81 protein-coding genes and 1 riboswitch (1 of these 82 only partly in view) are annotated in these 102,291 nt (G+C 70.7%); of the genes, 35 read left to right on the top strand and 46 right to left on the bottom strand.

The window, feature by feature from the left end; translation table 11 throughout:
* Positions 1-92 precede the first annotated feature (92 nt).
* From ACLQ23_RS22180 to ACLQ23_RS22170, 3 genes are read right to left on the bottom strand one after another with little or no spacing between them, the layout of a single operon-like run.
* Positions 93-1,430: an MGH1-like glycoside hydrolase domain-containing protein gene (locus tag ACLQ23_RS22180; protein ID WP_053656853.1), complete on the bottom strand. Its 1,338-nt coding sequence runs from the start codon at positions 1,428-1,430 to the stop codon at positions 93-95.
* Entirely contained in the window at positions 1,427-2,248 is an 822-nt protein-coding gene (locus ACLQ23_RS22175; RefSeq protein WP_053656851.1) for a sugar phosphate isomerase/epimerase family protein, read from the bottom strand. Before ACLQ23_RS22175 ends, ACLQ23_RS22180 begins: the two co-directional genes overlap by 4 nt.
* Positions 2,249-3,286 (bottom strand): zinc-binding dehydrogenase, encoded by a 1,038-nt coding sequence (locus ACLQ23_RS22170; RefSeq protein ID WP_053656849.1) that lies wholly within the window; start codon positions 3,284-3,286, stop codon positions 2,249-2,251.
* Between the two features lie 115 nt (positions 3,287-3,401).
* Here ACLQ23_RS22170 and ACLQ23_RS22165 point away from each other — a divergent pair, with 115 nt between their 5' ends.
* From ACLQ23_RS22165 to ACLQ23_RS22150, 4 genes are all read left to right on the top strand, one after another.
* A complete protein-coding gene (locus ACLQ23_RS22165) occupies positions 3,402-4,796 on the top strand; it encodes an ABC transporter substrate-binding protein (protein WP_053656847.1) in 1,395 nt (464 codons plus the stop codon).
* Entirely contained in the window at positions 4,793-5,749 is a 957-nt protein-coding gene (locus tag ACLQ23_RS22160) for a carbohydrate ABC transporter permease (protein ID WP_053656846.1), read from the top strand. The genes ACLQ23_RS22165 and ACLQ23_RS22160 overlap by 4 nt, the downstream gene beginning before the upstream one ends.
* Positions 5,749-6,615 carry a carbohydrate ABC transporter permease gene (locus tag ACLQ23_RS22155; RefSeq protein WP_053656844.1) on the top strand — a complete coding sequence of 289 codons (867 nt, stop codon included), beginning with the start codon at positions 5,749-5,751 and terminating at the stop codon, positions 6,613-6,615. Before ACLQ23_RS22160 ends, ACLQ23_RS22155 begins: the two co-directional genes overlap by 1 nt.
* Before the next feature lie 73 nt (positions 6,616-6,688).
* Positions 6,689-7,294 (top strand): class I SAM-dependent methyltransferase, encoded by a 606-nt coding sequence (locus ACLQ23_RS22150; RefSeq protein WP_053656972.1) that lies wholly within the window; start codon positions 6,689-6,691, stop codon positions 7,292-7,294.
* A gap of 18 nt (positions 7,295-7,312) precedes the next feature.
* Here the strand turns inward: ACLQ23_RS22150 and eccB are convergent, their stop codons facing one another.
* Entirely contained in the window at positions 7,313-8,689 is a 1,377-nt protein-coding gene (gene eccB / locus ACLQ23_RS22145) for a type VII secretion protein EccB (RefSeq protein ID WP_053656842.1), read from the bottom strand.
* A 127-nt stretch (positions 8,690-8,816) separates the two neighbouring features.
* Between eccB and ACLQ23_RS22140 the strand changes: the two genes are divergently transcribed.
* Both ACLQ23_RS22140 and ACLQ23_RS22135 read left to right on the top strand, forming a co-directional pair.
* Positions 8,817-9,533: a spermidine synthase gene (locus ACLQ23_RS22140; protein WP_053656840.1), complete on the top strand. Its 717-nt coding sequence runs from the start codon at positions 8,817-8,819 to the stop codon at positions 9,531-9,533.
* A 94-nt stretch (positions 9,534-9,627) separates the two neighbouring features.
* Positions 9,628-9,804 (top strand): hypothetical protein, encoded by a 177-nt coding sequence (locus tag ACLQ23_RS22135; RefSeq protein ID WP_197281562.1) that lies wholly within the window; start codon positions 9,628-9,630, stop codon positions 9,802-9,804.
* Between the two features lie 13 nt (positions 9,805-9,817).
* On the opposite strand, the gene ACLQ23_RS22130 is transcribed toward ACLQ23_RS22135, so the two are convergent.
* Entirely contained in the window at positions 9,818-11,620 is a 1,803-nt protein-coding gene (locus ACLQ23_RS22130; RefSeq protein WP_053656838.1) for an acyl-CoA dehydrogenase, read from the bottom strand.
* 153 nt (positions 11,621-11,773) lie between these two features.
* On the opposite strand from ACLQ23_RS22130, the gene ACLQ23_RS22125 reads away from it, so the two are divergent.
* From ACLQ23_RS22125 to ACLQ23_RS22115, 3 genes are all read left to right on the top strand, one after another.
* Complete coding sequence (locus tag ACLQ23_RS22125) at positions 11,774-12,196, top strand: MmcQ/YjbR family DNA-binding protein (RefSeq protein WP_053656836.1); 423 nt, start codon at positions 11,774-11,776, stop codon at positions 12,194-12,196.
* A gap of 100 nt (positions 12,197-12,296) precedes the next feature.
* Positions 12,297-12,677 carry a VOC family protein gene (locus tag ACLQ23_RS22120; protein ID WP_053656833.1) on the top strand — a complete coding sequence of 127 codons (381 nt, stop codon included), beginning with the start codon at positions 12,297-12,299 and terminating at the stop codon, positions 12,675-12,677.
* A 137-nt stretch (positions 12,678-12,814) separates the two neighbouring features.
* Entirely contained in the window at positions 12,815-13,510 is a 696-nt protein-coding gene (locus ACLQ23_RS22115) for an alpha/beta fold hydrolase (protein ID WP_053656831.1), read from the top strand.
* Positions 13,511-13,547: 37 nt separating this feature from the next.
* Here the strand turns inward: ACLQ23_RS22115 and ACLQ23_RS22110 are convergent, their stop codons facing one another.
* The 3 genes from ACLQ23_RS22110 to ACLQ23_RS22100 are packed head-to-tail and all read right to left on the bottom strand — an operon-like array spanning position 13,548 to position 17,077.
* The gene (locus ACLQ23_RS22110; RefSeq protein WP_053656829.1) at positions 13,548-14,804 is read right to left on the bottom strand and encodes an MFS transporter; all 1,257 of its coding nucleotides are present in this window, start codon (positions 14,802-14,804) and stop codon (positions 13,548-13,550) included.
* Entirely contained in the window at positions 14,801-15,454 is a 654-nt protein-coding gene (locus ACLQ23_RS22105; RefSeq protein WP_053656827.1) for an ArsR/SmtB family transcription factor, read from the bottom strand. The genes ACLQ23_RS22110 and ACLQ23_RS22105 overlap by 4 nt, the downstream gene beginning before the upstream one ends.
* Positions 15,455-15,508: 54 nt before the next feature.
* Positions 15,509-17,077: an LLM class flavin-dependent oxidoreductase gene (locus tag ACLQ23_RS22100; RefSeq protein ID WP_355591461.1), complete on the bottom strand. Its 1,569-nt coding sequence runs from the start codon at positions 17,075-17,077 to the stop codon at positions 15,509-15,511.
* Between the two features lie 117 nt (positions 17,078-17,194).
* Between ACLQ23_RS22100 and ACLQ23_RS22095 the strand changes: the two genes are divergently transcribed.
* Positions 17,195-17,788, top strand: coding sequence for a MarR family winged helix-turn-helix transcriptional regulator (locus ACLQ23_RS22095; RefSeq protein WP_355591464.1), 594 nt, complete (start codon positions 17,195-17,197; stop codon positions 17,786-17,788).
* A gap of 77 nt (positions 17,789-17,865) precedes the next feature.
* Here ACLQ23_RS22095 and ACLQ23_RS22090 read toward each other — a convergent pair whose 3' ends face one another.
* Positions 17,866-18,528 (bottom strand): hypothetical protein, encoded by a 663-nt coding sequence (locus tag ACLQ23_RS22090; protein WP_425735370.1) that lies wholly within the window; start codon positions 18,526-18,528, stop codon positions 17,866-17,868.
* A 437-nt stretch (positions 18,529-18,965) separates the two neighbouring features.
* On the opposite strand from ACLQ23_RS22090, the gene ACLQ23_RS22085 reads away from it, so the two are divergent.
* Both ACLQ23_RS22085 and ACLQ23_RS22080 read left to right on the top strand, forming a co-directional pair.
* Positions 18,966-19,916, top strand: a complete 951-nt coding sequence (locus tag ACLQ23_RS22085; RefSeq protein WP_425735369.1) for a helix-turn-helix transcriptional regulator — start codon at positions 18,966-18,968, stop codon at positions 19,914-19,916.
* Between the two features lie 34 nt (positions 19,917-19,950).
* A complete protein-coding gene (locus ACLQ23_RS22080; protein ID WP_355591473.1) occupies positions 19,951-20,340 on the top strand; it encodes a VOC family protein in 390 nt (129 codons plus the stop codon).
* On the opposite strand, the gene ACLQ23_RS22075 is transcribed toward ACLQ23_RS22080, so the two are convergent.
* Positions 20,311-21,504, bottom strand: coding sequence for an epoxide hydrolase family protein (locus ACLQ23_RS22075; protein ID WP_355591476.1), 1,194 nt, complete (start codon positions 21,502-21,504; stop codon positions 20,311-20,313). The two genes, ACLQ23_RS22080 and ACLQ23_RS22075, sit on opposite strands and share 30 nt — an antisense overlap.
* 322 nt (positions 21,505-21,826) lie before the next feature.
* Between ACLQ23_RS22075 and ACLQ23_RS22070 the strand changes: the two genes are divergently transcribed.
* Entirely contained in the window at positions 21,827-22,774 is a 948-nt protein-coding gene (locus tag ACLQ23_RS22070; protein WP_355591478.1) for an ion transporter, read from the top strand.
* A 66-nt stretch (positions 22,775-22,840) separates the two neighbouring features.
* Entirely contained in the window at positions 22,841-23,194 is a 354-nt protein-coding gene (locus ACLQ23_RS22065) for a TraR/DksA family transcriptional regulator (protein WP_053656814.1), read from the top strand.
* 56 nt (positions 23,195-23,250) lie between these two features.
* Here ACLQ23_RS22065 and ACLQ23_RS22060 read toward each other — a convergent pair whose 3' ends face one another.
* The gene (locus ACLQ23_RS22060) at positions 23,251-24,669 is read right to left on the bottom strand and encodes an NAD(P)-binding domain-containing protein (protein ID WP_355591482.1); all 1,419 of its coding nucleotides are present in this window, start codon (positions 24,667-24,669) and stop codon (positions 23,251-23,253) included.
* A 40-nt stretch (positions 24,670-24,709) separates the two neighbouring features.
* The gene (locus tag ACLQ23_RS22055) at positions 24,710-25,207 is read right to left on the bottom strand and encodes a GNAT family N-acetyltransferase (protein ID WP_355591484.1); all 498 of its coding nucleotides are present in this window, start codon (positions 25,205-25,207) and stop codon (positions 24,710-24,712) included.
* 100 nt (positions 25,208-25,307) lie between these two features.
* On the opposite strand from ACLQ23_RS22055, the gene ACLQ23_RS22050 reads away from it, so the two are divergent.
* From ACLQ23_RS22050 to ACLQ23_RS22040, 3 genes are all read left to right on the top strand, one after another.
* Complete coding sequence (locus ACLQ23_RS22050) at positions 25,308-25,682, top strand: ArsR/SmtB family transcription factor (protein ID WP_355591487.1); 375 nt, start codon at positions 25,308-25,310, stop codon at positions 25,680-25,682.
* Between the two features lie 300 nt (positions 25,683-25,982).
* Positions 25,983-27,377, top strand: a complete 1,395-nt coding sequence (locus ACLQ23_RS22045; protein ID WP_355591490.1) for an enolase C-terminal domain-like protein — start codon at positions 25,983-25,985, stop codon at positions 27,375-27,377.
* A gap of 8 nt (positions 27,378-27,385) precedes the next feature.
* The gene (locus tag ACLQ23_RS22040) at positions 27,386-28,078 is read left to right on the top strand and encodes a FadR/GntR family transcriptional regulator (RefSeq protein WP_355591493.1); all 693 of its coding nucleotides are present in this window, start codon (positions 27,386-27,388) and stop codon (positions 28,076-28,078) included.
* A gap of 48 nt (positions 28,079-28,126) precedes the next feature.
* Here ACLQ23_RS22040 and ACLQ23_RS22035 read toward each other — a convergent pair whose 3' ends face one another.
* The 3 genes from ACLQ23_RS22035 to ACLQ23_RS22025 are packed head-to-tail and all read right to left on the bottom strand — an operon-like array spanning position 28,127 to position 31,045.
* Positions 28,127-28,945, bottom strand: a complete 819-nt coding sequence (locus ACLQ23_RS22035; RefSeq protein ID WP_355591496.1) for an ATP-binding cassette domain-containing protein — start codon at positions 28,943-28,945, stop codon at positions 28,127-28,129.
* Positions 28,945-29,997 carry an ABC transporter substrate-binding protein gene (locus tag ACLQ23_RS22030; protein ID WP_355591498.1) on the bottom strand — a complete coding sequence of 351 codons (1,053 nt, stop codon included), beginning with the start codon at positions 29,995-29,997 and terminating at the stop codon, positions 28,945-28,947. The genes ACLQ23_RS22035 and ACLQ23_RS22030 overlap by 1 nt, the downstream gene beginning before the upstream one ends.
* A 40-nt stretch (positions 29,998-30,037) precedes the next feature.
* A complete protein-coding gene (locus ACLQ23_RS22025; protein ID WP_355591500.1) occupies positions 30,038-31,045 on the bottom strand; it encodes an ABC transporter permease in 1,008 nt (335 codons plus the stop codon).
* A 647-nt stretch (positions 31,046-31,692) separates the two neighbouring features.
* On the opposite strand from ACLQ23_RS22025, the gene ACLQ23_RS22020 reads away from it, so the two are divergent.
* Entirely contained in the window at positions 31,693-33,033 is a 1,341-nt protein-coding gene (locus ACLQ23_RS22020; protein WP_425735368.1) for a hypothetical protein, read from the top strand.
* A 72-nt stretch (positions 33,034-33,105) separates the two neighbouring features.
* Here ACLQ23_RS22020 and ACLQ23_RS22015 read toward each other — a convergent pair whose 3' ends face one another.
* Positions 33,106-34,692 (bottom strand): glycoside hydrolase family 43 protein, encoded by a 1,587-nt coding sequence (locus tag ACLQ23_RS22015; protein WP_355591504.1) that lies wholly within the window; start codon positions 34,690-34,692, stop codon positions 33,106-33,108.
* A gap of 291 nt (positions 34,693-34,983) precedes the next feature.
* On the opposite strand from ACLQ23_RS22015, the gene ACLQ23_RS22010 reads away from it, so the two are divergent.
* On the top strand, positions 34,984-35,868 hold the full coding sequence (locus ACLQ23_RS22010; RefSeq protein WP_355591506.1) for an SGNH/GDSL hydrolase family protein: 885 nt from the start codon (positions 34,984-34,986) through the stop codon (positions 35,866-35,868).
* A 75-nt stretch (positions 35,869-35,943) separates the two neighbouring features.
* Here ACLQ23_RS22010 and ACLQ23_RS22005 read toward each other — a convergent pair whose 3' ends face one another.
* From ACLQ23_RS22005 to ACLQ23_RS21990, 4 genes are read right to left on the bottom strand one after another with little or no spacing between them, the layout of a single operon-like run.
* On the bottom strand, positions 35,944-37,098 hold the full coding sequence (locus ACLQ23_RS22005) for a serine hydrolase domain-containing protein (RefSeq protein WP_355591508.1): 1,155 nt from the start codon (positions 37,096-37,098) through the stop codon (positions 35,944-35,946).
* A 3-nt stretch (positions 37,099-37,101) separates the two neighbouring features.
* Positions 37,102-37,926, bottom strand: coding sequence for a carbohydrate ABC transporter permease (locus ACLQ23_RS22000; protein ID WP_053656785.1), 825 nt, complete (start codon positions 37,924-37,926; stop codon positions 37,102-37,104).
* Entirely contained in the window at positions 37,923-38,894 is a 972-nt protein-coding gene (locus tag ACLQ23_RS21995) for a carbohydrate ABC transporter permease (protein ID WP_053656783.1), read from the bottom strand. The genes ACLQ23_RS22000 and ACLQ23_RS21995 overlap by 4 nt, the downstream gene beginning before the upstream one ends.
* A complete protein-coding gene (locus ACLQ23_RS21990) occupies positions 38,891-40,246 on the bottom strand; it encodes an ABC transporter substrate-binding protein (RefSeq protein ID WP_425881026.1) in 1,356 nt (451 codons plus the stop codon). Before ACLQ23_RS21990 ends, ACLQ23_RS21995 begins: the two co-directional genes overlap by 4 nt.
* Before the next feature lie 358 nt (positions 40,247-40,604).
* Here ACLQ23_RS21990 and ACLQ23_RS21985 point away from each other — a divergent pair, with 358 nt between their 5' ends.
* Positions 40,605-41,630: a LacI family DNA-binding transcriptional regulator gene (locus ACLQ23_RS21985; protein WP_355591513.1), complete on the top strand. Its 1,026-nt coding sequence runs from the start codon at positions 40,605-40,607 to the stop codon at positions 41,628-41,630.
* 72 nt (positions 41,631-41,702) lie between these two features.
* Positions 41,703-42,656: a family 43 glycosylhydrolase gene (locus tag ACLQ23_RS21980; RefSeq protein WP_425881025.1), complete on the top strand. Its 954-nt coding sequence runs from the start codon at positions 41,703-41,705 to the stop codon at positions 42,654-42,656.
* 254 nt (positions 42,657-42,910) lie between these two features.
* Here the strand turns inward: ACLQ23_RS21980 and ACLQ23_RS21975 are convergent, their stop codons facing one another.
* The 8 genes from ACLQ23_RS21975 to ACLQ23_RS21940 all read right to left on the bottom strand — a co-directional run bounded on the left by ACLQ23_RS21975 (position 42,911) and on the right by ACLQ23_RS21940 (position 54,385).
* The gene (locus ACLQ23_RS21975) at positions 42,911-44,572 is read right to left on the bottom strand and encodes a glycoside hydrolase family 27 protein (protein ID WP_425881024.1); all 1,662 of its coding nucleotides are present in this window, start codon (positions 44,570-44,572) and stop codon (positions 42,911-42,913) included.
* 225 nt (positions 44,573-44,797) lie between these two features.
* Positions 44,798-46,153, bottom strand: a complete 1,356-nt coding sequence (locus tag ACLQ23_RS21970) for an RICIN domain-containing protein (protein WP_425881023.1) — start codon at positions 46,151-46,153, stop codon at positions 44,798-44,800.
* Positions 46,154-46,285: 132 nt separating this feature from the next.
* On the bottom strand, positions 46,286-48,679 hold the full coding sequence (locus tag ACLQ23_RS21965) for an RICIN domain-containing protein (RefSeq protein WP_355591522.1): 2,394 nt from the start codon (positions 48,677-48,679) through the stop codon (positions 46,286-46,288).
* Between the two features lie 44 nt (positions 48,680-48,723).
* Positions 48,724-49,605, bottom strand: coding sequence for a sugar phosphate isomerase/epimerase family protein (locus ACLQ23_RS21960; protein ID WP_355591525.1), 882 nt, complete (start codon positions 49,603-49,605; stop codon positions 48,724-48,726).
* 6 nt (positions 49,606-49,611) lie between these two features.
* The gene (locus ACLQ23_RS21955) at positions 49,612-50,796 is read right to left on the bottom strand and encodes a substrate-binding domain-containing protein (RefSeq protein WP_355591528.1); all 1,185 of its coding nucleotides are present in this window, start codon (positions 50,794-50,796) and stop codon (positions 49,612-49,614) included.
* A gap of 11 nt (positions 50,797-50,807) precedes the next feature.
* Positions 50,808-51,782, bottom strand: coding sequence for an ABC transporter permease (locus ACLQ23_RS21950; RefSeq protein ID WP_355591531.1), 975 nt, complete (start codon positions 51,780-51,782; stop codon positions 50,808-50,810).
* A 2-nt stretch (positions 51,783-51,784) separates the two neighbouring features.
* Positions 51,785-52,759: an ABC transporter permease gene (locus ACLQ23_RS21945; RefSeq protein WP_053656771.1), complete on the bottom strand. Its 975-nt coding sequence runs from the start codon at positions 52,757-52,759 to the stop codon at positions 51,785-51,787.
* A 114-nt stretch (positions 52,760-52,873) separates the two neighbouring features.
* A complete protein-coding gene (locus ACLQ23_RS21940; protein WP_355632126.1) occupies positions 52,874-54,385 on the bottom strand; it encodes a sugar ABC transporter ATP-binding protein in 1,512 nt (503 codons plus the stop codon).
* 509 nt (positions 54,386-54,894) lie between these two features.
* Between ACLQ23_RS21940 and ACLQ23_RS21935 the strand changes: the two genes are divergently transcribed.
* Positions 54,895-58,449: a ThuA domain-containing protein gene (locus ACLQ23_RS21935; RefSeq protein ID WP_355632128.1), complete on the top strand. Its 3,555-nt coding sequence runs from the start codon at positions 54,895-54,897 to the stop codon at positions 58,447-58,449.
* 60 nt (positions 58,450-58,509) lie between these two features.
* On the opposite strand, the gene ACLQ23_RS21930 is transcribed toward ACLQ23_RS21935, so the two are convergent.
* The 8 genes from ACLQ23_RS21930 to ACLQ23_RS21895 all read right to left on the bottom strand — a co-directional run bounded on the left by ACLQ23_RS21930 (position 58,510) and on the right by ACLQ23_RS21895 (position 66,740).
* Positions 58,510-59,484, bottom strand: coding sequence for an aldo/keto reductase (locus ACLQ23_RS21930; protein ID WP_355591543.1), 975 nt, complete (start codon positions 59,482-59,484; stop codon positions 58,510-58,512).
* Positions 59,481-60,359, bottom strand: coding sequence for an amidohydrolase family protein (locus ACLQ23_RS21925; RefSeq protein WP_355632131.1), 879 nt, complete (start codon positions 60,357-60,359; stop codon positions 59,481-59,483). The genes ACLQ23_RS21930 and ACLQ23_RS21925 overlap by 4 nt, the downstream gene beginning before the upstream one ends.
* Positions 60,356-61,117 carry an SDR family oxidoreductase gene (locus ACLQ23_RS21920; protein WP_425881022.1) on the bottom strand — a complete coding sequence of 254 codons (762 nt, stop codon included), beginning with the start codon at positions 61,115-61,117 and terminating at the stop codon, positions 60,356-60,358. The genes ACLQ23_RS21925 and ACLQ23_RS21920 overlap by 4 nt, the downstream gene beginning before the upstream one ends.
* Positions 61,114-62,142 (bottom strand): zinc-dependent alcohol dehydrogenase, encoded by a 1,029-nt coding sequence (locus ACLQ23_RS21915; RefSeq protein WP_425881021.1) that lies wholly within the window; start codon positions 62,140-62,142, stop codon positions 61,114-61,116. The genes ACLQ23_RS21920 and ACLQ23_RS21915 overlap by 4 nt, the downstream gene beginning before the upstream one ends.
* 277 nt (positions 62,143-62,419) lie before the next feature.
* Complete coding sequence (locus ACLQ23_RS21910; RefSeq protein ID WP_355591555.1) at positions 62,420-63,655, bottom strand: mandelate racemase/muconate lactonizing enzyme family protein; 1,236 nt, start codon at positions 63,653-63,655, stop codon at positions 62,420-62,422.
* 1 nt (position 63,656) lies between these two features.
* The gene (locus ACLQ23_RS21905; protein ID WP_355591558.1) at positions 63,657-64,484 is read right to left on the bottom strand and encodes a carbohydrate ABC transporter permease; all 828 of its coding nucleotides are present in this window, start codon (positions 64,482-64,484) and stop codon (positions 63,657-63,659) included.
* Positions 64,484-65,467: a carbohydrate ABC transporter permease gene (locus ACLQ23_RS21900; protein WP_425881020.1), complete on the bottom strand. Its 984-nt coding sequence runs from the start codon at positions 65,465-65,467 to the stop codon at positions 64,484-64,486. Before ACLQ23_RS21900 ends, ACLQ23_RS21905 begins: the two co-directional genes overlap by 1 nt.
* 4 nt (positions 65,468-65,471) lie before the next feature.
* Positions 65,472-66,740: an ABC transporter substrate-binding protein gene (locus ACLQ23_RS21895; RefSeq protein ID WP_425881019.1), complete on the bottom strand. Its 1,269-nt coding sequence runs from the start codon at positions 66,738-66,740 to the stop codon at positions 65,472-65,474.
* 148 nt (positions 66,741-66,888) lie between these two features.
* Here ACLQ23_RS21895 and ACLQ23_RS21890 point away from each other — a divergent pair, with 148 nt between their 5' ends.
* The 3 genes from ACLQ23_RS21890 (at position 66,889) to ACLQ23_RS21880 (ending at position 72,918) form a co-directional block, all read left to right on the top strand.
* Positions 66,889-67,659, top strand: a complete 771-nt coding sequence (locus ACLQ23_RS21890; RefSeq protein ID WP_355591567.1) for a FadR/GntR family transcriptional regulator — start codon at positions 66,889-66,891, stop codon at positions 67,657-67,659.
* Positions 67,660-68,084: 425 nt separating this feature from the next.
* Positions 68,085-69,887 carry a family 43 glycosylhydrolase gene (locus ACLQ23_RS21885; protein ID WP_355591570.1) on the top strand — a complete coding sequence of 601 codons (1,803 nt, stop codon included), beginning with the start codon at positions 68,085-68,087 and terminating at the stop codon, positions 69,885-69,887.
* 211 nt (positions 69,888-70,098) lie between these two features.
* The gene (locus ACLQ23_RS21880) at positions 70,099-72,918 is read left to right on the top strand and encodes a glycosyl hydrolase family 95 catalytic domain-containing protein (RefSeq protein ID WP_355591573.1); all 2,820 of its coding nucleotides are present in this window, start codon (positions 70,099-70,101) and stop codon (positions 72,916-72,918) included.
* A gap of 83 nt (positions 72,919-73,001) precedes the next feature.
* On the opposite strand, the gene ACLQ23_RS21875 is transcribed toward ACLQ23_RS21880, so the two are convergent.
* The 3 genes from ACLQ23_RS21875 to ACLQ23_RS21865 form a co-directional block, all read right to left on the bottom strand.
* Positions 73,002-73,997, bottom strand: coding sequence for a ribonucleotide-diphosphate reductase subunit beta (locus ACLQ23_RS21875; RefSeq protein WP_355591576.1), 996 nt, complete (start codon positions 73,995-73,997; stop codon positions 73,002-73,004).
* A gap of 47 nt (positions 73,998-74,044) precedes the next feature.
* The gene (locus ACLQ23_RS21870) at positions 74,045-76,363 is read right to left on the bottom strand and encodes a ribonucleoside-diphosphate reductase subunit alpha (RefSeq protein ID WP_355592094.1); all 2,319 of its coding nucleotides are present in this window, start codon (positions 76,361-76,363) and stop codon (positions 74,045-74,047) included.
* A gap of 195 nt (positions 76,364-76,558) precedes the next feature.
* Positions 76,559-76,767: riboswitch (cobalamin riboswitch) on the bottom strand.
* Positions 76,768-76,853: 86 nt separating this feature from the next.
* Positions 76,854-78,080, bottom strand: a complete 1,227-nt coding sequence (locus ACLQ23_RS21865) for an MFS transporter (RefSeq protein WP_355591579.1) — start codon at positions 78,078-78,080, stop codon at positions 76,854-76,856.
* 41 nt (positions 78,081-78,121) lie between these two features.
* Between ACLQ23_RS21865 and ACLQ23_RS21860 the strand changes: the two genes are divergently transcribed.
* Positions 78,122-79,216: an ROK family transcriptional regulator gene (locus ACLQ23_RS21860; protein ID WP_355591582.1), complete on the top strand. Its 1,095-nt coding sequence runs from the start codon at positions 78,122-78,124 to the stop codon at positions 79,214-79,216.
* Between the two features lie 29 nt (positions 79,217-79,245).
* Here ACLQ23_RS21860 and ACLQ23_RS21855 read toward each other — a convergent pair whose 3' ends face one another.
* The 5 genes from ACLQ23_RS21855 to ACLQ23_RS21835 form a co-directional block, all read right to left on the bottom strand.
* Positions 79,246-79,905, bottom strand: coding sequence for a phosphotransferase (locus ACLQ23_RS21855; protein ID WP_355591585.1), 660 nt, complete (start codon positions 79,903-79,905; stop codon positions 79,246-79,248).
* A 95-nt stretch (positions 79,906-80,000) separates the two neighbouring features.
* Complete coding sequence (locus ACLQ23_RS21850) at positions 80,001-85,625, bottom strand: GH92 family glycosyl hydrolase (protein WP_355591588.1); 5,625 nt, start codon at positions 85,623-85,625, stop codon at positions 80,001-80,003.
* Between the two features lie 230 nt (positions 85,626-85,855).
* Positions 85,856-87,316, bottom strand: coding sequence for a hypothetical protein (locus ACLQ23_RS21845; RefSeq protein WP_355591591.1), 1,461 nt, complete (start codon positions 87,314-87,316; stop codon positions 85,856-85,858).
* On the bottom strand, positions 87,313-89,166 hold the full coding sequence (locus ACLQ23_RS21840) for a dynamin family protein (RefSeq protein ID WP_355591594.1): 1,854 nt from the start codon (positions 89,164-89,166) through the stop codon (positions 87,313-87,315). The genes ACLQ23_RS21845 and ACLQ23_RS21840 overlap by 4 nt, the downstream gene beginning before the upstream one ends.
* A 115-nt stretch (positions 89,167-89,281) precedes the next feature.
* Complete coding sequence (locus tag ACLQ23_RS21835; RefSeq protein WP_425881018.1) at positions 89,282-90,166, bottom strand: IniB N-terminal domain-containing protein; 885 nt, start codon at positions 90,164-90,166, stop codon at positions 89,282-89,284.
* A gap of 299 nt (positions 90,167-90,465) precedes the next feature.
* Between ACLQ23_RS21835 and ACLQ23_RS21830 the strand changes: the two genes are divergently transcribed.
* The 8 genes from ACLQ23_RS21830 (at position 90,466) to ACLQ23_RS21795 (ending at position 99,468) form a co-directional block, all read left to right on the top strand.
* A complete protein-coding gene (locus ACLQ23_RS21830; RefSeq protein ID WP_425881017.1) occupies positions 90,466-91,731 on the top strand; it encodes an Hsp70 family protein in 1,266 nt (421 codons plus the stop codon).
* 5 nt (positions 91,732-91,736) lie between these two features.
* Complete coding sequence (locus ACLQ23_RS21825; protein WP_425881016.1) at positions 91,737-94,307, top strand: LuxR C-terminal-related transcriptional regulator; 2,571 nt, start codon at positions 91,737-91,739, stop codon at positions 94,305-94,307.
* A gap of 44 nt (positions 94,308-94,351) precedes the next feature.
* On the top strand, positions 94,352-96,418 hold the full coding sequence (locus ACLQ23_RS21820) for a sensor histidine kinase (RefSeq protein WP_355591606.1): 2,067 nt from the start codon (positions 94,352-94,354) through the stop codon (positions 96,416-96,418).
* Positions 96,415-96,864: a roadblock/LC7 domain-containing protein gene (locus ACLQ23_RS21815; RefSeq protein WP_355591609.1), complete on the top strand. Its 450-nt coding sequence runs from the start codon at positions 96,415-96,417 to the stop codon at positions 96,862-96,864. Before ACLQ23_RS21820 ends, ACLQ23_RS21815 begins: the two co-directional genes overlap by 4 nt.
* The gene (locus ACLQ23_RS21810; protein WP_355591612.1) at positions 96,842-97,222 is read left to right on the top strand and encodes a DUF742 domain-containing protein; all 381 of its coding nucleotides are present in this window, start codon (positions 96,842-96,844) and stop codon (positions 97,220-97,222) included. The genes ACLQ23_RS21815 and ACLQ23_RS21810 overlap by 23 nt, the downstream gene beginning before the upstream one ends.
* Positions 97,223-97,290: 68 nt before the next feature.
* Positions 97,291-98,022: a cellulose binding domain-containing protein gene (locus tag ACLQ23_RS21805; RefSeq protein WP_425735363.1), complete on the top strand. Its 732-nt coding sequence runs from the start codon at positions 97,291-97,293 to the stop codon at positions 98,020-98,022.
* Between the two features lie 119 nt (positions 98,023-98,141).
* Positions 98,142-98,522 carry a YccF domain-containing protein gene (locus ACLQ23_RS21800; RefSeq protein ID WP_355591618.1) on the top strand — a complete coding sequence of 127 codons (381 nt, stop codon included), beginning with the start codon at positions 98,142-98,144 and terminating at the stop codon, positions 98,520-98,522.
* A 148-nt stretch (positions 98,523-98,670) separates the two neighbouring features.
* Positions 98,671-99,468 carry an SAM-dependent methyltransferase gene (locus ACLQ23_RS21795; RefSeq protein WP_425735362.1) on the top strand — a complete coding sequence of 266 codons (798 nt, stop codon included), beginning with the start codon at positions 98,671-98,673 and terminating at the stop codon, positions 99,466-99,468.
* Positions 99,469-99,529: 61 nt separating this feature from the next.
* Here ACLQ23_RS21795 and ACLQ23_RS21790 read toward each other — a convergent pair whose 3' ends face one another.
* Positions 99,530-100,282, bottom strand: a complete 753-nt coding sequence (locus tag ACLQ23_RS21790; RefSeq protein ID WP_355591624.1) for a cellulose binding domain-containing protein — start codon at positions 100,280-100,282, stop codon at positions 99,530-99,532.
* A 346-nt stretch (positions 100,283-100,628) separates the two neighbouring features.
* Here ACLQ23_RS21790 and ACLQ23_RS21785 point away from each other — a divergent pair, with 346 nt between their 5' ends.
* Entirely contained in the window at positions 100,629-101,555 is a 927-nt protein-coding gene (locus tag ACLQ23_RS21785) for an acetamidase/formamidase family protein (RefSeq protein ID WP_355591627.1), read from the top strand.
* 103 nt (positions 101,556-101,658) lie between these two features.
* Here the strand turns inward: ACLQ23_RS21785 and pdxY are convergent, their stop codons facing one another.
* On the bottom strand, positions 101,659-102,291 hold the 3' portion of the coding sequence (gene pdxY / locus ACLQ23_RS21780) for a pyridoxal kinase PdxY (protein ID WP_425881015.1). Its footprint extends 219 nt past the window's final position; only the last 633 of its 852 coding nucleotides appear in the window; its start codon lies off the right edge, out of view; it ends in the stop codon at positions 101,659-101,661.

Raw genomic sequence — 102,291 nt, 5'->3', positions numbered from 1 at the left:
TCAACGTCAGACAACTCGTAGCGACGACCCACGCGCTACATCATCCAACACGAAGATCCTTTGAAGACACTGCCTAGGGCCGACACGGAGGGCTACACCTCGTCGGCGAGCAGGTCGAGCACGAGCGCGGCGGTCCAGCCGAACGCCGCCGAGCCCAGGCCGGCGCCGGTGTCCGGGTGGAAGTACTCGTGGCAGCCCGCCCCGGCGACCAGCCCGATCATCGACCGGCGCAGCCCAGCCGCCAACTCGGGGTGCCCGTGCGCGAGCAGCCCGCGCCGTATCAGCCAGCCGATGTTCAGCCAGCTCGGCCCGCGCCAGTAGCGCAGCGGCTCGAAGTCGGGTGCGGTCCGGTCGTGGCTGGGCAGCGGGCGGTCCATCCGCGCGGCCACCCCGAAGCGCGCCGAGCGGGCCTCGACGACAAGCGCGTCGGCCTGTGCGGTGGGCAGGTCGGGCAGGATCAGCGGCGTCAGCCCGAGCACGGTACGCGCACCGAGCAGCCGTCCGGCACGCACGTCGCGGGGTTGGAAGGTGCCGGTCGCCGGGTCGTACAGCCGACGTACCAATGCTTCGGTGATCCGGGTCGCGCGGACCCGGTGCGGCCCAGGGTCGGCGCCGATCAACGCGGCGATCTCGGCGAGGGCGTGTTCGGCGGCCCCGAACGCCGCGTTGAACAGCGGGCACTCCACCAGGAAGGGGTGGTCGGCCAGCGCGCGGTCGGCGTAACCGTGGTCGCGGTAGGCGGCGACGATCGCCAGGTAGCGCGCATAGTCGAGGTCCGTGGGGCGGTGCGCGGCGTCGGCGTGCGCGGTGTCGTGCCGACGGTACGCGCGCATCACCGCCGCCTCGGCGGGTACGGCGGCCATCGGGTCGTCCCAGGCGGGGCTGTTGTCCAGCCCGGACTCCCACGGGTGCACGATGCAGACAAGCCCGTCGCCGGCCACGTCCCGCCGGTCGGCGAGGTAGCGCTGTTGGGCGACAAGCGCCGGGTAGAGCTCATGCAGGGCGGCCAGGCCGACCGGCTCGGGTGCCCTCCGGTACGCCAGCAGCGCGGCGAGGGCGTGCACCGGCGGCTGGACCAGGCCGGAGGTGTGCCCGGCGGGCGCCCCCTGGGCGTCGGTGGAGCGCCACAGTTCCGGTCCGGGGAAGTACGCGCCGACGCGCAGCGCGGGGTTGAACACGATGTGCGGCACCCGCCCGTCGGCCCACTGCGCCCGAAAGAGGCTTGCCAGCTCCCGCCAGGCCCGCTCGGGGCGGACGTGGGCCAGGCCGATCGCGATGAACGCCGAGTCCCAACTCCACTGGTGTGGGTAGAGGGTGCGCGACGGCACTGTGTGGTCGTGTTCCCAGTTGGCGTCGAGGGTGGTGACGGCGAGCTGACGCAGCGCGCCGAGGTCGGTCGGCCCGCCGGTGCGGGTCGGGGCGGCGGTCATGCCGCGGCCCGCCGGGGCAGCGCGTGTCGCAGCACCGTGGCGGCCTGTTGCAGGGCCCGGACGGGGTCACCGCGCAGGCGGCACTCCAACGCCAGCCACCCCCGGTAGTCAAGCTCCAGGAGGGTTCGCACGAGCGCCGGCCAGTCCAGGTGCCCGGCACCCGGCTGGTAGCGGTTGGAGTCGCTGACCTGCACGTGCCCGAGGTACGGCGCGGCGGCACGCAGTGCCCGGTGCACGTCGTCCTCCTCAATGTTCATGTGGAAGGTGTCGGCGACCACCCGGACCGATGGCACGCCGACCGCCGCGCAGAGGGCTGCCGCTTCGTCGAGGCGGTTGACCATGTGGTCCTCGTACCTGTTGAGGGGTTCGAGAAAGAGGGTGACCCCCTCGGCCCGGGCGTGCTCGCCCAACTCGCCGAGGGCGTCGAGGAGCACCAGCCGGTCGCCGGCCGGCGGACGCGGCGGCTCGAACGGTGGCAGCCGGCGGGAGAACATCCCCCACGACGCCGGGGTCATCACCCCGACGCCGCCCAGCTCGGCGATCACCGACAGCTGGGAGCGCAGGTTGGCGACGGCGTCGGCGGACCGGGCGGGGTCGAAGTCGCCGATGAAGTGGTCCATCTCGACGCAGACGGTGGGCATCACCACCCCGGCGGCGCGGGCGCGGCGCAGCTCGGGCAGCCGGCGGGCGAACGCGCCGTCGCCGCGCCCGCGCAGCTCGATGCCCTGGTAGCCGAGGGCGGTGGCGAGAGCGTACTTCTGGATCAGGTCGGTGCCCGGCAGGAGTTGTTCCTGGCAGGCGAGCGCGATGGTGGTCATCTAGAACCTCAACACCACTTGGAGGACGTCACCGGCGCCGCTGTCGAGCAGCGCGAGGGCGTCGGCGACGGCGCTGGCGTCGACGATGTGGCTGACCAGCGGCAACGGGTCGACCCGATGCTCAGCCACCAGCTCCATGAAGGTCTCGGCCACCCGATCGCCTGTCCACCGGCCGGCCATGCTCGGCGCGGGGGTGGGGCCGGAGACCTGGGCGGCCACCAACTGGATGCGGTTGTGGTGGAACTCTTCGCCGAGGCCGAGCCCGTCGGCCTGGCCCTGGTAGAAGCCGGCGGCCACGACCCGGCCGGCGTGTGCGGTGGACCGGATGGCCTCGTGCAGCGCCGGGTACGCCCCGGACAGCTCCAGGCAGACGTCCGCGCCCCGGCCACCGGTGGCCTGGCGCAGCACTGTGGCGGCGGACGCGACGCTGGCGTCCACAGTGGTCCGTGCGCCGTAGCGGGCGGCGTACTCCAGGCGGGTGGGCACCCGGTCGACGGCCACCACCCGGGCGCCGGAGAGTACGCCGAGGCGGGTGGCGAGCAGGCCGATGACGCCTTGGCCGAAGACGCCCACCCAGTCGCCGAGGTGCAGGTCGGCGGCGAGCACCGAGGTCAGCGCGATGGCGCCGGGTCGGGCGAAGACCGCGGCCAGCGGGTCCAGGCCGGCGGGCAGTGGACGGACGGCGTCGGCGGCGAGCACGGCCTCGGCGCGATGCCCCCAGATGCCCCACACCAGTTGCCCCGGGTGCCGGTCGGTGACCTCCGGCGCGGCTTCGACGACCTCGCCGACCTCCTCGTAGCCGAACCCGATCAGCGGGTAGGGCACCGGGGTCTGCCGAGGGACGAACATCCGGGCGGCGTCGTCCCAGTCTTTGCTGAGCCGGGGGTTGCTGCCGCGGTAGAGGGTCAGCTCGGTGCCGGCCGAGATGCCCGAGTAGCAGGTACGGACCCGGACCTGGCCGGGGCCGAGCGGATCCGGCGGGCAGGGCTCGAGGCTGATCTGCCGAGGCCCGGCGAGGGAGACGACCCAGTTGCCCATGTGTCACATCCCGGTAGCACTGGGCTCCAGGATAGCAAAAAATCGCTATATGTCTTGTCATTGATCAATCGAAGGGGTTGAATCCGGCATGTACCCTTCGAGAGGAGTGCCACCGATGTCAGCACCTCCGAGGCGGATACTCGCCACCACCCTGATCCTGGCACTGACCGCGTCCACCCTGCTGGCCTGCGGGGACGACGGATCCGACAGCAACAGCAAAAAGATCACTGTTTGGAGTCTGGAAGACGTCGCCGACCGGGTCACCGCCACCAAGGCGATCATCGCGGACTTCACCGCCAAGACCGGGATCCAGGTCGACCTGGTCACCGTCAACGAGGACCAGTTCCCGTCCCTGATCGCCGCCAACGCCGCCGCCGGCGACCTACCCGACGTGGTCGGTTCGGTGTCCCTGGCCGGCATCCGTACGCTCGCGGGCAACGAGCTGCTGCACGCCTCGGCGAACGCGGAGGTCGTCGACAAGCTGGGCAGGCAGACGTTCTCCCCCCGGGCGCTGGAGTTGACCGCCGACGACGGCAAACAGCTCTCCGTGCCCAGCGACGGCTGGGGGCAGCTGCTCGTCTACCGCAAGGACCTGTTCGCCGCCGCCGGCCTGCCCGCCCCCGACACGTACGAGCGGATCACCGACGCCGCGGCGAAGCTGAACACCGGCGGCGTCGCCGGGATCACCGCGGCGACGGCGCCCAGCGACGTGTTCACCCAGCAGACGTTCGAGCACCTGGCGCTGGCAAACGGCTGCCAGCTCACCGACGACTCCGGCGGTATCACCCTCGATTCGCCGCAGTGCGTCGAGGCGTTCCGCTTCTACGGCGACCTGATCCGCACCAGCTCGGTGAAGGGCGCGCAGGACGTCGACACCACGCGGGCCACCTACTTCGCGGGCAAGGCGGCAATGGTGATCTGGTCGCCGTTCATCCTCGACGAGTTGGCCGGGCTGCGCAGCGACGCCAAGCCGACCTGCCCGCAGTGCCAGGCCGATCCGGCGTTCCTCGCGAAGAACAGCGGGTTCGTCACCGCGATCAGGGGCCCGAACGGCACCGAACCGGCCCAGTATGGGGAGATCAGCTCGTGGGCGGTGCTGGACGGCGCGGCTGCCGATCCGGCGAAGTCCTTCGTGGAGCACATGCTCGGCGACGGCTACCCCCGCTGGTTCGGCATGTCCCCCGAAGGCCGCTTCCCGGTCCGCAAGGGCACCCCGGCCCAGCCGGAGGCGTACCTGACCGCGTGGAACACCAGCCAGGCCGGCGTGGACACCAAGAAACCCCTCGCCGATGTGTACGGCGACGAGGTGCTCGCCACCCTGCGCCGCAGCCCGGACACCTTTGGGCGGTGGGGGCTCAGCCAGGGGCAGGGCAAGCTGGTCGGCGCGATGCTCGGCGAGCTGCCGGTGCCCAAGGTGCTGGGCGACCTCGTCGGCGGCAAGTCCGACGCGGCGGCAGCCGCCGGCCGGGCCAGGAAGGACGTCGAGGCGATCAAGGCGGGCGTCAATTGACCACCACCGCGCCCGACACCGGCCGCTCCCCCACCGGGGAGCGGCCGGCACCGCCGAAGCGCCGGCCGCTTACACTGCGCCGCCGTGAATCCCGGGCCGGGCTGGCGCTCGTCGCGCCGACGCTGCTCGTCACGATCGCTGTCATCGGCATCCCCATCGTCTGGACCGTGGTGCTCGCCTTCCAGCGGGTCCGGCTCGCCACCCTGCGCAAGACCGGGCTGTTCGGCGAGTTCACGATGGACAACATCGACAGGGTGCTGCACACCCCCGGCTTCGCCGAGACGCTGTGGGTGACGCTTCTCTACAGCATCGGCGGCACCGTCGGGTCGATAGTGCTCGGCCTGGTCGCGGCCCTGGTGGTCCGCCGGCCCTTCCGGGGCCGGACGCTGGTCCGGGCGTCCATGCTGCTGCCGTACGTGGCGCCGGTGGTCGCCGTGACATTCGTCTGGCAGGTGATGCTCGACCCGCAGCTCGGCATCGTCAACGACTGGGGGCAGCGCCTGCTGGGCTGGGACGCGCCCGTGCCGTTCCTGTCCCAGGAGTCGACAGCACTGGCCACCGTCATCGTGTTCGAGGCGTGGCGGTACTTCCCGTTCGCCTTCCTGTTCCTGCTTGCCCGCCTCCAGGCGGTGCCCGGCGAGCTGGAGGAGGCCGCCCGGGTCGACGGCGCCACACCCACCCAACGGTTCCGGCACATCCTGCTGCCGCAGTTGCTGCCGGTCATCGCCCTGCTGGGGGTGCTGCGCTTCATCATGACGTTCAACAAGTTCGACGACGTCTATCTGCTGACCGGCGGGGCCGCCGGCACCGAGGTCGTCAGCGTGCGGGTGTACGAGTTCCTCACCGCGCGTACGGACATCGGCGCCGCCGCCGCGCAGGCGGTCGTGCTGGCCGTGGTGCTCATCGTGTTCGTGCTGATCTACCTGCGGTTCTTCGGACGGAGGGTCGGCTGATGGACAGGGACGTCGTCGAGACGGTGAGCCTGCGCTGGCTGCGCCGCCTGGTGATCGCCGCGTTCCTGGTGGTCACCGTCTTCCCCTTCTACTACATGCTGGTGCTGTCGGTACGCCCCATCGAGCGTCTGCTGCTCGACCCCGGCGCGCTGGTGGTCGGCTTCGGTGAGCTGACCGTCGCCACGTACGCCGAGGTGCTCAAGGCCACCGACGACGGCGGCCAGGGTTTCCTCACCTTCATGCGCAACAGCGGCCTGGTCGCCGTCGCGGCGACAGTGCTCACGCTGCTGGTCGCGATCCCCGGCGCGTACGCGGTGGCCCGGCTGCGGTTCTTCGGTAGGCGGCAGGTCGACTTCCTGTTCCTCGCGGTCTACCTGTTTCCGTCGATCGTCATCGCGATCCCGCTGTTCGTGGTCTTCACCAGGGCCGGGCTGCGCGGTTCGCTGTTCGGGCTGGTGCTCGTCTACATCTCGCAGACGCTGCCGGTCTCGGTCTACATGTTGAAGAACTACTTCGAGACGATCCCGGTCAGTCTGGAGGAGTCCGCCGCCATCGACGGCGCCGGTCGGCTCGGCATCATCCGCCGGGTCAGCCTGCCGCTCGCCGCGCCGTCGATCATGGCGGTCGCGCTCTACGACTTCATGATCGCCTGGAACGAGTTCCTCTTCGCCCTGCTGTTCCTCGTCGACAAGCCCGACAGGTGGACGGTGTCGCTCGGGCTGTCCCTGCTCGCCGACGGCGTGGAGGTGCCCAAGACGGTGCTGATGGCCGGGTCGGTGGTGCTCACCCTGCCCATCGTGATCCTGTTCTTCGCCAGCGAACGGCTGCTCACCGAGGGGCTTACCAGCGGCGCGGAGAAGGGCTGAGCGGCAACGGTTGCCGGGCCGGCTGCTCCGGGTCGCCGGTGGCGACCCGGCCGGCCCGGCTACCGTGACCGGTATGGCCAACCCGACCCGCTGGGCGACCGACACCGGTCCGGAGCACTCGCAGTGGTACATCGACCGGTTCCGCAAACTCGCCGCAGAGGGGGCCGATCTGGCCGGCGAGGCCCGTCTGGTCGACACCCTCGTCGCGCCCGGGTCGCGGATCCTCGACGCCGGCAGCGGCACCGGCCGCGTCGGTGCCGCGCTGGCCGCGCGGGGCCACACCGTGGTCGGCGTGGACGCAGACCCGGCGCTGGTGCAGGCCGCCCAGGCCGACTACCCCGGTCCGCGCTGGCTCGTCGCCGACCTTGCCGAACTGGACCTTCCGGCGCTCGGCGAGGTCGAGCCGTTCGACGCCGCAGTGCTCGCCGGCAACGTCCTCGCGTTCGTCGCCGTCGGCACCGAGCCGGAGGTGCTGCGTCGGATCGCCGGGCACCTGCGCCCGGACGGCGTGCTGGCGGTGGGTTTCGGCACCGAGCGCGGCTACCCGTTGACAGCGTTCGACGCCGACGCGGTCGCCGCCGGGCTGCGCCTGGAGCACCGCTTCGCCACCTGGGACCTGCGCCCGTGGCGCGACGAGGCAGACTTCGCCGTCAGCGTGCTACGCCGCCCGGCCAGCTGACACCCGGGTTGGTCTGGATCACGCCGGGGCCGCCACCGCCCGCGCGGCGGCCGGGTCCAGGGTCGCGCCGGCCGGCACTAGGCTGACAAGGCCGGCGGGCAGTCGCACCGGAGGCACGTCCCGGTAGCCGAGCATCGCCAACACCTCCCGGTCGGCGAGGACGTACCGCCGGCCCAGGTCGGTGACCACGGACACCGCGCCGCCGGACGCTCCCGGCGCCGCGGCGGCCTCGACGACCGCGCCGCGACCCGGCTCCACCACCACGTGGTCGGCCAGCACGGCACCGCCGGCCGGCGCGGTACGCGGCACGGCGGCCAGGTCCGGCAGGCGTACGCCCCAGCGCACCTCGCCGGCACCGCCGTCGTCGCCGACGCGGGTGCAGACCGCCGGGCCGTCGGCGGCGGCGAGTCGGGGTGGCGCCGGCGGTGGGGCGGTCGGGCCGCTGGGCGCGAGGTCCGGCATCGTGGGCAGCGCGGCGAACCGACCGAGCGTCATCGGCTCCGGCTCGCCCTGACCGGTGCGGGCCAGCAGCAGCCCGGCCTGCAACTCGGTGATGCCGGCAAGCCCACCGTCGAGGGCTACCGCGTACTGCCTGCCGCCGCCGGAGTTGCGCACCAGGAAGACGTGGCCGATCGTCGCGCCCGGCACCCCCGTTGCCGGACGGCCTACGCCGGGAAGCGCGAGCGGGGCCAGGTCGACGCCGGCGGGCAGCGAGTTGAGCAGGGCCGGCGCCACCGGCACCGCCCGGGCGCTCGTGGTGGCCAGCGCCGCCAGCACCCGGCTGGGATCGCGGACCAGGTAGCGGCGCTGGCGCCACACCAGGTGCAGGCCGCCGTCCGGGTGGCGCAGCAGCAACGCGTCGTCGCCCAGCGGTCGGCCGCCAACGGGTTCGGTGCCGATCAGCAGCGCGGAGCGGGGCTCGTCGCCGCCGATGATCGACGAGCAGACCGTCCAGGGCGAGGTCGCGAGCCGTCCCGGCGCCGGCAACGAATCCGGTGCGTCGGCGATGCCCAACGGCAGCCCGCGCGGCACGCCGTCGATCGAGCGGCGGGACACCAGCACGGTCCTGGACTGGTCCGCGCCGACGATCAGCAGCGCCGAGGCGTAGTTGAGCACCGGGTGCAGCCGCTGGTCGCGGTAGACGAAGCGGGCGCCGGACTCCTTCTCCACGATCACCGCGCCCGGATCGCGCCAGCCCTTGCCACCGCCGGCGAACAGGCCGTACAGCGCGAAGCCGCCAAGCCCGATCGCCGCGACCAGAACGCTTGCCAGAGCCGCCCCCGCGAGCCGTCGAAACGGTGACTGCGCCGGGTCGGTCTCCCGCATGACAAGGGCGGCGACCGCCCGCTGGACGCTGAACTGGTAGGAGTGCAGCTGGTCCTGCCGCGACGGCATGAAGGTCCCTCCGCTGGATCGGCCGGCCACAGAATATGCGTTGCGTCGATGTCCCGCGGACCCTGCGTGGCCGAGGATCGCCCGAGCGGTAGCATCCGGGGACGAATCCGGCGGCGGGAAGGCACCAATGGGCGCGCGTTTCGAGGAGCTGGCCTGGCGGGAGACCCCGATCGGAGCGATAAGCCTGCGTCGCCGCCGGGACCCGGCATTGCAGGTCGAGGTGTACGAGGTCAAGCTCGACGACGAGTACCTGATGTCCAGCCTGTTCCCGGTCGCGGAGATCGAGCTGGCACGGCTGGGCCTGGCCGAGCTGACAGGTGACACGCTCGACGTGGTGGTCGGCGGCCTCGGTCTGGGCTACACGGCGTGCGCCGCGCTGGACGACCCGAGGGTGCGGTCACTACTGGTGGTGGAGGCCATCGAGGACGTGATCGACTGGCATCGTCGCGGGCTGCTGCCGTTCGCGGCGGGACTCGCCGAGGACCCACGGACCCGTTTCGTACGCGCCGACTTCTTCGCCTCGGTGGCCGACGACACCGGATTTCGCACCGCGCCGGATCAGCGGTTCGACGCCGTGCTGCTCGACGTCGACCACTCACCCCGCAACGTGCTGCACCCCAGCCATGCCCCGTTCTACACGCCGGACGGGCTGCGGAGGCTCGCCGCGCTGCTGCGCCCGGAGGGCGTCTTCGCCCTCTGGTCGGACGATCCGCCGGACGCCGAGTTCACGGCCGCGCTCACCGAGGTGTTCGCGACCGCGCGGGCGCACGTGGTGCCGTTCGCCAACCCGCTGACCGGGGGCCAGTCCGCAAACACCGTCTACGTCGCCCGCATGGCGGCCTGAGCCGACTTCTGCGCCCCGTTGCGCATACTGCCGCCCGGCCTGGGAAGAAGATCAGGAGTCGCCGCCGTAGGCGGGCCGGTCACGGGAGGTCGAGATGCGTGCCATGCTCTGGGTTGTCGCCGTGGTGGCCGGCGTGCTCATCCTGCTCGGGCTGCTCCTCGAAGCCGTCCGCTGGCTGGTCATCATCGGGCTTATCGCGCTCGTCGCGGTGATCGTGTGGGGCGTGGTCAAGGGACGGCAGGCCATGCACCACCAGAGCCGTCGACGGTGAGGCGGCTTGCCGTTCAGAACCAGTCCGTGCGCATGTCGAGCGTGGTCCGGTCCCGGCTCTCCAGCAGGTCGAACTGGGGGCCGGTGCGGGGCAGCTCGACGGTGAAGAAGTAGCGGGCCGCCTGCCGCTTGCCGGCGTGGAACGCGTCCCCGCCCCCGTCCGGCGGCAGCGCCAGCCACTGCTCCAGCCACATCCACGCGATCACCACGTGCCCGACCGCCTCCAGGTAGGCGCTGGCGTTGGCCAGGGCGAGCACGGGGTCACCGTCGGCCCACAGTCGACGGGTGACCGCAACGATCCGGTCCACCGCGCCGGCCAACCGGTCGGCCAGTTCGGCGGTTTCCCCTCCGGCCTTGCGGCCCCGGGTGACGGTGTCCCCCATCGTCTCGGTCAGCAGGAGCAGACCCGCGCCGCCGTGCATGGTCATCTTGCGTCCCAGCAGGTCCAGCGCCTGGATGCCGTGGGTGCCCTCGTGGATCGGGTTGAGCCGGTTGTCCCGGTAGTGCTGCTCCACGTCGTGATCGCGGGTGTAGCCGGCACCGCCGAGCACCTGGATCGCCAGGTCGTTGGCGGCCAGGCACCACTGCGACGGCCAGCTCTTGGTGATCGGGGTGAGCACGTCCAGGAGCAGGTGTGCGCGCTCGCGGTCGGCCTGCTCCTGGGCGGTCTGCTGCTCGTCGAGCAGCCGGGCGCAGTAGAGCACCAGGGCCATCGCGCCCTCCACGTAGCTCTTCTGCGCCAGCAGCATCCGCCGTACGTCCGGGTGATCGATGATCGGCACCTGTGGGGTGGTCGGGTCCTTCGCGCCGACGGGCCGGCCCTGCGGCCGCTCCCGGGCGTACTGGAGGCTCTTGAGGTAGCCGGTGTAGCCCAGGGCTGTGGCGCCGGCGCCGACGCCGATCCGGGCCTCGTTCATCATGTGGAACATCTGGGCGAGCCCCTGGTGTGGCGTGCCGACCAGGTGGCCGACCGCGCCGGGGCTACCGCCCGGGGTGTGCCCGCCGTCGCCGAAGCTGAGCAGGGTGTTCGTGGTTCCCCGGAACCCCATCTTGTGGTTGAGGCCCACGAGCACCACGTCGTTGCGGTCGCCGAGCGACCCGTCCTGCCCGACGAGCACCTTGGGTACGACGAACAGCGAGATGCCCTTCACCCCGGGTGGTCCGCCGGGGATTCGCGCCAGCACCAGGTGGACGATGTTCTCGGCCAGCTCGTGATCACCGCCGGAGATCCACATCTTGGTGCCGAACAGCCGGTACGTGCCGTCCGGCTGTGGCTCGGCGCGGGTGGTGATGTCGGCGAGCGAGCTGCCCGCGTGCGGCTCGGACAGGCACATGGTGCCGTAGAACCGGCCCTCCAGCATGGGCCGCACGTAGGTGTCGACCTGCTCCGCGCTGCCGTGGGCCAGCAACAGGTTCGCGTTGCCGAGGGTGAGCATCGGGTACGCCGAGGTGGCCACATTGGCAGCCTGGAACCAGGCGAAGCAGGCGGCGGCAACGGCGTGCGGCAGTTGGAGGCCACCGACCGAGGCGTCCAGCCCGGCGCTGAGCAGACCGGTCTCGGCGAAGCTGTCCAACGCGGCGCGGACCTGCGGGATGAGCCGTACCCGCTGCCCGTCGAACGTCGGCTCGGCGAGGTCGGCGGCCCGGTTGTGCGTGGCGAACTGCTCGGTGGCGACCCGCTCGGCGAGGTCCAGCGCGTCGTCGAACGTCTCCCGGGAGTGCTCGGCGTAGCGGGGACGCTCGACGAGGTGGGACACCCGCAACCAGTCGTGCAGCAGGAAGTCCAGGTCGCGGCGTGAGAGCAGGGTGGACGGCACGGCACTCCTCGGTGGGCGCGGACGGCAGGCCGGTGGGTGGGCGGCTCCGGCCCCATCCTGGCGGATCCGGCGGGCGCGCACCACACCGCCGGAGCCGGTCGGCGCACATCGACGAGCGGGAATTGTCACACCTGGCGGTTAGCGTCACCGACCGTGACCAAACCCGGAGATGTCAGTCCCGACGTCCTCGACCGGCTCCGGCCGATCTGCCTCGGGCTGCCGGAGAGCTATGAGGAGCCGGCCTGGGTGGGCACCCGTTGGCGGATCCGCAAACGGACCTTCGCCCATGTGCTGACCGTCGATCCGGCCCGCCAGCCGGCCCACGCGCGCGCCGCCGACGCGGATTCGCCGGCCTGCCTGCTGATCTTCCGCTCGCCACCTGACGAGATCGCCGGGCTCGTGGCGAGTGGGCATCCGTTCTACAAGCCCGATTGGGGCCCGACCGTGCTGGGCATGGTCGTGGACGACGACACGGCCTGGGACGAGGTGGCCGAGTTGCTCACCGAGAGCTACTGCCTCCTCGCGCCGAAGCGGCTCGCGGCACAGGTCGACCGTCCCGGTCCGCCGCCCGGTTGATCCCCGACTACAAACACGACAGCCCCGTCGGGCCATGCCGGCACGGCGGGCCGGCTGTCGAGGGCGAGCAGCGCGGCGGCGACGGCGATAGGTTGCCTCAATGCACCGAAGTCGCCTGTACGCGCTGTTGATCGACACACCACGGGCGGAGGCCGAACAGGCCGCGCAGTTCTGGTCGGCCGCGCTGGGCGCGCCCACCCGCACGCATCCCGCCGAGCCGCAGTTCGTCGGCCTACACGGAGCCGTGCCAGGGCTGGTCACCGCCGTCCAGTCGGTGGACGACACGCCGCGCTTCCATATCGACATCGAAACCGACGACGTACCGGCCGAGACCGCCCGCCTCATCGGCCTGGGGGCCAATGAGGTGACCCAGTGGCAGGAGTGCCGCATCCTGCGGGCGCCCGGCGGGCACCTGCTCTGCGTACTGCCGGTGGAGAGTCCTGCGGAGGTCTTCGCGGCCGAGGCCCGTACCTGGCCGTGACGGGCTGAGGCGAGGCCGCAGGCCCAGGCTGCGGGGGTGGCGATGCGACGACAGCTGCACGCGCCGGGCGGGCGGGGCGCGCAAGGGCTACGGCCACGGGCCATCGACTGTCGCAGGTCGGCGTTAGGGTCTCGGCCATGGCTGATTTCGTCTTGGTGGCGGGTGCGTGGCTGGGGTCGTGGGCGTGGGACGAGGTGGTGGCGCCGTTGCGAGCGGCCGGCCACGAGGCGCATGCGCTGACCCTCTCCGGCCTCGCCGAGAAGCGGGGTCTGCCCGCCGGGCAGCAGACCCACGTCCAGGACATCGTCGGCGAGGTCGAGCGACGCGACCTGCGTGACGTGGTGCTGGTCGGACACAGCTACTCGGGGATCCCGGTGGGTCAGGCCGCCGAGCGGATCGGCGACCGGTTGACCCGGGTGGTCTTCGTCGACTCGGAGGTGCCTGTCGACGGTGAGTCGTTCGTGTCCGGCTGGTGGCAGGGGCCTGAGGCGTTGGCGTCGCAGCTCGCCGACAACGACGGCTACTGGCCACCGCTGGGCGTGGCTGACTTCGACGGTCAGGGGCTGACCGACGGGCAGATCGCCCGCCTGGTCGAGGGCTCCACCCCGCACCCGGGCGCGACGCTGGCCGAGCCGGCCGTGCTGAACCGGCCGCTGAGCGAGCTGCCGGCGACGTACGTCAAGTGCCTGCTCGACGGCCCTGAGCCCAATGCCACCGTCACCGAGCTGGTGGCAAGCGGCCACTGGCGACTGGTCACGATGGACACGGGCCACTGGCCGATGTTCTCGCAACCCGCCGAGCTGGCCCGGCTGCTGCTGGAGCAGACCAGCTGACCCCGGCCCCCACCGCCACCAGCCGGACCTCGGCCGGTCAGGCCACCTGTTCGTCGATGGTCATGATGTGACGGATCGGCGACGCGAGCAGCCACAGGACCGCGAGTATGCCGCCCAGGCCGGCGACGACAAGTGTCGGCCGCAGCCCGATGGTCGTGCCCAGCGCGCCACCGACAAGCGCGCCGAGCGGTCGGATCCCGTAGTTGACGGCGCTGTACGCACCGGCCCGGCGGCCCCGCGCGTCGTCGGGCGTGACAGCGGTGAGCAGGGCGTTGAGGTTGACGTCCATCAGCATCACCCCGACGCTGGAGACCAGCTCGATGGCCGCCAGCATGGCCACCTTCGCCCAGGTCGGGCCGCTGATCAGCGCGGTCAGTGCCAGCGGCGCGGGAAACAGCACCACGCCGATCATCGCGGTGCGGCCGAGACCGATGGCGCGCGACACCCGGGGGGCCAGCGCCGCTCCGGCCAGTCCACCGAGCGCGCCGCCGCCGAACGCGATGCCGATGGCGCCAGCTGACAGGCCGAGGTCACGGCTGGCATACAGCACGAGCAGCGCGGCGGCGATGAACGTGAAGAAGTTGACGGTGCTGGTGCAGCCGAGCGCGGCGCGCAGCACCGGGTGGCGAAAGACAAGTACGAGCCCTTCGCGGACGAGGGCAAGAGTGGACGTCCGGCGCGGCGGCGGGGGCGTCTCGGTGACCGGGATTCGGCCGAGCAGCAGGGCGGAGCCGAGGAAGGACAGCGCGTCGACGACGATCGCGATCGGCGCGGTGATCGCCTGGACCAGTCCCCCGCCGACGGCCGGTCCGGCGATAAACGACAGCGAGCGGCTCATGCTCAGCTTGCTTGTCGCGTCCACATAGGAGGACCGCGGTACCAGCGCCACGAAGAACGCCTGGTGCGCCATCGCGAACAACACCGCCCCGGCGCCGGTGAGCAGCGCGACCAGGTAGAGCTGGGTGAGGGTCACGGCGTCGAACAGGTACGCCACCGGCAGGCTGAGCAGCACCGCCGCGCGGATCAGGTCGGCGATGATCAGGATTCGCCGCTTGTGGGTGCGCTGGTCGACCCACGCGCCGAGGAACAGGCCCAGCAGGTTGGGCAGCCAGATCAGTGCCGTGAGGACGCTGACCTGCGCGGGCGTGACAGCGAGGAAGGAGACGGCGATCAGCGGCAGTGCCAGCTCGCTGATCCGGTCGCCGAACTGGGAGACCGTCTCGCCGATCCAGAAGGTGCGGAACCGCCGGTCGCGGTGCAGGACCGGTGCGGGTACGGCATCGACGGCGGTCATGACGCCGCAGGCTCGCCGGGCTCGCCCTGCGCCACCTCGGAATCGTCCTGCGCCGCTCCCGGGTCGCCGGGCTCGGGCAGCAGGTAGCGCAGCATCCGGACGAGCTGCGCGCCTGCGGGTTGTGTGTCGTCGTCCTTGCGACGCACGTACGGCGCGAGCAGCTCCTCGATCGCCTCTTCCAGGTGCCGCAGCTCCTCGACTGTGGCGACGAACTGGGTGTCGGCGAGGCCTGCCACCCCGCGCCACGCGTCGTCCAGGCGGGGCTCGTCGTGCAGCAGCCACTGTTGTGGCGCCTCGGCGGCGCGGGCGAACATCTCGCCGCGCAGTTGCCGGCCGGCGGCCTGGCCTTCGGCGTCGTCGGGCAGGGCGAACCGGAAGCCCCGGGCGGCGGCCTGCCACCAGCGTTCCCGCTTGCTGGCGGCCCCCGGAACCGCCTGCGCGTCGGTGACGAGGCCGAACGTCGCGAGGTGCCGCAGATGCCAGCTGACCACCGACGGAGTCGCGCCGACGTGCGGCGACAGCCCGGTGGCGGTTGCCGGGCCGTGCCGCTGGAGCCGGTCGAGGATGGCGAGCCGGACGGGATGCGCCAACGCCCGCAGCGCCTGCGGCTCGGTGATCTCGAAATCCCCGTACGGGTTCTTGAGAGACATGTTTCGAGAGTAGTCTCTCAGATCAGGCCGGGGCAAGCCCCCACCTGACGCCGGTCAGCTCACCCCCAGCCGGGCCAGCGGCTCGACAAGCTCCCGCTCCTCGTAGCTGAGGTGCGACAGCAGGGCGTCGGTCAGCAGGTTCACCGCGGCGCGCAGATCGGCCAACCCGTCCGGCGAGCCGACGTACGCGACGAGCGCCTTGTCGACGCCCTCCAGCACCTCGTGGATGACGTGGTGCTCCTGCTCCAGCCGGTCGACCACAGGCGCCAGCCGGGGGTCGGCGTGCCGCAGCCGCGGAAAGAGAGCCTGGTCCTCGATGGTGTGGTGGGTGGTGACGATCCGGCAGTAGGACTCGCAGTAGGCGCCGAGCGTCCACCGGTTCTGCCGCATCGTCATCGTGTTGATCTGCGAGCGGGCGGCGCCGGCGTCGATCTCGCCGGCCGCGACCTGCTCGATGAGGTCGTGGATCTGGGCCAGCTCCGCTCGCAGGCCGTCGTGGACCTGCACGAGGTGCTGGCCGTTGGCCTGCTCGTGCGGGGTGTAGGTGCGCGTCGGATCGGGCGTCGGGCCGGTCGGGCGGGCCGACTCGTCCCAGACCTGCCGGTCGCTGAGCCGCCGGCCGTCGTCGGGCGTCGGCACCACAGCGAACGCGCCGCCGGTCACCCGCGCACGGGCCGGCCGCGCCGACGGCGTGACCGCCACAGGCTTCGTGACCGGGGTACGCGCCAACGCGGCGTCCCGCTCAGCCGCGACCCGTTCCCGTACGGCTGGCGCCACCTCACCGGCGAAGCGGCGCAGGTCGTCCGGGTCGTCACTGGCGAGGATGAACGCGCTGACGCCGTCGTTCAGCGCGTACCCGGTCAGCTCGCGTACCCACTGCTCGACCGGCCCGTGCAGCGGCCCGCGTTCGGCGGTCGCGAACTGGCCGGAGATGTTGAGCAGTCGGCGGACGGCCTGGGGCGAGCGACCTGCCTGCTGTGCGGCGGCGTCGATCAGCTCGTTGCCCTTGGCCAGGTCACCGGGCTGGAGATAGGCGAGCGAGGGCAGCCAGCCGTCGGCCCGGCGGCCGGTCAGCTCAAGCATCCTCGGCTTGTACGCGCCGAGCCAGATGGGCACGGCGTGGGCCGGAGCCGGCCCGCGCTTGGCGCCGAGCACGCGATGGAACTCGCCGTCGACGCGCACTCCCCCACGCGCGTCGGCGTCCCAGACCTGGCGGATGACGTCGATGGCCTCCTCCAGCGCGCGTACGCCCTGCCCGGGGGTCAGCCGTCGACCGCCCATCGCCTCGATGGCCTCCCAGAACGCGCCCGCACCGAGGCCGAGGTCGACCCGGCCGCCGCTGAGCAGGTCGAGGCTCGCCACGCTGCGGGCGAGCACCGCGGGCGGGCGCAACGGCAGGTTCGTGACGTTCGCCGACAGGTGCACCCGGCTGGTCCGCGCGGCGACGTAGCTCAGCAGGGTCCAGGTATCCAGGAATTTCGGCTGGTAGGGGTGGTCCTGGAAGGTGACAAGGTCCAGCCCTACCTGCTCGGCCAGGACGGCGAGGCCGACAGTGCGCTCCGGGTCGTCGCTGCCGGGCGTGGTGAACGTTCCGAAGATGAGGTCGTGACCGTAGTCGGTCATCGGTGAGCCTCCCGTTTCCGCGACGTCTCGGGGGTCGATGCGTCGTTACGTAGACCTTATGCCGGATAGAACATCTACTGCCACCAAGATAGCGTGAGCCGCGCTATTGTTCGGGGCATGACGGGAGCCAGCGACGTACGCGACCGGCCCGATCCGCTCGACGACGACCTGGGCTGGATGCTTGGCGTCGCCTTCCGCGGCTACGTGCGGGCGGCGGAGCACGCCCTCGCCGACTTTCCCGGCGGCCCGCGCGGCTATCAGGTGCTCACCGCCGCGATCAACAGGCCCGCCCGCAACCAGGGTGCGATAGCCGAGGAACTCGGCATCGACCGCACCGTGCTCACGTACCTGATCGACGACCTGGAACAGCCCGGCTACGTTGCCCGCCGGGCGGACCCGGCGGACCGGCGTAGCCGCTTGGTGGACGTCACCGACGCCGGCCGCGCGGCCTGGGAGCAACGGCGGGGTGCGCTGCGCCGCGTCGAATCACACCTGTTGGGGGCCATCACGTCCGAGGAGTCGGCGACCCTGCGGGCGCTGCTGCAGCGGGTCGCCTGCTCGACCCAGGCCGCCGACCCGCTGCGGGACCTGTGTGAGGTGGTGGCGCAGGTACGGCCCGAGCCGACCTCGGCGGGCGACCGGTCCGGGCCGGCGCCCGAGCGGGACGTCCGGATCCGCCCCGCCCGTTCCCGCCGCCGCGCCGACGGCTGACCGGCCGCCGCCGCGACCTGACGGCCGGCGGCGCGGTACGGGGTGAAGGGCCAAGGGGCTTCCGGTACCGCGTGTCGTCACATCCGGGCGCGGGGCAGCCAGCCCAGGAACCGCAGCCTGGCACGGGGCAGGGGCAGGGTCGGCAGGTCCTGGGCGGCGGCGACCAGGCAGGAGCCGAGGTAGACGGCGAGTGCGGCGCGCGCCCCGCCGAACTCGGCGAGCAGTTGGCTCTGCTTGGTGGCGCAGGGCCACTCCCTGCCACATCCGGTGCAGGTCCAACTCGGCGGGCTGGGCAGGTGCTCGGGCAGTTTCGGCCGCCGGTAGCGGCCCACCACACTGTTGTCAGCGCGTACGTCCCGCCGCCGGGTTTCCGGGCCGGTGTTGCGGCGCGCGGGCTGACGGGGTTCGGGCAGGTAGCGCCGGACCGTGCCGAGGAGCGTCCCGACGCGGACCAGGGCGTCCGGCCCGACGTGGTGCGCCAGCAACGCCGTCAGCAGGTGGTGCCCCAGCAGGTCGAGGGAGTCACGGTTCAGGCGCAGTTCGCGGCACATGTCGACGAACTCGGGGGTGGCCAGTGGTACGCGGTCGTCGAGCGCACGGCGCAGCACCTCGCGCAGCGCACCCCCGAGGCTCTCCAGCGCGTCGCCCTCGCCCAGCCCGAGGGTGTCCTGGTCGGCCACCCGCGCCAACGCCTCGGCGACCGCCAGTCGAACGACGCGGTCAGGATCGGTACTGCCCAACGTTCACCTCCGCCTGATGGCCGGACCCCCGGCAGGCACCCGGACGCCCACCGGCACCCGGGGAGATCAGAAACAGGATTTCGCCGCCACCTCCGGGACGGCTAGCACCGCGGGCGCAGCATCATGCGGCGCGGTAGCCGGAAAGCGAAGTCGGCTCACTGAATCGCGGAAATCCGTCCGGACGCCGACAGGCTGCCGTATGGTGGAAATCCCATCAATGGCAGTCCACATTGGTGGGATTACCCGACACTCCACGGTCACTCCCCTGGCCGCTTCCCCGCCGGGTTACCGGCGGGACTGGTGCCACCGCCGTACGGCCGGTCTACAAACGCGCCGCGAACACCGGCCCCCTTGCGCCCAGACACGTCCCGACCACGCCGCCGGCTCTGCTGCATCCGGCGGCACCACCCGGACGGAGCCAGCGAATGACCTCAAGCATGCGGTTTCAACGATTCGAGAGCAGCGACCCGGCGGCCATCCACCGCTTCCTGGCCACCACGTACGACACCGACCTGCGCATCAAGGCCCGGAGCGATCCGTACCACTTCGCCCATCAGCGGTTCGACGCCGGTGCGTTCGCCGTCTCCGCCCTCAGACAGACGTCGCGTCTGGACATCGAGGTGGACGACCTGGCCGCCCTGATCATCTGCCGCGCTCACAGCGCCCTCGTCGACCGCACCTCCGATGGGGTCACCCGCCGGTTCGGCCCCGGCGACGTCTTCGTCACCGCCCGACCCGACCGACCGTTCAACCTGCGCTGGCAACCCGGCGCCGTGGAAATCTGCGTCCTGGACCGCGCGGTTCTGGCACAGGTGGCCGCTGCCGCACCGGCACGGCGGCCGGGCCAGATCCGATTCACCGACCTCGGCGCCGTCAGCGCCCTCCGCGCCCGGCAATGGCGAAAGATCATCAGCTACGTCAGTGACGTCGTGCTGACCAATCCGGACGCCAGCACGCAGTCGATGGTGATCGGTAACGCCGCGCGGATGCTCGCCGCGGCTGCGCTCGCCATCTTTCCCAACACCGCGTTCACCGACGAGACCATCGAGGACCGCCGCGACGCCAGCACGGCCACGATGCGCCGCGCCATCACCTTCATGGAGGAGAACGCCGACCGGGACATCAGCGTGCTGAACATCGCCGACGCCGCTGCCGTCTCCGTCCGGGCTGTGCAACTGGCCTTCCGCCGCCACCTCGGCACCACCCCCATGGCGTACCTGCGCCGGATCCGCCTCGACCGGGCCCACCGCGACCTGCTGCGGGCCGACCCGAGCCGGGACACCGTGTCGGCGATCGCCAGCCGGTGGGGATTCGCCAGCCACAGCAGGTTCACGGCCCGGTACCACGCCAGCTACGGCGTACCGCCGCGCGAGACGCTGAACGCCTGAACCTGCCGCGCCGCCGGAGGTTAGGGTCGATGCCATGCCCGAGGGTGTCCGACTTGATCACTGTGTCATCGCGGTACGCGACTGGGACAGGTCCACGGCGTTCTACCGCGACGTGTTGGGCGCCGAGGTCGTCGACCATCCCGATGGCCGTGTGGCGTACCGGTTCGGCGGCCAGCAGCTCAACGTGCACGGCCCCGGCCTGGACGTCGGGCCGCTGGTCGCCCGCCGACCTGTCGAACCCGGCGGCAGCGACCTCTGTCTCGCCTGGCCCGGCACGGTCGAGGAGATACTCGATCACCTACGGCGGCACGGCGTGGAGGTGGAGGCCGGCCCGGTGGACCGTCACGGCGGGGCCGGGCGCGGCCGGAGCGTGTACTTCCGCGATCCGGACGGCTCACTGCTGGAGCTGATCAGCTACCGGTGACGTCCGTCGACGCAGCGGTCGGAAGAAGTCTCGCAGGTCGTCGGCGAGGAGGTCGGGTTCCTCCAGGGGCAGGAAGTGGCCTCCCCGGATCGGGCCGCGCCATTGGCGCAGGTCACGGTAGACGCGCTCGGCGTACTCGCGGGGGTAGTCCCGGTCCTCCGGGGTGAGCCGGACTCCTGCTGGCACGTCGACAGCTCCGAGCGGCGGGGTCCGGGAGTCGTCGTAGTAGGGCCTGAAGGACGAGCCGATCGTCCCGGTCGCCCAGTAAAGAGTGGTGACGGTGAGCAGAAGGTCTTTGCTGAAACGGGATTCGAGATCTCCGTGGCAGTCGCCCCAGGCCCGATACTTCTCCACGATCCAGGCGGCCAGGCCTGCGGGAGAGTCGAGCAGGGCCGCCGCGAGGGTGTCCGGGCGGGTGCTCTGGATGGCGGCGTAGCCGTCGTCGCCGTCGTCGTGCTCGTTCGATCGCGCTCTCAGGTAGGCGTGCTCGGCCGCGGACAATGGCTGGTCGTCGTCGAGAACAGGATGCAGGGTCGGATGGTGGGTGTGGATCCCGACAACCTGTTGCCGGTGCCGGGCCCCGAGAAAGCCTGTGACATGAGAGCCGATGTCACCGCCGTACGCGCCGAACGTCGAGTAGCCCAGGACATCCGTCATCAGCCGTGCCCACAGGTCAGCAATCACCGGAGGGGTCACCAGGCCGGCACTCGGCAGGTCCGAGAACACGAAGCCCGGTAGGGACGGAACGACGACGTCGAAGGCGTCGTCCTGCTCGCCGCCGTAGGCGGCGGGATCGGCCAGCCGGGCCGCGAGCGGCAACATCTCCACGAAGCTGCTGGGCCAGCCGTGGGTGAGCACCAGCGGCAGTGGGGAGCGGGTGCCGCCGGAGTCCGCAGCGCGCAGGTGCACGAAGTGCACCTTCCGGCCGTCCAGGGTGGCGATGTAGTGCGGCACCGCGTTGAGGTCGCGTTCCCGGGCACGCCAGTCGAAGCCGCTGCGCCAGTAGGTCACCAACTCGCGAAGGTAGTCCGGATCCGTGCCGGCACGCCACTCGCTAGCTGTGGGACGGGGGAAACGAGTGCGCGCCAACCGCTCGTCCAGATCGGCGAGCAGGTCGTCGGGGACGTCGATGGTGAATGGCGCCGCTTGTGGATGGGACGACATGAGGGCCTCCGTGACCTGGGACGGATGAGATCCACATTCCCCAGGTCAGCTCGCCAGATCGGCTCGCCCGATGGCTGCAAGGGAAGCGACTCGCATACTACCGGCCACGACACAGCCTGAGAAGCGCTCACTACGAGGGCGTTGGCGCGCGGCCCCGCCGTCCCCTCTGGATGTGGCGCCCTCGCGCGGAGTGGGCCGGCCACGATTATTGATCTTGGCCTAGGCTTGTGGACATGCCCGGACGCCTCTCGCACCGCCGCCATGACGGCCACGGGTGTGCCCGCCCGACGGCCTCCGAAGACGCCACCGGGTCGGCGGGCTGGTGAGTGGAGCATCCGCGCCCGCGCAGCGGGGCACGCCGGCCTCGTCCCCGCACCGCCGACCCCGATGGGCTGACCGCTGCGACCGACTCGCGCGGTCGCGCCCCTTCGAGATCGTCATCGTCATCGTCATCCTCGCCAACGGGATCGTCCTCGGACTGGAGACCTACGAAGAACTGACCTCGGCGGGCACCCTGCTGCGGTCGCTGGAGCTGGCCTTCCGCGCGTTCTTCGTCGTCGAGATCGGCATTCGGCTGGCCGCCTACGGCCGCCGACCGCAGGACTTCTTCCGGCACGGCTGGAACGTCTTCGACTTCGTGGTGATCGCGGCGATCTTCATTCCGGGCCTGCACGGCGACTCGGCACTGCTGCGCGTGGTGCGGGTCGCCCGGATGCTGCGGCTGGTGCGGTTCTCGCCGGGCCTTCGTACCATCGTCTCCGCCCTGTGGCGCAGCATCCCCGGCGTCGCCGGGTTCCTCGCCCTGGCCGTCGTGACGCTCTACGTGTACGGCATGGCCGGCTGGCTGATCTTCGGCACCACCTACCCCGAGGAGTACGGCGACATCGGGCGGTCGCTGCTCACGCTGTTCGTGCTGCTGTCGCTGGAGACCCTGCCGGACCTGATCGCGCAGGGCATGGCCCTCTCGCCGTGGACGCTCGTCTACTACGTCAGCTACGTGCTCATCACCGTCAACCTGCTGCTCAACATCCTCATCGCCGTCATCGTCAACTCCATGGAGGAGGCGCGCCGGCTGGAGATGACCGAGCGGCTGGCCCCCGACTACGACGAGGACGGCGACGGCGTACCCGACGAGGTCGACCGCATCGCGCTCACCCAGCGGCTCGATGACCTGCGGGCGGTCATCGCCGAGCTGGAGCGGGAGCTGCGCATCGACAGGGACGACGGGCACGCCCGCCCGCACCGCGACGACACCCACACCAGGCGGTGAACGCGCGCTCGGCGACGGCCCGTCGGCAGGGTTCTCGGTGGGCGGTTGGCAGTAGCGTGGGTCGGCATGGACAGGGATTTCTCGGCGGTCCGCGCGGAGCTGCTGGCCTCGCGCGACGCGACCGAGGCTCAGGTGCGTGCGCTCGACGACGACCTACGCGCCCTCTTCGAGGCATCCCGTTCGTCGAACGCCGACGACGAGCACGACCCTGAGGGCAGCACCATCGCCTTCGAGCGGGCGCAACTCACGGCGGTCCTGACAGCGGCCCGCCGACGGCTGACCGAGTTGGACGTCGCTGTGCAACGCCTCGACGCCGGCACCTATGGCGTCTGCGAGCGGTGTTCCCGCCCGATTCCTGACGAGCGCCTCGCCGCCCGCCCTTCGGCGCGTACCTGCGTGGCCTGCGCCAGCCGGCGGTGACGGCGCGCGGCCGGCGAGACCCTCGGTGCCCGCCAGGTCGGCGGACACCGGGGGCGTCAACTCGCGCAGCAGCCGCCGGCCTGGGCGTCGGTGGGTACGGCGTCGAGAGAGACCGGGCTGAGCGGGGTGCCCAGCAGTCCGCCGGAGATCCCGGTGGCCAGCCCGCGAGCGGGCGGCTCGACCGACGGCGTCGACCCGCAGCACCCGTCGCCGACGGCAGGGTCCACTGGATTGCTGTTGCAGACGCCGGTCTCGGGCAGGTCAAGCTGGACGTCCCGGGCGGCTGCCCAGTCACCGGCGAGGGCGGCCACGACGCTGCGGACCTGCTCGTAGCCGGTGGCCATGAGGAACGTCGGCGCCCGGCCGTAGGACTTCGCGCCGACCGCGTGGTAGCCGGGTTCCGGGTGGGTCAGCTCGTCGACGCCGTGCGGCGGGACGGTGCCGCAGGAGTGCTCGTTCGGGTCGATCAGTGAGGCCAACGCCCGGGTGGCACCCATGATCGGGTCGAGGTCGAGGCGCAGCTCCGCGGTTGTCGAGTGGTCGGGACGGAAGCCGGTGGCCGCGACGACGCGATCGGCCAGGAGCGTCTCCTCGGTGCCGTCGGCACGCCTGACGAACACTGCGACACACCCGTCGGCCGGGGTGAGCGTGTGCACGCTGACGCCGGTGAGCAGCCGGATCCGGCCGGCGTCGACGTGCTCACGCAGGCGCGATCCGAGGGCGCCGCGCGCCGGGAGGGCGTCGGCGCTCCCCCCGCCGTACGTCCGCGTCGGCGTGTCGGCACGGATCGCCCAGCTCACCTGCGTGCCCGGCTGCTGGGTGGCCAGGTCCGCCAGGACCAGCAGGGTGTTGGCCGCCGAGTGGCCGGCACCCACCACAAGTGTGTGCCGTCCGGCGAACCGTTCCCGGTCGGCGCCGAGCACGTCCGGCAACGCGTGCTCCAGGTACGCGGCCACGTCGGCCTCGCCCCGTGCCGGCAGGCCGGACGCGCCCAGCACGTTGGGGGTACGCCAGGTGCCGGAGGCGTCGATGACAGCGCGGGCGAGCAGTTCGTCGCCGCTGGCGAGACGGAGAAGGAACGGGGTGGTGTCGCGCCCGGCGCTGCGTAGCCGGTCCAGGCCGAGACGGCTGATGGCCTCGACCCGGGCATCGAAGCGCAGGTGCGGCTTGAGCTGCGGCGACTGCGCGAGCGGCTGGAGGTAGTCGTCGACAAGTTCGGCGCCGGTGGGCAGGGCCTGCGGGTCGGGGGCGATCCATCCGGCCTCGTCCAGGATCAGGCGGGCGGCCGGGTCGATGTTGTAGCGCCACGGGGAGAACAGCCGTACGTGCCCCCACTGACGTACTGCCGCACCGGCGGCGTGCCCGGCTTCCAGGACGACGAACGGCAGGTCGCGCTCGTGCAGGCGCGCGGCGGCGGCCAGGCCGACAGGGCCGGCGCCGATGACGGCGACGGGCAGGTTGTCCAGGGCGCTCATGTCAGGAACTCCTTCGCGGAAAGCTTCGGATGCTGGCGCGTCAGGTGACGGTCGGGCTGCGGCGTTCGAGCAGGACGACGTCGCGCCAGCGGTCGTGGTGGCGGCCGACTCGTTCGCGGACGCCGACGACGCGGAACCCGGCCCGCTCGTGCAGGCGCAGGCTGGCGACGTTCTCCGGGAAGATGCCGGACTGGATCGTCCAGATGCCGGCGGCCTCGGTCGAGGCGATGAGCGTGTCGAGCAGCAGCCGGGCGATCCCCTGCCCCTGGGCGGTCGGGTCGACGTAGACCGAGTGCTCAACCACGCCGGCGTAGACGGCGCGCGTCGAGGTCGGCGAGACGGCGATCCAGCCGAGCACCGTGCCGGCGCTGTCGACAGCCACGAAGCGGTGCGCGGCCAGTCGGGTGGTGTCGAACGCCGCCCAGGTCGGCGCGGTGACCTCGAAGCTGGCGTTGCCCGCGTCGAGCCCGGCCTGGTAGATCGCCAGGACGGGGCCCGCGTCGGCACCGGTCATGGGTCGCACGCTGATATCGGCCATCGGCGGCCTCCGTTCGGGTCGACGGGGATCGAAACGCCTGTCTTGACGTCTGTCGAATCAGACACTTGCACGCTGATTAGATGCCTGTCAACCTAGAGCGATGTCACAACAGGCAGCTCCCCCTGCGCCCGTCGACCCGACCATTGACGCGCCATGCTGCCCCTCCCTGACTCAGCACCGCGTGCCGGCCGAGACCGCGACGGCACTCGCCCCCGCCTTCAAGGCCCTGGGCGATCCGGTACGGCTGCAACTCCTGTCGATGATCGCCTCCGCCGAGGGCGGGGAGATCTGCGTCTGCGACCTCACTCCCGCGTTCGACCTGACCGGCCCGACCATCTCGCACCACCTCAGAACGCTGCGCCAGGCGGGGCTCGTCGACGCCGAGCGCCGTGGCACCTGGGTCTACTACCGGGCCCGGCCGGCCGCCCTGCGCCAGCTCGCCGCCCTGCTCGCCACCGAACCGACGCAGTCGTGACCGACGACCGCCACCCACCCGACGACGGCGTCGACGCCGTGTGCGCCCAATCCGCGACGAAGTCCGCGCCCGGGGCGCAGCGGCCGATCGCCGACCTGAGCGCTCGGGGTCAGCACCCGCCTGGAACGCCGAGGAATCTACAAAGATTTGATGTATAGAGTCAATGATCGTAACGAATGGCTCTCATACTCCGCAATTCTTACGGGGTCAACAGGCATTCAGCGCCGTTGACGTTCGGATCGGCGCGTCCGTATACTCCTGTTGATCATCCGATCTTTTGCCGATTCGGGCGAGGAGCGCATGCCGCAGATCACCGCCGTCACCGTCGAGGACGTCCGCTTCCCCACCTCGCTGACAGCCGACGGGTCCGACGCCATGAACAAGGACGGCGACTACTCGGCGGCCTACGTCACACTGCACACCGACGGCGTCGACAGCGCAAGCGTGCCGCTGGCGGGTCACGGCCTGACCTTCACCATCGGCCGGGGCAACGACATCGTCGCCGCGTCGGCGGCGCACCAGGCCGACCGACTGGTGGGCATGGACGTGGCCGAGATGGCCGCCGACATGGGGGCGGTCTACCGTCACCTCACCTCCGACTCCCAGTTGCGCTGGCTAGGCCCGGAAAAGGGCGTCATCCACCTCTCGCTGGCGGCCGTGTTGAACGCGGCGTGGGACCTTGTCGCCCGGGTCGCCGACAAGCCCCTGTGGAGACTGCTCGTCGACATGTCCCCCGAGCAGCTCGTCGACATCGCCGACCTGCGCTATCTCTCCGACGCGCTGACCCGGGACGAGGCGCTGTCCATCCTGCGCGCCAAGGAGAGCACGAAGGCCGATCGGCTGGCCGAGCTCGCCCGCACCGGATACCCGGCGTACACGACGTCGGCGGGTTGGCTCGGCTACGGCGACGACAAGCTGCGCCGCCTCTGCCAGGAGGCTGTCGACTCGGGCTACGGCTACGTCAAGCTCAAGGTGGGCGCCGACCTCGACGACGACATCCGCCGCTGCGGCATCGCCCGGGACATCCTCGGCCCGCACCGCCACCTGATGATCGACGCCAACCAGGTGTGGGACGTCGGGCAGGCAATCGAGTGGGTAACGGCACTCGCCCGCTTCGAGCCACTGTGGATCGAGGAGCCGACAAGCCCTGACGACATCCTGGGGCACGCGGCAGTCCGCCGTGCCGTGGCACCCATCGGCGTCGCCACCGGGGAGCACTGCCACAACAGGGTGATGTTCAAGCAGCTGTTCCAGGCCGGGGCGATCGACTTCTGCCAGTTGGACACCGGCCGGCTGGCCAGCATCAACGAGATCGTCGCCGTGCTGCTGCTCGCTGCGAAGTTCGGCGTCCCCGTGTGTCCGCACGCCGGCGGTGTCGGCCTGTGCGAGATGGTCCAGCACATCTCGGTCCTCGACTACGTCGCGATCTCCGGTGATCTCACCGGGCGGGTCACCGAGTTCGTCGACCACCTGCACGAGCACTTCACCGACCCGTGTGTCGTGCGGGACACCGGCTCGGGCAGCGGCTACGTCCTGCCCAGCATGCCCGGCTACTCCACGCGGATGCGCCCGGAATCGACAGCCCTCTACCGGTTCCCCGACGGGCACTACTGGGCGGCGGCGCAGCCCGCTACCGTGTCATCTCCGGAGCCGTACGTCGTCGCGGGTGGGACGGCCACCCCGGCCGCCCGCTAGGAGGTGTCATGTCTCGCACCGACGAGGTCGTGAACGGCATCAAGCGGATGATCCTCGAAGGGTCGTTCAAGCCTGGGGACCGGCTGCCCATCGAGAAGGACCTCGCCGAGTCGCTCGGAGTCTCGCGCGGATCACTGCGCGAGGGCATGTCGGCGCTGTCGATCCTCGGCATCGTCAACATCCGCCAGGGCGACGGCACGTACGTCACGAACCTCGACGCGCCGCAACTGCTGGCCCCGATGGGTTTCGTCGTCGACTTCCAGGGCCAGGGCGACCCTCGGCACATCCACACCGTCCGCCGTCTGCTGGAGTGCGAGGCGGCGCGCCTGGCGGCGACCAGGATCACCGACGAGGCTCTGGCCCAGGCCGAGGAGTTGCTCGACGAGGCGGCACGGATCGTCGGTCAGTCGCCGCAGGACCACGAGCGGATCATCGAGATCGACATCGCGTTCCACCGGATCATCGCCGTGCACGCCGACAATCCGGTGCTCACCGGCCTGATCGAGGCGTTCGCCGGGCGTACCGTGCGGGGGCGGCTCTGGCGGAGCCTGCACGTGGAGGGCGCCGACCGCCGGACCCACGACGAACACGTGGCGATCCTGAAGGCCCTCGTGGCACGGGACGCGGAGCGGGCCCGCATCCGGATGGCCAACCATCTCATCGGGGTGGAGGAGTCGCTGCACTGGCTGCCCGAGGAGTAGGGCGGGCGTCGGGCCGCGTGCCCGCCGCCCTACTCCCCGCTGCCTGTGTCACCGCTCGTCCCGTTCCACGGTCGTGCTCCCGGTCATCGCCGCGACCAGGTCGTCGGTGGTGACCTCGTCGGCGCGTAGCCGGGCCGCCCGCCGGCCCAGACGCAGCACCTCCACCCGGTCGGCGATCTCCAGCACCTGCGGCATGTTGTGGCTGACAAGCACCACCGACATGCCGGCGTCGCGGGCACGCCGGACGACGTCGAGCACCCGGGCGGTCTGGACGACGCCGAGCGCCGCGGTGGGCTCGTCGAGGATGACGACGTTCGTCGCCCAGATGATCGCCCGAGCGACGGCGACACACTGCCGCTGCCCACCGGACAACATCGCGATGGGTGTGGTGACCCGCGGGATCCGTACGCCGAGTTGGTCGAGTGCCGCAGCGGCGCCCTGCCGCATGGCGCGTTTGTCGAGCAGCCCGAGCCGGCCCAGCGGCCCGGAGCGCAGGATCTCCCTGCCCAGGTAGAGGTTGGCGGCGACGCTGAGGTCGTCGGCCACCGCCAGATCCTGGTAGACGGTCTCCACGCCGGCGCGACGGGCGTCGACGGGGGTGGCGAACCGGACCGGAGCGCCACCCACCCGGATCTCGCCCTCGTCGGGCGTGTGCACTCCGGACAGCGTCTTGATCAGCGTGCTCTTGCCGGCGCCGTTGTCGCCGATGAGCGCGACGACCTCGCCCCTGCCGACGGTGAAGTCAGCGCCGCGCAATGCCTCGACGTGACCGAACCGCTTGACGATGCCACGGGCTTCGAGCACCGGCGGCTCGTCGGGGACAGAGCGCTGGTCGCGGTCGCTGACCGCTGAGGGACTGGTCGCCATCACTGCACCGGCGGGTTGGCGCAGCTGGGTTCGAGCACTGCCTTGACCTCCGCGGAGTCGATGTTGGCCTTGGTGACGAACGTGACGCCGGTGTCCGCCGAGGCCAGTGGCGCCTTGTCGCGCAGGTGCTTGACCATCTTGTCGACGCCGAAGTAGCCCATCTTGAACGGGTTCTGCACGACGAGCGCCGAGATCTGGCCGCTGCGCAGCCCGGCGATCTCGTCGGGCGCGGCGTCCCAGCCGATGATGACGACCTTGCCGGACTTGTTCGCCGCCTGGATGGCCTGGGCGGCGCCGAGCACGCTCTGCTCGTTGGCCGCGAAGACCCCGGCGAGGTTCGGGTTGGCGGTCAGGATGTTCTCGGTCACCCGACGTGCCTCGTTGACGTCGCTGCGGCTGGGCTGCTGCCCGACGAGCTTCAGGTTGGGATATGCGGCGAGGCCGCTCTTGAAGCCCTCGACGCGCTCGGTGTTGGTCTGCGAGCCCGGCTGGAACTCGACGAGCGCCACCTCGTGGTTGCCGGGGCCCAGCTCGGTCGCGAGCAACTTCGCCGCCTCGCCGGCCGCGGCACGGTTGTCGGTGGCGAACAGCGGCACTGACGGCGGTTGCGGACTGGTGCCGGAGTCGATCATCGCGACCGGGATGTTCGCGCCGAGCGCCTGGTCGGTGGCCGGCGCCAGCGCCTGGGAGTCGGTGGCCGCGTAGACGATGCCGTCGACCTTCCTGGTGACGAAGTTCTGGATCAGGTTGACCTGGCCCTCGACGTCCGTCTCGGTCGTCACGCCGTCCCACTGCACTGTGACGTCACCGGCGCGCTGGGCGGCGCACTCGGCGCCGGCCTTCACCGTGTTCCAGTAGTCGGCGCCGACCGCCTTGGGCACGACGGCGAGCTTGAGCGGCCCGCTGGCGTCGGTCGATCCGCCGTCGCCGCCGTCGCGGACCTCTACCCCGCCGCAGGCGCCGAGCAGGGCGACGACAGCGGCGGCGGCGAGCAGACCCGGCGCGCGTAGGCGCCGTCCTCGGGTCCGCCGGCTGGTGGTGGTGTGTGCCATGGTGTGCGTCCTTCCTCTGTCGGACTGCGGGAACGGCAGGTCAGCCCCGGGACTCCAGCCGCCGGCGGCGGTACTGGTCGAAGTAGACGGCGGCCCAGATGATCACGCCGACGATCACCTGCTGGTAGTGGATGCTGATGTCGAGCAGGACGGCGCCGTTGCGGACCAGCGCGATGAGGAACGCGCCGATGATGGTCCCGACGATCCGGCCCTGGCCCCCGAAGAGGCTGGCGCCGCCGATGACCGCGGCGGCGATGACGTCGAGTTCCAGCGAGATGCCGTAGTTCGGCTGGCCGGAGTTGACACGGGAGGCGGCGATCATGCCGCCCAGCCCGACCAGGACGCCCGCCAGGACGTAGACGCCGGTCAGGTGGCGGCCCACGCGGATGCCCGAGCGGCGGGCGGCCTCCAGGTTGGAGCCCATCGCGTACGTGTACTGGCCGAAGCGGGTCTGGGACAGCAGGAACGCGACCCCGACGGCGACCACGGCGGTGATCACCACGGCGAACGGGATGCCGGCGATCTCACCGTTGCCGAGCAGTTGGAAGGACCGGGGCAGTCCGTACACCCCGACGGCTCCGGTGATGATGAAGACCAGGCCGCGAACCGCGGACATCGTTCCCAGCGTCGCGATGAACGGGGGAATCCGGGCCACTGTCACCAGCAGCCCGTTGACAAGCCCGGCCAACGCGCCGACGCCGATCGCGACGGCTGTCGCCGCGAGGAGCGGAGAACCCAGGTCACGGACGACAATCGCCCCTGTCACACCGGCGAGCGCGGCGACCGACCCCACCGACAGGTCGATGCCGCCGGTGATGATGACCATGGTCTGGGCGGCGGCGATGATGGCGATCACCGCCGTCTGCGCGCCGATGTTGAACAGGTTGTCCGCCGTCAGGAAGTACGGGCTCGCGACGCTAAGCGCGATGAACAGGACTACCAGCGCGGTGGCGGCGGTGAACTCGGCGACGGCGTGCGAGACCCACTCACGGAGCCTGTCGGTGAACACGCCGCCTCGCGCCGACGGGGTCGCCTCGACGGCGCTCATCGCGGGGACCGACCTTTCCCGACCGACTCGCCGACGCCGGGCACGGCGTCCCTGGTGAACCGAGCACTTCTCAGCAACCGGACCTCCTCAGGAAGTCACGCACGGCCCCACACCTACGCGAAAGATCAGATGTTTCTGTTGATCAGGCGTTACCTTGCCACGGATTCATCGACGTTGCCAAGGTGCTACAGCGATGTTTTGCCGCCGCCGCTCACGTTTCGGAGCACATACGTCTGATCAAACTCACTCAGCAGTGTTTGCGGGCAGCACGGGGCCGCCGGACGCGCCGGACAGCCCACGCCGGACGCACCGGCATCGCCGTTCAGCGACTTCCGGAAGCCCTGTTAGCGGTAACTCCTCATGCCCGAAACCGTCGCAGGGCGGCGGGCCCGGCGACTCCCAGTGCGCATGTTATCGATAACAGGCGATGTTCCGCCACGGCATGCTGTGAGCCATTCCGGCGCCTCTCAGCCGTCGCACTCCCCGGAGATGGCGGTAGTCGAGGCTGGCAACGCCGATTTGCGGCTCGGTATTGACTCTCACCCGGGGCGGCAACCATGCTCTGCTAAATCAGTTTAGCGGGCGCTCGCCCGCCCCCTCTCGACGTCCAACGCCAGAGACGGGTGCCCGCTCGAGAAAGGACTCGCATGAGACTGCGAAGAGGACTCGTCCCGCTTCTCGCCGCCCTCGTCCTGACCGTCGCCTCCGGCACCGCCTACGCCGCCACGAGCGGTGGCACCGGCCCGGCCCACGGCAGCGGAGACGGGATCCGCAGCATCACCCCCATCACCACGGTCTACACGTACGGCCAGAAGGTCTCCGCCGTGGCCATCGAGTACGGCGCGACAGTCAACCCCCGCACCCTCGACAACACCACATTCACTGTCGCCGACACCATCTACAACTTCCGCTTCAACCCGATCGAGGACCTGCCGAAGCTCGCCGACCGGACCATCACCCACACCTACACCAACGACGCGCCGAACACCCGGACCGACAAGCGGTCGGCACCCGGCCGGTACGTCATCGTGGAGCTGAACCCCGCCGACACCGGCGGCTGGACGGTCATCGTCTCCAAGTGCCCCACATTCCTGTGCACGGTGAAGGTCAATCCTGAGCTGCCCACCCGCGTCGTGCAGCGCAAGGACGTGCACGCGCAGCCCGGTAAGGGCGCCGGCAAGGGGCCGGTGCTCGCGCGGGCGACGCCGCGCGAGTCCCGTCCGGTCACCGAGAAGCCGGTGAACAAGCTTGTCGACGAGTTCACCTACGGCTCGTTCCTCAGTGGTGGAATGGTGCTGCCGTACCACTACCACCTGCCGAAGAACTACCAGCCCGGTCGCACGTACCCCCTGATGGTCGTCCTGCCCGGGCACGGCATGGGCTGGGACGGCGACAACCTCGGCGTGCAGCTCGCCGCCGACATCCCGGCGACGGCGTGGTTGCAGTCAAGCTGGACCGGCAGCTCCGAGGACGTGATCGTCCTGGCGCCGCAGCATCAGCGGGTCGGCGGGGCCGCCGAGGCCGACCTGCTGGTGAAGCTGCTCGACCAGTTCGTCCGTCAGTTCCCCGTGGACACCCGCCGGGTGTACGCGACCACCGTCTCGTACGGCTCCCAGCTGCTGTGGGAGGCGTTCGCCAAGCGTCCGGGCCTGTTCGCCGGCGGGTTGGTGACCGGCGGGTTCCCCGTCAACGCCACGCAGGCCACCGCGATCGCGGCTGGCGAGGTGCCGGTCTGGATCACCCACGGTGAGCACGACCACCTGCTCAACGTCACGGGCGCCCGGAACTCCTCCACGCTGCTGCGGCAGGCGTACCAGGCTCGGGGCAAGAGCCCGGAGCAGGCCGCGGACCTTGTCCGCTACACCGAGTACGCCGACTCGGCGTTCTCGTTGCCGGACTACCACGCGGCGTTCGGGCCGACCTACGAGGACAGCAGCATCCTGCGCTGGCTGCTCGGCCAGACCAAGCCCGCCGGGGTTGGCGGCTGACACCCCCGACAGGCGATGTGCGGCTCCCCGGGCGACATCGCCCGGGGAGCCCCGGCACCTACGCGCTGACCGTCACCGGCAACTCGGGCTGGGCGCGGTGGCCGCCTCGAAAGCCCAGGAGTCGATCTCGAAGAGTTCGACGCCGGCCGGACCGCTGAAGGTGAAGTAGACGTCGTGCACGCCGCTGACCCCCGTCAACTCCGCGCGTACCTCGGTCCACTGACCGGCCGGGCTGTCGACCGCGATCGTGCCGACCACCGGACCGTCGACACCATCCAGCCGGACCTGGATCCGGGCGCCCGTGGCGAGGGCCCGCACCGTGGCCGTGACGCCGCGTGCACCGTCGCCGCCGAAGTCCACCGACGACAGCCCCGTCCAGTCGCCGTCGTGGATGTCACGGACCACCAGGTTCGGTGCCGCGGCGTCGAACTGCGCGGAGGGGCGGTCGGTCTTCGAGGTCGCGACACCCTTGCTCCAACCGAAGGTCTCGGCCTCGAAGACGCGGTACGGGTCGAAGTGGCGAACCTGCTCCACCCCGCCGTACGTGCCGACGACCTGCTCGATGGTGCCGTCCGGGCGGAAGGTCAACTCCTGGATGTGCGGGCTGCGGTAGCCCTGGGTGGTGTCGCCGTTGATGCGCTTGTTGAGCGTCGGGGCGTGGTAGGTGAAGTAGTACCGCCCCTCGAACTCGAACACCGACTGGTGATTGTTGCCGCCGGTGCCGGCGCCGAAGAACTGGGACTGGTTGGGGAACAGGACGCCGGCGTAGGTCTCCTTCGGCCACGACATCGGGTCGTCGGAGATCAGGTAGCCGATCTCGCCGGGACCGGGGTAGCCGGGAATCGGCTGCTGGCTGCCGCCGAAGTCGCTCCCGCCGAAGTGCGACGAGTACGAGAAGTAGTACCTGCCCTCGCGTGTGAACACATGGCCCGCCTCGAAGGCGACGGGGGCGTCGACCACCACTGCCGCCCCTTCGGTGGAGACCATGTCGTCGCCGAGTGCGATGACCCGGAGGTTCTTCGGGTTGTTGAATCGTTCGGCCGGCGGCATGCCAGTCGACGCGGGGCCGCCGCCGAAGTAGAGGTAGGGCCGGCCGTCATCGTCCACGAAGGGCGTCGGGTCGAACTTCCACGCGACGTCCTCGGCACCGGGGGTGCTGTCGTTGATCAACGTACTCGTGCGCTCGCTGGTCCACGGGCCGAGCGGGGTGCTACCCGTGATCACGTTGGTGGAGTCGCCACTGTTGGCGTAGTAGAGGAAGAACTTCTCCTCGCCGTCGACCACCTTCCTGGCGATGCCGGGCGCCCACGAGTTCGCGGTGAAGCGTGCCACCCCGTCCGGGCCCGCGACCTGGATCTCGCCGTGGTCGGTCCAGTTCACGAGGTCCGTCGAGGAGATCACCGTGATCTGGTTGATGTCGCCGTAGTTGATCCCCGGTGAGACGCCGGTGACAGGGTCCGGGGCGTAGCCCTGGGTGTCGTTGGTCAGGTACAGGTACACCCGGCCGTCGTGCACGAAGCCGAAGCCGTCGGCGCCGAACTTGTGCCCGATCAACGGGTTGTGCTCGCCCGGCAGTTTGCCGACGACCTCGATCGTCTTCGATCGGGGTGGTGGAAGCGCGGCACCGGCTACCGCCACGTCATCCAGTGTGAAGTCCATAGGTGCGGCTCCGGGTCGGTCGAGGGATGCTCGTCAACGAGGTCTCGCCGAACAGCCGCGCCGTGGACGCGTTCTGCCCAGCTGGGATCGCGAACGTGAAGGCCATCGTGTTATCGCTCACATCGGCTGTCAAGGCTACTGATGACACATGCCCGAAGTATCCCCGCAACACCCGCGCGCCATCGCGCCAGAGCCATAGCTGCCAATCTTTATGGACGAATGTCTATATTGGTGACGGCGTCATCGGGTGAGGATCTTGGCACCACCACCGCGATGCCTCTGGGAGGCGCCATGAACCGTCCCCTCCTGCGGGCAGCCCTCCGGCTGACCGCACTAGCCGCAGCGACCGCCGGCGTGCTGCTCGCCGCCGCCGCACCCGCCGCCGCCGCCGTACCCACCGGCCGCTACGTCGCACTCGGCGACTCGTACACCTCCGGGCCGCTGGTCCCCACCCAGGTCGACCTGAACTGCCTACGGTCCAGCCGCAACTATCCGTCGCTTGTCGCCGCCTCCGCGGGCTCGTCGTCGTTCGTCGACGTGAGCTGTTCCGGGGCCACGACCGACGACATCCTCTACGGCGGCAGCGGCCAACTGGGCATCGCGACCCCACCGCAGATCAACGCTGTCACCTCGAACACCGCCCTGGTGACCGTGCAGATCGGCGGCAACGACATCGGCTTCGCGGGCATCATCGGGGACTGCGCGGAGGCGAGCCTCAGCAGTCCACTCGGGTCGCCGTGCCGGGACCGCTACACGGCCGGAGGCACCGACCAGCTTCAGGCCAGGATCGCCGCCACGGCGCCGAAGGTGACGGCAGTCCTCCAGGCGGCCCGCCGGGCCGCTCCCGGCGCGCGGGTCGTGGTGCTCGGCTACCCCGCGATCGTGCCAGACAGCGGCTACGGCTGCTGGCCCGTCGTACCGATCGCCTACCAGGACGTGCCGTACCTGCGGACCATCGAGAAGTCACTCAACTCGATGCTGGCCCGCACCGCCGCCGCTAACGGCGCCACCTACTCCGACGTCTACACCCCGTCGATCGGCCGGGACGCGTGCAAGGGCAGCGGCACCCGCTGGGTCGAGGGTCTCGTACCGCAGAACGCGGCCGCACCGTTCCACCCGAACGCCCGCGGCGAGCAGGGCATGGCCACCGCGCTACTGGCCACGCTGAACAGCTGACCGCACGCACATCCGCCGCCGGCCCCGCCCACCACAGGGCGGGGCCGGTGACGTCGTGTCGACGCGCGGATCGGGTCAGGCCGGAAGGCAGGAGCGGACGGCGGCGGTCAGCCGGTTGGCGCGCTCGTCGCCCGCCCCGTACATCTGATTGACCACGTAGCCGAACCCCACAGCGTGCCGCGCGTCGCCGAAGGCGAGGTTCCCACCGGCGCCGTCGTGACCGAAGCTGCCTGCGCCGAGCAGCGGCCGGGCCTGCGGCGAGTGCAGCAGGAAGCCGGTCCCCCAGCGTTGGCCGGTGTCCGGTGGACCGTGCCGCTGCTGACCGCGCGAGCGGACGACGACCGCGTCGTCCACGGATTCGGCGCTCAACAGCGGCCCGCCCCGGACGTCGGACACACAGGCCGCGTAGAGGCGAGCGAGGCCCTCGGCGGTGCTCACCGCGCCCGCCCCCGGAATTCCGGCGGCCTGGATGGCGGGGTCGTTGAAGCTGACCAGGCCGTCGGCGTCGGCGGGAAAGGCGAAGGCGCCACCCATTGTGATGCCGCGCTCGGCCACGGGGTCGGCGAACGGATCGGCCTCCGGCGGTGGGGCCAGGTTCCAGGCGACGGTGTCGCGTTCGGATGCGGGAAGCCCCAGCCAGGTACGCAGCGCCAGCGGCTCGGCGAGGGCGTCGCGGAAGAACGCGCCGGGCAGTTGCCCCGTGACGCGGTGGATCACCTCCCCGACGAGCCAGCCGTACGTCATGGCGTGGTAGCTGTGTGCCGTGCCGGGCTGCCACAGCGGGGCCTGCGCCTCGATCGCCTTGATGACCGGATCCCACGCGAGGATCTCGTCGAGGGTCAGCGCACGGTCCAGGGCCGGCAGCCCGACCTGGTGGGTGAGCAGCCAGCGCACCGGGACGTGGTCCTTGCCGTGCTGGCCGAACTCCGGCCAGTAGCGCGTCACGGGCGCGTCGAGGTCGAGCCGCCCCTGCTGTGCCAGGAGGTAGGCGCAGATCGCCAGGATCCCCTTGGTGCAGGAGAACACGACGACAGGCGTGTCCGCCTCCCACTGTCGTCCGGTGCGGGTGTCGGCCAGCCCGCCGTACAGGTCGACGACCTTGCGTCCCCGTACGTAGAGCGTGACCGCGGCGCCCACCTCGCCCCGGGAGGCGAAGTTGTCGCGGAAGACGTCGGCGACGCGCCCGTAGCCGTCGTCGGCGTCGCCGTGGATCTGCGGCTGCGTAGCCACTGCCTATCCCTTCACTGATCCTTGGATCAGGGCCTTGATGAACTGTCGCTGGAAGATCAGGAACACGATGAGAGTAGGGGTGAGGATGAGCAGCGAGCCAGCGCACAGCAGCACCAGGTCGGTGCCCCACTGGCCCTGGAACGCGCCCAGAGCCCCGGCCATCGTGCGTTTGGTGGCGTCGTCGACGAGGACGATGGCGAGCAGGAACTGGTTCCACGTCCAGAGGAACATCAGGATCGTCAGCGAGGCGATTGCCGGCCGGGCGAGCGGCACCTGAACCCGCCAGAACAGCTGCCACGTGCTGGCGCCGTCCACCTTCGCCGCCTCGGACAACTCGACAGGCACGTTCGTGAAGTGCGCGCGCATCCAGAACACGGCGAACGGCATGTACAGGCCGATCAGCGGCAGGATGATCGCCCACCGGGTGTTGAGCAGACCGAGGTCCTGCATCTGGTAGTAGAGCGGGGTGACCACGGCCTCGAAGGGCAGTGTCAGACCGAGCAGGAACAGCCCGAAGACGAACCGGCCGCCAGGCACCCGCAGCTGGCCGAGCCCGAACCCGGCCATGGTGGCGATGAGCACCGACACCGGCACGACACCGGCCACGATGAGCAGGCTGGAGCGCAGCAGAGCGCCCATGTTGGCGGCGGTGAAGGCGTCGGCGAAGTTGCCCCACTGCGGATCCGACGGCCATGCCAGGCCGCTGGGCACGGTGCCGCGCGGCTGCAACGCCGCCGACAGCATGCTCACGAACGGCAGCAGGGTGACCAGGACGAGTGCGATCAGGAACAGCCGGCCTGTCAGTTGTTCACGTCGGCTCAGGTTCACGGCTTCTCCCCCCGGGTCAGTCGCTGGATCGGCAGCACGAAGGCCAGCACCAGCACCATCAGCACGACCGCCAGCGCCGAGGCCAACCCGACCTGACGCTGCGAGAAGGCGAGGCGGTAGATCTCCAGGCCGGGGACCGTGGTTTGCAGGCCGGGGCCACCGCTTGTGGAGATGTAGACGATGTCGAAGCTGGCGAGCGCGGCGATGATCGTCACGGTGAGGCAGACGCCGATCTCCTGCCGCAGGCTGGGCAGGGTGACCGCGAGGAACTCCCGGACCGGCCCGGCGCCGTCGAGGCGGGCTGCCTCGTAGAGCGCAGGATCGATCTTGCTCATGCCGGTGACAAGCAGGATCGTGCAGAGACCGAGCAGGACCCAGGCGCCGATCACGCCCACGGCCGGCAGCGCCGTGTCGAAGTCGCCGAGCCAGGCGCGGGCGAGGCCGCCCAGACCGACCGCGCGCAGCACCTGGTTGATCAGGCCGTTCGAGGACAGCAGCCAGCTCCACGCGATGCCCGCCGCCACGAGTGGGATGACCTGTGGCAGGAAGAGGATCGTCCGGACCACGGTCCCGAAGGCTCCGGTGGTGATCCGGCGAACCACGCTCGCCACCAGCAGCCCGAGCGCCACCGGAATGAAGCTGAAGAAGACGATCAGGATGATCGCGTTACCGATGATCTTCAGCAGGTCGCTGTCGGTGAACACCGTGAGGTAGTTGTCCAGACCCGCCCAGCGGGCCACGCCGATCCCGTTCCACTCGTACAGCGAGTACTGGACGGTCAGGGCCAGGGGACGGAGGACGAAGATCGCGTACATCACCAGGGCGGGCAGGACGTACAACCAGCCGGTCCCGGCCGCGCGGGCCCACCGACGTCGGTGGGCCCGCGTGGACGAGGGGTGGGCGGGACGATCCGGCGACGACACCGTGTCGTCCCGCCCGGTTGGTGCGCTGCCGAGGGCAGACGTCATCGGGACAGTTCCTTCTCGTACTCGGCCTGGACCGCCTTCACGTACCCCTCGGGCGTCTGCTGGCCGGCGATCAGTTTCTGCATCTCGGGGGTGATCGCGGCGGCGAAGATGCCGCCTGTCGCGTTCGCGGTGAAATCGACAGCGCCGTTCTCGGCACCGAGCTGCTGGGACGCCTTGAGCGTCTCGGCCAGGACGGTGTTCGGGGCGGCGGCCGGCACCGGCAGGTCGGTCGGGCCGCCAGGGCTGGAACCGCCGACCGTGACCGCGATCTCGCGGGCCTTGGCGTTGGTGTGGGCCCAGTTCAGGAAGTACGCGGCGGCGTCGGCGTTCTTGGCCTTCGCGGAGACGCCGAAGGTGTTCGGGGCGGACATCGCCACGTGCTTGCCACCTGCGGATTCGGACGGGAAAAGGAAGAAGCCGACGTTGCCCGGCATCGCCTTGTCCAGGTTGGCCGACTCCCAGTCACCGTTGAACATGAACAGGCCGTTGCCCTTCTGGAACTCCCCCACCATCGCGGCGTAGTCCACGGCGTTGGCGTCCTTCGGGAAGTAGCCGGCCTGGGCCCACTTCTGGATGGTCTGGGTGGCCTTCAGCGCGGCCGGGGTGTCGAAGGTGGCCCCTGGCTTCTGGAAGATCCAGTCAGCGACCTGCGCCGGGTCGCCGAACTGGTTCTGCAGCGCCTGGTGCGGGAAGTTGATGCCCGCGGTGTTCTTGTTGAACTGCATGATCGGCTGCACGCCGCCGGCCTTCGCCTTGGCCAGCAGCTCCTCGAACTCGGCGACCGTGGCCGGCGGTTGGGTCATGCCGACCTGCTGGGCCAGCTTCTTGTTGTAGAACACGCCGGTGACGCTGTAGCCCAGCCCCATCCCGTACAGCGACCCGTTGCCCCGGATGTTCTCCCCGACGCGCAACTGCATCAGCTGCGATGCCGGGAACTTGTCCCAGCCGTACGCCGTGAAGTAGGGGTCCAGGTTCTTGAGCAGGTTGTCCTTCACCAGGTCGACCATCGTGGGCAGCCGGATGATGTCGGGCGAGTTGTCCGAGGCCATCACCCGCGGTGCGTTCTCCACGATCACCGTGAACTGGTCCTCGCGGATGTTGAACGTGACGTTCGAGTGCTGCTTGGAGAACTCGTCGGCGAGGGCCTTGGCCAGCGGGAAGCCGGTCTCCGCGTACATCTCCAGGGTGATCGGGTCGGTGCCGAGTTCCGTCTTGACGGCGGCGTCGGGCTCGGCGTTCGACGACCGGTCGGTGCCCGGCGCGCTACAGGCCGTCGCGGCCAGCCCGACGGCCAGCAGCGGCGCGAGGAGCAGCGCTCGACGTCGCGACAAATTTTTCAGCAATACTGCCATTTTATGACTCCTTGATTCCTCCGCGCGCCCCGCGACCATGGCTGCGGGACGGCTCCACCGGGACCGCCGCAGCCGGAGCACCGACACGACGCGCACGTCGCGACCGGTCGCACCGCAGCAGCACGCGTACCGTCACCAATGACCCTCAGCCCGGCGACCAGAGCACGCAAAAGTGGTCGCTAAACTGATTTAGCAGAGCATGCGCGTGACACGGGTAGCTGTCAAGGACCACCCTGCAACGGTCTGGAAACATCGAGTTCACACCGCTGCGGGCGGAACCGGGGCTGGCCATCGGACGGCGACGCATCATGATGGGCGGGAGCGGTGCCCGTGGCGCCGCGCCTGATTCGGAGGACTGATGGGCCGCAACAGAGCAACCCTGGCCGACGTCGCGCGGCGCGCTGGGCTGTCCAAGACTGCCGCGTCGATGGTGCTCAACGGGCGGGAGGGCACCCGGTTGTCGGCCGAGGCGCATCAGCGCGTGTTCGCCGCCGCCGAGGAACTCGGCTACCGGCCCAACCTCGCCGCGCGCAGCCTGCGCACCCGCAAGACGGCCACCATCGCCTTCGTCTCCGACATCGTCGCCACCACCCGCTTCGCAGGCGGCCTCATCCGTGGCGCCCTGGACGCCGCGCGGGAGCGGGACCACGTACTGCTCATCACCGAGACGCAGGGCGACGCCACCTTCGAGCAGTACGCCATCGAGGCGATGCTCGACCGGCAGGTCGACGGGGTGATCTACGCGGCGATGGCCACCCGACGACTCACAGTGCCGCAGGCCATCCTCGGCGGCCCGGTGGTGCTGCTCAACGCCACCAGCTCGGACACCCTGCCCTGCGTCCTTCCCGACGACGACCGGGCCGGCCGCTCGGTGGCCACCGCCCTGCTGGAGCACGGCCACCGCGACGCCATCGCACTCATCGGCCGCAACCGGCTGAAGGAGGGCGACCCCGAGGTGTCCCTCGCGGCCCGGGCGCGTCTGCGGGGCATCCACCAGGCGCTCGGCGACGCGGGCGTCACACTGCTGGCAGAGTGCTTCTGCACCGACTGGCTGCCCGAGCACGGCTATGCCGCCATGCGCGGGCTCCTCAACAGGCAGCAGCGGCCCAGCGCTGTCATCTGCATGAACGACCGACTGGCCTTCGGCGCGTACCAGGCACTCGGCGAGGCAGGGCTTTCCGTTCCCGACGACATCTCGGTGATCTCGTTCGACGACGACCCGATCGCCGCCTGGCTACGTCCAAGCCTGGCCACCACCGCGCTGCCGCACGAGCAGATGGGGCGGCGGGCGGTCGAGCTGCTACTTGACGGCGGGGCCGCCGAGCCGACGCTGGTCCCGATGCCCCTGCGTCGCCGCAAGTCCCTCGCGCCTCCCGCCGGGTAGAGGTTTGCCACGGCTGTCACGGCGGGCTACAGGCTGTTCCAGCTAAAACGGTTTAGTGCTAGGTTTCCGGCCATGCTTCGTCTAGCCGACCACTGGGTGTGGGACAGCTGGTACGCGCAGGACGACACCGGCCTCTGGCACATGTTCTTCCTGCGCGCGTCCCGCGCCCTGCACGACCCGCACCGCCGCCACCACCGCGCCACGATCGGCCACGCCGTTTCGACGGACCTGCACTCCTGGCGCCTGGTCGCCGACGCCGTGGTGCCCGCCGACGCCCCCGCATGGGACGACCTGGCGACGTGGACCGGGTGCACGGTCCGCGGCCCGGACGGGCGGTGGTACCTGTACTACACCGGCGTGAGTCGTGCCGACAACGGCCTCGTCCAGCGCATCGGCCTTGCCGTCTCCGACGACCTGACCACCTGGCACCGACACGGCATCGACCCGATCGTGCAGGCCGATCCGACCTGGTACGAACTGCTCGACCGGGACCTCTGGTACGAGCAGGCATGGCGCGACCCGTGGGTGTTTCCCGACCCCGACGGCGAGGGCTGGCACATGCTCATCACGGCACGCGCCAACACCGGGGCGGCGGACGCACGGGGCGTCGTCGGTCACGCCACCTCCGCTGACCTGGTCACCTGGACCGTGCAACCACCACTGTCGACGCCGGCCGGGTTCGGCCACCTGGAGGTCCCCCAGGTCGCGGTCGTGGACGGGCAGCCCCTGCTGCTCTTCTCCACCGACGCCACCTCCAGCGCCCGCACCGACGACCACCGGATCTGGGTGGTTCCCGGCGCGAGCGTCAGCGGCCCGTGGGACGTCGCGTCCGCCCAGCCGTTCGCCCACCCGCACCTGTACGCGCCGCGCCTGGTGCCCGGACCCGCCGACGCGTGGTCGCTCATCGGGTTCCTCGACCACGTCGACGGGACGTTCGTCGGTGAGATCACCGACCCTGTTCCGGTGCGCTACGACGCATCGGTCGGGCTGACCGCGAACCCGGTGGGGACCGCCGCGCCACGATGACGCCCGCGCCCCGGCGTGCCAGTCTGACCAGCTGACGCACGCGTACGGGAGCGGGCACCCACCCTCAGGTGCGTGATGTCTCTCCGACATATTGATGCCGGAGAGACATCACACCTGGGACGGTGGCCGGCCCCCACCGCGTCCGCGACGCGCCGAAGGCACACCCTGCCCCGACCCCGCCGTTCGGCCGGCTCACCCGCGACCCGGGCAGTTGCGGTCGCGGCTACCTCACCTGCGGGGTCGGGGCCGCTCGTCTAGCGCTGGGTCCAGCGCTGGTTTGCCGCCCCCGTGCACGACCAGAGGATCACCGGGGTGCCGTTGGCGGTCGCGTTGTTGTTCACGTCGAGGCACAGGCCCGACTGGGCGTTGCTGATCGTGCCGTTGGCGTTGACGGTCCAGCGCTGGTTGGTGCCACCGTTGCAGTCCCAGATCTGGACCTTCGCGCCCGCAGTGGCGTTCAGCGGCGCGTCCAGGCACTTGCCGAGCGACTGCAGGGTCTGACCGTTCGCCGTCCAGCGCTGGTTGGCCGCACCGTTGCAGTCCCAGATCACCGGCTGGGTGCCGTTTGCGGTGTTGCTGTTCGGGACGTCCAGGCAGCGACCCGAGGCGGCGCTGGCGTACGCGCTCGACGTCGTCGGTGGCGGAGTCGTGGGCGGCGGAGTCGTGGTGCCACCGCCACTGACCCGGTACACAACGGTGCCGTGCGCCGGAACGCTCGCGGAGATGGTGCCGGTGCTGCTGCTTGTCGAGTTGCTCCAGGCATCCACGAGCGTGAAGGAGCTGCCGGACTTGCCGATGGCGGCGGCCGTCGTGGAGATCGTCGTCGTCGAGCCGCCCTGGTTGAACAGGGCGACCGCCACGTCACCGTTCGCCAGCGGCTTGGCGAGCACCCGACGGGTGCCGTCGAACGAGACCTGTGCGGCCTGCCGACCGAGCGAGTCCTGGCTGATGGCGATCAGGTTGCGGTTGGTCAGGATGGTCAGGGTCGCCGAAGACATGGAGCGGACGTCGTTGCCGGCGATCAGCGGCGACGCCATGACCGCCCACATCGCGAAGTGGCTGCGCATCTCGGTGTCGTTCATGCCACCCCGGCCGACCTCCATCATGTCCGGGTCGGTGAACCCGCCGGGGCGGGCGTACCGCGCCAGGGGAACGTTCACGTTGATGATGTTCTGGATCCCCATCGGGTAGCCGTTGGTCTGGCCGGTGTCCCACGCGTTGGTGATGTCCTCGGTGGTCCGCCACATGTTCGACACGTCGCTCCAGTCGCGCAGCGGACCGGTCTTGGCGTGGATGCTGTTGGGGTTGATGCTGTAGACGATCGGCCGGCCGGTCGCGGCCAGCGCGTCGCGCATCTTCGCGAACGTGGCCACCTGCTCGTCGATGCTGCCGTTCGGCGAGCACCAGTCGTACTTGAGGAAGTCGACGCCCCAGGCGGCGAACTGACGGGCGTCCTGGACCTCGTGGCCCCGGCTGCCCGTCGCTCCGGGGTAGGAGCCGAAGTACTGTGCGCAGGTCTTGTCGACAGGCACCTGGTAGAGGCCGAACTTCAGGCCACGGGCATGCAGGTAGTCACCGAGCGCCTTCATCCCGCTGGGAAAGCGCGTCGGGTCGCCCTGGATGTTGCCGGAGCTGTCGCGGTTGGGGTTGAACCAGCAGTCGTCCACCACGACGTACTCGTAGCCGAGGTCGCGCATCCCGCTGCTGACGATGGCATCGGCAGTCTGCCGGATCAGCGCCTCGTTGATGTTGCAGCCGAACGAGTTCCAGCTGTTCCAGCCCATCGGAGGGGTCCGGGCCACGCCGTTGTCCAACGCCTGGGCCATCGGGACGCGGATGCCGACCAGGACGGCGGCGAGCAGCAGCACGGCCGCCGCTGCCCGCCCCCATCGGCGAGGTCGGATGATTCGCTTCATACGCAGGCCATCCTTTCGGTGATGTCGTCCACCACGGACGGATGCCGGGCGAGGTGAACGGGAGCTGTTAGCGTTAACAGAAGCGCAGGTCATGTTACGGAGACGTTTCGAGGAATTCAACTACTTCCATATGTTGGGGAACCTCGCCCCGGTGGATGGCCGACGGCGGGGCCGTCGACCATCCACCCGGCGCCCCGACCAGCGCCGGCTGACGTCGGCCGGTGCTCAGGCGAACTGCGCGAAGAACCGCCAGACCTCGCCCTTGGTCCAGGTCGTGATGCCACTCTCGGCGTACGTGCCGTCCACCGGGCCGGGCATGTGACCGTTGTCGAACGCCGCCCACTGCACCGGGTAGCCCGCCCGGCATCCCGAGTAGGCGGTGGTGACATGGGTCCGGCTGCCCGCCGCCGGCTCGGGCGGGTTCTGCGCGGTGCAGCCGTTGTTGCGGACGAACGTGTCCCGCAGCGACCGGCCCGCCGAGATGCCGAGCACCGAGTCGCTGAGGCCGTGCAGCCCGAAGTACGCGATGGGCTGCGTCCCACCGCTGCATCCGCTGAGTTGGGCGCCGCTGAAGACCGCCACCGCCCGGAACACGTTCGCCCGTGCGCAGGCCAGCGCGTAGCTCATGCCACCGCCGTAGCTGAACCCGAGCGCGAAACGCTGCGTCGTGTTGACGCAGAGGTCACCCTCGATCAGCCGGATCATGTCGTCGACGAATGTGACGTCCTCGCCTCCGGAGTTGGCCCAGCCGTTGCCGAGTCCCTGTGGCGCGACAAGGATCGCGCTGTTGTTCGACTGCTCCTGCTGCCCGTAGTAGGACCACGGGGTCCCGCTGGTGCCGCCGGAGTTGACCTCGGCCGCGGTGCCGCCCCGCCAGTGGAATGCGAAGATCAACCGGTAGCGGTTGCTGTTGTTGTAGTTGGCGGGGATCCGCAGGATGAAGCTGCGGCTCTTGCCGTTGCTCTGGATCGTGTGCGTGCCGTTGTACAACGTGGGGCTCTTACCGCATCCCCCGCCCGTCCCGGTGTCGCCGGACACCTTGACCATCTGCCACTGCTGGTTGGCTCCGTTGAAATCCGTGTACTGCACGATGTTGGCACCGTCGCCGGTCGAGGCGCCCTGCACCTCCACGACCTTGCCGCTGAGCCGGCTGACCAGCCGTACGCTGCCGGCGTCGGAGTCGGCCAGCCGGAACTGCTGGTTGGTCGCGTTGTTGTCGGTCCACTGCACGATGGCGGCACCGTCGGCGGTCGACCGGTTGCTGACGTCGAGCACCTTGCCCGAGTGCCGGGACTTCAGCCGGTAGAAGCCCGAACCGGAGTCCACGAACTGCCACTGCTGGTTGGCGCCGTTGTTACGCGTCCACTGGGTAGTCCGCGCGCCGTCGTTCGTGGCCTGCCCGTAGACGTCGAGCGCCTTGCCGCTGTTGCGGTTGACAAGGACGTACCAGGCGTTGGTGTCCACCGTCGCCGCCGAGGCCGGCGCCGGGTTGGCCGCGACGAGAGCGCTGGCGGCGAGCAGGGCCGTAGCCGCGGCGGCCAGACCCGATCGCCAGCGGCGAGCCGCACCGATTGTTCCCATGATTCACTCCCTTGAAGGTTAGCGCTAACACAGCTATCCGCAAATGACAGTCATCAATTGCGTGAGTGGGCCTTGCGGGAGCCGTGCGCCCCGGCCGACCGTCGGCGACGGCCGGCCGAGGGCTAGCCGGGATCAGCTCCGCAGCTGCCACTGCTGGTTCGTGCCGCCGTTGCACGACCAGAGGATGAGCTTGGTGCCGTTCGCCGTCGCGGCGCCGTTGGCATCCAGGCAGAGACCCGACTGCACGCCGGTGATCGTGCCGTTGGCGTTGATGGTCCACTGCTGGTTGGCCTGCCCGTTGCAGTCCCAGATCACCACTGCGGTCCCGTTGGTGGTGCCCTGCCCGGTGGCGTCGAGGCACTTGCTGCCGTACACCATCAGTTGCCGGCTGGCGGTTGCCGTCCACCGCTGGTTGGTGGCCCCGACGCAGTCCCACAGCTGGGCCTGCGTGCCGTTCGTCGTGCTGGACCCGCCGATCTCGGCGCAGCGCCCCGACTGCACACCCACTATCTGCACGTTCTGCGGGTTCGTGCTGCCGCCACTCTGGACGCCGGCATTGTTGATCACCGTCTGCGCACCCGACGGCCAGTTGCCGCCGGAGACCGTGACGTTGCCAGAGACGACGTTGCCCCGATCACCGTTCGTCACGTTGGTGCTGTTGTTCGTCGACCAGTTGTTGGTGACGGTGAAGTTGCCCATGTTCTCCGCGTACCAGTAGTTGGCGGTGGCCCAGGTGCCGGTGGAGGAGAACACGTTGTTGCGGGCGGTGTAGTAGCGCGAGCCCTCGTCGAAGTAGAGGCCGAACCAGCCGTTGGTACGCAGGCAGTGGTTCTCGTTGATGGTGCCGCCCGGGTTCGCCGAGAGCGTGTAGATGCACCCGCCGTCGGTCATCTGCTGCATGACGTCGTGCACGTAGTTACCGACGACCTGGTTGTTGGCGGCGGTGGTGGCAGTCGTGTACCGCGGCTGGTAGTTGTACAGGCCTCGGTTGGCGTAGTGCTGGCTGCCGCCCGCGTCGTTGGCGCCCCAGCCGTAACCGACAGACAGCCCGGTGTACGGCATGTTGTAGACCTCGTTGTGCGAGATCAGCGCGGTGTTCACGTAGGTGGTCAGGATCGAGACCACGCCCCGGTACTCCAGACCGAGGTCGTGCACCCGGTTGTTGCTGATGGTGATGTTGCGGTTGACCATCCGCTGGTCACCCGGGTGGTGGGCGTCGGCGCGTACGCCACCGACCACGATGCCGCCCGCGGAGTTGCGGGCGATCTCGGAGCGGGTGACGGTGATGTTGCTGGCACCCAGACCGACGCCGCTGGCGTGGGCGTTGGCGTCGTTGCCGATGCCGATGGCCGTCTGCCCCAGGTTGACGAACTGGGAGTCGCTGAAGGTGATGGTGTTGGCCGCCGAGACCTGTACGGCGGCGGGCATCTGGTTCCAGTTCGGCCGGGTGGCCTCGAACTGCGGGCAACCGGCCTGGCAGGAGGTCAACGCGTCGGACGGCCGGGCCCAGGTGCCGGTGATGTGCGCGCCGGTCTGCTGGTCGGCGAAGCCGTTGCTGCTGCTCGGGCCGAGCCAACTGGTGCCGGTGAAGGTGATGCCGCTGAACGAGATGTGGTGCGCGGGCGCGTCGTAGGTGCCGCCGACGTTCACCAGGGACTGCAACTGCGGCAGCTCCACGGCGACGCTCGACATGTTCTGCCCCGCGAGCGGGATGTAGTTGAGCTGGCCGCTGCCCGGGTTCAGATACCACTCGCCCGGGGAGTCGAGGAACTCGTACGCGTTGGTCAGGTAGAAGGGACCGGCCCGGTGCGGGCTGGACAGTGTGTCGAAGCCGAACGTGTTGTTGTTCCAGGCGGGCTGCTGCATCGTCAGGACGTTGCCGCTGATGCTCTGCACCGGCGAGTAGCGGTCGGTGAACGAGCCGACGCTCTCCACCTCGACCCGGTTCTGGTTGCCGAGGTTGTTGAGGTAGCTCAACGCGCTGTTGCTGAACCGCATGCCGCTGGTGGTGAAGGTGAAGTCGGCCCGGTTGACTGCGGTACGCGCCCGCGTGGCGACGGCGCCGTTGACGTAGAGCTGACGGCTGTCGAGCCCGGCGGGGACGCTGGCCCGCCAGATGTTGCGACCGGCGTCGACGAGCGACCAGCCGGTGACCGCCCGGGCTCCGCTGATCGTCGGGCGGGCCGAGGGCGCGGCACGCCAGATCACCTGGTAGCCGTTGGTTCCGGAGTCGGCGGCGGTCAGTCGCAACGGCGACGAGAGCCGGTAGATCCCGTCGGCCAGTTCCACGACGATGTCACCGGACATCGCGCTGACGCGGCTGCGTACCGCGGTCTGTGCGGCGGTCACCGAGCACGGTTGGGTGGCGGAGCAGGTGGTGCCGGTGCCGGTGGGGGACGCGTAGAGGGTGGTGGTGGCGGCGAGGGCCGGGGACGCCGAGGCGGTTACTGCGGCCACTGCTGCCAGTGCTGTCGCGGCGGCGCCAGCCAGGATTCGGCGCAGCGGCGGACTGGACGAGAGGAGCACGGGACGGTCTCCTGACATGAGGGGTGTGGGGGTGGCGGATCGCCTCAACCGGGCGGGGTCGAGATGCGGTGGGGGTCGCCGAGGATCTTCCGGAGATGGCGCAGGCCATCAGTGGCGAGACGGTCCTGGGACGGCGCCAACGGACGCCAGATCGACGCGGCGGTGGCGATTGTCGCGTTCTGCGCCGTGAACGACTCGATGCAGACCGCGCCCCGGTAGCCGGTGGCCCGCAGGGTGGTGAAGAAGCGGGGCCAGTCGAAGTGGTCCGCGCCGGGCGCGCCGCGATCGGTGCCGCTGACCTGGACGTGTTTGACGTACGGGCCGGCGGCGGCGAGGGCGGCGTAGGGGTCCGCCTCCTCGATGTTCATGTGGTAGGTATCGATCATGATGCCGACGCTCGGGGGGAGGCCGTCGATCAGCTCGATGGTCTGCTCGACGGTGTTGACGACACTCGTCTCGTAGCGGTTCAACGCCTCCACCCCGATGCTCACCCCCGACTCGCCGGCCCGGTCGGCCACCGGCGCCAGGGCACGCCGGAACTGGGCGTAGCACTCCGTGCGCGCCGCCGGCGACATCCGCCAGGTGCGGCCGACCGATGCGTACACCGGACCGCCCACGCACGGAGCGCCGACGGCCGCCGCGCTCGCCACACACCCCAGCAGGTACGCCACAGTCGACTCCACGACGGCCGGCGCGGCGTCCACCAGGTCCCGGCCGGGCGGAGTGACCGCGCAGACACCGGCCGCCGCCAGGCCGTGCGCGGCGAGCAGATCCCGTGTACGGACCGGATCCCAGTCGCCGGGCTGCTCGATCGGCAGCTCCACCGCGTCGAACCCGAACGAGGCGATCCGCGGGATCAGCTCGGCAAGGGCCTCGTCGTCGACCGGCGAGGCCCACACCCAGGGATTGACGCCGACGGCGTACATCGACTGCTACTTCCAGCGCTGCGGATAGCCGGGCAGGTCGGTGCAGCCGCACATGGCGTAGTGCAGCGGCGGCATGCTCGTGTCGAGGTACCGGTCCAGGTTGTCCTGCGTGATCGTCGGCTGCGGCAGCTTCCACGGGCTCGACACCTGCTTGCCGTCGAGGATGGTCAGCGCGGCGATGATCGGCGTACGCCACTGGTACGTCGGGTAGGTCGGGGCGATGGCCGTGAGGTTCTTGTCCTTCCACAGCTTCAGGAAGTCGAGCTGGTCCTCACCGTTCATCGGCGGTACGGGCTTGCCCGCGTCCTGGAACGCCTCGACGGCAGCGACGGCGACCGCACCGGCGTCCATCCAGACGCCGTCGATCGTGCCGTACCGCTGGATGTAGTCGTTGACGATCTTCTTGGTCTTGGCGGGGTCGCCGTCGGTGAACTCGACGCCCACGACGTCGACCTTCGCCTTGTCCAATGCGATCTTCGCGGCGGACCAGCGGGTCTCCAGCACGTCGACGCCCGGCAGGATGCGCAGGGCCAGCAGCTTTCCGCCGGGCTTCATCTTCTGGCTGACGAACTCGGCGCCGACGTGACCGAAGCCGTAGCCGCCCACCGGGTTGATGAAGGTCACCGGGCAGGTGGTGTTGACCCCACGGTCGAAGACGATCACCGGCAGGCCGGCCTTGCAGGCGGCCTCGACGGCCGGGGTGAGCGTGGCGGTGGTGTTCGGCGAGACGATCAGGGCGTCGCACTTCTTGCCGAGCAGGTCGTTGATGTCCGCGATCTGCTTCTGGTCCTTGCCTTCGGCGTCGACGTGCACGAACTCGCTGATCCGGCTGCGCTGCGCGTCGACCTCGGCCAGCATCGTCTTGAAACCGACCTGTCGCCAGGGGTTGTTCAGCGCCGCGTTCGAGAAGCAGATCTTGTGCGGGCCGTTCTTCTTGAACTTCGCGGTGTCCACCATCTTCGGGTTGAGCACCTGCTCCCACGGCTTGTCGGCCGGCCCCGTCGGTGCGACGTCGAGCAGCGCCAACTCGTTGTCGTAGTCAGCCTGCACGAAGAACTTCGACTGCTCCCCCGTGCCCGCCCCCTCGGCGGCGGAGGCGGTAGCCGACGGGGACGCGGCCGGCTCGTCGGTGGCGCAGCCGGCAAGCACCAGCAGGCTCGCCGCGGCCAGGGCGGTAATGGTACGTCTCATCGAGTCTCCTTTTATCTGGAGGAAGAACGCAGGGCCGAGACCGCCACGGCAAGCAGGATGATCGCGCCCTGGACGGTTGATCTGAGGGCGCCGGAGACGCCTGTGAAGTTCATAAGCGCGAAGAGCGTCTCGAGGGTCAGCGCGCCGAGCATGGCGCCGACGACCGAGCCGCGACCGCCGCCGAGCACGACCCCGCCGAGAACGACGGCCGTGATCGCCCCGAACTCCAGGCCGACGCCGGCCTGGAACGACACGCCGCTGTAGCCGCCGAGGAGGATCGCCGCGACCGCCGCCACGAGGCCGCTGAGCATGAACGCGATCGTCTTGGTGCGCCCGACCCGTACACCGCTCAGCTCGGCGGTGCGCGGGTTGTCGCCGACGGCGACAAGCGTGCGGCCGAAGTCGGAGCGCATCAGGAGCACGGCGAGCACCGCCACGGCCACCAGGACGAGCAGGGCGTACGGGATCCGGCCCAGCAGCGGCACGTCCTCGATGGCCCGCCGGCCGAAGCGGCGGAACTCCTCGGAGAGGCCACCCTTGGGTGCGCCGTCGGACCACAGGTACACCGCGCCGACGAGGATCAGGAACATGCCGAGGGTGGTGATGAACGACGGCACCCGCAGCACAGTGGTGACCAGGCCGTTCACCAGCCCGACGAGCGCACCGCCGACGAGCAGCAGCACGACCACCGGCCAGGTGCGCGACGGCTCGCTGTCGATGAGCCGGGCGGCGACGACGACCTGCGCCGTGACCAGGGACCCGACGGACAGGTCGAACTCCCCGCAGACGATCACGAAGTACTGACCGGCGGCCAGCAGGATGATCGGCGCCGAACGACCGAGGAACGACATCAGTGACGGCGGCGCGAGGAAGTCGGGCTGCACCGCGGCGACGAGGATCAGCAGCACCGCGAGGATCGCGGCGATCGGCACGACCCCGTCGGTGCGGATCCGCAGTGGCAGTGCACGGCGCTCGGCGATCCGCACGGCTAGGACCCCGCCTTTCGGAGAGCACGTCGGGCGTAGACGGCGACCGCCGCGATGATGATGACGCCCCGGATCACCTGCTTGAAGAAGGCGTCGACCTCGAGTTGGTTGAAGATGGCGTCGATGCTCGCGAGCAGCAGCACACCTCCGACAGTGCCGAGGACACCGCCACGCCCGCCGGCCAGGGCCGTGCCGCCGAGCACCACGGCCGCGATCGACTCCAGGTCGTAGAGGCCCTCGGTGCCGACCCGCGGTGCGCCCGAGCCGAGCCGGCTGGCGAGGTAGACCCCGGCCAGGCCGGCGCACAACGAACACAGCACGTGGGCGGTGACGAGGACACGGTCGTTGCGGACCCCGGACAGCCGGGCCACCTCCGGGTCGCCGCCCACGGCGACCAGGTGATGACCGAAGCGGGTACGCGTGAGCGCGAACCACACCGCCCCGGTGACGACGAGCAGGAGCAGGAACGACACCGGCACCGGACCGACGCGCTGGTACCCAAGTGTTCGCACGAGCGCGGGCGCGGTCTCGCCCGCCGGACCGTCGTAGCCGTTGTCGAGATAGCCCTTGAGCAACAGCCCGACACCGAGGGTCGCGATGAACGCGTTGATCCGCAGCTTCGTGACAAGCAGCCCGTTGAGCAGACCGACGGCGGCGCTGACCGCGAGCGCCAGCCCGATCGCCGGAAGCACCGCGCCGTCGCTGCCGCTCATCGCCTCCGCACCCACAAGGGTGCTCAGGCTGATCACGTACGCCACCGAGAGGTCGAGCGAACCACCGAGGATGACAAGCGTCTGGCCGACGGCGACGAGCCCCAGGCCTGCGGCGACGTGCAACAGGCTCACAGTTGTCGACGGATTGAAGAGCTGACCGCCGTCGGCGAGGACGACCAGCCAGCCGATCACCAGGGTGAGGGCGAGCGCCACGAACACACCCGGAACGGGACGCCGCGCCGGCAGGAGCGAGAGGGCACTCACTGGACCGCCTCGGCTCGCGACTGCGGGGCTCGCAACCCCGGCTCACTCCTCGCGCTCACTGGACCACCTCGGCTCGCGACTGCGGGGCTCGCAACCCCGGCTCACTCCTCGCGCTCACTGGGCTGCCTCCCGGACGGTGCCCACCGCGAGGGCCACGACGTCCTCCTCTGTCGCACCGGCGGGCAACTCACCCGCGACGCGACCGTCCCGCAGGACGATGATCCGGTCGCTCATGCCGAGCAGCTCGGGCAACTCCGACGAGATCATCAGGACGGCGGCGCCGTCGCGGGCGAGACTGCGTACGAGGTCGTGGATTGCCGACTTCGCGCCGACGTCGATGCCCCGGGTCGGTTCGTCGAACAGCAGGATCCTCGGGTTGATCGCGAGCCAGCGGGCGAGGACGACCTTCTGCTGGTTGCCGCCGGAGAGGAACCTGATCTCCTGGTCGTCGCCGGCCGAGCGGACCTGGACGGCGGCGAGCAACTCACGGACCCGGATCGTCCGTGCGGCACGACCGGACCGGGTCGCGAAGACGGCCCGGCTGGCCAGCAACGCGTTGTCCAGCACCGACTGTCGGGCGACGATCCCCTCCCCCTTGCGGTCCTCGGTGACGTAGGCGATGCCCGACCGCATCGCGGCACGCGCCGAACGCAGCCGAACCGGCCTGCCGTCGAGCGTGACCTCGCCGCTGGTGAACGGGGCCACCCCGAACAGCGCGCGGGCCAGCGCAGACCGACCCGAGCCCTGCAATCCACCGACACCGAGGACCTCGCCGGCACGCAGGTCGAGGGTCACGCCCCGCAGCTTCCGGTTTCCCGCGTCGCGGACCGTCAGCCGGACCTGGCCGACGTCGTCGGGATCGGCCCGGGCCGGGTAGTAGCTGGACAGCTCCCGGCCGACCATGTGCCGCACCAACTCGTCGGCGGTGGTGGCTGACGTGTCCACGGTGGTCACCCGGCGGCCGTCCTTGAGGACCGTGATCCGGCTGGACAGGTCGAAGACCTCGGTGAGCCGGTGCGAGACGTACAGCAGGCCGATGCCCCGCTCCTGGAGCCGGCGTACCAGCCCGTAGAGCAACTCGACCTCGTGGTCGGCCAGGGCCGCCGTCGGCTCGTCCATGATGAGCAGCCGCGCGTCCAGGGCGAGGGCCTTGGCGATCTCGACGACCTGCTGTTGGGCGACACCGAGCCGCCCCACCGGGGCGTCGGCCGGCAACGTGGTCTCTCCGATGGAGGCGAGCAGTCGCCTGGTGCTGTCGAGCATCTCGCGGCGGTCGACAAGCCCGCGGCGGGTCGGCTCGTGGCCGAGGTAGACGTTCTCAGCGACCGTCCGCTCCGGCAGCAGGTTGAACTCCTGGTGGATGATGCCGACGCCGGCCCGCTGCGCGTCGCGCGGGCCACGGAACGCGCGTACGTGGCCGTCGAACTCGACAGCGCCCTCGTCCGGGGCGTACGCGCCGGAGACGATCTTCATGAGGGTCGACTTGCCAGCGCCGTTCTCGCCGACGACGGCGTGCACCTCGCCGGGCGCGACATCGATGTCGACACCGTCGAGGACACGGACCCCGAGAAAGGATTTGCCGATGCCCCGCAGGGCGAGCAGCGGCGCCGGCCGTGGATCTGACATCCCGGGAGCCCTTTACAGATAGTAGTCATCGGCGAGATCGGAGGCCGTTCGGCGTACGGACGCGACGCACTTTCGCAGCCCGCCACGGCCCCTTACGGTCTTATGGTGCAAACATTTCCTTGACATCGACGAAACATCACACGTATGAAGATAGATGTTTGGATGCGACGGCGCAATCCTCGATCCACAGCCGCAGCCACCGCTCACGCCTTGCATCGCCAGTGACGTCGACGCGCGGGCGTCGGGCGCACCCACCTCACCGTCCGACAAGATCGGATGTTCCCGATTTATTGACATATGTCGATGCCTAGCTCATCCTGACGTCGACACCCGCAGGACGGCAACACCGCCCATCTCACGCTGTGTGACGTTCCGCGGGCCTGACTGCCGTTTCGGCGGACGGCACGAAGACCGACCAGCACTCGTGCCCACACGTGTCCAGACACAACCTGACGCGCTGTCCGGCACGTGGTCGCACCCCCCGTTGCCCGCCCGACCTAGGAGACGGCATGCGTCGCAAGACATTGATCATGGGCATGATCGCCAGCCTCATGCTGGTGCTCGGCCTGGCCCCGCCAGCATCGGCGGCCCCGGCCTTCCGCGCCCTGTTGTTCACCAAGACAGCCGGTTACCGGCACGACTCGATCCCCGCCGGGATCAGCATGTTCCAGCAGCAGGCTGCCGCCAACAACTTCGAGCTGGTGCAGACCGAGGACGCGAGCGTCTTCACGCCCGCCAACCTGGCCACGTTCGACGTCGTCATCATGTTCCAGACCTCGGGGATGGTCTGGACCTCGGCCGCCCAACGCCAGGCCATCGAGGGCTACCTCGCCAGTGGCAAGGGCATCGTCGGAGTCCACAACGCCACAGACATGGGCATCGAGGCCGAATATCCGTGGTGGGACCAGACCATCAACGGCGGCGCCCACATGCCTGAGCACTCCCCCGGCGTGCTGCCCGGCACCGCCATCGTCGCCGACAAGCAGCACCCCTCGACGGTCGGCCTGCCGGATCGCTGGCAGCGCAGCGAGGAGTGGTACAACTTCGACACCAACCCGCGCGGCAACGTGCACGTCCTGGTGACCGCCGACGAGCGCACGTACAACCCGGGCTCCCGCGCGATGGGCCCGGACCACCCGATCTCCTGGTGCCGCAACGCCGGTGGCGGACGGGTGTGGGCCACCGCGATGGGCCACGCCGCCGAGTCCTACAGCGAGACGAACTTCCGCAACCACGTCCTCGGTGGCGTGAAGTGGGCCGCCGGCAACCTGCCCGGCGACTGCGGCGGCACCGTCTGGGGCAACTTCGAGAAGCGCACCCTCGACGACAACACCGTCGACCCCATGGCGATGGCCGTGGCACCGGACGGACGGGTCATCTACGTCCAGCGCGGTGGCCAGGTGAAGATCTTCAAGCCGTCCACGAACAGCACCGTCACCGCGGGAACGCTGAGCGTCTACACCGGAGGCGAGGACGGGCTCACCGGCATGGCGCTGGACCCCAACTTCGCCAGCAACGGGTACGTGTACCTGTACCACTCACCGGCGAGCAGCAGCACCGACGTCAACCGGGTATCCCGCTACACGCTCAGCGGCGACACATTGAACCTGTCCAGTGAGGCGCGGCTCATCGACATCCCCGCGTACCGGGACCGCACCTTCCCCGAGCCCGGCCACACGGGTGGCTACATCGAGTTCGGCCCGGACGGCAACCTCTACATCGGCACCGGCGACGACACGCCACCGAACCTCGACCCCAACTGGCAGGGCTACGCTCCGCTGGACTGGCGCTCCGGCAAATCCAACCTCGACGCGGCCCGCACCGCCGGCAACACCAACGACCTGCGCGGAAAGTTGCTGCGTATCCGCCCGCAGGCCAGCGGCGGTTACACGATCCCCACGGGCAACCTCTACGCCCAGGGCACCGCGCAGACCAAGCCGGAAATCTACGCGATGGGCTTCCGCAACCCGTTCCGCTTCTCGATCGACGCGGCCACCGGCTGGGTCTACCTGGCCGACTACGGACCGGACCGCAACCCGCCCACCACCAACCGCGGCCCCGAGGGCCTGGTCGAGCTCAACGTGATCAAGGCGCCCGGCAACTACGGCTGGCCGTTCTGCCACGGCGACAACCAGCCGTACGCGCCGTTCAACCCGGACACCGGCGTGGTCGGCGCGAAGTTCAACTGCTCGGCACCAGTGAACAACTCACCGAACAACACGGGCCTGACCAGCCTGCGGCCGGTCGTGGCACCCAACATGTGGTACGGCTACGGCACCTCGCCGACCTTCCCGGAGCTGGGCTCCGGCGGCTCCGCGCCGATGGGCGGGCCGGTCTACCGCTACGACGCGGCGAACCCGTCGGCCACGAAGTTCCCGCCCTACTACGACGGGGTGCACTTCTTCTACGAGTGGTCGCGCAGCTACATCAAGGAGGTGCACTTCGACTCCGCCACGGCGGTGACCCGCACCAACCCGTTCCTGCCCACGGCCCGGTTCAACAAGCCGATGGACATGGAGTTCGGCAAGGACGGCTCGCTCTACCTGCTGGAGTGGGGCACCAACTTCGGCGGCGGCAACAGCGACTCCGGGCTCTACCGGATCGACTACATCCAGGGCGGCCGGTCACCGATCGCCAAGGCCACCGGTACGCCCACGAGTGGTAGCGCGCCGCTGACCGTCCAGTTCAGCAGCGCCGGCACTGCCGACCCGGACCCGGGCAACACGCTCAGCTACCAGTGGACGTTCGGCGACGGCACCACCTCCACGGCGGCGAACCCGTCGAAGGTGTACACCACCAACGGCAACTACACGGCGCAGTTGAAGGTCACCGACAACACCGGCAAGACGGGCTTCGCCAACGTCCAGATCACCGTCGGTAACAGCGCTCCGGTGGTCACCATCACCACCCCGCCCAACGGAGGCATGCTCACCTTCGGCGACAAGGTGTCGTACCAGATCACCGTCACCGACCCGGACGGCGGAACTGTCGACTGCTCGAAGGTGGTCCTCAACCCGGCGCTCGGTCACGACGACCACGCCCACGAGACCACCGAGTATCCGGGCTGCTCGGGCACCATCTCCACCGACCTGCTCGGTGGGCACCCCGACGGCGCCAACCTGTTCTACGTGCTGAACGCCAGGTACACCGACAGCGGCGGCGCGGGAGGCGCGGCACCGCTCACCGGCACCGCGCAGGTGATCCTGCAACCCAAGCACAAGCAGGCCGAGTACTACAGCAGCCAGTCCGGTGTGCGGGTCGTCGAACAGTCCGCCGCGGAGAGCGGCAAGCGCGTAGGCGACATCTCCAACAACGACTGGATCGCGTTCAACCCGATGAGCCTGTCGGGTATCACGAACGTCAGCTACCGGCTGTCGTCGCCGTCCGGTGGCGGCACCATCGAGCTACGCGCCGGCTCGCCGACGGGCACGCTGCTGGCCACGACGACGGTGCCCAGCACCGGTGGCTGGGACAACTACCAGTCCACCGCACCGGTGAACGTCGCCGCCCTCGGCGGCACACAGACGCTCTACATGGTGTTCAAGGGCAGCGGCAACAACTGGTTCGATCTCGACGCGTACACCTTCGGGGGTTCCGGTGTCGGCGTTCCCGGCAGCGGGACCGGCACCGGCGTGGCGGGAAAGACCTGGACGCTCACCGCGCAGCACAGCGGCAAGCTGATGGACGTCAGCGGCGTCTCCACCGCCGACGGCGCCCAGATCACCCAGTGGGCGGCCACCGGTGGCAACAACCAGAAGTGGCAGGCCGTCGACGCCGGCAGCGGGGCCGTCTATCTGAAGGCGGTGCACAGCGGTAAGTGCCTCGACGTCGTCGGCGGGTCCACCGCACAGGGTGCTTTCCTGCAACAGAGCACGTGCAACAACGCCAACCAGCAGAAGTTCCTCGTCACGGCCACTGCCACCACTGGTGTCTACACGGTCAAGAGCGTGCCGAGCGGGCTCTGCATCGATGTGAACGGCGCTTCCACTGCTGACGGGGCGCGGCTGCTCCAGTGGGGTTGCCACACCGCCGCCAACCAGCAGTGGCGGTTCACAGCGGTATGACGGACGGCGCCGGCCACCCGATCCTCGGGTGGCCGGCGTATCCCGTCGCCAGGCGAGCGTCTACGTCCCGAGCAGCCCGGCCGCGCGCAACGCCGGCCAGAGCTCGTTCGGGACGTCGGCCTCGGACCGGCGCAGCGTCTCGGCCACCTGGGCCGCGTCACGCAGGCCGACGACGGTCGAGACGACGGCCGGATGCTGGCGGACGTACGCCAGTGCCGCTTGCGGCAGGGTCACGCCGTGGGCCTCGCACACGTCGGCGATCCGCCGGGCGCGCTCGATCACCTCCGGTGGGGCCTGCTCATAGTTGTAGACCGCGTCGGCCGGCGGCCGGTCCCGGGCCAGCAGCCCCGAGTTGTAGACCCCGGCGATCACCACGCCGACCCCACGGGCCTGCGCGGCGGGCAGGAGGTCGGCAAGCGCGCCCTGCTCCAGCAGCGTGTACCGACCGGCGCACATCATGACGTCGACATCGGCCTCCTCGACGAACCGGGCCAGCATCGCCGACTGGTTCATGCCCGCGCCGATCGCGCCGATGACGCCCTCGTCGCGCAGCCGGACCAGCGCCGGAACGGCCTCGGTGGCCGCCTGCTCCCAGTGCTCGTCGGGGTCGTGCAGGTAGACCACATCGATGCGGTCCAGGCCCGTGCGCTCCAGGCTGGCCTCCAACGACCGGCGTACACCGTCGCCGCTGAAGTCCCAGACCCGCCTGTGGTCGGCCGGCACGTCGAAGCCCTCGGCGTCGCGCTGTTGTGCGGTCTCCGGCGACGGTACGAGCAGCCGCCCCACCTTCGTCGACACCACGTACTCGTTGCGGGGGCGGGAGCGCAGGGCAGCGCCGAGGCGCCGCTCGGACAGCCCGAGCCCGTAGTGCGGCGCGGTGTCGAAGTATCGGATGCCCGCCGCCCACGCGGCGTCCACGGCGGCGGCGAACTCGTCGTCGGAGGTCGCCCGGTAGAGGTTTCCGCCCTGAGCGGCGCCGAAGCCCAGGGCGGTGAGTCGGACCCCGGGCCGACGCGGCAGCGCCCGGGGCGTCACGACTCCCCCAGCCGGTAGGCGCGGCGTGCGGTGTCGCGCCAGATCGCCGCCCGCTCGGCGTCGCCGAGCGGTTCCAGTAGCTCGGCGAGCACCTCCACCCACCTGGTGTACGAACTGGCGAGCAGGCACACCGGCCAGTCGGAGCCGAACATGAGGCGGTGCGGGCCGAACGCGTCGAGGGCGTGGTCGACGGCGGGCCGCAGGTCCGCGGCCGACCAGGACGGCCCGTCCACCTCGGTCACGAGCCCGGAGAGCTTCGCCGTGACGTTCGGCTGGGCGGCGAGCGCCCGCAGGTCGCCGGGCCAGTCGCCGAGGCTCCGCTGCCCGAGCGCGGGTTTGCCCAGATGGTCGAGGACGAACGACACCTCGGGCAGGTCCCGGACGAGCCGGATGGCGGCGGGCAGTTGGCGGTCCCGGACCAGTAGGTCGAAGGTGAGGTCGGCGGCGCCGACCGCCGCGATGCCCCGCCGGACGTCACGCCTGTCGAGGTAGGCGGGGTCGGGCTCGGACTGGACCAGATCGCGGATGCCGACCAGCCGCTGCCCGCCGCGTGCGGCACGGAGCCGGTCGATGCGCTCGTCGATGTCGTCGGCGCTGAGGTCCACCCAGCCGACGACACCGCCGATCAGGGGGTCGTCGGCAGCGACGCCCAGCAGGTGTTCGGTCTCGGCCACCGAGGCGATGGACTGCACGACGACGGTTTCGGTGACGCCTGCGGCGCGTGCCACCGGGGCGAGGTCCGCAGCGGTGAAGTCGTTGTCGATAGCGGCCATCGTGTGCGGGTCGATCCACGGTTGCGGGTGCCGGGCGCGGATCCAGAGGTGGTGGTGTGCGTCGACGATGCCGGGTCGTCCGGCCAGCTGCGTGGCGATCATCGGCCGAGCCAGCCGCCGTCGACGGGCAGGACGGTGCCGTGCACGTAGTCCGAGGCCGGGGAGGCCAGGAAGACGACGGCGCCGGCCAGGTCGTCGGCACGCCCCCACCGGCCGGCCGGGATCCGGCCCACTATGGCCTCGTTGCGGTCGGGGTCGTCGCGGAGCGCCTGGGTGTTGTCGGTGGCGATGTAGCCGGGTGCGATGGCGTTGACGTTCACCCCACGACCCGCCCACTCGTTGGCAAGTGCCCTGGTCAGTCCGGCCAGGCCGGACTTCGCCGCGGTGTAGCTCGCCACGTTGATACCGCCCTGGAAGCTGAGCAGCGAGGCGGTAAAGATGATCTTGCCGTGGCCCCTGTCGACCATCTGTCGACCGATCTCCCGGCTCAACACGAACTGACTGGACAGGTTCACCTGCACCACCCGATCCCACATCTCGTCGGGGTGATCCGCCGCCGGTGCGCGACCGATCGTGCCACCGTTGTTGACAAGGATGTCCACCGGGCCGAGCGCGGCGACGTCCTCGACCAGTCGGTAGACCGCCGCGCGGTCACCCAGGTCCGTCCGGAAGCCGGTGAACCGGCGACCAGCGGCCCGGACCCGCTGCTGCACCGCACTGCCCTCGGACTCCAACTGCGCCGACACCCCGATGACGTCCGCACCGGCCAGCGCCAGGGCCTCCGCCATCGCCAGGCCGATGCCCCGCCGGGCGCCGGTCACCAGCGCGGTGTGTCCGGAAAGGTCGAACAACGCGCTCATCGGCCCTCCTCCCGCCAGTCCAGCAGCACCTTGAGCACGCCCCCGCCACCCTCCAGGGCCACGAACGCGTCGGTGACCTCCTCGATCGGCAGCACCCGGGAAATCAGCTCCCGGGCCGGCACGACCCCCGCCGCGACGAGCCGGATCGCCTCGGCCACATCCGCCCGCGAGTACAACCGCGCACCCACCAACTCCAACTCACGCCAGAAGAACCGGTGCAGGTTCACCGGACGTGGCTGCGGGTGGATCGCCACCAGCACCAACCGGCCACGGGTCGTCAGCACGTCGACGGCAGTGCCGACCCCGCCGGCCGAGCCGGACACCTCGAACGCCACATCCGCCCCCGCGCCGCCGGTCCGCTCGTTCACAAGCGCCACCACGTCGGTCGACCCCGGATCGACAGCCTCGATCCCGATCCCGGCAGCCACCGACCGGCGGAAGCCGTCCGGCTCGACGAGCACCACCTGCGCGCCACGGTCGCGGGCCACCGCGGCGATGAGCACACCGACCGGCCCGCCACCCACCACCACCACCTGCTCGCCCGGCACGACCCGCCCACGGCCGACGTCGTGCACCGCCACCGCCACCGGCTCGACGAGCGCCGCGTGGTCAAGTGGAAGATCGTCGGGAAGCGCGAGCACCAGATCCGCCGGGACCGTCCACGACGACTGCATGGCACCTGGCGAATCGATGCCAAGGAAATCCATCGAATGGCAGATGTGCGAGTCGCCCCGGCGGCACGCCGGGCAACGCCCGCAGGCGCGCGTCGGCATCACCGTGACGGCCTGCCCGACCGACCAGCCGGTCACACCCTCACCGATCGCGGCGATCCGGCCGGACATCTCATGCCCGAGAACCGCCGACGCGCCCACCCGCGCGTCCATGTCGCCGTGGAAGATGTGCAGGTCCGTGCCGCAGATCCCGGTGTACGCCACCTCGATGCGTACCTGCCCGGGACCGGGCGCCTGCGGGGCTCGATCCTCGACTGCGAGGTCCCGTGCCCCCCGGTAGACAACTGCCTTCACCGCTGCTCCGTCTCGACGTGGTGGGATTCCGCCGCTGCGTACGGTCGGACGACTGCCCTGTTGCCGCGCGTCCGCGATCCGAGGATGCGGGCCCGGGTCGGGCTGGGCCGGTTCGGCCGGGTGGTCCCGGCCGGCGTGGTGAGCGGCCCGGTCCGGGCGCCAGCCGTCGGCGTGCCGGCGAGCGCCGCCAATGTCCGCCTGGAGGCTACGAGCGAGGATGACACTCGGGGTCCTTTCGGTGATGGCGGGTTTCCGGGCCGGAGTGGGCCCGGCGGGATCAACGCCGGACGGGTGCGGCGTCCTGGTGGGCCGCGACGGCGTCGGCGAGCAGGGACTCGACCCGCAGCGCCGGCGCGGCAGAGGCGTCGTCGGCCTCCGCGAGCAGCCGCAGGCCGGCCCGTTCCGGGCGGACGTTCGGGCTGTCCGCGCTCGGGCTGCCCGGCCGGTGACCGGCGGCCACGATCGTCGCCTCGTCGACCCGGATGCCGAGCCCCGGCGCGTCGCCGAGGACGAAGGCGCCGCCCTCGATGTGCAGGTCGACGTCGAGGCCCACCGGCGGCCGCAGGTCCTGCAACTCGCTCACCAGGTGGTTGGGGACCGAGGTCGCTGCGTGCAGCAGACCGATCGGGCTGTTGCCGATGGGGCTCACCGGCAGATCGTGGGCGTGCGCCAGGGCGGCCACCCGCAGAAAGTGGGTGACCCCCCAGACGGCGGCCGACTGGACGATGTCGAGGGCGCCCGCACCGATCAACGGCCGGTACTGCTCCAGTCCGGTGAGGTTCTCGCCACTGGCGACCGCCGCGCGGACACCACGACCGACGGCGGCCAGACCTTCGGCGTCCCACCGCCGCACCGGCTCCTCGATCCACACCAGATCGATGGTGCGCTCCAGCTCGCAGACGTGCCGGACGGCCTGCTTGCGTGACCACGCCTCGTTGACGTCGAGCATCAGGCCGGGTCGACGGCCGTGGCCCGCCTCGGTGAGCACGTCGCGCACCAGGGCGAGCCGTTGCCGGTCCCGCTCGATGTCGAGGCCACCCTTGAGCTTGGCGGCACGCAGGCCGTACCCGGCGTAGACCTCGTACTCCGCGACGAGTTCGTCGTCGCTCAGGCCGATGTCCAGACCCGAGGCGTACGCGGGAACCTGTCGGTCCCGGCCACCGAGCAGCCGCCAGAGCGGCTCGCCGGCAGCCTGCGCCTTGATGTCCCACAGGGCGGTGTCGAGCGCGCCGACGGTCCCGAACACGAGGCCCCCGTGGCCGGCCTTGAACGTCTGCCGCAGCATCCGGTCGTACAGGGTGGTCACCGCGCGGGGATCCTCCCCGTCGATGGCTGCGAAGATCGCCTCGATCTCCACGTCCGGCCCCAGGCCGACGCCGCTGATCCCCTCGTCGGTCTCGACGATGACGATCGGCACCGTGGTGACGCCGTGGGGAAGCACGCCGTTGGCGTCGCCGACGGGCCGACCCCACTGTTGGACGGTCGTCAGGGTTCGATACCCGGTGATGCGCATATCAGCCTTTCGTGGAACCAGCGGCGACGCCGTCTGCGATCTGGCGCTGAAGGAACAGGTAGACCGCCAGGACGGGAATCGCGGCGATGAGCACCCCTGAGGCGAACGTGGGGATGTCCTCGGAGTACTGCCCGCGCAGCGAGGTCACCCCGACCATCAGGGTGCGATGGTCGGCCGACGGCATCATCAGCAGCGCGATGAGCACGTCGTTCCAGCAGAACAGGGTGTTGAGGATGCCTACCGACAGCAGCGCCGGAGCGCCGAGCGGCAGCATGATCCGGCCGTAGACGCCGTACACGCTGTTGCCGTCGATCCGGGCCGCGTCGACGATCTCCGCCGGGATGGTCTTGTAGTAGCTGGCCATCAGGAAGATCGTGAACGGCAGGAACTGCGCGACGTAGGCGAGGATCAGCCCCGGGTACGTGTCGACGAGGCCGGTGTCCGCCATGATCCGAGCCAGCGGCACCATGATCACCTGGAAGGGCACGAAGAGCGCCGCGAGGCAGCCGATGAACAACGCCGACGAGCCACGGAACCGCAGTTGGCTCAGCGCGAAGCCGGCCATCGACCCGAAGAGCAGCAGCAGGAACACAGAGCAGGCCACCACGAGCAACGAGTTGGCGGCGTACCGGGCCATCCCGACGCTGCTCCACGCCGTGGTGATGTTCTCCAGGCGCAGGGAGTCGGCAAGCGAGAAACGGTCGAGGATGTACTCCCGCCGGGTCTTCATCGCGACGTTGGCGGTGAACAGCAGCGGGTAGATCGTCGCGAGGGCGAGCAACCCCATCGGGAGAACGAGCAGCCAGCGGCCCAGTCGGACGCGGGACATCAGTCCACCTTCCCCGATCGTCGGAGCAGTTTGAGTTGCAGCAGCCCGACGACGAGCATGATGACGAAGAGGACCGTCGACGCGGCCGACGCGAGCGCCGGACGGTTCATCTGGCCCTGCTGGATCCAGATGTAGTACTCCGGCAGGTACGTCGAACCCTCCGGGCCGCCGGTGGTCATGACGTAGAGCAGGCCGAACATCGATGTCAGCATCCCGATCATCGTGGTCACGAAGACGAACTGGATGGTGCGGGTGAGGCTGGGGATGATCACGTGCCGGATGACCTGGCCCAGTGACGCGCCGTCGATCCGGGCGGCGTCCAGCAGCGTGCCGTCCAGGGTCGCGAAGCCGGCCAGGAACACCACGAGCGCCATCCCGAAGGTCGCCCAGACGTGGACGCCGACGACTGCGAACATGGCGACGTCCGAGTCGCCGAGCCAGTCCACGGGGCCGATGCCGACCGCGCCGAGCACGGAGTTGACAGGGCCGTCGAAGGACAGCAGAAGGTTGAAGATCGCGCCGACGATGACCGGGGACAGCACGGCCGGGAAGAAGTAGACGCTGCGGTAGAACCGGTGCCCTGGCACGCGCAGGTAGATGAACGTGGCGATGATGCCCGGGATCGCCACCGCCACCGGCAGGAGCAGCACCAGCAACCCGACGTTGCGCAGCGCCTGCTGGAACAGCGGGTCGTGGAACAGGTCGACGTAGTTGTCGAAGCCGACGGCCGCGCCGTCGCGCTCGCCGTCGCCGGTGAAGGAGAAGTTGACGCCGAGCAGCAGCGGCCACAGCCGCAGCAGCACGAGGATCAGGATGGCGGGAGCGACGAGCACGAACGGCGCGAGGAGTTCGGCGCGGCGGCCACCGGCGGCACGCCGGGCGGCGCCGCGAACGCGGTGCTCCGGCGGCGGTGTGGGCTGCACCCCGCCGGCCCGCCCGGTCGAGACCGGACGGACCGACGGGAGCGACTTTCCGATCGGCACGAGATCAGCCCGCCGCGTCGGAAGCTGCCATCTGCTTCACGACCTCGTCGACGGTGACCGAACCGCTGAGCAACTGCTGGGACAGCCTGCCCATCAGGTCGATCGACTTCGACGAGAGCGCCACGTGCGGCGCGGGCTTGCCGGTCTTGATCTCGGAGACGATCGTGGTCACGGCAGGGCCGCCCTGCGACACGTCGATCGTCGTGTCGGCGGTGATCGCGCCGGCGTTGGCGTAGAACGCCTTCAGCGCGTCGGTGGAGGTCAGCGAACGCACCAGATCGGCGGCCACCTTCGGGTCCTTCGTCCACTTGGCGACCGCGTAACCGATGCCGCCGTCGTACGGCAGGCTCGGCGTGGTGCCGGCGGTCACCACCGGCGCCGTCATGACGCCGAGCTTCTCGGGCGTGACGAACTCGTTGAAGTCCTTCCAGTGCCCGATGTCGGACATCAGGCCGATGATGTGCGCGGCCTTGGCGGACTGGAAGACGGCGAACGCGTCGTTGAACATCGCCGTGGAGTTCGCCCCGTCGTTGTTCAACCCCGCGGTGCCGGTCTCCTTCCACAGCTGGAAGATCCGCTTGACGTTGGGCGAGTTCCAGTCCCGCTTGCCGGCGATCCAGTCGTCGTACTCCTGGCCGGTGAGGATGCCCGACGCCATGGCGGACAGGAAGAACTGGATGCCGATGCCCTCCTTGTTGCCGACGGCGAAGCACTTGGCACCTGTCGCCTTGGTGATGGTGCCGCAGTTGGCGAGGAACTCCGGCCAGGTCGTGGCCGGCTTCGCCGGGTCGAGGCCGGCCTTCTCGTAGAGCGCCTTGTTGTAGTAGATCGGGTGCCCCTGGAGGGTCACCGGTGCGGCGTAGGTCTTGCCGTCCTTGGCGAACGCGTCCCAGCCGGCCAGCCGCTGCCGGTCCTCGGCCACCTGCTCGTCCAACGGCAGGAGGGAGCCGACCCGGTCACGGATCTGGCCGCCGCCGTTGAAGAGGATGACGTCCGGCCCCTTACCGGACTGTATCGCCGCGCCCAGCAGCGTGTAGTACTGGTCGAACGGCTGGGCGACGAACTCGACTGTGACGTCCTTGTGCTTCTTGGCGAAGTCGGCCTTGGCCTTCTCCACGTACGCGGCGGAGCTCGCCTCGCCGGACTTCCAGTCCCAGACGATCAGCTTGTCGGCCGAGCCCGAGGACGACGAACCAGATCCGGTGGCGCTTCCACAGCCCGTCAGGGCCAGCCCCGCAACGAGGACTGCGGCCCACACTGCTCGTTGCTTCATCGTTGCTCACCTTCGTATGGGGAGTGGCCGCAGAACCGGCCGTCGATGCAAGAATGACCGAGAACGTAACTCGTATGACGTATCACGTCAACGTTTACCCGTACACTGGGGCGAAATCGTGGCTCGGGGCAGCCACGCGGAGGTGGACATGACGGCATCGAACGAGACGACAGTGAATGGTTCAGCGGCACCCACCTGGGCTCGCCGTCCGGCCAACCTGGCACGAGCGATCACCGCAGAATTGGTGAACCGGATCGTCCAGGGCGTTCACCCGCCGGGCACCCCGCTGCCCCCCGAACCGGTGCTCTGCGAGACCTTCTCGGTGAGCCGGACCGTCATCCGCGAGGCGGTGAAGATCCTCCAGGAAAAGGGCCTCGTGCAGGTCCGCCAGGGCAGCGGCACACTGGTCACCCCTCCGTCGGCGTGGGACATGCTCGACGAACTCGTTCTCGCCGCGACCATCGCCGAGGACGACAGCCTGGCGATCCTCGACGACCTGGTGGTCACCCGGCGGGTGCTGGAGTCCGACATGGCCAATGTGGCCGCCCGACTCGCCGACCAGGACACCATCGACCGGCTGCGCGCTCTGGTCGACCGGATGGACGAACTCGTCGACGACCACCTCGCCTACCAGGAGCACGACCGCGCCTTCCACGACACCGTCATGCAGGCATCCGGAAACCGGATCGCGCGGGGCGTCGTCCGGTCGCTGGAGAGCCAGGTCGTCAACACCGCGCGGTACATGGGCCGCCCTGAGCGCGCCATGTGCGTGGCCTCCAACCAGGGGCACCGGCGCATCCACGAGCGCATCGCCGCACACGACCCGGACGGCGCCGCCCAGGCGATGTTCACCCACATCACCGAGGCCTGGCTCGTCCGCCGCACTGGACCGGACAGTCCGACGCGGTTGCAGCGCTGACGATCGGGCGGCTCGGGTCGCCACGACCGTGACTTGAGCGGTGCGCGGCCGGGTTGGTCGAGATTCAGGGCCGTCCATGGCTTGTGAATGTTAGCGATAACAGACTACGCTCGGGCCCCAGAGGCGCAGGGCACGCTTCACCCCTCCACAGGACCCCGCCGGGCCGGTGGAGCCGCGCACGAGCAACGCCCCGCTGGCGGGTGTCCGGGCCTCTCCACAGGACGTTGAGCACCCCGGCCCGCCCCTGCGGGAGCCTGCGGGCATCCAACACAACCTCCGTGTGCCGATCCACGACACCGCCACGCGCCGAGTCGAGCGCCGTCCCCGACCACAGGCCTCCGTGCGGTGCCGATACCCCCTGCCCTACGGCCCCGTCTCCGCTCTTTCGATCCGTCAGGTGAGCGTCCCATCCCTGGGAGGTACCGATGACATCCACACCCACACCGCCGAGGACCCGGCTCAGGCGCGCGGGCGCCTGGCTGGTGAGCCTGCTGCTCGTCTCGACGCTGCTGCCGGCCACCGCGGCGCGCGCGGACAACCCCATCGTCCAGCACATCTACACCGCCGACCCCGCCCCGCTGGTGCACGACGGACGCGTCTACCTCTACACCGGTCATGACGAGGACGGCTCCACGTACTTCACGATGAAGGACTGGCGGGTGTGGTCCTCCGCCGACATGGTCAACTGGACCGACCACGGCTCCCCGCTGAGCGTCAGCACCTTCAGTTGGGCCAGCGCCAACGCGTGGGCCGGCCAGGTCATCGCCCGCAACGGAAAGTTCTACTGGTACGTCCCGGTGACCGCCCGTGCGACCAACTCGATGGCCATCGGCGTCGCGGTGTCCGACAGTCCCACCGGGCCGTTCCGGGACGCCATCGGGCGGCCACTGGTGGGCAACGGCGAGATCGACCCCACAGTGTTCGTCGACGACGACGGCCAGGCGTACCTGTACTGGGGAAACCCCAACCTCTGGTACGTGAAGCTGAACGCGGACATGATCTCGTACAGCGGTAGCGCCACCAAGATCCCGCTCACCACCACCGGCTTCGGCGCCCGGTCCGGCAGCACGAGCAGGCCCACGCTGTACGAGGAAGGCCCGTGGGTCTACAAGCGCAACGGCGTCTACTACAACGTGTTCGCGGCGGAGTGCTGCTCGGAGTTCATCGGCTACTCGACAGCGACCGGCCCGACCGGCCCCTGGACGTACCGGGGGACGATCATGCCTCGGCAGGGCGCCAGCTTCACCAATCACGCCGGGGTCATCGACTTCAACGGCGGCTCGTACTTCTTCTACCACAACGGCGCGCTGCCCGGCGGCAGCGGCTACACCCGCTCGGTGGCGGTGGAGAAGTTCACCTACAACACCAACGGCACCATCCCGACGATCAACATGACCACGACCGGCGCGCCACAGATCGGGACGCTGAATCCGTACGTACGGCAGGAGGCCGAGACCATCGCCTGGGGCTCCGGCATCGAGACGGAGCCGGCCAGCGAGGGCGGGATGAACGTCGGCTTCATCGAGAACGGCGACTACATCAAGGTAAAGGGAGTGGGCTTCGGCGCGGGCGCGACATCGTTCAGCGCCCGGGTGGCCTCGGCGACCTCCGGCGGCAGCATCGAGCTGCGTCTCGGCAGCCCCACCGGCACCCGGGTAGGTAGCTGCTCCGTGCCGGGCACCGGCGGGTGGCAGAGCTGGCAGACCGTCTCCTGCGCGGTCAGCGGCGCAACCGGCAACCAGGACCTGTACCTGCGGTTCACCGGGGGCAGCGGCAACCTGTTCAACGTCAACTGGTGGCAGTTCCAGAGCGGCGGCAACCCGACGCCCACGCCGTCCCCCACAGCGATCCCCACGCCCACGCCCACGCCGATCCCGACCCCCACGCCGACGCCGACGCCGACGCCGACCAGTCCGGGTGGGCAGTCCTGCGCGGCCACCCACACGGTGGTCAACAGCTGGCAGGGCGGGTTCGAGGGGCGGGTGACTGTCACCAACGCGGGGGCCAGCACGATCAACGGCTGGCGGGTCACCTTCACCCTCGCCAGCGGGCAGACGGTGGCGCAGAGCTGGAACGGCACGTTCAGCCAGCAGGGCAACCAGGTGACCCTGGCAAACGCCGGCTACAACGGCCAACTCGCGGCGGGAACGTCGACCACTGTGGGCTACCTCAGCGCGAGCACCGGGAGCAACGAGCCGCCGGGAAACCTGAGCTGCGCATCGGCCTGACGACTTCGGAGGGCGCCGGCCCGTCTCGTCGGGGCAACGACGAGACGGGCCCGCCCCCGTCGGCCATCCGGCCCGCAAGCATCATATCTTTTCCATTCAGATTGCTCTATGGTTTCGTCATTGTGTCGGATGCATGACCGGTCTACACCAGCGCAGACATCCGATGCGGAGATACCGAGCCGCGACGAGCGCCGCCCCGAGGAGGCCCGAGATGTCAGATGTAACGCGCAGGCAGGCGCTCAAAATCGGAGCAGCGGGCGCCACCGGCGCGCTGTTGCCGCTCTCCCAGCTCGGCGACAGCCCGGCGCCCGCATCGGCCGAGGCGCAGGCCGCTAACGACCTTGTGCTGTGGTATGACGAATCGGCCGGCACTGACTGGTTGCGGGCACTGCCGATCGGCAACGGTCGCCTCGGCGCCATGGTCTTCGGCAACGTCGACCGGGAAACCCTCCAGCTCAACGAGGACACCGTCTGGGCAGGCGGTCCACACGATCCCAGCAACACGAGAGGCGCCGGATCGATAGCGGAGATCCGTCGACGGGTCTTCGCCAACCAGTGGACGCAGGCGCAGGATCTGATCAACCAGACGATGCTCGGCAACCCGGTCGGGCAGCTGGCGTACCAGCCGGTGGGGAACCTGCGCCTGGCCTTCGGCACCTCGACGAGCGCGTCGCAGTACACCCGGCGGCTCGACCTCACCACGGCGACCACCTCGGTGGCGTACGTGCTCAACGGTGTACGCCACGAGCGGGAGGTCTTCGCCAGCGCACCGGACCAGGTCATAGTGGTACGCCTGAGCGTCGACAGGGCGGCCTCGCTCACGTTCACTGCGACGTTCGACAGCCCGCAACGCACCACGGTGTCCAGCCCGGACGGTGCCACGATCGCCCTGGACGGCACGTCCGGCAGCCAGGAGGGCGTCACCGGCGCGGTCCGCTTCCACGCGCTGACCCACGCCACAGTCACCGGTGGCACAGTCACCAGCTCCGGCGGCACGCTGCGGGTCTCCGGCGCCACAAGCGCCACACTGCTGATCTCGATCGGCTCCAGCTATGTCACCTACCGCAACGTCGGTGGCGACTACCAGGGCATCGCCCGCCGGAACCTGACCGCCGCCCGGGCTCGTAGCGTCGACGAGCTCCGCAGCCGGCACATCGCCGACTACCAGGCGCTGTTCGGGCGGGTGAGCCTCGATCTGGGTCGCACCGCCGCCGCCGACCGGACGACCGACGAGCGGATCGCGCAGCACAGCTCGTCCACCGACCCGCAGTTCTCGGCGCTGCTGTTCCAGTACGGCCGGTACCTGTTGATCTCGTCCTCGCGCCCCGGCAGCCAGCCGGCGAACCTCCAGGGCATCTGGAACGACCAGATGACCCCCTCGTGGGATTCGAAGTACACGATCAACGTCAACCTGCCGATGAACTACTGGCCGGCCAACTCGACGAACCTGCCCGAGTGTCACCGACCTGTCTTCGAGATGATCAAGGATCTGGCGGTGGCCGGCGCGCGAACCGCCCAGGTGCAGTACGGCGCCGGCGGCTGGGTCACCCACCACAACACCGACGCGTGGCGGGCCACAGCTGTCGTCGACGGCGCGTTCTGGGGAATGTGGCAGACCGGCGGCGCCTGGCTGAGCACCCTCATCTGGGACCACTACCTGTTCACCGGCGACGTCGAGTTCCTGCGGGCGCACTACCCGGCAATGAAGGGGGCCGCGCAGTTCTTCCTGGACACCCTCCAGACGGAGCCGACCCTGGGCTGGCTCGTCACCAACCCGTCGAACTCGCCGGAGCTGTCCCACCACGCCAACGCCAGCGTCTGCGCCGGGCCCACGATGGACAACCAGATCCTGCGCGACCTGTTCGACGGGTGCGCCCGGGCCAGCGAGATCCTCGACGTGGACCCCACGTTCCGGGCGCAGGTCCGCGCTACCCGCGACCGGCTCCCTCCGACCCGGATCGGCTCGCGCGGCAACGTCATGGAGTGGCTGTACGACTGGGTGGAGACCGAGCCCAACCACCGGCACGTCTCCCACCTCTACGGACTGCACCCCAGCAACCAGATCACCCGCCGGGGCACACCTCAGCTGTACGAGGCCGCGCGGCGGACCCTTGAGTTGCGCGGCGACGACGGGACGGGCTGGTCGTTGGCCTGGAAAATCAACTTCTGGGCGCGACTGGAGGACGGCGCGCGGGCGCACCGGATCCTGCGCGGCCTGGTCACCACCGCCAGGCTGGCGCCGAACATGTTCGACCTGCACCCGCCGTTCCAGATCGACGGCAACTTCGGCGCGACAGCGGGCATCGCCGAGATGCTGCTGCACAGCCACAACGGCGAACTGCACATCCTTCCGGCGCTGCCCAGCGCCTGGCCGCAGGGCCGGGTGACCGGCCTCCGTGCGCGAGGTGGCTACACAGTGGGCATCGCGTGGAGTGCCGCCCAGCCCCAGGAGATCCTGGTCGGCGCCGACCGGGGCGCTACGGTCCGACTGCGCTCGCGGCTGTTCACCGCGACCCACTCGGTCGTCGACGCGGTCACCGGCGCCCCGGCCCGCACCACGAGGATCGAGTCCGACGTCATCGAACTCACGGTGCAGGCGGGACAGTCCTACCGGGCGTACCCCGGGGTCGCGCCGAGTCCGACGGCGACGGCGATTCCGACGCCGACACCGATCCCGACGCCCACCCCGACTGCGACCCCCACGCCGACCTCCACTCCCCCGCCGTCAGGGTCGGCGACTGCCTCCTACGCCATCGACAACTCGTGGGCGGGCGGCTTCCAGGCCACAGTCACCGTCACCGCCGGCTCCACGCCGATAAACGGGTGGACCGTGTCCTGGACCTTCCCCAACGGGCAGACCATCGGCCAGCTCTGGAGCGGCACCCACACCCAGAGCGGATCGGCGGTACGGGTGACAAACGTCGCCTACAACGGCGCGCTCGCCGCCGGCGCCTCGACCACCTTCGGGTTCACGGGCTCCTGGAACGGCACAAACAACCCACCGGCCAGTCTCACCTGCACCACGAGCTGAGTCGTCAGGCTCCCGCGCGGGAGCTGGGCTCGGCCACCCGCCTACCGGGCGGCGGGTGGCCGAGCCCCCCGCACGACCACCGGCTAGAAGTCGTCGTCGAAGGCGACCGAACCCGTCACCCCTACCTGGTACGCCGACACCCGCCGCTCGAAGAAGTTTGACAACTCCTGCACGTCCTGCAACTCCATGAAGGCGAACGGGTTGCTCGACCCGTAGTGCGGCGCGATGCCGAGCTGGGCGAGGCGGCGATCGGCGACGTGCTGGAGGTACTCCCGCATGTCGGCAAGGGTCAGGCCCGGCACACCGTGGCCCAGCAGGTCCTCGGCGAACTGCACCTCGCACTCGACGGCCTCGTTGATCATCTGACGGACCTGGTCGGCGAGGTCGTCGTCGAACAGGTCCGGCTCCTCGGCACGGACGGTGTCGACGACGTCGAACGCGAACGCCATGTGCATCGACTCGTCGCGGAACACCCAGTTGGTGCCGGAGGCAAGGCCGTGCAGCAGACCCCGGGAGCGCAGGAAGTAGACGTAGGCGAACGCGCCGTAGAAGAACAGCCCCTCGATGCAGGCGGCGAAGCAGATCAGGTTGAGCAGGAACGTCCGCCGATCCTCGCGGGTCCGCAGCTGCCGCAGGTCGTTCAGCGAGTCGATCCAGCGGAAGCAGAACTCGGCCTTGCGGCGGATCGAGGGGATGTTTTCGATGGCGGCGAAGGCAGCGAACCGCTCGGCCTCGTCGGGCACGTACGTGTCGAGCAGGTTGAGATAGAACTGGACGTGCACGGCCTCCTCGAACAGCTGCCGGGACAGGTAGAGCCGGCCCTCCGGGCTGTTGACGTGTTGGTAGAGGTTGAGCACGAGGTTGTTGGCGACGATCGTGTCGCCGGTGGCGAAGAACGCCACGAGGCGGCTGACCAGGTGCCGCTCGGCGGGCGACAGCTTGTCCAGGTCGGTGAGGTCGGCGTGCAGGTCGACCTCCTCGACCGTCCAGGTGTTGCGGATGGCGTCGCGGAACCTGTCGAAGAAGTGCGGGTAGCGCATCGGGCGCAGGGTGAGATCCATCCCGGGGTCGAGCAGCATGTGCGTGGTCCTCGTGTTGGCAGTGTCGGTAGTGGTGTCGGCGGCGGTCACTGGCAGGCCTCGCACGACTCGGGGTTCTCCAGCGAGCAGGCCAGCGCCTCGGCGTCGGTAGTGGACGGCGCGACGAGAGCCACTGTTGCCTGCTGGATGCGGGTGGCGGGGCGCGACCGCAGGTAGTAGGTGGTCTTCAGCCCGGCCTTCCAGGCGTACAGGTACATCGAGGAGAGCTTGCCGATGGTGGGCGAGGCCAGGAACAGGTTCAGCGACTGGGACTGGTCGATGAACGGGGCGCGGGCGGCGGCCAGGTCGATGAGCGCCCGCTGCGGCAGCTCCCACGCGGTGCGGAACAGCTCCCGCACGTCTGCCGGCAGCGCCGCGATGCCCTGCACCGACCCCTCGGCTCGGCGGATCGCCGACCGGATCTCGTCGGTCCACAGGCCACGGGCCTTCAGCTCGCGTACCAGAGCGGTGTTGACCTGGAGGAACTCACCGGACAGGGTCTCGCGCTTGAACAGGTTGGACACCTGCGGCTCGACGCACTCGTAGCAGCCGGCGATCGAGGCGATTGTCGCCGTGGGCGCGACAGCCACGAGCAGCGAGTTGCGCAGCCCGTACGCCGCGACACGCTCGCGTAGCGCCGCCCAGCGCGCGGTCTGCGTACCCTCGATGCCCCACAGGTCCGGTTGCAGGTCGCCTCGCGCGGCCCGGGTCTGCCCGAACGCCGGGTGTGCGCCGGCGTGGCGGGCCAGGTCGGCGGAGGTCTCCAGCGCGGTCAGGTACAGCTCCTCGCTGATCCGGGTGGACAGCTCCCGCGCGGCAGGCGAGTCGAACGGCAGCCGCAGCGCGAAGAACACGTCCTGGAGACCCATCAGCCCGAGCCCGACCGGCCGCCAGCGGGGGTTGCTCGCCGCCGCCTGCGCTGTCGGGTAGTAGTTGATGTCGATGACCCGGTCGAGGAACGTCACAGCCGTCCGGACCGTTTCGCGCAGCTTCGGCCAGTCGATGCCGTCGCCGGTGAGGTGCGCGGCGACGTTCACCGAACCCAGGTTGCACACCGCCGTCTCGGCGTCGCTGGACACCTCGATGATCTCGGTGCAGAGGTTGGACAGGTGCACGACGTTGCCCGGCTCGGCGGTCTGGTTGCACAACCGGTTGGCGGCGTCCTTGAAGGTCATCCACCCGTTGCCGGTCTGGGCGAGGGTGCGCATCATCTTCCCGTACAGCTCCCGCGCCGGGACCTGCCGCACGTAGCGGCCCTGCGCCTCGGCCCTGCGGTACGCGGCGTCGAACCGCTCCCCCCACAGGTCGGGCAGCTCGGGCACCTCGTTCGGGTCGAACAGCGACCACATCTCGTCGGCCTCGACCCGGCGCATGAACTCGTCGGGGATCCAGTTGGCCAGGTTCAGGTTGTGGGTACGCCGGGCGTCCTCGCCGGTGTTGTCCCGCAGTTGCAGGAACTCCTCGATGTCCGGGTGCCACGGCTCCAGGTACACGCAGGCAGCGCCCTTGCGCCGGCCGCCCTGGTTGACGGCGGCGACGCTCGCGTCAAGGGTGCGCAGCCACGGCACGATCCCGTTGGACTGCCCGTTCGTGCCGCGGATCAACGCGCCCCGGGACCGGACCCGGGAGTAGGCGATGCCGATGCCGCCGGCGAACTTGGACAGGTTGGCGACCTGCGCGTACCGCTGGTAGATCGAGTCCAGCTCGTCGCGCGGCGAGTCGACCAGGTAACAGGAGGACATCTGCGTGTGCCGGGTGCCGGAGTTGAACAACGTCGGGGAACTGGGCAGGTAGGCCAGGCTGGACATCAGCCGGTAGAAACCGACAGCCTCGTCCGGCGTACGGGACAGGCCGCAGGCCACCCGCAGCAGCCAGAACTGCGGCGTCTCCAGAACCAGCCGACTGGTGGGGTGGCGCAGCAGGTACCTGTCGTAGACGGTACGCAGGCCGAAGTACTCGAACCTCCGGTCGCCGTCCCTGTCGATCGCGTCGTCGAGCAGCGCGGCGTGCGCGGCGACGAACGCGGCGGTGCCGTCACCGATCAGGCCCTCGGCGTGGCTGATCCGGATCGACGCGCTGAACGAGGTGACGCCCTGCCGGCGCACCTCCTTGTCGACGTAGCCGGACAGCAGTCGGGCGGCCAGGCGCGAGTACTGCGGTTCCTCGCCGATCATCTCGGCGGCGGTCTGGATGGACAGCCGGTCCAGTTCGGCCGTCGTCGCTCCGTCGTACAGGCCGCTGATCGTGCGGGTGGCAACCCGCAGCGGGTCGACGTCGGTCAGGTCGTCGGCCCACCGCTCGACCGCCCGGACGATCCGGTTCACGTCCACGGGCTCCATGCGGCCGTCGCGCTTGCGGACCTGCATCGGCGTCCGCCGCACTGCCGTCTCGCCGCTGACCGGGGCTACCTCGGTGACTGTCACCACTCACTCCTCGCGAGTTCGAGACCAGATGGCCCTCGGACGCGCGGGAGCAGACACCGGCGGACGCCACGCCCGCAGGGCGTGGGTCAGGTGGCGTCAGCCGTCCCACGCGGCCTCGGACCGCCGTCCACCCGGGTGCGGGTGTACGGCGCGCTGGCAGGTCTTCGGACTCGCGGGCACGACCGGGCTCGCCGGTCTCCTACTGGCCGTCGCTTCCCAGGCCTTGTGGCCCAGTGCCTATGACGGCTGTCGTTCCCACTCACCGCTGCGGGACAGTCCCGGATTTTCACCGGGTTCCCTGTTGCCTCGACCGCCGGAGCGGCCGAACCAGCTGCGCTCGACACCATATATAGGGGCGGCAGCGTTTGTCACACCCCACATGTCGGCGTCGGCGTGTCGCCGGCGCCGACGCCCACCGCCATCGATCGACGGGTCAGCCCGCGAGGGCGACCGGCTGCGTGGCACGCGTCCGTCGCTCGGTCGCGTAGCTGAGCACCGCCAGGCCCAGGCCGAGAATCGCGAGGACCACGCCCACCCAGGCCGGCGCGAGATAGCCGAACCCCGCGGCGATGACGACGCTACCCAGCGCGGCGCCGAGGCTGTTGGCGACGTTCATGGCGGACTGGCTCATCGCCGCGCCCATCAACTGCGCTCCCGGCGCGACGGTGATCAGGCGCGCCTGTACGACCGGCCCCAGGTAGAGGCTTGTCGCGCCCACCAGGAACGCGCCCACGAACAGGCCGACCGGGTTCGACGCGACGAGGCCGAAGACGGCGATGCTGACGATCATGGCGACGAAGCCGACGAACATGCTCCGGTGCAGGTCCCGGTCCGCGAGCCAACCGCCCAGGGCATTGCCGACCGTCATGCCCAGGCCCACCGCGACGAGCGCCCACGGCACGGTCGTGGCCGAGAGTCCTGCGACGTCGGTGGTGACCGGCGCGAGGTAGGTGTTGACCGCGAAGAGACCGGCGAGGCCCACTGCCCCGGTGGCCGCCACGAGCCACACCTGCGAGGTCCGCAGGGACCGCAACTCGGCGGCCGGCGAGGCGTCGACAGCCGCGACGACCTCCGGAACGACGGCCAGGACCGCCAGCAGCGTGAGCACGAACACACCGGCGATGACCAGGTACGCGGCCCGCCAGCCGACCGCCTGCCCGAGCCGCGTGACCGCCGGCACGCCCACCAGGTTGCTCACGGTGAGACCACCGAGCACGGCGGCAAAACCCCGGGCCTCGTTGCCGGGGCCGAGCAGGGCCGCCGCGAGCAGACCCGCCGCGCCGAAGTACGCGCCGTGCGGCAGCGCCGCGACGAACCGGGCCACCAGCACCAGGTCGAACGTGGGCGCGATCGCCGAGGCGACGGTGCCGACGATGAAGAGGACGAGCAGGCCGAGAACCAGTTTCTTACGCGGCAGTCGGGCGGTCAGCGCGGCGATCAGCGGCGCGCCCACCACCACGCCGAGCGCGTAGGCGGTGATCGTCCAACCCGCGCGGGCCACCGCGTCCGACGACGACTCCGCGTACTGCTGTGGGAGCAGGCCGCGTGCGATGTCGGGCAGCAGGCCCATCGCCGCGAACTCGGTGAGGCCGACCGCCACACCGCCCAGCGCCAACGCGAGAACCGCCCCCAGGCGTCGATTTCTGCTCAGTGCATGCACCGAGCGAATTTAGCAACAGCGTTGCGTAATAGGGTGGTGAGATGACGCGCACCACAGCCGACGTCACCTTCCTGCGCGGCTACAACCAGGCACTGGTCATGGCGCTGGGACGTACCGTGCGGACGTTCGAGCGGTCGACAGTCGTCGACGCCACAGGCCTGACGCCGCAAGCCGTCTCCAAGGTCCTCGCCCGGCTGAGCGCCGACGGCCTGATCCGCACCGCAGGCGTCCGCCGGCCCGGCATCGGCAAGCCCGCAGTCGTCTACGAGATCGTGCCCGACAGCCGGTACGCCATCGGCGCCCACGTCGCCCGCCGTACGCTGCGGCTGGTCCTCGTCGACCTGGCCGGCACGGTGCAGCACTCGACGGTCAGCCCACTGCCCGGCGACTTCACCCCGGCGCAGCTCCTCGACGCGCTCAGTTCCGGCATCGACGCGATACCCGGCGGCGCCGACCTGCGGGGCCGGCTGACCGGCGTGGGCATCGGCATGATCGGCCCGCTGGACCACGCACGGGGCCTGGTCCGGGACGCCCACGGTCTGCGGCACTGGCACGACGTCCCGCTGCGCGACCTCGCCGAGGCCCACCTGGGCCTGCCCGTGCACCTCGACAAGGACGTCACCGCGGGGATCACGGCCGAGGCGTGGCGCCACGGCGGGACCTTCGGCGACGCCGTCCTCATCATGGTCGAGTCCGGCATCGGCGGAGGCTTCTGGCTGGGCGGCACGGCACACCGGGGCGCGCACACCAACGCCGGGGAGTTCGGCCACACGGTCGTCGCCCTGGACGGGCCGTCGTGCGTCTGCGGGCGGCACGGATGTCTGGAGATCGTGCACCACCGCGCCGCCGAGGCCGGCGACATCGGGCGGGCGGCCCGGGTCCTGGCCGTCGGCGTGGTCAACCTGCTCCAGACCCTCGACCTCTCCCGCGTGGTGCTGGCCGGCGCCGACCTCCTGCGGCACGCGGACACCTACCTCGCTGCGGTCGAGGAGGCAGTGCACACCGAGGTGCCCCGCGCGGACTGGCTCACCACTGACGTGACGCTGTCCAGCCTCGGCGCGGACGTGATCGCCGCCGGTGCGGCCATGCAGGTCCTCGACAAGCAGTACGGCGTTCCCGATCTCGCCCCGCTCTAGCGGCACCGGCGGACGAGGCCGGCGACCTGTCAGCCCTCTCGGGTGTGGACCAGGGCGGCGGCGAGGCCCAGGGCCGCCTTCTCGGTGGCGGAGAGCGCGGGGTCGAACCGGCGCAGGCCCAGCGCCCGCCGCAGCTGGCCGGCCCGGGGTGGCTCCGCCCGTCGCTGAAAGGCGTCGAGCCCGGCGCGGGCAAAGCCGGCGAGCTGCGGGTCCGGGCCGACCGCCACCTCGGCGAGGATCAGAGCGGTCATTGCCACGTCCAGGTCGGCCGGCCCTTCGGCAGCGTTGCGCCAATCGATCACGACCGGCCCACGCGAGGTCACCATGACGTTCTGTGGGTGCAGGTCGAGGTGCAGGACGCGGGCGGCCGGGTCGGCGCTGAACCGGGGCGGCAGGGCATGCAGACGGTTGTGCAGGTCCACGAGCAGGTCGGCGGCCGTGTCGACGTCGGTGCGCTCGGCGAGCATCGAGGCCAGGAGCGTCTCGCCGTCGAGTCGTTCCAGCACCAGGTCGGGGCCGTCCGAAGCGTGGACGGCCGGGACCGGGTAGCCGGATTTGCGGAGGTGGCGCATCAACGCGGCCTCCGACGCCGTGTCTCCGCCCTGGCGGTAGCGACGCAGCACCCTCAGCTCGTCGAGCGCGAAGACATCGGCGTCGCGCCCGGACGCGAGCAGTGGATGATCGACCATGACAGTGGACGCTAGCCCGCGCCGCTGTGCTCTGTCGCCCCGCTGGGGGCGGGCCGCGGTCACGGCCCGCCCCCAGCGGCTGCGCTACCGCCTACTCACTTCGCGCCGGTGACGGTGAACGGCCGGGACACAGTCGTCGCCGACCGGGCGCCGGTAAGCGTGACGCTTGTCGCGCCCACCTTCGCCGCACCCGGGACGACGACAGTCGCGCCGGAGATCACACCGTCGCCGTTGGCCCGCACGGACGTGACCGCCAGGCGGTCGTCGAAGGCGATAGTGACCTCCTCGTTCGGTACGAACCCGGAACCGTCGACAGTGATCGACGTACCGCGTGGCCCCGCCGTGTTCGTCAGCGCCGCCCGAGGCTTGTAGCTCGGTGCCTGCACCCGCCCGGTCACCTGCACGGTGGCCGTGGCCGGCGTACGGGTGGACGCGCCCGTCGCGGTGACGGCGTACCGGCCGGGCTGCGCGTCACCGGAGGTCGGGACCGAAGCCCGTACCGTTCCCCTCGCGGAGGCCGCGACAGTCGTGGTCCGGGACGGGTCGGTGCCGACGGTGACTGTCACCTGCTCGCCGACGGCGAACCCGCTGCCGTCGACGGTGATCGCGTCGCCGGTCGTGACGGCGCCGGCCCCCGGCAGTGCGATCGCCGGCTGCGATCCACCGCGTGCGACGGTCACTGTGAAGGCGGTGGTGCTGCTCGCCAGCGTGTCCCACGCCGTGACGTGCACCGTGTAGGTGCCCTCCCGCGCGTAGGTGTGCTGCCCGCTCAGCGCGCCGGACGACCCGATCGTGACGTCCTGCGGAACCGTGCCGTCACCCCACTGGACGCGGGCGCGGTAGCCCGTCGTACCGGGCACGCCGCCGCTCACCGAACCGAGGTTCGCCGCGAGGGCCTGCCCGGCGGTGGCCTTCTGGTCGGCCGCGGCTGTCATCGCCAGCGCGGGAGCCGGCGTGCCGTCGTCGGCCACGGCGAACACGTGGATCCGGCCCGCCGAGCGGGGGTCGCCGGTCTGCGTCGGCAGGGTCACCGACACAAGCGTCTTACCCGCCGGGATCTGGTACGGCGCGGTGGCGAACAGGAACGGCTGGGCGCCGTCCCGGCTGGTGCCACTCAACCGGTACGCGGACTTCGCGACAACGATGTTGCCGTAGGACGGGGTGCCGTTGGCGTTGCCGCCGAGCGTCCAGTCACTCATCTGGATCGGGATGCTGGCGGTGCTGCCGTCGCTGAACGTCGCGGTGCCCGTGGTGCTCTGGTTGCCCTGCGTGCCGGCGCCGATGAACGAGATGCTCCGGGCGTCGGCCGGCAGGTGCAGGTCGATCGTCGCGCCGTTGCCCGTGGCGTTGTCCGGCTGCCCCGCCGGGATCACCGGAAGGGTGAAGGCCAACGCCGTTGCGGGCACCTCGTGCCGCTGACCGGGGGTGACACCGGCCGCTGCCAGGGCGGCCCGCGAGTATGCCCACGACTTGGCGTCGCAGTCCGCCGCGAGGGTGCCCTCGTCACCGATGCAGACGGTGTCGAACGCCGCGGTGAGGCCGCCTTCCGGCACGTACGCGACGTCGACGCCGACCGTCGCCGAAGCCTGGCTGGTGCCGTCGGTGACTGTGACGTTCGCCTGGTGGTAGCCGGGCGTGGTGTAGGTGTGCTCGCCGCTGACCCGGTAGACGGCCCGGGAACTCAGCGTCAGGGTGCCGTCGGTGACAGGTGAGCCGTCACCCCAGTCGATGGTGGCCCGGTAGTCGTCGGCGGCGCCTCCGGTGACAGTGGCCAGTGGCACCGACACCGGTGCGCCGGACCTGGCGTGCACGCCGTCGGTGGCGGTCACCGTGATGTCGCCGCCGCCCAGGTCGATGTCGCCTCCGGCGAGCAGTTCGATCTCGGCGAGGGTCGGTTGCGCGGCGCCGACGGTCCTGGTGACGACGAGACGGAACTGGGTGTAACGCCCCGGCTTGTCGATCTGGAATGGACGGGTCTGGTTGCGCCAGCGGAACACCTCGCCCGTGCGGGAGTCGAGGGTGCTCCAGGTGATGCCGTCGTTGGAGCCCTGCAACCGCCAGTCCGCCGGGTCGCCCGCACCCGCACCGGACGTGACGGTGTAGAACGTCGGCTTCTGCTTGCCGCCACGGAACGCCCAGGTGATCTGCGGCGTCGCCGAGGCGAAGGTCAGCTGGGTGGTCGACGAGTCGTCGAACAGCTTCGAGGCGTCCTGACCGCCGGTCGCCGTGGCGGTGCCCAGGCCAGGGCCTGTGACGTCCTGCAACGGCTTCGGCGCCTTGTCACCCTTGGTCAACGACGGCGGTACGTCGTTCTTGCCGGTCCCCCAGGACGACGGGTTGGGGCCCATCTGGAAGTCGATGGTGCCGCCCTTGACGAGCTCGGCCACGTCGATCGACACCCCGCGCTGCTTCTTGCCGTTGACCTTCACGTCCTGCACGTACACGTTGCGGGTGCTGTTGTTCGGCGCGTTGACCACGATGTCTCCGCTGGTGCGGCGGACGGTCATCCTGGTGAACTGCGGCGAGCCGATGGCCCAGTGGGTCGACCCGGCCTGCAACGGGTAGATGCCCAGCGAGCTGAGGACGTACCAGGCCGACATCTCGCCGTTGTCCTCGTCGCCCAGGTAGCCCTGGCCGATCTCGCTGCCGACGTAGAGACGCCGCATGATCTCGCGGACGGCCGCCTGGGTCTTGGCCGGCGCGCCGGCGACGTCGTACATGTACGGGATGTGGTGCGACGGCTGGTTGCTCATGCCGAGCTGGCCCATCCGTACCGCCCGCGCCTCGAGCATCTCGTGGATGATCCCGCCGTACCCGCCGGGGCGGTCGGCGTTCTCCGGGGTCGCGAAGAACTCGTCGAGCTTGTCCCGCAGCGCCTTGCGCCCGCCGTACAGGTTGGCCAGGCCCTGGCCGTCCTGCTGCGCGGTGAACGCGAAGTTCCACCCGTTGGTCTCGGTGTAGACGCCACCCCAGTCCAGCGGGTCACCGGCGAGGAACGCGCCGGAGGCGTCGCGGCCCTGGAAGAGCTTCGTCTTCGGGTCGAAGAGGTGCACGTAGTTGCGGGCGCGCTCAAGGAAGTACCGGGACTCCTCCTTGAGGCGTTCACGCTGCGACTTCGGGGTGGCCGGGTCTTTGGCGAGGGCCGCGGCCATGTTGCCGATGCCGTAGTCGTTGATGAAGCCCTCCAGCGCCCACGACACCGACTCATGGGTGGAGGTCGGGGTGTAGCCGAGGAACAGTGAGGTCTCGATGCCCTTGCGGCCGACCTCGCTGCGTCCGGACGCGACGGTCGCGTCCTTGACCGCCGCGTCGTACGCCGCCAGCGGGTCGGGCAGCTTGACCCCGCTGAGGTACGCCTGGGCAAGCGCCACGTTCGCGCTGGTGCCGGTCATCAGGTCGGCGTAGCCGGGTGACGACCAGCGGGCGATCCAGCCGCCGTCGCGGTAGTGCTGGACGAAGCCGTCGGAGATCTTCGCGGCGACGTCCGGGTACAGCAGCGCGTACGCGGGCCACACGGTGCGGTAGGTGTCCCAGAAGCCGTTGTTGACGTAGATCTGCCCGTCGACGATCTTCGCGCCGGTGCGGGTGGCTGTCGACGTGCCGGTCGGTGCCGACACCGGGCTCGCGTACTGCCAGTGCGGCTTGGCGGCGGTGCCGGTGTTCTCCGACTGCGAGTTCGGGTACAGGTTCAGCCGGTACAGGTTGGAGTACATGGTCACGAGCTGCGCCTCGGTGGCGCCGCGCAGCTCGACGCGGCCGAGCCGGTCCTTCCACGCCGCGGTGGCGGCGGCGCGGATCTGGTCGAAGCTGCGCCCGGTCGCCTCCAGGTCGAGGTTGCGGCGGGCCTGGTCGACCGAGAGGAACGACGTCGCGAGCCGCATCGTCACCTGGCGGTTCGCCGAGACGTCGAAGGTCGCCGACGTCGCCGACGACGCGGTGGGCGCGCGGTCGAAGGCGCCGGACACGAACATGCGGCTACGTCCGGCCGACAGGCCACTTCCGTTGTCGACCCAGCCGGTGAACGTGCCGTCCGTACCGATGGTGAATGTGCCGTTGTAGAAGACGACGCTTCCGGTCGGCGACCCGGACGGGAAGGTGAACCGCATGATGCCGGCGTGGTCGGTGGGCGACATCTCGGCGACCAGGCCGTTCTGAAGCGTGACCCGATAGAGGTCGGGCTGTGCCGTCTCGTCGGCGTGCCGGAAGGCGAGCGCCCGGCTGGCCGGCGTCCCGGTCAGCGGACCGTCGCCGGCCACCGGCATCACCGACATCTGGTTGCGGTCACCCATCCACGGGCTGGGCTCGTGGGAGATCGCGAGGCCCTGGAGCGTGGACAGGTTGGCCGCGTTGTTCGTCCGGTGGTAGTGGTACTCCCAGGAATCGGACGTCGCGTCGGTCACCGGCGTGAAGAAGTTGAAGCCGTTGGGCAGCGCCGTGATCGGCAGGTTGTTGCCGCGCGAGAATCCGCTTGTCGAGTTGGTGCCCCGCCGGGTGTCGACGTAGTTGGTGAGCCGGGAGCCGTCGATCGACGCCGGAGTGCCCGTCACCTCGATGTCGTCCAGCCAGCCGCTGAACCGGGTGTCCCCGGTGGCACGCGGGTTGTCGTAGGCGAGCAGGATGCGGTCGATGGTCTTGCCCCGGGCGACCGCGCCGATGTCGGCCTGCACCGCGTTCCACTGGTCGGCGAAGAGCGCCTTCGAGGTGCCCTGCCCGGCGGCGGTCAGCGGGTTGCCGTGCTGGTCCACGACCGCCCGTCCACTGAGGTAGCTGCCGTCGGTGAAGTGCAGGTCGAGGGCCGCGAAGGTGGACGGGTACTGGGTGTCAGAGCCGGTGAACTCGGGGAAGATCTTGTAGGACAGCCGGGTGTGCGGGCCGACCGGGATGGCGACGTCGAACAACTTGTTCGTCGCGTACGACCGGCCGTCGCTCTCGGCGCCGCCCGCGTAGCGTAGGGCGGCGAGCCCTGTGAAGCCGACGCCCGGCTTCGTGGTGTACCCGCCGAGTGGTCCGGCACCGACGACGCTGACCATGGGCGGGGCCGGTGGCCGGACGTCCGAGCCGTCGCTGATGTCGAAGTCGGCGAGCTGCACGAGCGCGGCGCCCGAGTTCGCGGAGATGGCCAGCCGGTAGAACCCGTACGCGGTGGTGTTGGTGACCGTGTAGGTGTTCCTGGCGAACCGCTTGGCGAAGCGTTGGCCGGTCTGCCGGTCGATGTCGGTCCAGGTGCTGCCGTCGGTGGACCCCTGGAGGGTGAAGTCCTTCGGGTCACGGGTCGGCTCGTCGTCGGCCGAGGTCAGCGCGTACCGCGCGACGACCGCCGGCTTGGTCAGCTGGTACGTCACCGAGCCGGTCCTGTCGAACGCCAGCCACTTCGTCGAGGGGTCGCCGTCGGCGAGTTTCGCGGCGGTCTCGTTCGGTGGGTTCTCGGCGCTGGCGGTCACAGTGGCGACCTGGCCGAGCAGGCTGCCGGGCAGCACACGGCGTGCCGATCCGGTGAGGTTCGCCTGGACCGGCCTGCCCTTCGCGTCGACCTCGACGGCACTGGCGGCGGGCTGCGCGTCGGCCGACTCGAACGAGCTGCTGAAGGTGCCGGGCGGCGCGGCGTTGGGGGCGGCGCTGGCCAGCGGCGCGGCGACGACCAGCCCCACCGGCAGCAGGGCGGCGGTGGTCGCTGCGACCAGCCGGAGGGACAGGGTGCGCGTACGGGGGAGATACGGCATAGGGGCGGGGCCTTTCGACTCGAACCGGTCGAGTACGTCGAACGTCTGGGCTGCGGCGATGGCTGTCGTGAGTGGTCGGTCGTGAGTGGCCGGTCGGCCTGACATCGTTGTCATCGGGTTCGAAGACAAGTGCCGGCGTATCCGGTGGATGGTGGCAGATATTTCCCGCAGACCTTTGCGGTGTCAATGGGTTGACTGGAAAGAAACCGTCCCGAAAACTTTTCGACGCCCTACCGGCCGCCTGCGGCCAACTCCGCGAGCATCCCCTCACAACTGCGGACGACCACCTCCGCGCCGCGCCGCTGCGCCAGCGGGAGCCCTGGGTCCTGGGCGCGGTCCCGCCACCGCCACTGCGCGTCCGCGGCGACCTCCCAGAGCCGTCGCACGTCCGCCTCGTGCTCGACGCCGAGCCGGGCCGCCAGGCCGACCCCGTCCCCGCCAATCAGCCGCCGCGCCTCGGCAGCAAGCTCCGCGTCGAACCCCAGCCTGCTGTTGCGCAACGCTGCCAGCAGGCGCAACTCCCGGAACTCGTGCGCACCCGCCAGGATCTGCTCGATAGCGCCTACGAGGTCGTCGGCACCCCGGACCGGTTCCGCCCGCACCAGGGCCTCCACGGCAGCCAGGGCCGAACGCGCCTTGAGCGTCTCGCGACGGTCGACGAAGCAGCGGTTCACCGACTCCCGCAGCTCGGTGAGCCCACTGCGCCGGATCAGCTCGGCGGACAGCTTCACCCGACTGTCGAACCCGCTGCGGACCAGCGTCGCCGCCAGCCGGATCCCGAAGAGGCCGAACCGGGCCAGCAGCGCGGCACGCACCTCGGCGTCCAGGCGTACCGGAAGCTCGCCGCGCACGAAACGATCGGCGGAGAGCAGGTGGGCATCCAACTCCGCGCGGGGCACCCCGGCAAGCGTCGCGAGCACCGCGAAATCCGACTCGCTGAGCAGCCGGCCGGCGAGGCCTACCGATCCGCTGCACGCCACCACATTGACGGCCACCGCGCCCACCCGCGGATCACGCTGGTGCCGTCGAGCCAGTTGCCGGGCGGTGAGCAGCCCGTCGATCCGCCCGCCGCCGACCTCGTCCGCCCGGGACAACACCATGATCACGTTCACCGGCGCGGCCTGCCCGACAGCACCGTCCCGACCGGACTCCAACAGCCGCAGATCGCTGTCGCGGCCGTCGCGGGTCAGGAACAACACGGCGTCGGAATCCCGCAGAACCCGGTCCATCACCGGTACGCGGCAGTGCTCCCCCGTACCGCTGAGTGCCGGCGTGTCGATGAGCGTGACCTGCCGCAACGCCCGCGTGGGCCACCGCACCACGATGTCGCGCACCTCCCCGGCCCGCCAGCCGAGGTCCACCCGCATGCCGGTCGCCGACTTGACCACAGTCAACTCCTGCGGAGGCTGACCCGCCGGGTACGCGGTGGCGCGCGGGGAAGCACCGTCCTCGTACCAGGTGACGATGCCGTCGGCACCCTCGACCGGCGCGACCTCCTCCCCCATCAACGCGTTCAGCACCGTCGACTTGCCGGCACGCCACGGCCCGGCCACCGCGATCCGCAGCGGCTGCTCCAACCGCGCCACCTGCTGCCGCAGGTGCCCGACCGCGCGACCATTGTGCTGATACAGGTCGATGGCCTGGTGCAGCAGACCCCACGCCGCCTCGTCCAGCTGCTGCCCGACCGTCACGCGCCGGGCTCCAGCAGCACCGGTGTGGACCGGGCACCGGTCAACTGTTGCGCCTGCTCGTGCAGCGCGGCCAGGCGGGTCATCTTCAGCCGGATCTCCCGCTGTCGCTGCTCCCGTACCGCCGCGTCCGTGTCGGCCTCCTGCTTCGCGCTGCGGAACGACTGGACGATGGCCTCCTGCAACTCCTCGGTCAGCCCCGTGAAGTGGTCCCGCAGCATCCGCTGCACCTGCCGGGCGGCGTCCCGGCAGTCGCGGACCATCCGGACGAAGAAGTCGTCGACATGCCGCTGGATGGCCGTCTTGACTGTCGCCTGGCGACGACGGAGCAACTGCCTGCTCTCGTCGCGGATACTCTTGCCGCCGAACAGCGCGCCGATACCGACCGACACCGGGTTGATCATCGGCATCCCGGCAAGCGTCGTGGCCAGCCCGAACATCAACATGCCGCCGTACGAGCCCTTCATGCCTGTCAACAGCTTCTGCCCTGTGGTGAACCTGTCGATCCTCGGACGTTCCAGCTCCGGCAGCCGCTCGCCGAGGTCGTCGGGCATCGTCATCGACCAGGGCGGCAGGACGTCGTAGCCGTACCTGGCGAAGTTGGCGGCCACCCGGCGGGCGACCCAGTCGCAACGCTGGATCAGCCACTCGTGGTTCGCCTCCGCCGCGTCGGTGAGGCTGCGCTCCAGCCAGTCCTGGAACGTCTCCCAGGCCACCAGCGGATCGGCGGTGTCGAACGCCTCGTCGACAGCGCGCAGGATCTGCCGGGTACGGTCGCGCAGGTCGTACTCGATGTCCGAGAGCAGGTCGGCCATCTCGTCGGTCAGGGAGTTCTGCCAGCGGGTCGAGCAACGCCGCAGCTCGTCGACCTCACGCTGGGCCGCGTGCAGCCGCGAGATCGGCCCGGACTGCTCCTCGGCCTCCTGCGTCGCCAGCTCAGCGCGCAGCGGCGCGGCCAGCTGCTCCACCACCGTCCGGGCCACCGCCTGCACCGACGCCCGCGCCAGATGGTCTGCCTTGCCGGTCAGATCCCGCCGAAGCCTGGCGATCAGCGCCGGAAAGCCGGACTCGTCGTTGAGGCCCCGGTCGTCGGCAGTGGCCGCGCGCAGCCGCAGTGAAGCCGAGACCGGGATCAGCGGCGCCGGAACGCCCGCGTCGGCGAGGTGCCGCCGATTGCGCTCGGCCACCGCACGCCAGTCCGCCACGAGATCGGTCTTGCTCTGCACCACGACCACGTTCGGTTGCGACCGCATGACGTGCAGCAGCATGTTCAGCTCCGCGACCGAGAGTTCCCGGGTCGAGTCGGACACCAGCAGCACGGTGTCCGCGCGGGCCGCGGCTGCCACCTCCACGCCGCCGCCGACAGTCGCCACCTCGTCGGCGCCGGGCGTGTCCACGAGCACCAGCCCGGCACCGAGCAGGGCGCGGGGCACACCGACCTCGACGTACGCAGGCCCGCCTCCCGGGCGACGGCCGACGGTGCCGGACACGCCGGCCGCGACCTGGTCGAGCGCCAAGGGGGTGCGCTCCACAAGGGACGTCGCCGCGGCGCCTGCGGACCGGCCCGACGGCGGTGGCGCCTGGACGACAGCGGCGGTCGCCGCCTCGGCGTGCCGCACCACTGTGGGCAGGACTGTGGTGCGACCGTCGCCGACCGGGCAGGCGGGCGCGTTGATGATCGCGTTGACGAGCTGGCTCTTGCCCTGGTTGGGCTCGCCGAGGACGAGGACACGCAGCGTCGGATCCAGCAGTTGCGTCCGCCTCTGCCGCACCGTCTGGAGCAGGTCACCGCGACCGTGGGCGCTGCACGTCCGGGCGATCTCGTCAAGCACGTCGAGCCAGATCCCCGCCATCACCGCACCAAGTGTGCTGATTTCGGGTCAATTATCAAGAGGTACCGGGTGGGCAACCGGAGGCGGCCGGACCGCCTGAGGCGATCCGGCCTTCCGCTCCCACCGGGCATCCCCGTCAGAGCAGACCCCCGGTGATGCCCAGCAGCCCGTGGTCCGACGAGGCGGAACCCTCGTCGTGCACGTCGCCGGTCACACCGCGGGTGAGCCCGCCTGTCACGTCGCCGACCGTGCCGGTGACACCAGGAAGGACACCGTCCACCTGGTGCGTGACACCGCCGACCACCGACGGCACGTCCAGCGGTGGGACCACTCCGCTGCCGTGCCCCAGGCCCAACCCGCCCAGGGTGTCGTCGACACCGAGGGAGCCGACGATGCCATCGACCTGACCGTGCGCACCGGAGAGGGCACCACCGGTCAGGCCGCCACCGAGCAGCCCCGGGTCGGTGCCACCGAGCAGACCGGTCGGGTCGCCCGCCGCGCCCGTGACGTCACCGACGAGCGGATCCACGATGCCGTCCACCGGCTGCACCACATCGGCGTCCAGCGTGTGAGCCACGTCGGCCGCACCGGTCAGATCGGTGTCCAGGCCGTTCGGGCCGACACCCAGACCGATCCCCGGCAGCACTGTCACGCCGGCGGCCACGGTGTTCGGGTCGACGGCGAGCGCGCCCAGCACGCCGGCCTTCACGTCCACCCCCGACGGTGAACTGGTCAGGCTGATCTGCTGCGCCACGCTCTGCAACTGACCCACCACGTCGGCGGTGTCGGTCACCAGCGGGTCGAAGCCGAGCTGCCCGACGGGCGACGCCAGCGGCGCGAGGCCCGGCCCCGGGGCGTAGTCGACAACGAGCGGAACCACGTCCTGCACGTCGGCGGCGGTGATGTCGGTGAGCCCCGCGGCGTGCAGCGCCCCCTCCGGGTCGAGGTCGAAGGCCGACCGCGCGTCCGGGTTCGTCAGCAGGTCGAGCACGAAGTCGTGGAGGGTCTGGTGCGAGTCCATGTGCCGGTTCTCCTCGGGTTGGCATCGGCGACCGTCGTTCGTCGACAGAAACGCTAGGACGGCGACAGCCGCCGGACATCGGGGCTGCACCCCGCATCGGATCCCGCCGCGTTAGGGTCTTCGCCGCATCGTCCGTTAGGGGGAATGGGGGAAACCGTCCCGGCCAGATTAGGGTCCCGACCAGGGAGCGATCTCTGGTACGAACGTAGGAGCCCGCGGGGTTCGCCGGGGGTGGGGCGCCGGGCAGCGCCGACGCCATCGCCACCGGCCGGCCAACTTCACGGGGAGAGACGAAACCGATGCCGTACGTCCTGGGGTTAGACATCGGAAACACCACCACGGCAGCCGCCGTCGTGCGCCGCGACGGCACCGGATGGGCACGCCCGGAGCCCGTCCCGCTGAACGCCGGCGCCGCCCTCGTACCGTCGGTGCTGCACCTGGCCCCGGACGGCACGCTGCACATCGGCGGGCCGGCCACCGACGACGGCAGCCGCACCAGCAGGGACTTCGTCCGCCGCATCGGCGATGACGTGCCCCTGCTGCTCGGCGGCGAGGCGTGCGCGCCACAGACGCTCACGGCGGAGCTGGCCGCCTGGGTGGTGGAACAGGCGCACGCCCTGGAAGGTGGTCCCGCCGAGGCGATAGTGCTCAGCCATCCGGCGGGCTGGCGCCCGTACCGACGGGAGTTGCTGCGCCGGGCGCTCGTCGATCTCGGCCTTCCCCCCGTGACACTGCTGCCGCGTACCGTCACTGTCGCCGAGAGCCACGCGGCGCGCGGGTTCGCCGGCACCACCGCCGCCGTCTACGCCCTCGGCGGCGCCAGCTTCGAGGGCGCCCTGGTGCGGCGCACCCCGCGCGGCACCTACGAGAGCTTCGGCACGCCGCAGGGTCTCGACCCGGTCGGCGGAGCGGACTTCGACGAGCTGCTGGCCGGCCACGTGCGGACCGTGCTGTCCCGCGACCTGCCCGCCGCCGCGCGCCGCGACCAGCAGGCCGTTCCGCGCGGGCTGCTCGCCGAGTGTGAACGGGTCAAGCGGACGCTTACCGTCGACCTCGCCGCCGACGTGGTGCTGACTCTGCCGACCGGCCCGGCGCGCGTCCCCGTCACCCGGGCCGAATTCGAGGCCATGATCAGGCCTACGGTGCAGGCCACCGTCGACCTGCTGCTGCGCGCCGTACACGCGGCCGGCCTGACGCCGACGCGGCTCGACGGCGTCCTGCTGACCGCCGGCTCGGCCCGCATCCCACTGGTCACCGAGCTGATCACCGCTGCACTGCCGGTGCCCGTCGAGGTCGAACCCGACGCCCAGCTCACCGACGCCACCGGGGCGGCGCTGGCCGCCTGCCAGGTGGTCTCACCGCGACCCCGCCCACCGGCGGCGGTCCGCAATCCGGCACCGGTCGCCGGCACCGGCCGCGCCACCCTCCCAGCACCGCGCCGCCCCCGACACGACACCGCCGTCCCGGGCGACCCGCCACCCCGCCCACCGGTCCGGATCCTCCCCCTGGACCTGCCGAAGGCGTCCCGCCTGGCACCGATGCTCAGCCGGGGACGCGAAGGATGACCACAATGATCATGAATGACGTCGCCGAATCCACGTTGGTGCTGGGCCGGGGGCCGCAGGCCCTGCTGGACCGGGCCACCGAGGATCCGACCGGCCCGCTCACCGTCGGCCTGAGCGGCCCCGCCGGCCACGGCAAGACAATGCTGCTCACGGAACTGGCGCGGATCCACAAGCAGGCTGGGGTGGCCGTACGGACAACAGTTCCGGAGCCCGGCGAGCCGGTCGACGAGGACGCGCTTCTGCTCGTGGACGACGCGCACCTGCTCGACGACGAGCGGCTCGCGGTGCTGCTGCGGTTGGCCGCGACCCGCCGGCACCGGCTGGTGGTCGCCCACCGCCCGTGGCCCCGGTCGGCGGCTCTCACGGACCTCGCCGACACGCTGCGGCGCGACGGTAAGGCAGTGCTGCTCAGCCCGTTCACCCGGGAGCAGACCGCCGACTACCTCGCCGCGACGCCCGAACTGGGCCGGCGAGACCTTGTCGACTTCGTGCACGCGCAGACCGGTGGCGTGCCCCGCGACGTCGAGCGGTTGACTCGCGGCCTGCTGGCGACCCCGACCTCCGCCGACGCGCCGTCTGAGGCACCCCGATCCGTGCTCCTCGAATTCGCGCCGGACCTGGAGGCCCAGTCCGCCGACATCCGACGCCTGCTGCTCGCGGTCGCGGTGGGCGTACCGCTGCCGGTGGGCATGCTCGGCGCGCTGCTGGGCCGCGAGCCGGAGGCCGTCGACGAGCTGATCGCCGCGACCCGGGCGGCAGGGCTGGTCGGCGCCGACGGCCGGCTCGCGCCGCTCGTCCGCCGGGCCGTCACCGCCCTCAGCCCGACCACTGACCGCAGCGCGGTCTGGCGCCACATCGGCGAGTTGCAGCTCGCCCGGGGTGGCGCGGTGCTGCCGCTGGTCCGTTCGCTGCGCGGGCTCGGCGTGATCGGCGACTGTCCACCATCGACACTCGCCGCCGCCGCACAGGAGGCGCTCGCCGACGACCCGGCCCTCGCCGCCGACCTGTTCGCCGCCGCCACCGCGGCCGGGCACCCGGCCAGCGCCCGGCAGGCCCTCGCCACCGCGCTGGCCGGCAACCTCGACGACGCGCTGCGCCTCGCGGACCGGCTGCTGGCCACCGCCGATCCGGTCGACCGCACCGGGGCCGCCATGGTGGCGGCGACAGCCCTGGCGCACCGCGGCCACGTCGGCCGCAGCGTGGAGCTGTTCACGTGGTCGGGCACCGCCTCCGCGGCGGCGTTCGCCACCGTCGGCGGCCTCGCCACCGGCGACCTGACCGCCGCCGCGCCCCCGGAGGACGACCCGGTCGGCGAACCACCGACCCTGCACGCAAGCGCCGCCCGACTGATGGCAAAGGGCGTACGCGCCAGCGTCACCGGCACACCGGCCGCCGCGCTCTCCGCGCTCGTGCAGGCCGCAGCCCTGCTGGAGCCGGACGGGCGGGCCGCACTGTTACCGGACAGCCCGGCGGCGTTGGCCGCCCTGACCGCTGTGCACTGCGGCGAGTTGGACATCGCCGAACGGGTGCTGCACCGGGCACAGGCGGCAGGTGTCGGTGGCCCGCTGATGGCACGCCGGCACCGGTTGGCGCAGGCGTGGATCCTGATGGTTCGTGGCCAGACCCTCGCGGCCGCCGAACGTCTCGCCACTGTCACCGGCGACGGGCGACCGCTGGAATCGCGGGATCTGCTCTTCGCCGCCGCGCTGCGCATGGGCATCGGCCGGCGCAACAGCGACCTCGGCGCGCTCAAGTCGGGGTGGGGGCAGGCGTTGGAGGCGGTGGTCCGGCATCCCGTGGACCTGTTCACGCTGCTGCCGCTGGGCGAGCTTGCCATCGCCGGCGCACGCCTCGGTGACCTGGCCCGGTTGACGCCGTACCTGCGGGAGGGGTGGTCACTGCTCGACCGGCTCGGCGCCCCGGCACTGTGGAGCGTCCCGCTGCACTGGAGTGGGCTGCACGCCGCGATCCTGACCGACGAGCCGGCGGTCGCCGACGAGCACGTGGCCGCCCTGCTGGCCGCCGCCGGCCACAGCCGCTACGCCGCCGTCGTCGCGGCCGCCGCCGAGAGTTGGGTGGAGGTGCTGCGGGGCGTCGTCGACCCCGTCCGGGTGGAGGCCGCCGCCCGGGGACTGCACGACACCGGGCTGTGCTGGGACGGCGCCCGCCTCGCCGGGCAGGCAGCGATCCGCACCGCCGACCGCCGGGCGATGACCACACTGCTGGAATGCGCACGGGTCCTCCAGGGCCGGCCGGGTGGCGCCGTCAGCGGGCAGCGGACGACAGCCGGCGAGCCGACCGCGCAGGTCGCCGACGCCATCGCCCGGCCCGCCCAGCAGGGGCTCAGCGACCGCGAGTACGAGGTGGCCGAGCTGGTGCTGGCCGGGCTGACCTACCGGGAGATCGGTGACCGGCTCTTCATCTCGGCGAAGACCGTCGAGCATCACGTGGCCCGCATGCGCAGTCGGCTCAACTGCGCCAACCGCACGGAGCTGCTCGCCCTGCTACGGACAGTGGTCGCCGACCGGGCCAGCAACGCGGCCGGGCAGCCGTGGCCGCAGCGGCAGGCCCGGTGAGCCGGCCACCGCAGCCGAGGGCGGCTGAGCGCGCGGAGCAGGCCGTGACCCGGTCCGATGCGCGGCACCTCCGCGCGAAGCTCGTCGCACTGGCGGCCGTACTTGTCACCCTCTGGGCGTACGCGGCCTACCTGACCTGCCAGGACGCGGCCGACCTGCTGCGGGTGCGGGCTCTGGCCGACACCCTCGGTCAGCCCATCGACCGGCTGATCCTCAGCCTGCAGACCGAACGCCGGCTGACCGTCGACGCGATCGCCGGGGAGGTGCCGACGGGTGCCCCGCTGGGCGCGGCACGCGAGGTGACCGACCGGGCGGCCTCCGAGATCCGTGCGTTCACCTCCGGCGGCGACCTGCGCCTGCTCACCGCGGGAGCGGTCCGCGACCGGGCCGAGGAACTGGTTCGGCGACTGAACAGTCTCGGCGCCGTCCGGTCCCGGGTGGACGCCGGGCGGCTCGACACCGCCGGAACCGTCGACGGGTACGACCAGCTCGTCGACGCCGCCTTCGACGTGTACGGCCCGGAGTGGGGCGCGTACGAGAGCAGGCTCGCCACCGACAGCCGCGCGGTGATCGCGCTGGCCCGCGCCCGCGAACTGCTCGCCCGGGAGGACACGCTCGTCACCGCCGCGCTGGCCGGCGAACGGGTCACCGCCGAGCAGCGGCGACAGCTCACCGAACAGGTCACCATCGGGCGGTACGCGCGGGCCGAGGCGCTTGCCGCGTTACCGGTCGACGGCCGGGCCGCGCGGCGGGACCTGCTGGCCGGCCCCGAGCTGGCGGGGCTGCGGACCATGGAGGACGCGCTGCTCGGGGCGGGCCGGTCCGACACTGCCGGCGACGTGAGCGGGGCGGACTGGCGGGCGGCCGCAGACGCCGCCCTCGACGCGTTGCACGCAGTGGTCACCTCGACCGCCCGCGCCAGCGTCGAGCGGGCCACGCCGGGGGCGGCGGTGCTCGTCGCGCGTACCGGCACCGTGGTGGGGCTCGGGCTTATCGCCGTCCTCGTGGTGCTGCTCGGCTGGGTCGGCGCCGTACGCCGGCTGGCCGGCCAGCCCGTCGGTGCCGACCGGCCGGACGGCCCGGGTGCTGACTGGCCAGCCGGCCCGGGTGCTGATCGGCCGGTTTCCCCGGGTGGGGAGGTTCGGCCGCAGGTGCCGGCCGACGCCGTGGCGGCTCCCCCGGCCGCCGCCCCGGCGGCCGGGGAGCCCGTCCACTACCGCTCCGACCGCGAACTGCTCCTGCGGGTCACCCGACGCAGCCAGGTCCTGCTGCGCGATCAGCTCGACCTGCTGGACGGCATGCAGCGGCGGGAGCGGGCCGCCGAGGAGACCGACGAGCTGTTCCAACTCGACCACCTCGCCACCCGGATCCGCCGCAACGTGGAGAAGGTGATCACGCTGGCCGGTGCGGCTCCGGCTCGCCGCTGGCGGCGACCGGTGCCCCTGCTCGACGTCGCGCGCGGCGCGGTCGCCGAGGTGCCTGACTACCACCGGGTCCTGGTGGCGCCGCACTGGCCGTGGTCACTGGCCGGCACGGCCGTCACCGACGTCGTACACCTGCTTGCCGAACTGGTCGAGAACGCCCTGGCCTTCTCGGCGGCGGACACCACCGTCCGGATCGCCGGTGAACACCGACCGCAGGGGTGCGCGGTGGTGGTCGTCGACGATGGGTCGGGCCTTGACGCGGCGGCGCTTGCCGAGGCGAACCGCCTGCTCGGCGATCCGCCGCCGGACGTACCGCCGCCCGGAGCGGCCGGGCTGTACACGGTCGCAGTGCTGGCCGCCCGCTGCGGCGCCCGGGTCGCGCTGCGCCCCAGCCAGCGCGGCGGGACGGCGGCGATCGTGCTCCTACCGCCGGACCTGGTCACGGTGACCGGCGACGGACGGCCGGGCACGCGGACCACCATCGCCGCCTCCCCCACCTGGCGCGAATCCGGACAGTCCGAGATGGACAGCACCGAGGTGGACAGGGCCGCGGCGTCCGAGGCGGGCGACAACTGTGGGTTGCCGACGCGGATCCGCCAACCTGGGCCGACCGGGCCCGAACCCGGCAGCGCCGGCCCCGACACCGTCGAGCTGCCGGTCGCCAGAGCAACGAGGAGACATCGATGACGCATGCAGTGGTGACCGGAGACAGCCTGACCGGCGCCCTGGATCGGCTTGTCGACCGGGTACGCGGCGCGGAGTTCGCCGTGGTGCTCTCACCAGACGGGCTTCCGCTCGGCGGCTCCACCCTCGTGGGGGCGAAGCTGGCCGAACAGATCTCGGGAGTGGTCGCCGGTCTGCTGGCGTTGGGATCGGCCGCCACCCGGACGTGCGACGCGGGTGGGTTGCGCCAGATCGTGGTGCAGATGTCGCGGGCGTTCCTGTTCGTCGCGACCATCGGAAACGGGACGATCCTCACCGTCCGGATCGCCGGCGACGAGGTTGAGGTGGGCGACATGGCGTACGAGGTGGCGCTCTTCGTGGGGCAGGCCGAACGGCACCTGCCGGTCAGGCTCGCACCGGCCTCCTCGGCGATGAGCGGGGACACGGGTGCACACCGCCGGCTCGGCTGACGAGGCGTGGTACGACGACGACGCAGGCCCGGTGGCGCGCCCGTACACGATGACCGGCGGGCGTACGGCACCGGAGCGCGGCCGGTTCGACCTGATCTCGCTTGTCGTCGCCCGGCGGGTAGGCACACCGCGTGCGCCGCTCTTTCCCGAGCAGGCGCGGATCGTCGAGCTGTGTCACCATCCAGTGTCGGTGGCCGAGGTCGCGGCCGAGTTGGATCTGCCCCTCGGGACGGTCCGGGTCCTCCTCGGTGACCTGCTCACGGCGGGGCTTGTCGAGACGCACGAGCCGCCGACGCTGTCGGAGCTGCCGTCGCAGGAGTTGCTGGAGTCGATACTCGTCGGGCTGCGCGCCCTGTGACCGGTCGGGTGCCACCCGCGAGCGGTCGTGGGCGAACGCCCGGTGACGAAGTGAAGGGGAGGCAGGCAGTGCCGGCACCACCGCCTCGGCCACGGCGAACTGTGGCGATCATCCTGCTGGACCGGATCGTGGCCGCCGCCGCTGCCGTACGGCGGGTGTTCACCGGTGGTGGCGACGTCTCGCGGGCGACCTGGGTCGCCGTGATCGCGGCGGTGGGGGTGCTGGTCGCGACGGCGGTCTCCGTCGTCGGCGTGCTGCGGACGCCTGAGGAGTTGGCGCCGGTGACCCTCGACCCGCCCCCGTCGGTCGGCCAGGTGGGCACACCCGCGGCCGGTACGCCCCGGGGACAGGCGCAGCCGGCCCAGACCAGCCCGGCGGCGTCCGCCCCGTCCACTGTCACGGCGGCTCCACCGTCGGCCGGGTCGCCGTCCACCGCTCCCCCGCCGAACGCGTCGACGGCCCCGCCGACGCCTGCGGCCCTCGCCGCCGAGTTCGCCGTCGAGGACAACGCGCTGCTCAGCTACGGCGCCGCAGTGACGATAAGCAATCCCGGTTCGGTGCCGTCGGCGCGGTGGACACTTACCGTCACGCTGCCACGGGAGTCGCTGCGGGTGAGTTCGGTGCAGGGTGCGCAGGTCAGCCACGACGGCGCGGTGTGGACGTTCGTCCCGGACGCCGGCACGGGCCAGGTGCCCGGCAGCGCGTCGGTCCGCGTGACGTTCCGTGTCAACGGCTCGACTGTCGGCGCCACCCCCACGGCGTGCACGATCGACGGCGTCGCGTGTGGCGGGCTGGGCTGATCCGTAGCGGTACACCGGACGTTCCGACGGCAGCCACACTCGATTGATCAGTGGTTCGGAAGCGCCCGGACGGCGGGAACCTCCCACTGCCGGTTGCGAGCATCGCTCATGATTGGGGGGTGATTCGCTTCGTGCTCAACGTACTGTGGCTCATCTTCGGTGGCGGCATCGTGCTGGCGTTCGGTTACGGCCTCGCCGCGCTGATCTGCTTCGTCCTTGTCGTCACCATCCCGTTCGGCGTCGCGTCGCTGCGTCTGGCCGTCTACTCGCTGTGGCCGTTCGGCCGCACCCTGGTGCCCAAGCCGGGCGCAGGTGTCGGCTCCGGGCTGGCGAACGTCCTGTGGGTGGTGCTGGCGGGCTGGTGGCTCGCCCTGACCCACATCGCCGCCGGCATCGCCCTCTGCGTCACGATCATCGGAATCCCGTTCGGCATCGCCAACTTCAAGCTGGTTCCGGCCGCGTTCTGGCCGCTGGGTCGGGAGGTCGTCGACGCGCCGTAACCGGGCGGTAGCCCCTCGGCGGGCACCCGATGTCCGGGGCGACCCGGCCCTCCCCCGCCCCGTTCATAGTGGACAATCGCCGGAAGCGACAGGCGATCCACCGCCGTGGTGGTGACCGCCACCGACGACCCCTCGATAGGAGCCTGGCATGGCCGGCCCGGATGCCGAACTCACCGCGAAGCTTCAGCCCGACGTGCCGCACGCGGCGCGGATCTGGAACTACTGGATGGGCGGCAAGGACAACTTCCAGTCCGACCGGGCGGCCGGCGACGCCGTGGCCGAGGTCTATCCGGAGATCGTCCTGATGGCTCAGCAGTCCCGTGGGTTCCTGGTGCGCACGGTGCGCTACCTGGCCGCCGAGGCGGGCATCCGGCAGTTCCTGGACATCGGCACCGGCCTGCCCACCATGCAGAACACCCACGCGGTCGCCCAGGGCATCGCGCCCGATTCGCGGATCGTCTACGTCGACAACGATCCGATGGTTCTCGTGCACGCCCGGGCGCTGCTGTCCAGCACGACGACGCAGGGCGTCACCACGTACGTTCCCGCCGACTACCACGATCCTGAGAAGATCCTCGCCGAGGCCGCGCAGACGCTGGACTTCGACAAGCCGATCGCCGTGATGTACATGGGCGTGCTCGGCTACGAACCGGACCTGGACGTGGTGCGCTCGATCATCGGGCGGACGATGGACGCGACCGCGTCCGGCAGCCACCTGGTCTTCTGGGACGGCACGAACACCAGCCCGGCGGTGGTCGACGGCGCGCAGCGGCTTGCCGACAACGGCGGTGTGCCGTACATCCTGCGCAGTCCGGAGGAGCTCGCCAGCTGCTTCGCGGGGCTGACGCTTGTGGAGCCCGGCCTGGTGCCGATCCCGCTGTGGCGGCCGGACGACGCCGACGCCGAGGGCATCGACGCCTACGGCGCGGTGGGCCGCAAGCCCTGACCATCTGCGGCGATTTGCGCCAGCAGGCCCGGGGACCGGCGCCGGCCCCCGGGCCGGGTGCTCACCGACCGCAGGTCAGCGTCAACTCCGTCGGTGCGGTGGTCGTCGCCACGAGCATGCCGAACGTCGCGACACCGTCCGGCGCGAGCGTCCCGTTGTAGGAGGCGTTTCCGACCGTGACGTCGGCGCCTGCCGTGTCGGCCAGCCCGCCCCAGATCGCCTGGATGCGCTCGTCACCAGCCCACCGCCACGAGACGTGCCACCCGTCCAGCGGCTCCACCCCTGTGTTGCGGATGGTGATGGTGGCGACATAGCCGCTGCCCCAGCGGGAGTCGACGGTCGCCGTGGCCCCGCACACCGCCAGCGGCAGGGTCCGGGCCGCCCCACCGATCACGTACGGGTCGGGTACGTCGTTGTCGTCGCTGAACCGGAACCAGTATTCGGTGTCGGGTGTCAGCCGTTCGATGGTGACGGTGCCGTTGCGCTCCGGCCCGGAGGTGGCCTCCGCCACCGGGTTCTGCCACCTCACTGCGTCGTCACGGTTGGCGAAGAGGGTGACGGTTACCGGCGGGTCGAAGCCGCAGGGCGGGCCGAGCACTATCGCGTAGGTGATGGTCAGGCTGGTGGCTGTCGCGCCTGTCACCCGGCCGCTGATCGGCAGCGCCGGTGGGCACGCCGGCGTGAGCGTCGGCGCGGGTGTCGCCGTGACCACGGCGGTGGGCGGCGACGGTGTGGGCGTCGCCGCGGCGACGCCGGCGGTCGCGGCCCAGCCGGCCAGGACGACTGTCGTCACCGTCAGGAGCTTGCGCAGCATCGGTACCTCCGGAAAGACACGTCGCCGTCGCGGCGGATCAGGTGACCCGGCCGTACGGGTCCGGACGCGCGCGACGGCCACCCGACGGCGATCAGCATGCGGCCGCTGGCGAGGACGTGCCCGGCGCGGGATGGCGTGACCACCCCGTGCGTCCTCTGGTCCGTCGAAAGAGGGGCGCGCTGGCTCCCGAGCGCGACCGGACCACAGCATCCCATTCGACGTGCATCAATACAACAACCGCTTGGTCGCGCCCGACGCGGAGCAGTAGCGCGGTGACTGTCCATCGCGCACCACGAGGCCCCGCCGGGCGCTGTCCCTTCGGAGCCACGGCACATAGCCTGCTGGAATGCGGCACACCCTCACCCCCCGCGACGAAACTCTGCACGGTCACTTCCGCGCGGACGCCCCGCCGGTGCTCACCGTCGACCCCGGCGACACCGTCACCTACCGCACCCTGGACTGCTGGTGGTCCGCCGGCCCGTACCCCGGCGGGCGCAACCGGGACCGGCCCCGCGTCCCGCAGCACCGGCCCGACCACGGGCACGCGCTGATCGGTCCGGTCGCGGTCCGCGGCGCTCGCGCCGGTCAGACCCTCGCGGTACGCCTCGACGCCATCGTCCCCGGCGTCTGGGGAACGACTGTGGCCGGCGGCTGGCCGAGCAGGTTCAACGAGCGCTACGGCGTCGCCGACGAGGGAGTGGTGCACGCCTGGGAGCTGGACCCGGCGACGATGACCGGGCGTAACCAGCACGGCCACACTGTGACGCTGCGCCCGTTCATGGGGGTGCTCGGCATGCCGCCCGCCGAGCCGGGACTCCACTCGACCATCCCGCCCCGGGCCTGCGGCGGAAACCTGGACTGCAAGGATCTGACCGCCGGCAGCACGCTGCTGCTGCCCATCCCGGTCGACGGGGCGTTGTTCTCGGTCGGGGACGGGCACGCCGCGCAGGGCGACGGGGAGGTCGGCGGCACCGCGATCGAGTGCCCGATGGACGAGGTGACAGTGACTCTCGACGTCCGCGACGACTTCCCGGTGACCGGCCCGGTGGCCCGCGTCGCGGACGCCTGGCTGGCCCTGGGTGTCGGCGCGTCCCTGGACGACGCCACGTTCATGGCCCTGGAGTCGATGCTGACCCTCATGCAACGGCTGCACGGGCTGAGCCGTCCGGACGCGGTGGCGCTGGCAAGTGTCCTGGTCGACGTACGGGTGACGCAGATCGTCAACGAGACCGTCGGCGCGCACGCTGTGCTGCGCGACGACGCCTGGCGCTGAACCAGCGCGACGACGCTTGGCGCTGAATCAGCGCGACGACGCTTGGCGCTGAATCAGCGCGGCGGGGCCGCACGCCGGGATCAGCGCCAGGAACCCGCGGCGGTCAGCGGAGTTGGCGGGCGGCGAACCGGGCCGGCGGGACGGCGATGGCATCCTGCGAGGCGATCAACTGGATCTCCCGGGTGCCCGCCGCGAGGGTCGCTTCGAGGACCGTGAAGACGGAGGCGATCGTGCGCTCCAGCGCCGTCGCGGGTGAGCCGGTGGTCCACAGGTGCGCGAGGTAGAGCGCCGCTGTGACGTCGCCCCCGCCGTTCGGGTTGATCGGCAGCAGCGGGGTGGTCACCGCCCACGCGCCCTCGTCCGAGACGGCCACCACCTCCAGACAACCCTCCGGCAGTTCGCCGTGCAGGACACTTGTGACAAGCACGTGCCGTGGCCCGGTCGCGCGGACGTCGTCGACCGCCGCCAGCACCTCCGCCAGCGAGTTCGTCGTCCGGCCGACGAGGAAGTCCAGCTCGAAGTGGTTCGGCGTGATGATGTCCGCGCGCGGCACGACTGTGTCGCGCAGGTACTCGGGGATGCCCGGCCGGACGAACATCCCGCGCCCGGCGTCGCCCATCACCGGGTCGCAGCAGTAGACAGCGGCCGGGTTCGCCGCCTTGACCCGGTCCACCGTCGCCAGGATCACCCCACCTACCGCCGGGTCGCCCTGGTAGCCCGACAGCACGGCGTCGGC

It is taken from the genome of Micromonospora sp. DT41, assembly GCF_049841715.1.
GTDB classification, from domain to species: Bacteria; Actinomycetota; Actinomycetes; order Mycobacteriales; family Micromonosporaceae; genus Micromonospora; species Micromonospora profundi.
Note: the sequence above shows the minus strand (reverse complement) of the source record. Positions and strands in the feature narration are given on the sequence as shown.

Coding starts and splice junctions, on each gene's coding strand:
- ACLQ23_RS22180 (WP_053656853.1), bottom strand. CDS start 1,430: ATGACCGCCGCCCCGACCCGCACCGGCGGGCCGACCGACCTCGGCGCG.
- ACLQ23_RS22175 (WP_053656851.1), bottom strand. CDS start 2,248: ATGACCACCATCGCGCTCGCCTGCCAGGAACAACTCCTGCCGGGCACC.
- ACLQ23_RS22170 (WP_053656849.1), bottom strand. CDS start 3,286: ATGGGCAACTGGGTCGTCTCCCTCGCCGGGCCTCGGCAGATCAGCCTC.
- ACLQ23_RS22165 (WP_053656847.1), top strand. CDS start 3,402: ATGTCAGCACCTCCGAGGCGGATACTCGCCACCACCCTGATCCTGGCA.
- ACLQ23_RS22155 (WP_053656844.1), top strand. CDS start 5,749: ATGGACAGGGACGTCGTCGAGACGGTGAGCCTGCGCTGGCTGCGCCGC.
- ACLQ23_RS22150 (WP_053656972.1), top strand. CDS start 6,689: ATGGCCAACCCGACCCGCTGGGCGACCGACACCGGTCCGGAGCACTCG.
- eccB (WP_053656842.1), bottom strand. CDS start 8,689: ATGCCGTCGCGGCAGGACCAGCTGCACTCCTACCAGTTCAGCGTCCAG.
- ACLQ23_RS22140 (WP_053656840.1), top strand. CDS start 8,817: ATGGGCGCGCGTTTCGAGGAGCTGGCCTGGCGGGAGACCCCGATCGGA.
- ACLQ23_RS22135 (WP_197281562.1), top strand. CDS start 9,628: ATGCGTGCCATGCTCTGGGTTGTCGCCGTGGTGGCCGGCGTGCTCATC.
- ACLQ23_RS22120 (WP_053656833.1), top strand. CDS start 12,297: ATGCACCGAAGTCGCCTGTACGCGCTGTTGATCGACACACCACGGGCG.
- ACLQ23_RS22115 (WP_053656831.1), top strand. CDS start 12,815: ATGGCTGATTTCGTCTTGGTGGCGGGTGCGTGGCTGGGGTCGTGGGCG.
- ACLQ23_RS22110 (WP_053656829.1), bottom strand. CDS start 14,804: ATGACCGCCGTCGATGCCGTACCCGCACCGGTCCTGCACCGCGACCGG.
- ACLQ23_RS22105 (WP_053656827.1), bottom strand. CDS start 15,454: ATGTCTCTCAAGAACCCGTACGGGGATTTCGAGATCACCGAGCCGCAG.
- ACLQ23_RS22100 (WP_355591461.1), bottom strand. CDS start 17,077: ATGACCGACTACGGTCACGACCTCATCTTCGGAACGTTCACCACGCCC.
- ACLQ23_RS22095 (WP_355591464.1), top strand. CDS start 17,195: ATGACGGGAGCCAGCGACGTACGCGACCGGCCCGATCCGCTCGACGAC.
- ACLQ23_RS22085 (WP_425735369.1), top strand. CDS start 18,966: ATGCGGTTTCAACGATTCGAGAGCAGCGACCCGGCGGCCATCCACCGC.
- ACLQ23_RS22080 (WP_355591473.1), top strand. CDS start 19,951: ATGCCCGAGGGTGTCCGACTTGATCACTGTGTCATCGCGGTACGCGAC.
- ACLQ23_RS22075 (WP_355591476.1), bottom strand. CDS start 21,504: ATGTCGTCCCATCCACAAGCGGCGCCATTCACCATCGACGTCCCCGAC.
- ACLQ23_RS22065 (WP_053656814.1), top strand. CDS start 22,841: ATGGACAGGGATTTCTCGGCGGTCCGCGCGGAGCTGCTGGCCTCGCGC.
- ACLQ23_RS22060 (WP_355591482.1), bottom strand. CDS start 24,669: ATGAGCGCCCTGGACAACCTGCCCGTCGCCGTCATCGGCGCCGGCCCT.
- ACLQ23_RS22055 (WP_355591484.1), bottom strand. CDS start 25,207: ATGGCCGATATCAGCGTGCGACCCATGACCGGTGCCGACGCGGGCCCC.
- ACLQ23_RS22050 (WP_355591487.1), top strand. CDS start 25,308: ATGTCACAACAGGCAGCTCCCCCTGCGCCCGTCGACCCGACCATTGAC.
- ACLQ23_RS22045 (WP_355591490.1), top strand. CDS start 25,983: ATGCCGCAGATCACCGCCGTCACCGTCGAGGACGTCCGCTTCCCCACC.
- ACLQ23_RS22040 (WP_355591493.1), top strand. CDS start 27,386: ATGTCTCGCACCGACGAGGTCGTGAACGGCATCAAGCGGATGATCCTC.
- ACLQ23_RS22035 (WP_355591496.1), bottom strand. CDS start 28,945: ATGGCGACCAGTCCCTCAGCGGTCAGCGACCGCGACCAGCGCTCTGTC.
- ACLQ23_RS22030 (WP_355591498.1), bottom strand. CDS start 29,997: ATGGCACACACCACCACCAGCCGGCGGACCCGAGGACGGCGCCTACGC.
- ACLQ23_RS22025 (WP_355591500.1), bottom strand. CDS start 31,045: ATGAGCGCCGTCGAGGCGACCCCGTCGGCGCGAGGCGGCGTGTTCACC.
- ACLQ23_RS22020 (WP_425735368.1), top strand. CDS start 31,693: ATGAGACTGCGAAGAGGACTCGTCCCGCTTCTCGCCGCCCTCGTCCTG.
- ACLQ23_RS22015 (WP_355591504.1), bottom strand. CDS start 34,692: ATGGACTTCACACTGGATGACGTGGCGGTAGCCGGTGCCGCGCTTCCA.
- ACLQ23_RS22010 (WP_355591506.1), top strand. CDS start 34,984: ATGAACCGTCCCCTCCTGCGGGCAGCCCTCCGGCTGACCGCACTAGCC.
- ACLQ23_RS21995 (WP_053656783.1), bottom strand. CDS start 38,894: ATGACGTCTGCCCTCGGCAGCGCACCAACCGGGCGGGACGACACGGTG.
- ACLQ23_RS21990 (WP_425881026.1), bottom strand. CDS start 40,246: ATGGCAGTATTGCTGAAAAATTTGTCGCGACGTCGAGCGCTGCTCCTC.
- ACLQ23_RS21985 (WP_355591513.1), top strand. CDS start 40,605: ATGGGCCGCAACAGAGCAACCCTGGCCGACGTCGCGCGGCGCGCTGGG.
- ACLQ23_RS21980 (WP_425881025.1), top strand. CDS start 41,703: ATGCTTCGTCTAGCCGACCACTGGGTGTGGGACAGCTGGTACGCGCAG.
- ACLQ23_RS21975 (WP_425881024.1), bottom strand. CDS start 44,572: ATGAAGCGAATCATCCGACCTCGCCGATGGGGGCGGGCAGCGGCGGCC.
- ACLQ23_RS21970 (WP_425881023.1), bottom strand. CDS start 46,153: ATGGGAACAATCGGTGCGGCTCGCCGCTGGCGATCGGGTCTGGCCGCC.
- ACLQ23_RS21960 (WP_355591525.1), bottom strand. CDS start 49,605: ATGTACGCCGTCGGCGTCAATCCCTGGGTGTGGGCCTCGCCGGTCGAC.
- ACLQ23_RS21955 (WP_355591528.1), bottom strand. CDS start 50,796: ATGAGACGTACCATTACCGCCCTGGCCGCGGCGAGCCTGCTGGTGCTT.
- ACLQ23_RS21940 (WP_355632126.1), bottom strand. CDS start 54,385: ATGTCAGATCCACGGCCGGCGCCGCTGCTCGCCCTGCGGGGCATCGGC.
- ACLQ23_RS21935 (WP_355632128.1), top strand. CDS start 54,895: ATGCGTCGCAAGACATTGATCATGGGCATGATCGCCAGCCTCATGCTG.
- ACLQ23_RS21925 (WP_355632131.1), bottom strand. CDS start 60,359: ATGATCGCCACGCAGCTGGCCGGACGACCCGGCATCGTCGACGCACAC.
- ACLQ23_RS21920 (WP_425881022.1), bottom strand. CDS start 61,117: ATGAGCGCGTTGTTCGACCTTTCCGGACACACCGCGCTGGTGACCGGC.
- ACLQ23_RS21910 (WP_355591555.1), bottom strand. CDS start 63,655: ATGCGCATCACCGGGTATCGAACCCTGACGACCGTCCAACAGTGGGGT.
- ACLQ23_RS21905 (WP_355591558.1), bottom strand. CDS start 64,484: ATGTCCCGCGTCCGACTGGGCCGCTGGCTGCTCGTTCTCCCGATGGGG.
- ACLQ23_RS21895 (WP_425881019.1), bottom strand. CDS start 66,740: ATGAAGCAACGAGCAGTGTGGGCCGCAGTCCTCGTTGCGGGGCTGGCC.
- ACLQ23_RS21890 (WP_355591567.1), top strand. CDS start 66,889: ATGACGGCATCGAACGAGACGACAGTGAATGGTTCAGCGGCACCCACC.
- ACLQ23_RS21885 (WP_355591570.1), top strand. CDS start 68,085: ATGACATCCACACCCACACCGCCGAGGACCCGGCTCAGGCGCGCGGGC.
- ACLQ23_RS21880 (WP_355591573.1), top strand. CDS start 70,099: ATGTCAGATGTAACGCGCAGGCAGGCGCTCAAAATCGGAGCAGCGGGC.
- ACLQ23_RS21875 (WP_355591576.1), bottom strand. CDS start 73,997: ATGCTGCTCGACCCCGGGATGGATCTCACCCTGCGCCCGATGCGCTAC.
- ACLQ23_RS21870 (WP_355592094.1), bottom strand. CDS start 76,363: ATGCAGGTCCGCAAGCGCGACGGCCGCATGGAGCCCGTGGACGTGAAC.
- ACLQ23_RS21860 (WP_355591582.1), top strand. CDS start 78,122: ATGACGCGCACCACAGCCGACGTCACCTTCCTGCGCGGCTACAACCAG.
- ACLQ23_RS21855 (WP_355591585.1), bottom strand. CDS start 79,905: ATGGTCGATCATCCACTGCTCGCGTCCGGGCGCGACGCCGATGTCTTC.
- ACLQ23_RS21850 (WP_355591588.1), bottom strand. CDS start 85,625: ATGCCGTATCTCCCCCGTACGCGCACCCTGTCCCTCCGGCTGGTCGCA.
- ACLQ23_RS21840 (WP_355591594.1), bottom strand. CDS start 89,166: ATGGCGGGGATCTGGCTCGACGTGCTTGACGAGATCGCCCGGACGTGC.
- ACLQ23_RS21835 (WP_425881018.1), bottom strand. CDS start 90,166: ATGGACTCGCACCAGACCCTCCACGACTTCGTGCTCGACCTGCTGACG.
- ACLQ23_RS21830 (WP_425881017.1), top strand. CDS start 90,466: ATGCCGTACGTCCTGGGGTTAGACATCGGAAACACCACCACGGCAGCC.
- ACLQ23_RS21825 (WP_425881016.1), top strand. CDS start 91,737: ATGATCATGAATGACGTCGCCGAATCCACGTTGGTGCTGGGCCGGGGG.
- ACLQ23_RS21815 (WP_355591609.1), top strand. CDS start 96,415: ATGACGCATGCAGTGGTGACCGGAGACAGCCTGACCGGCGCCCTGGAT.
- ACLQ23_RS21795 (WP_425735362.1), top strand. CDS start 98,671: ATGGCCGGCCCGGATGCCGAACTCACCGCGAAGCTTCAGCCCGACGTG.
- ACLQ23_RS21790 (WP_355591624.1), bottom strand. CDS start 100,282: ATGCTGCGCAAGCTCCTGACGGTGACGACAGTCGTCCTGGCCGGCTGG.
- ACLQ23_RS21785 (WP_355591627.1), top strand. CDS start 100,629: ATGCGGCACACCCTCACCCCCCGCGACGAAACTCTGCACGGTCACTTC.